The sequence below is a fragment of the Aeromonas sp. 96A genome, from assembly GCF_051919165.1.
In the GTDB taxonomy this organism is placed as follows: domain Bacteria; phylum Pseudomonadota; class Gammaproteobacteria; order Enterobacterales; family Aeromonadaceae; genus Aeromonas; species Aeromonas veronii.
The window spans coordinates 1,660,199-1,775,541 of record NZ_JBQBFE010000001.1 but is presented as its reverse complement, the minus strand read 5'-3'; the positions used below and the strand labels follow the sequence as shown (position 1 = coordinate 1,775,541).

Annotated in this window: 94 protein-coding genes and 4 pseudogenes (2 of these 98 running past the window's edge); 52 read left to right on the top strand and 46 right to left on the bottom strand. The window is 59.7% G+C overall.

Annotated features, from left to right (window positions below; genetic code table 11):
- The 4 genes from ACTG2W_RS07915 to map form a co-directional block, all read right to left on the bottom strand.
- Window positions 1-188 carry the beginning of a DUF3461 family protein gene (locus ACTG2W_RS07915; protein ID WP_005338583.1) on the bottom strand. 196 nt of this gene lie to the left of the window's left edge, so only the first 188 of its 384 coding nucleotides appear in the window; its start codon is at window positions 186-188; the stop codon falls past the left edge of the window.
- Between the two features lie 127 nt (window positions 189-315).
- Window positions 316-1,143: a 2,3,4,5-tetrahydropyridine-2,6-dicarboxylate N-succinyltransferase gene (gene dapD, locus ACTG2W_RS07910; RefSeq protein WP_005338581.1), complete on the bottom strand. Its 828-nt coding sequence runs from the start codon at window positions 1,141-1,143 to the stop codon at window positions 316-318.
- 174 nt (window positions 1,144-1,317) lie between these two features.
- A complete protein-coding gene (glnD, locus tag ACTG2W_RS07905; RefSeq protein ID WP_100654337.1) occupies window positions 1,318-3,954 on the bottom strand; it encodes a bifunctional uridylyltransferase/uridylyl-removing protein GlnD in 2,637 nt (878 codons plus the stop codon).
- Window positions 3,955-4,039: 85 nt separating this feature from the next.
- Window positions 4,040-4,828 (bottom strand): type I methionyl aminopeptidase, encoded by a 789-nt coding sequence (gene map, locus ACTG2W_RS07900; RefSeq protein ID WP_021229216.1) that lies wholly within the window; start codon window positions 4,826-4,828, stop codon window positions 4,040-4,042.
- A 371-nt stretch (window positions 4,829-5,199) separates the two neighbouring features.
- Between map and rpsB the strand changes: the two genes are divergently transcribed.
- The 17 genes and pseudogenes from rpsB (at window position 5,200) to accA (ending at window position 24,519) form a co-directional block, all read left to right on the top strand.
- A complete protein-coding gene (gene rpsB, locus ACTG2W_RS07895; protein ID WP_005303470.1) occupies window positions 5,200-5,928 on the top strand; it encodes a 30S ribosomal protein S2 in 729 nt (242 codons plus the stop codon).
- A 104-nt stretch (window positions 5,929-6,032) separates the two neighbouring features.
- Window positions 6,033-6,914 carry a translation elongation factor Ts gene (gene tsf / locus ACTG2W_RS07890; protein ID WP_005338578.1) on the top strand — a complete coding sequence of 294 codons (882 nt, stop codon included), beginning with the start codon at window positions 6,033-6,035 and terminating at the stop codon, window positions 6,912-6,914.
- Window positions 6,915-6,985: 71 nt separating this feature from the next.
- Window positions 6,986-7,720, top strand: coding sequence for a UMP kinase (gene pyrH / locus ACTG2W_RS07885; protein WP_005338577.1), 735 nt, complete (start codon window positions 6,986-6,988; stop codon window positions 7,718-7,720).
- A 101-nt stretch (window positions 7,721-7,821) separates the two neighbouring features.
- Entirely contained in the window at window positions 7,822-8,379 is a 558-nt protein-coding gene (frr, locus tag ACTG2W_RS07880) for a ribosome recycling factor (protein ID WP_005338576.1), read from the top strand.
- 72 nt (window positions 8,380-8,451) lie between these two features.
- Complete coding sequence (gene uppS, locus ACTG2W_RS07875) at window positions 8,452-9,228, top strand: polyprenyl diphosphate synthase (protein WP_005338574.1); 777 nt, start codon at window positions 8,452-8,454, stop codon at window positions 9,226-9,228.
- Window positions 9,229-9,255: 27 nt separating this feature from the next.
- A complete protein-coding gene (locus tag ACTG2W_RS07870; RefSeq protein ID WP_026034918.1) occupies window positions 9,256-10,113 on the top strand; it encodes a phosphatidate cytidylyltransferase in 858 nt (285 codons plus the stop codon).
- Window positions 10,113-11,308: pseudogene (gene ispC / locus ACTG2W_RS07865) on the top strand (1-deoxy-D-xylulose-5-phosphate reductoisomerase). The gene ACTG2W_RS07870 and the pseudogene ispC overlap by 1 nt, the downstream one beginning before the upstream one ends.
- Window positions 11,308-12,660 carry a sigma E protease regulator RseP gene (rseP, locus tag ACTG2W_RS07860; RefSeq protein WP_106842375.1) on the top strand — a complete coding sequence of 451 codons (1,353 nt, stop codon included), beginning with the start codon at window positions 11,308-11,310 and terminating at the stop codon, window positions 12,658-12,660. Before ispC ends, rseP begins: the two are co-directional and overlap by 1 nt.
- A 34-nt stretch (window positions 12,661-12,694) precedes the next feature.
- Complete coding sequence (gene bamA / locus ACTG2W_RS07855) at window positions 12,695-15,226, top strand: outer membrane protein assembly factor BamA (RefSeq protein WP_106842376.1); 2,532 nt, start codon at window positions 12,695-12,697, stop codon at window positions 15,224-15,226.
- A 149-nt stretch (window positions 15,227-15,375) separates the two neighbouring features.
- Window positions 15,376-15,888: an OmpH family outer membrane protein gene (locus ACTG2W_RS07850; RefSeq protein WP_005338563.1), complete on the top strand. Its 513-nt coding sequence runs from the start codon at window positions 15,376-15,378 to the stop codon at window positions 15,886-15,888.
- A gap of 3 nt (window positions 15,889-15,891) precedes the next feature.
- A complete protein-coding gene (lpxD, locus tag ACTG2W_RS07845; protein WP_005338561.1) occupies window positions 15,892-16,911 on the top strand; it encodes a UDP-3-O-(3-hydroxymyristoyl)glucosamine N-acyltransferase in 1,020 nt (339 codons plus the stop codon).
- Between the two features lie 24 nt (window positions 16,912-16,935).
- Window positions 16,936-17,397: a 3-hydroxyacyl-ACP dehydratase FabZ gene (gene fabZ, locus ACTG2W_RS07840; RefSeq protein ID WP_005338559.1), complete on the top strand. Its 462-nt coding sequence runs from the start codon at window positions 16,936-16,938 to the stop codon at window positions 17,395-17,397.
- A 5-nt stretch (window positions 17,398-17,402) separates the two neighbouring features.
- Window positions 17,403-18,194, top strand: a complete 792-nt coding sequence (gene lpxA / locus ACTG2W_RS07835; RefSeq protein WP_106842377.1) for an acyl-ACP--UDP-N-acetylglucosamine O-acyltransferase — start codon at window positions 17,403-17,405, stop codon at window positions 18,192-18,194.
- Complete coding sequence (lpxB, locus tag ACTG2W_RS07830) at window positions 18,187-19,326, top strand: lipid-A-disaccharide synthase (protein ID WP_106842378.1); 1,140 nt, start codon at window positions 18,187-18,189, stop codon at window positions 19,324-19,326. Before lpxA ends, lpxB begins: the two co-directional genes overlap by 8 nt.
- Window positions 19,327-19,444: 118 nt before the next feature.
- Window positions 19,445-20,035, top strand: coding sequence for a ribonuclease HII (rnhB, locus tag ACTG2W_RS07825; protein ID WP_106842379.1), 591 nt, complete (start codon window positions 19,445-19,447; stop codon window positions 20,033-20,035).
- A gap of 38 nt (window positions 20,036-20,073) precedes the next feature.
- A complete protein-coding gene (gene dnaE, locus ACTG2W_RS07820) occupies window positions 20,074-23,553 on the top strand; it encodes a DNA polymerase III subunit alpha (RefSeq protein ID WP_128836302.1) in 3,480 nt (1,159 codons plus the stop codon).
- 15 nt (window positions 23,554-23,568) lie between these two features.
- Window positions 23,569-24,519 (top strand): acetyl-CoA carboxylase carboxyl transferase subunit alpha, encoded by a 951-nt coding sequence (gene accA, locus ACTG2W_RS07815; RefSeq protein WP_005338549.1) that lies wholly within the window; start codon window positions 23,569-23,571, stop codon window positions 24,517-24,519.
- 287 nt (window positions 24,520-24,806) lie between these two features.
- Here the strand turns inward: accA and ACTG2W_RS07810 are convergent, their stop codons facing one another.
- Together ACTG2W_RS07810 and tal are read right to left on the bottom strand one after the other, a co-directional pair.
- On the bottom strand, window positions 24,807-24,989 hold the full coding sequence (locus ACTG2W_RS07810) for a DUF3545 family protein (protein ID WP_005338547.1): 183 nt from the start codon (window positions 24,987-24,989) through the stop codon (window positions 24,807-24,809).
- A gap of 160 nt (window positions 24,990-25,149) precedes the next feature.
- Window positions 25,150-26,100: a transaldolase gene (tal, locus tag ACTG2W_RS07805; RefSeq protein ID WP_146142102.1), complete on the bottom strand. Its 951-nt coding sequence runs from the start codon at window positions 26,098-26,100 to the stop codon at window positions 25,150-25,152.
- 701 nt (window positions 26,101-26,801) lie between these two features.
- Here tal and ACTG2W_RS07800 point away from each other — a divergent pair.
- On the top strand, window positions 26,802-28,232 hold the full coding sequence (locus tag ACTG2W_RS07800) for an alanine/glycine:cation symporter family protein (protein ID WP_013724018.1): 1,431 nt from the start codon (window positions 26,802-26,804) through the stop codon (window positions 28,230-28,232).
- Between the two features lie 62 nt (window positions 28,233-28,294).
- Here ACTG2W_RS07800 and ACTG2W_RS07795 read toward each other — a convergent pair whose 3' ends face one another.
- Genes ACTG2W_RS07795 through ACTG2W_RS07785 form a run of 3 tightly spaced genes read right to left on the bottom strand, consistent with a single transcriptional unit; the run spans window position 28,295 to window position 32,221 of the window.
- Window positions 28,295-30,310, bottom strand: coding sequence for a transglutaminase TgpA family protein (locus tag ACTG2W_RS07795; protein WP_106842382.1), 2,016 nt, complete (start codon window positions 30,308-30,310; stop codon window positions 28,295-28,297).
- The gene (locus ACTG2W_RS07790) at window positions 30,297-31,292 is read right to left on the bottom strand and encodes a DUF58 domain-containing protein (RefSeq protein ID WP_106842383.1); all 996 of its coding nucleotides are present in this window, start codon (window positions 31,290-31,292) and stop codon (window positions 30,297-30,299) included. The genes ACTG2W_RS07795 and ACTG2W_RS07790 overlap by 14 nt, the downstream gene beginning before the upstream one ends.
- Entirely contained in the window at window positions 31,292-32,221 is a 930-nt protein-coding gene (locus ACTG2W_RS07785) for an AAA family ATPase (RefSeq protein WP_420093694.1), read from the bottom strand. Before ACTG2W_RS07785 ends, ACTG2W_RS07790 begins: the two co-directional genes overlap by 1 nt.
- A 356-nt stretch (window positions 32,222-32,577) precedes the next feature.
- On the opposite strand from ACTG2W_RS07785, the gene ACTG2W_RS07780 reads away from it, so the two are divergent.
- From ACTG2W_RS07780 to dtpB, 3 genes are all read left to right on the top strand, one after another.
- Window positions 32,578-33,750 carry an MFS transporter gene (locus ACTG2W_RS07780; RefSeq protein WP_106842384.1) on the top strand — a complete coding sequence of 391 codons (1,173 nt, stop codon included), beginning with the start codon at window positions 32,578-32,580 and terminating at the stop codon, window positions 33,748-33,750.
- An 18-nt stretch (window positions 33,751-33,768) separates the two neighbouring features.
- Window positions 33,769-34,731, top strand: a complete 963-nt coding sequence (gene yidZ / locus ACTG2W_RS07775; RefSeq protein ID WP_106842385.1) for an HTH-type transcriptional regulator YidZ — start codon at window positions 33,769-33,771, stop codon at window positions 34,729-34,731.
- Between the two features lie 711 nt (window positions 34,732-35,442).
- Window positions 35,443-36,948 (top strand): dipeptide/tripeptide permease DtpB, encoded by a 1,506-nt coding sequence (gene dtpB, locus ACTG2W_RS07770; RefSeq protein WP_106842386.1) that lies wholly within the window; start codon window positions 35,443-35,445, stop codon window positions 36,946-36,948.
- A 60-nt stretch (window positions 36,949-37,008) separates the two neighbouring features.
- Here dtpB and ruvX read toward each other — a convergent pair whose 3' ends face one another.
- The 7 genes from ruvX to metK form a co-directional block, all read right to left on the bottom strand.
- The gene (gene ruvX, locus ACTG2W_RS07765; protein WP_005343821.1) at window positions 37,009-37,431 is read right to left on the bottom strand and encodes a Holliday junction resolvase RuvX; all 423 of its coding nucleotides are present in this window, start codon (window positions 37,429-37,431) and stop codon (window positions 37,009-37,011) included.
- A gap of 43 nt (window positions 37,432-37,474) precedes the next feature.
- Complete coding sequence (locus ACTG2W_RS07760) at window positions 37,475-38,029, bottom strand: YqgE/AlgH family protein (RefSeq protein WP_005349793.1); 555 nt, start codon at window positions 38,027-38,029, stop codon at window positions 37,475-37,477.
- A 200-nt stretch (window positions 38,030-38,229) separates the two neighbouring features.
- The gene (gene gshB, locus ACTG2W_RS07755) at window positions 38,230-39,180 is read right to left on the bottom strand and encodes a glutathione synthase (RefSeq protein WP_106842387.1); all 951 of its coding nucleotides are present in this window, start codon (window positions 39,178-39,180) and stop codon (window positions 38,230-38,232) included.
- 114 nt (window positions 39,181-39,294) lie between these two features.
- Window positions 39,295-40,026, bottom strand: coding sequence for a 16S rRNA (uracil(1498)-N(3))-methyltransferase (gene rsmE / locus ACTG2W_RS07750; protein WP_058057889.1), 732 nt, complete (start codon window positions 40,024-40,026; stop codon window positions 39,295-39,297).
- A gap of 127 nt (window positions 40,027-40,153) precedes the next feature.
- Window positions 40,154-40,858 (bottom strand): endonuclease, encoded by a 705-nt coding sequence (locus ACTG2W_RS07745; RefSeq protein WP_106842388.1) that lies wholly within the window; start codon window positions 40,856-40,858, stop codon window positions 40,154-40,156.
- 73 nt (window positions 40,859-40,931) lie between these two features.
- Window positions 40,932-41,459, bottom strand: a complete 528-nt coding sequence (locus ACTG2W_RS07740; protein WP_106842389.1) for a SprT family zinc-dependent metalloprotease — start codon at window positions 41,457-41,459, stop codon at window positions 40,932-40,934.
- A 68-nt stretch (window positions 41,460-41,527) separates the two neighbouring features.
- A complete protein-coding gene (metK, locus tag ACTG2W_RS07735) occupies window positions 41,528-42,679 on the bottom strand; it encodes a methionine adenosyltransferase (protein WP_005338519.1) in 1,152 nt (383 codons plus the stop codon).
- Between the two features lie 349 nt (window positions 42,680-43,028).
- Between metK and tkt the strand changes: the two genes are divergently transcribed.
- The 3 genes from tkt to ACTG2W_RS07720 all read left to right on the top strand — a co-directional run bounded on the left by tkt (window position 43,029) and on the right by ACTG2W_RS07720 (window position 45,967).
- Window positions 43,029-45,020 carry a transketolase gene (gene tkt, locus ACTG2W_RS07730; protein WP_005338517.1) on the top strand — a complete coding sequence of 664 codons (1,992 nt, stop codon included), beginning with the start codon at window positions 43,029-43,031 and terminating at the stop codon, window positions 45,018-45,020.
- A gap of 297 nt (window positions 45,021-45,317) precedes the next feature.
- Window positions 45,318-45,686 (top strand): hypothetical protein, encoded by a 369-nt coding sequence (locus tag ACTG2W_RS07725; protein WP_146142103.1) that lies wholly within the window; start codon window positions 45,318-45,320, stop codon window positions 45,684-45,686.
- On the top strand, window positions 45,686-45,967 hold the full coding sequence (locus ACTG2W_RS07720) for a hypothetical protein (protein ID WP_106842390.1): 282 nt from the start codon (window positions 45,686-45,688) through the stop codon (window positions 45,965-45,967). Before ACTG2W_RS07725 ends, ACTG2W_RS07720 begins: the two co-directional genes overlap by 1 nt.
- A 159-nt stretch (window positions 45,968-46,126) precedes the next feature.
- Here the strand turns inward: ACTG2W_RS07720 and ACTG2W_RS07715 are convergent.
- Window positions 46,127-46,237 (bottom strand): annotated as a pseudogene (locus ACTG2W_RS07715) (RidA family protein); the annotation flags it as partial.
- Between the two features lie 205 nt (window positions 46,238-46,442).
- Window positions 46,443-47,471 carry an NAD(P)H-quinone oxidoreductase gene (locus ACTG2W_RS07710; protein ID WP_106842392.1) on the bottom strand — a complete coding sequence of 343 codons (1,029 nt, stop codon included), beginning with the start codon at window positions 47,469-47,471 and terminating at the stop codon, window positions 46,443-46,445.
- Between the two features lie 135 nt (window positions 47,472-47,606).
- On the opposite strand from ACTG2W_RS07710, the gene ACTG2W_RS07705 reads away from it, so the two are divergent.
- The 3 genes from ACTG2W_RS07705 (at window position 47,607) to ACTG2W_RS07695 (ending at window position 50,207) form a co-directional block, all read left to right on the top strand.
- On the top strand, window positions 47,607-48,479 hold the full coding sequence (locus ACTG2W_RS07705; RefSeq protein WP_042055160.1) for a LysR family transcriptional regulator: 873 nt from the start codon (window positions 47,607-47,609) through the stop codon (window positions 48,477-48,479).
- 145 nt (window positions 48,480-48,624) lie between these two features.
- A complete protein-coding gene (hchA, locus tag ACTG2W_RS07700; protein WP_106842393.1) occupies window positions 48,625-49,488 on the top strand; it encodes a glyoxalase III HchA in 864 nt (287 codons plus the stop codon).
- Window positions 49,485-50,207: a PA1136 family autoinducer-binding transcriptional regulator gene (locus ACTG2W_RS07695; RefSeq protein WP_106842394.1), complete on the top strand. Its 723-nt coding sequence runs from the start codon at window positions 49,485-49,487 to the stop codon at window positions 50,205-50,207. Before hchA ends, ACTG2W_RS07695 begins: the two co-directional genes overlap by 4 nt.
- 74 nt (window positions 50,208-50,281) lie before the next feature.
- Here the strand turns inward: ACTG2W_RS07695 and ACTG2W_RS07690 are convergent, their stop codons facing one another.
- The gene (locus ACTG2W_RS07690) at window positions 50,282-51,547 is read right to left on the bottom strand and encodes a RidA family protein (protein ID WP_106842395.1); all 1,266 of its coding nucleotides are present in this window, start codon (window positions 51,545-51,547) and stop codon (window positions 50,282-50,284) included.
- Window positions 51,548-52,709: 1,162 nt separating this feature from the next.
- Here ACTG2W_RS07690 and ACTG2W_RS07685 point away from each other — a divergent pair.
- Complete coding sequence (locus ACTG2W_RS07685) at window positions 52,710-53,573, top strand: hypothetical protein (protein ID WP_106842396.1); 864 nt, start codon at window positions 52,710-52,712, stop codon at window positions 53,571-53,573.
- Between the two features lie 22 nt (window positions 53,574-53,595).
- On the opposite strand, the gene ACTG2W_RS07680 is transcribed toward ACTG2W_RS07685, so the two are convergent.
- Window positions 53,596-54,717, bottom strand: a complete 1,122-nt coding sequence (locus ACTG2W_RS07680; protein WP_106842397.1) for an anhydro-N-acetylmuramic acid kinase — start codon at window positions 54,715-54,717, stop codon at window positions 53,596-53,598.
- 313 nt (window positions 54,718-55,030) lie between these two features.
- Entirely contained in the window at window positions 55,031-56,356 is a 1,326-nt protein-coding gene (locus tag ACTG2W_RS07675; protein WP_005358749.1) for a peptidoglycan DD-metalloendopeptidase family protein, read from the bottom strand.
- Between the two features lie 109 nt (window positions 56,357-56,465).
- On the opposite strand from ACTG2W_RS07675, the gene tyrS reads away from it, so the two are divergent.
- The gene (gene tyrS, locus ACTG2W_RS07670; protein WP_005347884.1) at window positions 56,466-57,665 is read left to right on the top strand and encodes a tyrosine--tRNA ligase; all 1,200 of its coding nucleotides are present in this window, start codon (window positions 56,466-56,468) and stop codon (window positions 57,663-57,665) included.
- A 42-nt stretch (window positions 57,666-57,707) separates the two neighbouring features.
- Here the strand turns inward: tyrS and ACTG2W_RS07665 are convergent, their stop codons facing one another.
- Entirely contained in the window at window positions 57,708-58,643 is a 936-nt protein-coding gene (locus ACTG2W_RS07665; protein WP_106842398.1) for a LysR family transcriptional regulator, read from the bottom strand.
- A gap of 108 nt (window positions 58,644-58,751) precedes the next feature.
- Between ACTG2W_RS07665 and budA the strand changes: the two genes are divergently transcribed.
- Both budA and alsS read left to right on the top strand, forming a co-directional pair.
- On the top strand, window positions 58,752-59,546 hold the full coding sequence (budA, locus tag ACTG2W_RS07660) for an acetolactate decarboxylase (RefSeq protein ID WP_005338506.1): 795 nt from the start codon (window positions 58,752-58,754) through the stop codon (window positions 59,544-59,546).
- 18 nt (window positions 59,547-59,564) lie between these two features.
- Complete coding sequence (gene alsS, locus ACTG2W_RS07655; RefSeq protein WP_005338504.1) at window positions 59,565-61,235, top strand: acetolactate synthase AlsS; 1,671 nt, start codon at window positions 59,565-59,567, stop codon at window positions 61,233-61,235.
- 93 nt (window positions 61,236-61,328) lie between these two features.
- Here the strand turns inward: alsS and ACTG2W_RS07650 are convergent, their stop codons facing one another.
- Both ACTG2W_RS07650 and ACTG2W_RS07645 read right to left on the bottom strand, forming a co-directional pair.
- Window positions 61,329-62,741: an MATE family efflux transporter gene (locus ACTG2W_RS07650; protein ID WP_106842399.1), complete on the bottom strand. Its 1,413-nt coding sequence runs from the start codon at window positions 62,739-62,741 to the stop codon at window positions 61,329-61,331.
- Window positions 62,742-62,814: 73 nt separating this feature from the next.
- On the bottom strand, window positions 62,815-63,753 hold the full coding sequence (locus tag ACTG2W_RS07645) for a LysR family transcriptional regulator (protein WP_106842400.1): 939 nt from the start codon (window positions 63,751-63,753) through the stop codon (window positions 62,815-62,817).
- Window positions 63,754-64,251: 498 nt separating this feature from the next.
- Between ACTG2W_RS07645 and ACTG2W_RS07640 the strand changes: the two genes are divergently transcribed.
- Window positions 64,252-65,544 (top strand): HAAAP family serine/threonine permease, encoded by a 1,293-nt coding sequence (locus ACTG2W_RS07640; protein ID WP_005338498.1) that lies wholly within the window; start codon window positions 64,252-64,254, stop codon window positions 65,542-65,544.
- 91 nt (window positions 65,545-65,635) lie between these two features.
- Here the strand turns inward: ACTG2W_RS07640 and ACTG2W_RS07635 are convergent, their stop codons facing one another.
- The gene (locus ACTG2W_RS07635) at window positions 65,636-66,355 is read right to left on the bottom strand and encodes a substrate-binding periplasmic protein (RefSeq protein WP_106842401.1); all 720 of its coding nucleotides are present in this window, start codon (window positions 66,353-66,355) and stop codon (window positions 65,636-65,638) included.
- Window positions 66,356-66,446: 91 nt separating this feature from the next.
- The gene (locus tag ACTG2W_RS07630; protein WP_106842402.1) at window positions 66,447-67,469 is read right to left on the bottom strand and encodes an MBL fold metallo-hydrolase; all 1,023 of its coding nucleotides are present in this window, start codon (window positions 67,467-67,469) and stop codon (window positions 66,447-66,449) included.
- 155 nt (window positions 67,470-67,624) lie between these two features.
- On the opposite strand from ACTG2W_RS07630, the gene ACTG2W_RS07625 reads away from it, so the two are divergent.
- The 6 genes from ACTG2W_RS07625 to pdxY all read left to right on the top strand — a co-directional run bounded on the left by ACTG2W_RS07625 (window position 67,625) and on the right by pdxY (window position 77,090).
- On the top strand, window positions 67,625-68,524 hold the full coding sequence (locus ACTG2W_RS07625; protein WP_100646564.1) for a LysR family transcriptional regulator: 900 nt from the start codon (window positions 67,625-67,627) through the stop codon (window positions 68,522-68,524).
- 101 nt (window positions 68,525-68,625) lie between these two features.
- Window positions 68,626-69,906, top strand: coding sequence for an L-methionine/branched-chain amino acid transporter (gene yjeH / locus ACTG2W_RS07620; protein ID WP_440016158.1), 1,281 nt, complete (start codon window positions 68,626-68,628; stop codon window positions 69,904-69,906).
- A 392-nt stretch (window positions 69,907-70,298) separates the two neighbouring features.
- The gene (gene cadC / locus ACTG2W_RS07615; protein WP_021229174.1) at window positions 70,299-71,852 is read left to right on the top strand and encodes a lysine decarboxylation/transport transcriptional activator CadC; all 1,554 of its coding nucleotides are present in this window, start codon (window positions 70,299-70,301) and stop codon (window positions 71,850-71,852) included.
- Window positions 71,853-72,591: 739 nt separating this feature from the next.
- Entirely contained in the window at window positions 72,592-73,926 is a 1,335-nt protein-coding gene (gene cadB, locus ACTG2W_RS07610) for a cadaverine/lysine antiporter (RefSeq protein ID WP_100646560.1), read from the top strand.
- Window positions 73,927-74,003: 77 nt separating this feature from the next.
- Complete coding sequence (locus ACTG2W_RS07605) at window positions 74,004-76,136, top strand: lysine decarboxylase CadA (protein ID WP_106842406.1); 2,133 nt, start codon at window positions 74,004-74,006, stop codon at window positions 76,134-76,136.
- A 93-nt stretch (window positions 76,137-76,229) separates the two neighbouring features.
- Window positions 76,230-77,090: a pyridoxal kinase PdxY gene (gene pdxY, locus ACTG2W_RS07600; protein WP_106842407.1), complete on the top strand. Its 861-nt coding sequence runs from the start codon at window positions 76,230-76,232 to the stop codon at window positions 77,088-77,090.
- A 76-nt stretch (window positions 77,091-77,166) separates the two neighbouring features.
- Here the strand turns inward: pdxY and ACTG2W_RS07595 are convergent, their stop codons facing one another.
- Together ACTG2W_RS07595 and ACTG2W_RS07590 are read right to left on the bottom strand one after the other, a co-directional pair.
- Entirely contained in the window at window positions 77,167-77,604 is a 438-nt protein-coding gene (locus ACTG2W_RS07595; protein ID WP_106842408.1) for a PliI family lysozyme inhibitor of I-type lysozyme, read from the bottom strand.
- 58 nt (window positions 77,605-77,662) lie between these two features.
- Window positions 77,663-79,696, bottom strand: a complete 2,034-nt coding sequence (locus ACTG2W_RS07590; protein ID WP_181281550.1) for a M13 family metallopeptidase — start codon at window positions 79,694-79,696, stop codon at window positions 77,663-77,665.
- A 180-nt stretch (window positions 79,697-79,876) separates the two neighbouring features.
- Between ACTG2W_RS07590 and tilS the strand changes: the two are divergent.
- A pseudogene (gene tilS, locus ACTG2W_RS07585) lies at window positions 79,877-81,234 on the top strand (tRNA lysidine(34) synthetase TilS).
- Between the two features lie 83 nt (window positions 81,235-81,317).
- Here the strand turns inward: tilS and ACTG2W_RS07580 are convergent.
- A complete protein-coding gene (locus ACTG2W_RS07580; protein WP_106842411.1) occupies window positions 81,318-82,220 on the bottom strand; it encodes a GGDEF domain-containing protein in 903 nt (300 codons plus the stop codon).
- Between the two features lie 118 nt (window positions 82,221-82,338).
- Here ACTG2W_RS07580 and ACTG2W_RS07575 point away from each other — a divergent pair, with 118 nt between their 5' ends.
- Complete coding sequence (locus ACTG2W_RS07575; protein ID WP_181281551.1) at window positions 82,339-84,291, top strand: monovalent cation:proton antiporter family protein; 1,953 nt, start codon at window positions 82,339-82,341, stop codon at window positions 84,289-84,291.
- A gap of 28 nt (window positions 84,292-84,319) precedes the next feature.
- Here the strand turns inward: ACTG2W_RS07575 and ACTG2W_RS07570 are convergent, their stop codons facing one another.
- The 4 genes and pseudogenes from ACTG2W_RS07570 to ACTG2W_RS07555 all read right to left on the bottom strand — a co-directional run bounded on the left by ACTG2W_RS07570 (window position 84,320) and on the right by ACTG2W_RS07555 (window position 87,892).
- On the bottom strand, window positions 84,320-85,465 hold the full coding sequence (locus ACTG2W_RS07570; RefSeq protein WP_100654300.1) for a patatin-like phospholipase family protein: 1,146 nt from the start codon (window positions 85,463-85,465) through the stop codon (window positions 84,320-84,322).
- 112 nt (window positions 85,466-85,577) lie between these two features.
- Window positions 85,578-86,456 carry an alpha/beta hydrolase gene (locus ACTG2W_RS07565; protein ID WP_106842412.1) on the bottom strand — a complete coding sequence of 293 codons (879 nt, stop codon included), beginning with the start codon at window positions 86,454-86,456 and terminating at the stop codon, window positions 85,578-85,580.
- An 82-nt stretch (window positions 86,457-86,538) separates the two neighbouring features.
- Window positions 86,539-87,134 (bottom strand): annotated as a pseudogene (locus ACTG2W_RS07560) (TetR/AcrR family transcriptional regulator).
- A 113-nt stretch (window positions 87,135-87,247) separates the two neighbouring features.
- Entirely contained in the window at window positions 87,248-87,892 is a 645-nt protein-coding gene (locus ACTG2W_RS07555; protein WP_005338467.1) for a response regulator, read from the bottom strand.
- Between the two features lie 171 nt (window positions 87,893-88,063).
- Here ACTG2W_RS07555 and ACTG2W_RS07550 point away from each other — a divergent pair, with 171 nt between their 5' ends.
- Window positions 88,064-88,690 (top strand): glutathione S-transferase, encoded by a 627-nt coding sequence (locus tag ACTG2W_RS07550; RefSeq protein ID WP_106842414.1) that lies wholly within the window; start codon window positions 88,064-88,066, stop codon window positions 88,688-88,690.
- A gap of 75 nt (window positions 88,691-88,765) precedes the next feature.
- Here ACTG2W_RS07550 and ACTG2W_RS07545 read toward each other — a convergent pair whose 3' ends face one another.
- From ACTG2W_RS07545 to ACTG2W_RS07525, 5 genes are all read right to left on the bottom strand, one after another.
- Window positions 88,766-90,877, bottom strand: coding sequence for an alpha-amylase (locus ACTG2W_RS07545; RefSeq protein ID WP_106842415.1), 2,112 nt, complete (start codon window positions 90,875-90,877; stop codon window positions 88,766-88,768).
- Between the two features lie 228 nt (window positions 90,878-91,105).
- Window positions 91,106-92,272, bottom strand: coding sequence for a hypothetical protein (locus ACTG2W_RS07540; RefSeq protein ID WP_005338464.1), 1,167 nt, complete (start codon window positions 92,270-92,272; stop codon window positions 91,106-91,108).
- Complete coding sequence (locus tag ACTG2W_RS07535) at window positions 92,272-92,643, bottom strand: GtrA family protein (protein ID WP_005338463.1); 372 nt, start codon at window positions 92,641-92,643, stop codon at window positions 92,272-92,274. Before ACTG2W_RS07535 ends, ACTG2W_RS07540 begins: the two co-directional genes overlap by 1 nt.
- Window positions 92,640-93,659 (bottom strand): glycosyltransferase family 2 protein, encoded by a 1,020-nt coding sequence (locus ACTG2W_RS07530; RefSeq protein ID WP_088869916.1) that lies wholly within the window; start codon window positions 93,657-93,659, stop codon window positions 92,640-92,642. The genes ACTG2W_RS07535 and ACTG2W_RS07530 overlap by 4 nt, the downstream gene beginning before the upstream one ends.
- Window positions 93,660-93,714: 55 nt before the next feature.
- Window positions 93,715-94,260, bottom strand: coding sequence for a hypothetical protein (locus ACTG2W_RS07525; protein ID WP_106842416.1), 546 nt, complete (start codon window positions 94,258-94,260; stop codon window positions 93,715-93,717).
- Window positions 94,261-94,576: 316 nt separating this feature from the next.
- Between ACTG2W_RS07525 and ACTG2W_RS07520 the strand changes: the two genes are divergently transcribed.
- The 4 genes from ACTG2W_RS07520 to ACTG2W_RS07505 all read left to right on the top strand — a co-directional run bounded on the left by ACTG2W_RS07520 (window position 94,577) and on the right by ACTG2W_RS07505 (window position 97,916).
- Window positions 94,577-95,341, top strand: coding sequence for a substrate-binding periplasmic protein (locus tag ACTG2W_RS07520; protein WP_106842417.1), 765 nt, complete (start codon window positions 94,577-94,579; stop codon window positions 95,339-95,341).
- A 92-nt stretch (window positions 95,342-95,433) separates the two neighbouring features.
- Window positions 95,434-96,909, top strand: a complete 1,476-nt coding sequence (locus ACTG2W_RS07515) for a L,D-transpeptidase family protein (protein WP_106842418.1) — start codon at window positions 95,434-95,436, stop codon at window positions 96,907-96,909.
- A 162-nt stretch (window positions 96,910-97,071) separates the two neighbouring features.
- Entirely contained in the window at window positions 97,072-97,617 is a 546-nt protein-coding gene (locus tag ACTG2W_RS07510; protein ID WP_005338458.1) for a DUF882 domain-containing protein, read from the top strand.
- Window positions 97,618-97,664: 47 nt separating this feature from the next.
- Window positions 97,665-97,916, top strand: a complete 252-nt coding sequence (locus tag ACTG2W_RS07505; protein WP_005338457.1) for a lipoprotein — start codon at window positions 97,665-97,667, stop codon at window positions 97,914-97,916.
- An 85-nt stretch (window positions 97,917-98,001) separates the two neighbouring features.
- Here ACTG2W_RS07505 and ACTG2W_RS07500 read toward each other — a convergent pair whose 3' ends face one another.
- Window positions 98,002-98,616, bottom strand: coding sequence for a trimeric intracellular cation channel family protein (locus ACTG2W_RS07500; RefSeq protein ID WP_005338456.1), 615 nt, complete (start codon window positions 98,614-98,616; stop codon window positions 98,002-98,004).
- A gap of 146 nt (window positions 98,617-98,762) precedes the next feature.
- Window positions 98,763-99,527, bottom strand: a complete 765-nt coding sequence (gene cysZ, locus ACTG2W_RS07495) for a sulfate transporter CysZ (protein ID WP_005338455.1) — start codon at window positions 99,525-99,527, stop codon at window positions 98,763-98,765.
- Window positions 99,528-99,740: 213 nt separating this feature from the next.
- On the opposite strand from cysZ, the gene ACTG2W_RS07490 reads away from it, so the two are divergent.
- From ACTG2W_RS07490 to ligA, 3 genes are all read left to right on the top strand, one after another.
- Complete coding sequence (locus tag ACTG2W_RS07490) at window positions 99,741-103,115, top strand: AAA family ATPase (RefSeq protein ID WP_440016157.1); 3,375 nt, start codon at window positions 99,741-99,743, stop codon at window positions 103,113-103,115.
- A 15-nt stretch (window positions 103,116-103,130) separates the two neighbouring features.
- Entirely contained in the window at window positions 103,131-104,300 is a 1,170-nt protein-coding gene (gene zipA, locus ACTG2W_RS07485) for a cell division protein ZipA (protein WP_440016156.1), read from the top strand.
- Window positions 104,301-104,399: 99 nt separating this feature from the next.
- Complete coding sequence (gene ligA, locus ACTG2W_RS07480; protein WP_440016155.1) at window positions 104,400-106,406, top strand: NAD-dependent DNA ligase LigA; 2,007 nt, start codon at window positions 104,400-104,402, stop codon at window positions 106,404-106,406.
- 81 nt (window positions 106,407-106,487) lie between these two features.
- On the opposite strand, the gene ACTG2W_RS07475 is transcribed toward ligA, so the two are convergent.
- Window positions 106,488-107,462 carry an ABC transporter substrate-binding protein gene (locus tag ACTG2W_RS07475; protein ID WP_440016154.1) on the bottom strand — a complete coding sequence of 325 codons (975 nt, stop codon included), beginning with the start codon at window positions 107,460-107,462 and terminating at the stop codon, window positions 106,488-106,490.
- Window positions 107,463-107,905: 443 nt separating this feature from the next.
- Here ACTG2W_RS07475 and nrdD point away from each other — a divergent pair, with 443 nt between their 5' ends.
- The 4 genes from nrdD (at window position 107,906) to ACTG2W_RS07455 (ending at window position 111,438) form a co-directional block, all read left to right on the top strand.
- Complete coding sequence (nrdD, locus tag ACTG2W_RS07470) at window positions 107,906-110,023, top strand: anaerobic ribonucleoside-triphosphate reductase (RefSeq protein ID WP_440016153.1); 2,118 nt, start codon at window positions 107,906-107,908, stop codon at window positions 110,021-110,023.
- A gap of 100 nt (window positions 110,024-110,123) precedes the next feature.
- A complete protein-coding gene (gene nrdG / locus ACTG2W_RS07465; protein ID WP_440016152.1) occupies window positions 110,124-110,633 on the top strand; it encodes an anaerobic ribonucleoside-triphosphate reductase-activating protein in 510 nt (169 codons plus the stop codon).
- Between the two features lie 64 nt (window positions 110,634-110,697).
- Window positions 110,698-110,868: a YqaE/Pmp3 family membrane protein gene (locus tag ACTG2W_RS07460; protein WP_005338440.1), complete on the top strand. Its 171-nt coding sequence runs from the start codon at window positions 110,698-110,700 to the stop codon at window positions 110,866-110,868.
- A 177-nt stretch (window positions 110,869-111,045) separates the two neighbouring features.
- On the top strand, window positions 111,046-111,438 hold the full coding sequence (locus ACTG2W_RS07455; RefSeq protein WP_005358848.1) for a TonB family protein: 393 nt from the start codon (window positions 111,046-111,048) through the stop codon (window positions 111,436-111,438).
- 57 nt (window positions 111,439-111,495) lie between these two features.
- Here the strand turns inward: ACTG2W_RS07455 and ACTG2W_RS07450 are convergent, their stop codons facing one another.
- The 5 genes from ACTG2W_RS07450 to ACTG2W_RS07430 all read right to left on the bottom strand — a co-directional run.
- Window positions 111,496-111,852: an MliC family protein gene (locus tag ACTG2W_RS07450; protein WP_005358851.1), complete on the bottom strand. Its 357-nt coding sequence runs from the start codon at window positions 111,850-111,852 to the stop codon at window positions 111,496-111,498.
- Window positions 111,853-111,994: 142 nt separating this feature from the next.
- Window positions 111,995-112,759: a substrate-binding periplasmic protein gene (locus tag ACTG2W_RS07445; RefSeq protein WP_100646544.1), complete on the bottom strand. Its 765-nt coding sequence runs from the start codon at window positions 112,757-112,759 to the stop codon at window positions 111,995-111,997.
- A 171-nt stretch (window positions 112,760-112,930) separates the two neighbouring features.
- The gene (locus ACTG2W_RS07440; RefSeq protein WP_440016151.1) at window positions 112,931-114,028 is read right to left on the bottom strand and encodes a DUF2955 domain-containing protein; all 1,098 of its coding nucleotides are present in this window, start codon (window positions 114,026-114,028) and stop codon (window positions 112,931-112,933) included.
- Complete coding sequence (locus ACTG2W_RS07435) at window positions 114,018-115,073, bottom strand: HlyD family secretion protein (RefSeq protein WP_440016150.1); 1,056 nt, start codon at window positions 115,071-115,073, stop codon at window positions 114,018-114,020. The genes ACTG2W_RS07440 and ACTG2W_RS07435 overlap by 11 nt, the downstream gene beginning before the upstream one ends.
- A 1-nt stretch (window position 115,074) precedes the next feature.
- Window positions 115,075-115,343: the 3' portion of a MarR family transcriptional regulator gene (locus ACTG2W_RS07430; RefSeq protein ID WP_005349886.1), read on the bottom strand. The gene runs 244 nt beyond the window's last position; the window shows 269 of its 513 coding nt (coding positions 245-513); its start codon lies beyond the right edge, outside the window; the stop codon is at window positions 115,075-115,077.

The following is a 115,343-nucleotide window of genomic DNA, read 5'->3' as shown; positions in this document are numbered from 1 at the left end:
GTACCGGAGTCGACCAGCATGGTCTTGCGCTGGCGGGGATACTTGAATTTGACACTCTTGGCGAAGAACTCGCCCTTCTGCTTCTTGAAGTAGATCTTGAGGATGTCGTGGTTGGCCTCCTGGCGCAGGGTGTAGCTGTCGACGGAGGCGGGATCCTGGATCCCCAGGCTCTTCAGATTCTCGTACATCAGGCTTCCTCGGTTTGAAACGATCCTGTCCCATCCATCTTAACCGATGCCTCATGGCTTGCCTGTGACAGGGACGCCAAAATCAAAAGGGCGCCATCAGGCGCCCTTTTGATCACAGCAATGCTGATTACTCGTCGATGGAGCGCAGCAGGGCGTTGATGCCGACTTTGGCGCGGGTTTTGGCATCGACCTTCTTGACGATCACCGCTGCGTAGAGGCTGTACTTGCCGCATTTGGAGGGCAGGGAGCCGGAGACGACCACGGAGCCAGCCGGTACGCGGCCGTAGTGGATTTCGCCGGTTTCGCGGTCATAGATGCGGGTGGACTGGCCGATAAAGACGCCCATGGAGATGACGGAACCTTCCTCGACGATGACCCCTTCAACCACTTCGGAGCGGGCACCGATAAAGCAGTTGTCTTCGATGATGGTCGGGTTGGCCTGCAGCGGTTCCAGTACGCCGCCGATGCCGACGCCGCCGGAGAGGTGGACGTTCTTACCGATCTGGGCGCAAGAGCCGACAGTAGCCCAGGTATCGACCATGGTACCTTCGTCAACGAAGGCGCCGATGTTGACATAGGAGGGCATCAGCACGGTATTGGGGGCGATAAAGGAGCCTTTGCGGGCGGTCGCCGGCGGCACCACGCGCACCCCCGCTTCCTTGAACTGCTCGGCAGTGTAGTTGGAGAACTTGAGGGGAACCTTGTCGTAGTATTGGGCATCGTCGCCCTTGATGATGCCGTTGTCGTTGATGCGGAAGTAGAGCAGTACCGCTTTCTTCAACCACTGATGGACAACCCACTCACCGGCGATCTTCTCGGCAACCCGTGCCTTGCCGGAGTCCAGCAGGTCGATGGCTTGCAGGATGGCGGACTTGGTGGCGCTATCCACGGAGCCCGGAGTAATGGTGTCGCGGCGCTCGAAGGCCGCTTCAATGATCTGTTGCAACTCGGTCATGACAGGTTTCCTTTAAAAAATTCTGTTTGTTGTATCACACTTTTCCGACTGTTTTTAAGGGGTTGACCGGAATTCTTCCGGCCAGTGGCCATTTCTTCATCCGGTGTGCGCCAACCAGTTGTTTGGCATGGCAAAAAACGCCCGACAACCAGCCTCTTTCGAATCACTCTTCGTTTAATCCAGCACCGACTGTTGGGGATTGAGCTGGTGTACCAGTCGCTCTTCCAGCTGTTTTTGCTGCTCGGCGGTCAATGGCTCGCCATCGAGGCTGGTCAGGCTGAAAAAGTCCTCGACCCTCTCACCGAAAGTGGCGATTTTGGCGGCGTGCAGCGACAGCCCGCACTGCTGGAAAACGGCACCGATCCGAGCCAGCAGGCCGGGGGTATCGAGGGCAGTCAGCTCCATCAGGGTGTGACGGCTCTCCCCTTTATGAGGCAGGAAGACTACCCGGGTCGGTACGCTGAACTGGCGGTGGCGCCGCGACAGCGGCTTGTTGCGCAGCACCAGCTTGCCCGGCTCCTGCAGCGCCTTCTCCAGCGCTTTCTTGATGGTGGCGGTGCGGTTGGGGCTGATGGGTTCGCCGCTTGGCTCCAGTACCACGAAGGTATCGAGCACATAGTTGCTGCGCGAGTTCATGATCTGGGCGTCGTGGATGTTAAGGTTTTTCTGATCCAGCGCCGAGGCCACGGTGGCAAACAGATTCGGGGTATCGCGGCAGTAGATAAATACCTCGCTGCCGCCGCGGGTCGGGTGTTTGCCGATGATCACTAGCGGTGCCGGATTGTCGCCATGCTCGATGATATGGCGGCAGTGCCAGGCGATCTGCTCCGGGCTGTGACGCAGGAAGTAGTCGGCCTTGAAATCGGCCCAGAGCTGATTGATCGCCTCTTCCGATACATCCCGTTGCGCCAGCAGTTGCTTGGCCTGACGCTGGTTTTCGCGAATGCGCAGCCGCATGTCGGGCGGGTTCTCCAACCCTTGGCGCAGCGCCTTCTGGGTCGCGAAGTAGAGCTCCCGCAGCAGGGTGCCCTTCCAGTCGTTCCACAGGGTGTCGTTGGTGGCGCAGATATCAGCCACGGTAAGGCAGTAGAGCAGGTCGAGATGCTGCTCGTCGCGCACCTTCTGGGCAAAGTCGGTGACCACGTCGGGATCGTAGATATCGCGGCGCTGGGCGGTAACCGACATCAGCAGATGGTGGCGCACCAGCCAGGCGACCAGTCGGCTCTCGTAGCGATCCAGACCGTGCAGCTGGCAGAACTCCAGCGCATCGACGGCGCCCAGTTCCGAGTGATCGCCACGCCGTCCCTTGGCTATATCGTGGAACAGGGCGGCGATGCTGAGCAGCTCCGGTTTGCGCAGCCGGGTGAAGACCTCGTGGCAGAGCGGGTGGCTCTGGCGACTGGCCGGATTGGGGAACTGGTGGATGTTCTTGAGCAGCCGGTGGGTGTGCTCATCCACCGTGTAGGCGTGGAACATGTCGAACTGCATCTGGCCGACGATGAGGTTCCACTGCGGCAGATAGGCGGCGAGGATGCCGTACTTGTGCATCAGGGTGAGCGGCAGGCCGATGCCGTTGGGGTGGCGCAGCAGCGCCATAAAGAGGCGACGGCAGTCGGGCAAGTCCTGCAACCAGCAGTTGAGTTTGCGGCGTGCCTCGCGCAGTTGGCGCAGGGTGGCCGAGTGGATGCCTGCAATCTCGGGATGCTGGGCCATCTGATAGAAGAGGCGCAGGATAGCGGCCGGTTCACGGCTAAACAGCTCCGCATCCACTGCATCGATGAGACGGCCACGGAGCTGGAACTCGTCGGAGAGGCGGCGCACATCCATGGCGGTGTTGCCGAGGATCGCCTCGTCAAACAACTGCAGCAGCATCTCGTTGAGTTCGGAGACCCGCCGCACCGTCTGGTAGAAGCGCTTCATCATCTGCTCGACCGGAGTGTTGCCTTCCCCCTCGAACCCCAGCATCTGGGCTACGGTGCGCTGGCGATCGAACAGCAGGCGGTTATCTCCCTTGTTGATCGCCATATGCAGGGCGAAACGCACTTTCCAGAGAAAATTCTGGCAGTCGAGCAGCTCGCGGTACTCGGCGCGGTTGAGAAAGCCGTGGCTGGTCATCTCGAACAAGGTAGTGGCGCCGAAGTGGCGGCGGGCGACCCAGGCGAGGGTTTGAATATCCCGCAGGCCGCCCGGATTACTCTTGAGATCGGGCTCCAGCTTGTAGGCGGTGCCGAGAAATTGCTGATGACGCTCCGCTTGCTCCTGGCGCTTGGCGCGAAAGAAGGCTTCGCTCGGCCAGAAGTGCTGGGGGCCGGTTGCCTCTTTCAGTTGTCGGAAACCCTCTTGGCGACCTGTGATGTAGCGGGCCTCAATGAGGTTGGTGGCGACCGTAATATCGGCGCGCCCCTGCTCGAGGCACTCCGCCACGTTGCGCACCGCCTGACCCACCTCCAGCTTGAGATCCCACAGCAAGGTGATGAACTCGCCGATCCGCAGCCCCAGCACCTCGTCCAGCTCGTCGCCGTCATAGAGGATCAGCAGGTCGATATCGGAGTGGGGGTGCAGCTCGCCGCGACCATATCCCCCCACCGCGATGAGGGTGAGGTCGCTCTTGTCGAAGCCGAACTTCTGCCACAGCCGGCAGAGCAGCTGATCCATGTATTCGGAGCGGGTGGCAACCAGCTCGATGATGTTGTCACCGGCATCGAAACGGGCGTGCAGCCAGCCGAGAAAGCGGCTCAGGTACTCTTTGCAGTTGTCGCGAGTGAGCTGGTCATCGGGTAACAAATGGGGGGAAAGCAGGCTGGCGTCCATGGCATCTCACACACAGTGGCAGGCAAACGGCTGAAACAGAAGTAAAAACCCCGGCGCTTTGGAAGTTCAGGGCCGGGGTTTGATGTTAGCTGTGTTTGATGAAGCGGTCGATAGTGTCATCGGGGCGCAGGGTGAGCACCTCGCAGCCATCATCGGTCACCAGCAGGGTGTGTTCCCACTGGGCGGAGTCGCCGCCATCCTTGGTGGTCACGGTCCAGCCATCCTTCGGATTGACCTTGCAGTGATACTTCTTGCTGTTGACCATGGGCTCGATGGTGAAGCACATGCCCGCTTTCAGCTCCAGCTTGCCGCTGTTGCGGTAGTGGAGGATCTGCGGCTCTTCGTGGAACTCGGCACCGATACCGTGACCGCAGTAGTCACGCACCACAGAAAAACCGGCCTTCTCGACGATGGGTTGAATGACGGCGCCAATCTCGGTGATGCAGGCACCCGGACGCACCTTCTTGATGGCGGCATAGAGGCTCTCTTGCGCAACCTTGCAGAGCTGGCGGCGCAGCGGGGTGGTTTCACCCACGATGAACATGGCCGAGGTATCGCCGTGGTAACCATCCTTGATAACGGTGATATCCAGGTTGATGATGTCGCCATCGCGCAGCTTCTTGTGATTCGGGATACCGTGGCAGATCACATCGTTCACCGAGGTGCAGATGGATTTGGGGAAGCCGTGGTAGTTGAGCGGAGCTGGAACCGCCTGTTGTACGTCGACAATATAGTCGTGGCAGAGGGTGTTCAGTTCGTCAGTGGTGACGCCAGCTTTGACATGGGGCGCAATCATGACCAGCACATCGGCGGCCAATTGGCCGGCAACGCGCATCTTTTCAATCTCTTCCGGTGTCTTGATTTTAATGGACATGGGATCTCTCTTGCGGCCTGCCGCTGGGCCTGCGAGGGCAGACAGGACAGGTAATGAAAAATAGATGCGTTTGCAATCAGGGCAAAATTTTATCCGCAACCCCCTCGTACTTCCAGTGTGATTGTCATCACAACGTCAAATCAGCGTCGCAGCATCCTCTGGCGGGATCCATATTTACACCTGTTTAGGGTGTCGGCCGGTGGTGTCCTGAACAAAGTTATGGTATAAAGCGCGCCGGAATGGGGAACTTGCGTCCCGATTTCATCACCCTTACTTAAACAACACACACACATCGACACATATGCCGGGGTGCCTTAACGGGTCGGTTATATGGGATGTGTGGAGGCCTAACCCCAATACAGAGGTATAAAATGGCTAAAGTTTCTATGCGCGACATGCTGCAAGCCGGCGTTCACTTCGGTCACCAGACTCGTTACTGGAACCCGAAAATGAAATCCTACATCTTCGGTGCCCGCAGCAAAGTTCACATCATCAACCTGGAAAAAACCGTTCCGATGTTTGACGATGCCATGAACTTCATCAGCTCCGTAGCTGCCAAGAAAGGCAAGGTACTGTTCGTTGGTACCAAGCGTGCCGCGTCTGAAGCCGTAAAAGAAGCCGCTGAGCGTTGCGACCAGTTCTATGTAAACCACCGCTGGCTGGGCGGTATGCTGACCAACTGGAAAACCGTTCGTCAGTCTATCAAGCGCCTGAAAGATCTGGAAACCCAGAGCCAGGACGGTACCTTCGACAAGCTGACCAAGAAAGAGGCGCTGATGCGTACTCGCGAAATGGAAAAGCTGGAGAAGAGCCTGGGTGGTATCAAGAACATGGGCGGCCTGCCTGACGTTCTGTTCGTTGTCGATGCCGACCACGAGCATATCGCTATCAAAGAAGCCAATAACCTGGGTATCCCGGTAGTTTCCATCGTTGATACCAACTCCAACCCGGACGGCGTTGACTATGTCATCCCGGGTAACGACGACGCTATCCGTGCCGTACAGCTGTACCTGAATGCTGCTGCTGACACCGTACTGGAAGCTCGCGCTCAGGACATCGTTGTTCAAGCCGAACAAGATGGCTTCGTTGAAGCTGAGTAATTGATAAGGACTGTAAAGCCCTTATTAACCAAGCTGATGTAATTGGTTAGCAGGGGCCCTTGTGGCCCCTGTTTCTTGTCAATTCAAGACCGAGGATACTGGACATGGCTAACGTTACTGCCGCCCTGGTAAAAGAACTGCGCGAGCGCACCGCCGCTGGCATGATGGATTGCAAAAAAGCACTGGAAGAAGCTGCTGGTGATATCGAGCTGGCAATTGAGAACATGCGCAAATCCGGTCAGGCCAAAGCCGCCAAGAAAGCTGGCCGTATCGCCGCTGAAGGCGTTATCTTTGCTCGCACCGAAGGCAACGTTGCCGTCATGATCGAGCTGAACAGCGAAACCGACTTCGTCGCCAAAGATGCCAGCTTCATGGCAATGGGCCAGAAGATCGCTGACATCGCTGCGACCCAGAAAATTGCTGACGTTGACGCGCTGAAAGCCGCTGACTTCGGTAACGGCGAATCCGTCGAGCTGACCATCACCAACCTGATCGCCAAGATCGGTGAGAACATGAACCTGCGTCGCGTGATGCTGGTTGAAGGTGACAACCTGGGTACCTACGTTCACGGTTCCCGCATTGGTGTTATCACCAAGCTGACCGGTGGTTCTGCCGAGCTGGCCAAAGATCTGGCCATGCACGTTGCTGCCAACAGCCCGCAATTCGTCAAGCCTGAAGACGTGTCTGCTGAAGTCGTTGCCAAAGAGCGCGAAATCCAGATCGACATCGCCATCAACTCCGGCAAGCCGAAAGAGATCGCCGAGAAGATGGTTGAAGGCCGCATGAAGAAGTTCACCGGTGAGGTTTCCCTGACTGGTCAACCGTTCGTGAAAGATCCTTCCATGACCGTTGCCGAGCTGCTGAAGAAAGAAGGCGCTGACGTTGTCTCCTTCACCCGTTTCGAAGTGGGCGAAGGCATCGAGAAGCAAGAGACCGATTTCGCTGCTGAAGTTGCAGCCCAAATCGCGGCCGCTCAAAAGGCCTAATCGAACCGGTTTTTCCGTTTCCCCAGACCGCGACTTATGTCGCGGTCTTTATATGACCAGGAATCAGTGACATGAGTACCAATCCCAAACCTGCATACAGACGTGTTCTTCTGAAGTTGAGTGGTGAAGCCCTGCAAGGATCCGAGGGTTTCGGCATTGATCCGGCGGTGCTGGAGCGGATGGCCCAAGAGATCAAAGAACTGGTTGAGTTGGGTGTTCAGGTCGGTCTGGTCATCGGTGGCGGCAACCTGTTCCGTGGTGCCGGTCTTGCCAAAGCGGGCATGAACCGCGTGGTGGGCGACCACATGGGTATGCTGGCAACCGTGATGAACGGTCTGGCCATGCGTGATGCCCTGCATCGTGCTTATGTGAATGCCCGTCTGATGTCTGCCATCTCCCTGCAAGGCGTCTGCGACTCCTACAGCTGGGCCGAGGCAATCAGCCAGCTGCGTGCTGGCAAAGTCGTTATCTTCTCTGCCGGTACCGGCAACCCCTTCTTCACTACCGATTCTGCGGCTTGCCTGCGCGGGATCGAGATCGAAGCCGACGTGGTGCTCAAAGCCACCAAGGTTGATGGTGTATACAACGAAGATCCGGTCAAGAATCCGGATGCCGTGCTGTATCATGAACTGAGTTATGATGAAGTTCTTGAAAAAGAGCTCAAGGTGATGGATCTTGCTGCCTTTACCCTGGCACGTGACCATGATCTGCCGATCCGCGTGTTCAACATGAACAAACCGGGTGCCCTGCGCCGGGTTGTCATGGGTGAACCGGAAGGCACTCTGATCCACCACGTTGGTAAATAAGATAAAAGTGAGCCACCTGGCGCTCTTATCCTATCCATCACGTCAGTAAATAAGATAGACACGGGCCGTGTAGCGGCTCGTTCGCCAAAAGGAAAACCACTGTGATCAACGAGATTAAAAACGACGCCAAGGACCGTATGGGCAAGAGCGTAGAAGCGCTCAAGACTCAAATGTCCAAGATCCGGACCGGCCGCGCTCACCCGAGCCTGCTCGACGGCATCCAGGTTGAGTATTACGGTGCTGCCACTCCGCTGAAACAGTTGGCCAACGTCGTGGCAGAAGATGCTCGCACCCTCTCCATCTCCATTTTTGACCGATCCATGATCCAGGCGGTAGAGAAGGCGATCCTGACCTCCGATCTGGGCCTGAACCCGTCCAGCAATGGCCAGACCCTGCGCGTGCCGCTGCCGCCGCTGACCGAAGAGCGTCGTCGTGACCTGACCAAGATCGTCCGTGCCGAAGCGGAAAACGCTCGTGTTGCCGTGCGCAACATCCGTCGTGACGCCAACGCCGACCTGAAAGCGTTGCTGAAGGACAAAGAGATCTCCGAGGATGACGACCGTCGCGCCCAGGAAGAGATCCAGAAACTGACCGACTCCTACATCAAGCTGGTCGATGAGGCCCTTGCCGTAAAGGAGAAGGAGCTAATGGAAATCTAACCGTCTGAAAGGTATATTACGAGCGCCGTGTAGTGCCCCTGCACGGCGCTTTTGTCTTTGTGGGAGAATTACATGTCGCTTTTGGCTGCGTTGGGTGATTGTGCCAACTCGTCTTTACCCCGTCACGTCGCCATCATCATGGATGGTAACGGTCGCTGGGCCCAGAACCGAGGCAAGATGCGGGTTTATGGCCACAAGGCGGGCGTCAAGTCAGTGCGCGAGGCCGTTACCTTTGCTGCGCGTGCCAAGATCGAGGCATTGACCCTGTTTGCATTCTCCAGCGAGAACTGGCGCCGCCCGGAAGGGGAGGTCAGTGCCTTGATGGAACTGTTCATCACAGTGCTGGGTCGTGAGGTGCAGAAACTGCACAACAACGGGATCCGGCTCAAGGTGATTGGCGATACTGCTCGCTTTAGTGAGCGGTTGCAGGCCAAAATCGCCAAGGCGGAAGCCTTGACCGCCAATAACAAGGGGTTGACCCTGAACATTGCGGCCAACTATGGCGGCCAGTGGGATATCGCCCAAGCGGCCCGCAAGCTGGCTAAAGCAGTGGCGGCCGGTGAACTGGCCGCTGACGACATTGATGAATCCATGTTGACCCGCGAGGTTTGCATGGCCGATCTACCACCCGTGGACCTGTTGATCCGCACCGGTGGCGATCATCGCATCAGCAACTTTGTGTTATGGCAGCTCGCCTATGCCGAGCTCTATTTTACCCCGGTATTGTGGCCCGATTTCAACGAGGCCGAGTTCAGTGAGGCGGTTGCCTCTTTCGTTGCCCGCGAGCGTCGCTTCGGTTGCACGGGTGAACAGATACGGGAATTGATCGCCGAGCAGCAGACCGGCTAAACCCCGCTCCCAAGAGAGAGGTTTCTTTTGCTAAAACAACGAATTATTACTGCTTTGATGTTGATCCCCCTGGTGTTGGGGGCGCTCTTCTTTCTGCCATTGAAATTTTTTGCCCTGTTGGCTGCGCTGGTGTTTTTGTTGGCCAGTCGCGAATGGAGTGGGTTTGTTTCTGCTGCTCCGCAACAATGGTTACCCATCGTATTTTGTCTGTTGCTCGGTGCCAGCCTCTTTTGGCTGCCGGTGGAGCAACTCTGGACGCCCCACCTGCACCCCCTCGTGATGGGCGTGCTCTGGACCGCGGTAAGCTGGTGGTTGCTGGGTCTGCTGCTGGTGCTGCGCTATCCCCAAAGCGCCAAGCTGTGGAAAGAGTCTATCTGGCTCAAGTCGCTGTTTGGTCTGGTGACCCTGGTTCCCTTCTTCTGGTCGCTGGTCGCCATCCGTGGTTACAACTTTTACCATGACCCCATGATGGGCGCTTGGATCCTGTTGTTCGTGATGGGACTGGTCTGGGCGGCAGATTCTGGCGCGTATTTTTTCGGCAAGGCGTTCGGTAAGCACAAGCTGGCACCGGCTGTGAGTCCGGGCAAAACCATCGAAGGGATGTGTGGCGGCCTCTTTACCGCCAGCCTGCTGGCCATCGGCGTTACCTGGTCGATGGGATTTGTTCCTGCCAAGATGATCACCGTGCTGTTTTGCTCTCTGCTGGCGGTGCTTGCCTCCGTACTCGGCGATCTGACCGAGAGCATGTTCAAGCGCGAAGCAGGCATCAAGGACTCCGGCACTCTGCTGCCTGGTCATGGCGGCATTCTCGACCGGATCGACAGCCTGACCGCCGCCCTGCCGGTGTTTCTGCTCAGTTATCTGCTACTCAGTCAGGAGTTTTGATGCACAAGTCACTGGTTATTCTGGGGGCCTCCGGCTCCATTGGTCAGAGTACCTTGAAAGTGCTGCGCCATAACCCGGGCAGTTGGCAAGTATTGGCGTTGACCGCCGCCCGCAACGTGGATGCCATGTTGCAGGACTGCCTCGAATTCTCCCCCGTTTTGCCGTGATGGTCGATGAGGATGCAGCCCGTGAACTGGCTGCCCGCCTGAAAGCGCACGGCAGTGCGACCCGGGTCATGTCTGGTGCGGCAGCCCTTTGCGAGGTTGCCGCTCACCCCGACGCCCATAGCGTGATGGCCGCCATTGTGGGGGCGGCCGGTCTGGCCCCGACCATGGCCGCGGTACGTGCCGGCAAGCGTATTTTGCTGGCCAACAAGGAGGCGCTGGTGATGTCCGGTGCTTTCTTCATGGAAGCCGTGCGCGAACATGGCGCCGAGCTGCTGCCCATCGACAGCGAACACAATGCCATCTTCCAGTGTCTGCCGACCGCCGTGCAGCGCCAGCCCGGTTTTTGCGATCTGGCGGCGGCGGGGATCAGCAAGATTTTGCTGACCGGTTCTGGCGGCCCGTTCCGTTACACCGAGATCAGCGAGCTGGCCAAGGTGACGCCGGCGCAGGCCATCGCTCATCCAAACTGGTCGATGGGGGCCAAGATTTCGGTCGACTCCGCCACCATGATCAACAAAGGGCTGGAGTACATCGAGGCGCGCTGGTTGTTCAATGCGGCGCCCGAGCAGATCCAGGTGGTGATCCACCCGCAGTCGGTGATCCACTCCATGGTGCAGTACAAGGATGGCTCCGTGCTCGCTCAGCTTGGCAATCCGGATATGTGTACCCCCATCGCCCATGCGCTGGCTTACCCCAATCGCATCCCCTCCAGTGTGGAACCTTTGGATTTCTTCAGTGTCGGAGAGTTCAGCTTTATCCGGCCTGATTATGATCGCTACCCCTGTCTGGCGCTGGCCATCAATGCCTGCCAGAAGGGACAAGCGGCGACTACTGCGCTCAATGCGGCCAACGAGGAGGCGGTTGCCGCCTTCCTGGCCGGGCGCATCGGCTTTATGGATATTGCCCGGATCAACGAGGCCGTGATGCTGGCGCTGGAGAGCAGCGCCGTCGGCTCGCTCGATGATCTGTTTGCCCTGGACGGTGCGGCAAGAGCCCGTGCTCACACTTTGATTGAGGAGCTTGGCTGATGGGCGGTGTGTTGTGGAATATCGGTGCTTTTGTTGTTGCGCTGGGCCTGCTGGTCGCGGTGCACGAGTTTGGTCACTTCTGGGTGGCCCGTCGTTGTGGCGTCAAGGTTGAGCGCTTCTCCATCGGTTTTGGCAAGGCGATCTGGCGCAGGATGGGTAAAGATGGCACCGAATATGTGCTGGCGCTGATCCCGCTCGGTGGTTACGTCAAGATGCTCGATGGCCGGGTCGATGAACTCAAGCCCGGTGACGAGCAGTATGCCTTCAACCACAAGAGTGTCTGGGCGCGGATGGCGATTGTCGCCGCAGGTCCCATGGCCAACTTCGTGTTTGCCCTGTTTGCCCTCTGGCTGATGTTTATCATCGGGGTGCCGAGCGTCAAGCCGGTGATCGGTGAAGTGCGTCCGGCATCCATCGTGGCCGAGGCGGGTGTGCTGCCGGGGATGGAGATTGTCGGGGTCGGCGATGAGCAGACCGGTGACTGGGAGAGCGTCACCTACGCCCTTATCAGCCATCTGGGTGATGATGCAGTCACCCTGAAAGTGCAGGCACCCAATACCAGCTATGCCACCGATAAAACCTTGTCGCTGACCGGCTGGACCTTCGATCCGGATAAAGAGTCGCCCATCGGCAGCTTGGGGATCGTCCCCCTGAGTGGCAAAGTGTTGCCCGTCGTGGCTGCCGTGGTGGCCAAGAGTGCCAGTGAAAAGGCGGGGCTGCAGGTCGGTGACCGTATCAAACAGGTCGGCGATCAGCCTGTTACCGCGTGGGCCCAGTTTGTCGAACTGGTGCAGCAGGCACCGGGTGAACCCCTGCAAGTGGTAGTTGAGCGCAACAACAGTGATCTCAACGTGACCCTGACCCCGGATAGCCGCAAGGTGCAGGGCAAGCTGGTAGGATTCGTCGGTCTCTCGCCACAACTGGTTCCATTACCGGATGAATATCGAATTCTGTTACAGTATGGGCCTTTGCAGGCGCTGTGGCATGGCGCGGACAAGACCTGGAGCCTGATCACGCTCACCTTTGACATGATTGGCAAGTTGATCGGTGGCATCGTGTCACTGGACAACCTGAGCGGCCCCATCTCCATTGCCAAGGGCGCCGGCAGCAGTGCCGACTATGGTCTGGTCTATTTCTTGAGTTTTCTGGCGCTGATCAGCGTCAACCTGGGGATTATCAATCTATTCCCCCTGCCGGTGCTCGATGGTGGCCATCTGGTCTATTTCCTTATCGAAGCGGTCACCGGCAAGCCGGTATCAGAGAAAATACAGGAAGTGGGTTTCAGGATCGGCGCCGCCATTCTGATGTTATTGATGGGCATTGCGCTGTTTAACGATTTCGCTCGCCTCTGAGGCCAGAGCATCAACAAGGACACATAAGAACAAAATGGCTGTTAAAAAAGCATTGGTGTTGAGTTGCCTGCTGGGTGCCAGTTTCCTGGCCCAGGCGGCCCCTGCCTCTTTTGTGGTGCAAGATATCCAGGTCGAAGGTCTGCAACGGGTGACCCTGGGTGCCGCACTGTTGAACCTGCCGATCCGGGTCGGTGATACCGTCGACTCCGTGGCTCTGGCCAGCGCCATCAAGAAGCTCTATGCCTCGGGTAACTTCGAGGATGTGAAGGTTTACCGTGACGGCCAGGTGCTGCAGGTGATGGTCAAGGAGCGTCCGACCATCTCCAGCATCGAGTTTGCCGGCAACAAGGATATCAAAGAGGAGCAACTGACCCAGAGTCTGGAGTCCTCCGGTATCCGTGTGGGTGATCCGCTGGATCGCACCGTACTCACCTCCCTCGAGAAGGGACTGGAAGATTTCTACTATGGCGTGGGTAAATACTCAGCCAAGGTCAAGGCCATCGTCACCCCGTTGCCGCGCAACCGGGTCGACCTCAAGTTCACCTTTGTGGAAGGGGAAGCGGCCAAGATCCAGCAGATCAACATCGTCGGCAACAGCGTTTTCCCTGAAGAGAAGCTGATTGCCCAGCTCTCCCTGCGCGACGAAGTGCCCTGGTGGAACTTCACCGCCGATCAGCGCTATCAGAAGCAGAAACTGGCCGGTGATATCGAGACCCTGCGCTCTTACTACATGGACCGCGGCTATATCCGCTTCCAGCAGGAGTCTACCCAGGTCTCCATGACCCCCGACAAGAAGGGCGTCTACGTCACCCTCAACATCAAGGAAGGGGATCAGTACAAGGTCTCCGGTGTCCAGCTCAAGGGTGACCTGATCGATCGCGGTGGCGAGATGAAGGGATTGATCCCGATCGCTGCTGGCAGCACCTACTCTGCCAGTCAGGTGACTCATACCGAAGAGGTGCTCTCCAAGTTCCTCGGCCGTTACGGCTACGCCTATCCGAAAGTGGTCACCTTCCCGCAGGTCAATGACAAGACCAAGGAAGTGGAGCTGATCGTCAACGTTGAGCCGGGCCCCCGTGTCTATGTGCGTAACATCAACTTCAGCGGTAATGCCACCACCGAAGATCAGGTGCTGCGTCGCGAGATGCGCCAGATGGAAGGCACCTGGCTCTCCTCCGACAACATCGAGCAGTCCAAGAGCCGTCTCAACCGCCTTGGTTATTTCGAGAGCGTCGAAGTGGACACCAAGCGGGTGCCGGGCAACGATGATCTGGTTGACCTCGACTTCAAGGTCAAGGAGCAGCCAGCAGGCTCCATCAACGCCGGTATCGGTTACGGTACCGAATCGGGTCTGAGCCTGCAGGCGGGGATCTCCCAGGACAACTTTATGGGTACCGGTAAAAAGGTCTCCATCAACGCCAGCACCAACGACTACTCCAAGAACGTTGACCTGAGCTACAACGACCCCTACTTCACCGTGGATGGTGTCAGCCTGGGTGGTCGGGTCTACTACAACCAGTTCCGCGCCGATGATGCCGATATCGTCGATTACGAGAACGAAACCATCGGTTTCCGTCTCTCCAGCGGCTTCCCGGTCAACGAGTTCAACCGTCTCGACTTCAGTACCGGTATCGAGAGCACCAAGCTGAGCCGCCCTTCCTTTAATGCGCAAAATTATGCTCAGTGTGTGAGTGAAAATCAGAGCAATCCTGATTACTGCTGGGATCAGTGGAACGATAACCGTCAGTCGGTACAGATGGATCAGTTCTGGAATATCTACTCACAGGATGGCTCCAACCTCGACTTCGTGACCGTCGATGTGACCGCTGGTTGGACCCGCTCTACCCTGAACAAGGGGATGTTCCCGACAGCCGGTGAGCGTCAGCGTGTCAACGCCAAGTTGACTGTGCCGGGCATGGAGCTGCAGTACTACAAGCTCTCTGCCGAAGATGCCCACTACTTCCCGCTCGATGCGGATCACAGCTGGGTGATGATCGGCAAGGGGCGTATCTCCTACGGTAACGGCTATGGTGATGATCCCATGCTGCCGTTCTTTGAGAACTACTATGCCGGTGGTTTCGATACGGTACGTGGCTTCAAGAGCAATACGATTGGTCCAAAAGCCATCTATCCGGTTTATAACAAACCGACTGGTGCAGATAGTCCGACATGTAAGAAAAACTCTGAAGGTAGTTGTTTGTATGAGGGGTCAGATACCTCGGTCGGTGGCAATGCTCTGGCTGTCGCATCACTGGAACTGGTCTTCCCGACCCCATTTGTCTCAGAGACCTATCGTCCGCAGATCCGTACCACCGCATTTGTTGATGCTGGTACCGTCTGGAGCACTGATTTTGCCAACGGGGCATATCCCTGTGCAGATGGGTTTAACTGCAACTACCTGAGTCAGGACTATTCCAACCCGGGCAATATCCGGGTCTCTGCCGGTATTTCCTTGCAGTGGCTCTCGCCGATGGGCCCGCTGGTGTTCGCACTGGCACAACCAATCAAGAAATATGAAGGGGATCGCACCGAGTTCTTCTCCTTCAACATCGGTCGTACTTTCTAAGCAGAGTTTCACCCCCACCCATGCGGTGGGGGTCTTCAATGATGGGACGCGCGGTATGCGTGCCTCACCAGGTAACAAGACGGTCCTAACGCCGCTTGCATAATCGGGTAAATCAGGTAGCCCTCGCCATGAGGGAACAAGGAGTAAGTGTGAATAAAGCGTTGAAAGTAGCTGGTTTGAGCTTTGCACTGATGGCTGCCGGCATGGGTTCTGCCTTCGCTGAGACCAAGATCGCCGTGGTGGATATGGGCGAAGTCTTCCAAAAGCTGCCCCAGCGTGAAGCCGTTGCAGCCAAGCTGAAAGGTGAATTCGAGCCGCGCATGCGTGAGTTGCAGAAGCTGGAACAGGAAGGCCAAAAGCTGGTCGAGAAGTTCCGCAAGGATGAAGCCTTCATGAGCGCCGAGCAGAAGAAGCAGAATCAGGAGAAGCTGGCCAAGCTGCAGATGGAGTTCAACCAGAAGCGTCAAGCCTTTGAGCAGGACAACGGTCGCCGTCAGTCCGAAGAGCGCAACAAGATCCTGACCAAGGTGCAGGCTGCCATCGATTCCATCGCCAAGAGCAATGGTTACGATCTGGTGCTGGAGCGCAACGCCGCCCCGTATGCCGCTAGCAAGCTGGACATCTCCGGCCAGGTTATTTCTCAGGTAAGCAAGAGCAACTAATTGATGGCATTCACTCTCGCACAGCTGGCCCAGCAACTGGGGGCCCAGGTCCATGGCGACGGAACCCTGGAAATCCGCAAGGTAGCGACACTGGAAAAGGCCGGGGAGGGGGATATCACCTTCCTGTCCAACAAGAAGTACCGGCACTATCTGGAGCAGAGCAAGGCGACCGCCGTGCTCATTACAGAAGCGGATCTGCCATTTTGTCCCACCAATGCCCTGGTGCTCAAAGACCCCTATGTGGGCTTTGCCCGGGTAGCCCAACTGCTGGACACCACCCCGCAGCCGGCCACGGATATTCATCCGAGCGCCGTTATCGCGGCTGACGTGCAACTGGGCGAGAGAGTGGCCATCGGCGCCAATGCAGTGATCGAATCCGGCGTCGTGCTGGGTGACGATGTACGCATTGGCCCGGGCTGTTTTGTTGGCAAAAATACCCGGCTGGGAGCCCGCTCCCGGCTGTGGGCTAACGTCACCCTCTATCACAATGTGACCATGGGTACCGACTGTCTGGTTCAATCCGGCACAGTGATCGGGGCCGATGGTTTCGGTTATGCCAACGAGCGTGGCGAGTGGATCAAGATCCCCCAACTCGGCGGTGTGACCATTGGCAACCGGGTCGAGATCGGTGCCTGTACCACCATTGACCGCGGTGCGCTGGAAGATACCCGCATTGCTGACAACGTCATCATCGACAACCAGTGCCAGATCGCCCACAACGTGGAAATCGGTTACGGCACCGCCGTGGCGGGCTCGACCGTGATGGCTGGTAGTCTCAAGGTCGGCAAATACTGTATCATTGGCGGCGCTTCCGTCTTTAACGGGCATATGGAGATCTGCGACCAGGCCACCGTCACCGGTATGGCCATGGTGATGCGACCCATTACCGAGCCCGGTGTCTACTCTTCCGGCATCCCTCTGCAAACCAATAAAGAGTGGCGCAAGACCGCCGCCCGGGTGATGCGTATCGAAGAGATGCACAAGCGGTTAAGCAAGCTTGAGAAGAAGCTGGATCAAGAATAATCACGATTGGTATAGGGTACTGTTTTGACTACTGAAAAGAAGAGCCTGGGTATCCAGGAAATCATGGATCTGCTGCCCCACCGTTATCCGTTTCTGATGGTGGATCGTGTAGACGACTACGAGATCAGCGATGAGCGCAAAACCTTGCGTGCCATCAAGAACGTCTCGTTCAACGAGCCGATCTTCCAGGGGCACTTCCCGGCCAAGCCGGTGTTCCCTGGCGTACTGATCCTGGAAGCGATGGCACAGGCCACCGGTATCCTGGCCTTTACCATGGTGGGCAAGCCGTCTCCCAACGAACTCTATTATTTTGCCTCAATCGACAACGCTCGCTTCAAGCGTCCGGTCGGCCCCGGTGACCAACTGGTGCTCGACGTGGAGTTCCTGAAAGAGCGTCGCGGTATTGCCAAGTTCACCGGTGTCGCCACCGTCGACGGTGAAGTGGTCTGTACCGCCGAGCTGATGTGCGCCAAACGCGAGGTTTAACACACGTGATCGACCAGACTGCCATCATTCACGATACTGCCATCGTCCATGAGTCTGCCGTGATCGGTAAAGGGGTTGAAATCGGCCCCTTTTCTGTCATCGGCGCCGAGGTGGAAATCGGTGACAACACCTGGGTAGGTTCCCATGTGGTGATCAAGGGCCCGACCAAGATTGGTCGCGGCAACAAGATCTTCCAGCACACCTCCATCGGTGAGGATTGCCAGGACAAGAAGTACGCCGGTGAGCGCACCTTCCTCGAGATTGGCGACAACAACGTCATTCGCGAGAACTGCACTTTCCACCGTGGCACCATTCAGGATCAATCCCTGACCAAGGTGGGCAGCGGCAACCTGTTCATGGTCAACGTTCACGTTGCCCACGATTGCATCATCGGTGACAACTGCATCTTCGCCAACAACGCGACCCTGGCGGGCCACGTGGTGATCGGTGACTTCGTGATCTTTGGTGGTCTCTCCGCCATTCACCAGTTTGGCCGCGTCGGCTCCCACGCCTTCGTCGGTGGCTGTGCCGCCCTGAACAAGGACGTGCCGCCTTACGTGATGGCCGCCGGCAACTACGCCAAGCCGTTCGGGGTCAACTCCGAAGGTCTGCGTCGCCGCGGTTTCAGCGCCGACGCCATCTCTGCCGTCAAGCGTGCCTACAAAGAGATCTTCCGCTCCGGCAAGACCATCGACGAGGTGCTGCCGGTGTTGATCGAGATGGCGCAAGCCGAACCGGCCGTCCAGCTCTATGTGGACTTCCTCAAAGATAACGAGCGCGGGATCATCCGTGCCTGATCCGGTTCGTATCGGTATCGTCGCCGGAGAGGTCTCCGGCGACATTCTGGCTGCCGGTCTGGTGCGCGAGTTGCAGGACCGCTACCCGGATGCGCAGTTCGAAGGGATCGCCGGGCCGCGGATGCAGGCCCTCGGCGTCAAGGCGCTGTTCGAGATGGAAGAGCTCTCCGTCATGGGGATCACCGAGGTGCTGGGCCGTCTGCCGCGCATCCTCAAAGTCCGTCGCGAACTGTTGCGCCACTTTATTGCCAATCCGCCCGATATCTTCATCGGCGTGGATGCACCGGACTTCAATATCGGAGTGGAGCTGAAACTGCGCCGCGCCGGTATCAAGACGGTTCACTATGTCAGCCCCTCTGTGTGGGCCTGGCGCCAGAACCGCATTCACAAGATCAAGGCTGCCACCGACATGGTGCTCGCCTTCCTGCCGTTCGAGAAAGCCTTCTACGACCGCTTCGACGCCCCTTGCCGTTTTGTCGGCCACACCATGGCGGATGATATTCCGCTGGTACCGGATCAGGCTGCCGTGCGTCGCAATCTCGGTATCGATGCCAATCGCCGCTGGCTGGCAGTGCTGCCGGGCAGCCGCACCGCAGAAGTGGGCTTTATGTCCCCCCTGTTTCTCGAAGCGTGCAAACACCTGACGGTGCGCTATCCGGATCTCGGCTTCATCGTGCCGCTGGTCAACCAGAAACGGCGCGAGCAGTTTATGGCCATCAAGGCCGAGGTAGCGCCGGGTCTCGACATGGTGCTGCTGGAAGGGCAGGGCCGCGAGGCGATGATCGCCGCCGACGTGGTGATGCTGGCCTCCGGCACCGCGGCGCTCGAAGCCATGCTGGTGAAAAAGCCGATGGTGGTGGGCTACAAGCTCAAGCCCTTCAGCTATTGGCTGGCCCAGCGACTGGTAAAGACCGAATTTGTCTCTCTGCCCAACCTGCTCGCCGGTCGCATGCTGGTGCCGGAACTCATCCAGCACGAGTGTACCCCGGAGAATCTGGTGGAAGAGGTGAGCAAGTACTTCGAGCACGACAACAGTGCGCTGGTCAACACCTTCACCGAGCTGCACCAGCTGATCCGCTGCAATGCCGACTCGCAGGCCGCCGATGCGGTGGCGGATCTGCTCGGCAGATAACGCTATTTCGGACCGTCGATTGCGCCGCGCTACCCGTACATTCGTTTTCGAGCGGTAATGCCGCGCCAGTCGACCCCTGTCAGGCCCCACGGGGCCTGTTTTGATTCAAGGCTACAAGATGATGATCGATATTCCTGACGACAAGCTGGTTGCCGGTGTGGACGAAGTGGGTCGTGGCCCCCTGGTGGGTGACGTGGTCACCGCTGCGGTCATTCTCGATCCCGCCAATCCGATCGCGGGGCTCAACGACTCCAAGAAGCTCTCCGAGAAGAAGCGGCTGGCGCTGTTTGACGAGATCAAAGAGAAGGCGCTCGCCTGGGCCATTGGTCGCGCCACTCCGGAGGAGATCGACGAGCTCAACATCCTGCATGCCACCATGCTGGCGATGCAGCGCGCCGTGGCGGGGTTGAAGGTCACCCCCGAGCTGGTCTTTATCGATGGCAACCGCTGTCCGGCGCTGCCGATGGAAGCGCGTGCCGTGGTCAAGGGCGATAGCCTGGTGGCCGCCATCAGCGCCGCTTCGATCCTCGCCAAGGTGACCCGCGACGGCGAGATGACCGAGCTGGACAGCCGTCATCCCGAGTATGGTTTTGCCCGCCACAAGGGTTACCCTACGCCTGAGCACCTCGCCATTCTGGCCGAGCGTGGCCCGTTGCCCGAATATCGCAAGAGCTTCAAACCGGTGCGCCGCGCACTGGGGAGCGAGTAGACCATGCCATTTAGTTTGAGCAGCGAGAGGAGATGACGATGGCTGACCCCCGTTTTATCCACCTGCGAGTCCACTCCGACTTCTCAATGGTCGATGGCCTGCAGAAGATCAACCCCATCGTCGGGGCGGCTGCGGCCAACAACATGCCGGCGCTGGCGCTGACCGATCAGATGAACATGTGCGGTCTGGTGCGCTTCTATGGCGCGGCCCACGGCAAGGGGATCAAACCCATCGTCGGTGCCGACTTCTGGGTGCAGAGCGATGAGCTCGGCGACGAGCAGTTCCGCCTCACCCTGCTAGCCATGGATAACGATGGCTACCAGAACATCACCCTGCTTATTTCCCGCGGTTACCAGCGCGGCCACGTGCAAGGGCGGCCGGTTATCGACAAGAGCTGGCTCGCCGAGCATGCCAAGGGGGTGATCGTCCTCTCCGGTGGCCGCGAGGGGGATGTGGGCAAGTTTCTGCTCAAGGGCAACCGGCAGATGACCGAGCAGTGTGTCGCCTTCTATCAGACCCACTTCCCGGATGCCTACTATCTCGAACTGCTGCGCACCGGTCGACCCGACGAAGAGGTCTACCTGCACATGGCGGTGGCCATCGCCACCGAGTTCGAGCTGCCAGTGGTCGCCACCAACGAGGTGGTGTTCCTCAACGCCGATGACTTCGATGCCCACGAGATCCGGGTTGCCATCCACGATGGCTATACCCTGATGGACAAACGCCGCCCCCGTCGCTACAGCCCCCAGCAGTACCTGCGCAGCCAGGAGGAGATGGCGGAGCTGTTTGCCGACATTCCCGAAGCGCTGGAAAACACGGTGGAGATCGCCAAGCGCTGCAACGTGACGGTGCGTCTCGGCGAATACTTCCTGCCCAACTTCCCGACCGGCGACATGACCACAGAAGATTTTCTGGTGGCCAAATCGAAAGAGGGTCTGGAGGAGCGTCTCGAGTTCCTGTTCCCGGATCCGCAAGTGCGTGCCGAGCGACGTCCCGAGTATGACGAGCGTCTCGACATCGAGCTGAAAGTGATCAACCAGATGGGCTTCCCGGGTTACTTCCTCATCGTGATGGAGTTTATCCAGTGGTCCAAGGACAACGGCATTCCCGTTGGTCCGGGCCGGGGATCGGGGGCGGGCTCTCTGGTTGCCTACGCCCTCAAGATCACCGACCTCGACCCGCTGGAATTTGACCTGCTGTTCGAACGTTTCCTGAACCCCGAGCGGGTATCCATGCCCGACTTCGACGTCGACTTTTGCATGGACCGACGCGATGAGGTGATCGAGCACGTCTCCGAGATGTACGGCCGGGATGCGGTCTCCCAGATCATCACCTTCGGCAGCATGGCGGCCAAGGCAGTAGTGCGGGACGTGGGCCGAGTGCTGGGCCATGCCTACGGCTTTGTGGATCGCATCTCCAAGCTGATCCCGCCGGATCCGGGCATGACGCTTGCCAAGGCATTCGAGGCTGAGCCCAAGCTGCCCGAGCTCTACGAGCAGGATGAGGAGGTTAAAGACCTCATCGACATGGCCCGCCGCTTGGAAGGGGTAGTGCGCAACGCCGGTAAACACGCCGGTGGCGTGGTGATCGCACCCACCAAGATCACCGACTTTGCGCCGCTCTACTGCGATGACGAGGGCCATCACCCGGTCACCCAGTTCGACAAGAACGACGTGGAATACGCAGGTCTGGTGAAGTTCGACTTCCTCGGTCTGCGCACTCTCACCATCATCGACTGGGCGCTCGGCATGATCAACCCGCGTCTTGCCAAAGAGGGCAAGCCGCCGGTCGATATCGCCGCCATCCCCATCGATGACAAGAAGTCGTTCGACCTGCTGCAGCGCTACGAGACCACGGCGGTATTCCAGCTGGAATCCCGCGGCATGAAGGATCTCATCAAGCGGCTGCGCCCCGACTGCTTCGAAGACATGATCGCACTGGTGGCCCTGTTCCGACCGGGCCCGCTCCAGTCAGGCATGGTGGATAACTTCATCGACCGCAAGCACGGTAATGAAGCGATCTCCTATCCGGACGAGAAGTGGCAGCACGAGAGCCTGAAACCGATTCTGGAACCGACCTACGGCATCATCCTCTATCAGGAGCAGGTGATGCAGATCGCCCAGACCCTGGCGGGCTATACCCTGGGTGGCGCGGACATGCTGCGCCGTGCCATGGGCAAGAAAAAGCCCGAGGAGATGGCCAAGCAGCGGGCCGGTTTCGAGGAGGGCGCCGTCAAGAATGGCGTCGACGGCGAACTGGCGATGAAGATCTTCGATCTGGTGGAGAAGTTTGCGGGCTACGGCTTCAACAAGTCGCACTCTGCCGCCTATGCGCTGGTCTCCTACCAGACCCTCTGGCTCAAGACCCATTTCCCGGCCGAGTTCATGGCGGCGGTGATGACCGCCGATATGGACAACACCGACAAGATCGTGACCCTGGTGGATGAGTGCCAGCGGATGGGGCTCACCGTGATCCCGCCGGATGTGAACACCGGTCGCTATCGCTTCTCGGTCAACGAAGATGGTCATATCGTCTACGGGATCGGGGCGGTGAAAGGGGTCGGTGAAGGCCCTATCGATGCGATCTTGAGCGCCCGGGATCAGGACGGCCCGTTCCGCGATCTGTTCGACTTCTGCAACCGGGTCGACATCAAGAAGCTCAACAAGCGGGTGATGGAGAAGCTGATCCTCTCCGGCGCCATGGATCGGCTCGGCCCCCACCGCGCCGCCCTGATGGCGACCCTGGAGGAGGCGATGCGGGCCGCCGAGCAGCACGCCAAGGCGCAGGCAGTGGGGCAGGTCGACATGTTCGGCGTGCTCACCGAAGAGATTGACGACGTCAAGAAGGCGTTTGCCAACGTGCCGCACTGGCCTGACAAGGTGTGGCTGGAAGGGGAGCGCGAGACCCTCGGACTCTATCTGACCGGTCACCCCATCAACCAGTACAGCGGCGAATTGCGTCGTTATACCTCGGGTCGCCTGTGCGATCTGCATCCCACCTCCCGCGATACCGTAACCACGGCGGCGGGGCTGGTGATTGCGGCTCGCAGCATGGTGACCAAGCGTGGCAACAAGATGGGGATCTTCACCCTGGACGACCGTTCCGGTCGCCTCGATGTGACCCTGTTCAGTGAAGCGCTGGAAAAATATGAAGAATTGATGCAAAAAGACCGCATTTTGGTGGTTTCTGGACAGGTCAGCTTTGATGACTTCTCCGGTGGCCTTAAAATGTCGGCTCGAGAATTACTGGATATCAACGATGCGAGGGAGCGTTTTGCCAGAGCAATCCGCATCTCCCTCGATGAACAGCGGATTGATGATCGCTTTTTCCCGCGTTTGTGCGAGATTTTGGAGCCCGCCCGTGCCGGAGTCTGTCCGGTTCAGGTAAACTATCGTCGCCCCGGCTCCCGGGTGCGATTGACGCTCGGTACCGAGTGGCGGGTGACGCCCACCGATCAACTGATAGATGACTTGCGAGTCCTGCTTGGACGAGAGCGGGTTGAATTGGTTTTTGATTAGAGGTTCTAAGGCCCTATGAGTCTTTTTCTGGATTTTGAACAGCCGATTGCCGAGTTGCAGGCGCAGATTGATGAACTCAAACATGTGAGTGAAGGCAATCACGCCGTGGATCTGAAAGACGAGATCCGCCGGTTGGAGAAGAAAAACGAAGAGCTGACCAAGAAGATCTTCGGTGATCTGGGTGCCTGGCAGGTATCCCAGATGGCGCGTCATCCCCAGCGCCCCTACACCTTTGACTATATCGAGCATATCTTCACCGATTTCGACGAGTTGGCTGGCGATCGCGCCTATGCCGATGACAAGGCTATCGTCGGCGGCATCGCCCGTCTCGACGGTGAGCCGGTGATGGTGATTGGTCACCAGAAGGGTCGCGAGACCAAAGAGAAGATCAAGCGCAACTTCGGCATGCCGCGTCCGGAAGGATACCGCAAGGCCCTGCGTCTGATGGAGATGGCCGAGCGCTTCAAGATGCCGATCATCACCTTCATCGACACCCCGGGTGCTTACCCTGGCGTCGGTGCCGAAGAGCGTGGCCAGTCTGAAGCGATTGCCCGCAACCTGAAAGTGATGGCCGGTCTGACCGTGCCGGTGGTCTGCACCGTGATCGGTGAAGGCGGTTCCGGTGGTGCGCTGGCAATCGGCGTGGGTGACCGCGTCAACATGCTGCAGTACTCCACCTACTCCGTCATCTCGCCGGAAGGGTGTGCCTCCATCCTGTGGAAGAGCGCAGACAAGGCTTCTGTGGCTGCCGAAGCGATGGGTATCACTGCCCAGCGTCTGAAAGAGCTCAAGCTGATCGACCACGTGATCGACGAGCCCCTCGGCGGTGCCCACCGCGATGTGGAGAAGATGGCCAAAAACCTTAAGGCTCGCATCAAGCAGGATCTGGACGCCCTGCGTCCGCTCGATACCGAGCAACTGCTGGAGCAGCGCTACCAGCGTCTGCTGGGCTACGGGTACTGCTAAGCGCAGCCGTCACCCCCGAGTATTCAGGCCCCCGTCATCGACGGGGGCTTTTTATTGCGGTTGATCTGTCATTCAGGTGAGTGCCCCAACGTGCCCTGAAACGGCGCAGGTCTGCATTCGTGGGTGTGGGGTAGGGTTGGTATGCCACGCTGTTGGTGATGACTGTCATTAGCCTGCAGCATCCTTTGGCATCGCTAGCGATGGCATGACAAACCACGTGATCATCCGATTGCGGCATAAAAAAGCGCCCCGACTGTGCGGAGCGCTTTTACAGGTGTCTGGCGGTATTACAGTTCAATCTCGTCTGTAAGACCTTCATAGGCGATATCGATGGATTGCAGCTCCTTCTGCAGGCGATGTTTGTCTTTCAACGCCTCGATTTCACGCCATTTACGTTTTTTTCCCGTTGTCCCGCGGCTACGCGAACCGAGTTCAACCACCTCGTCATAATCGAAGTTGAACATTTCCATGGCTCCCTCCTTGGTTTTTATCGTTTTCACCACCCGTATAACATAACGAATCTGAAATTAAAACGTTTTCGTGACGACTCTATGACAGCGCTAAAAAAGCCCATGAAAAAAAACCGGGCCCCTTGTTAGGGGCCCGGTTTTTATCAGAAAAAAGAACTGATTACAGGCGGCTTGCCAGCATGGTTTCCAGCTTGCCCTGGTCGATGGCGAACATGCGGATGCCTTCGCCCAGCTTCTCGTGCGCCATGGCGTCCTGGTTCAGTTCCCAGCGGAATTCGGCTTCGGTCATCGGAGTCGGTTTGGCCTTGCGCTCACCGGTGTAGTCCAGTTTGCGTACTACGGCCCCTTCGGTCTTGCTCAGCTCTTCCAGCAGGGCTGGGCCAATGGTCAGGCGGTCGCAGCCTGCCAGTTCCAGGATCTCGCCGGTGTTGCGGAAGCTGGCGCCCATCACCACGGTCGGGTAGTCGTGCTGCTTGTAGTAGTTGTAGATGGAGGTGACGGAGACCACGCCCGGATCTTCGCTGGCGGTGTAGTCACGGTTGTGCTTGACCTTGTACCAGTCGAGGATGCGACCCACGAACGGGGAGATCAGGAAGGCACCGGCTTCGGCACAGGCACGGGCCTGGGCGAAGGAGAACAGCAGGGTCAGGTTGCACTGGATACCCTCTTTCTCCAGAACCTCGGCGGCACGGATCCCTTCCCAGGTGGAGGCCAGCTTGATCAGAATGCGGTCGTTGCTGATACCCGCTTCGTTGTAGAGACGGATCAGCTTGCGGGCCTTGGCGATGCTGGCTTCGGTATCGAAGGAGAGGCGGGCATCCACTTCGGTAGAGATGCGGCCAGGAACGATCTTCAGCACTTCCAGACCGATGTTGACGGCCAGCTTGTCGCCCGCGTCGATGATTTGCTGTGCCTTGTCCTGGCTCTGGGCTTTGGCCCACTTGATGGCGTCTTCGATCAGCGGAGCGTACTCGGGGATCTCGGAGGCCTTCAGAACCAGAGAGGGGTTGGTGGTGGCATCGATGGGCTGATAGCGTTTGATGGCTTCGATATCACCGGTGTCGGCAACAACAGTGGTCAGGGCTTTCAGCTGGGTTAATTTATCGGCCATAGCGAATATCATCTCTTAATGAGGGAGTAATCCCTGGGTTGCGGGCTTGAGACGGTGGTTCTGAAATAAAATTACAGGATCTTGGTGCCTCAGGCTCAGAAAAGCGCGATGGGGGCGGCCCATCGTCATTGCCTGCCTAATTAATACTGATGTGCTGCATCCTGCAATAGGGGCGCTTGGTTGTTAAACATTCAGGCTGTTGAGTTATCCCGTTTTATGGCTTGAAACTATATGATTAGTAAGGTTTTTTACATTTCCTCCCGACCTCGCTCCGGTTTGCTTTCAGCTGAACTTTTTTAGCCAATATCCATATTTGTGTCGTTGATCACATAAATTATCTCGCTACGTACTTGAAATTTAATTACAGCGAAAACGTTTGGCGAAATGTCGCCATTTGAAAGCCATTTCATGCAAGCGTTTGCGTTTTCGGATAGCTCATCAGGGATATATCAAAATGGTTCTCTTATGGGGCTTAATGGTGGCCTGTCTGATTGAATTATTGAGTTTGTTGAAAGTTTGCGATTTAAATGGAGCTTTATGGGCTTTTACCGTTCGTTTTTTGTGTCTCGCGTGACCGGGATCACTATTCCGGGCTCTCCCGCTGTGCTAGATTCCGCCCCTTTAGCGAAACGCTAATTAAACGACAGACAGAAAACGGTCAGCGCAGACTGGCCATGGATGTGAATAACAACGAGAGAATTATGGACACCTTGATTGCGATGCTAAACGACCTGATGTGGGGAGCCGTGCTCATCTACCTGCTCATCGGGGTCGGTATCTTTTTCACCTTCCGCCTGGGTTTTATCCAGATCCGTCACTTTGGCCACATGTTTTCCGTGCTGAAAAACAGCCGTAAATCGGACAACGCGGGCATCTCCTCCTTCCAGGCCCTCTGTACCAGCCTTGCCGCCCGTGTCGGCACCGGCAACCTGGCCGGTGTGGCTGTCGCCATCTATCTGGGTGGCCCCGGCGCCATCTTCTGGATGTGGTTGATTGCTTTTATCGGCATGGCGACTGCCTTCGTCGAAAGCACCCTGGCCCAGCTCTACAAGGTCAAGGATGAGGATGGTAACTACCGTGGTGGCCCGGCCTACTACATGGAGAAAGGCCTTGGCATGCGCTGGATGGGGGTGGTGTTTTCGCTCTGCCTGATCCTGGCATTTGGTCTGGTGTTCAACGCGGTGCAGGCCAACTCCATCAGTCTGGCGATGAAGGTGGCGTTTGGCATTCCTGACTGGGTCAGCGGTCTGGCGCTGGTGGCGCTCTCTGGCCTGATTATCTTCGGCGGCATTCGTGGCATCGCCCGTTTTGCCGAGCTGGTGGTGCCCTTTATGGCACTGGCTTATATCCTGCTGGCGCTGGTGATCGTGGCGATGAACATCACCGAGTTGCCCCATGTCTTCATGCTGATCATCAAGTCCGCCTTCGGGATTGAGCAGGCTGGCTCGGGTGCGCTCGGTTATGCCATCTCCCAGGCGATGATCAACGGTATCAAGCGTGGTCTCTTCTCCAACGAAGCGGGCATGGGCTCTGCGCCCAACGCTGCGGCGACTGCCACTCCCTATCCGCCGCATCCGGCCTCCCAGGGTTATGTGCAGATGCTGGGGGTCTTTATGGACACCATCGTCATCTGCAGCTGTACCGCCGCCATCATCCTGATGTCAGGTCAGTTTGAGCCGGGATCCGGCGTGACCGGTGTCGAGCTGACCCAGCGGGCGCTCTCCTCCCAGATTGGCAGCGGTGGCAACATCTTCATTGCGGCGGCCATCTTCTTCTTCGCCTTCACCTCTATCGTGGCGAACTACTCCTATGCCGAGACCAATCTGGTGTTCCTCGAGCACAACCACAAGGGTGGCCTGATGCTGTTCCGGGTGTTCGTGCTGGGGATGGTGATGTTCGGCGCCGTGGGTGAGTTGCCGATTGTGTGGGCCATGGCGGATGTTTCCATGGGGCTGATGGCCATCGTCAACTTGGTGGCGATCCTGCTGCTCTCCAGCGTTGCCATCAAGCTGGCGAAGGATTACAACGACCAGCTCCGGCTGGGCAAGGTGCCCACCTTCGATGCCAACAAATACCCCGAGATCCGCTCCCAGCTGGAAGAGGGGATCTGGGACAATCCGACCAAAAAGTAACAAGCGGTGAATCAAACCTCTTGATTAAAACCTGAAGGGGGAGCCGGTGGCTCCCCCTTCTTTTATGGTGCACTCGTTGGCTGTTGATCCCAGCGCTGAACGAGTTGCCTGATACGCTGTCGCAACTGGCGCCAGCAGCGCCCTTGTTGCCGTTCGCTGAGGGGGGCATAACGCCAGCGGCGATAGAGCCACGCACTCTTTAGCAGGGAGTGGGCAAGGTCGGGACGCAGCCGTGCCAGCCGCTCGCACCATGCCCCCATGCTCTCGGCGGGCTCTGGTGGGTAGCCACTGCGTTTGCCCCGTTTGAGCAGGGGCTGCCAGATGCGCCGCTCTGGCTGCAGGCGGGCGGGCAACAGCAGGGGCAGGCTCACCAGCAGGGCGACCAGCATCAGGCTGGCGAGGATCAACCAGGGAGTGTGCCTCGTCAGTGCAGGCCAGCGCAGGCCAATTTGCTGCCAGAGCTGGCCCGCATCGTAACCAATCACCCAGCGACTCCACTGGTAGTCGATATTGTTGCCCCACCAGCGCAGTTGATTGAGCAGAGCCCAGTTGCGATAACGCTGCAAAGCGAGGGGGTCGGCAGCGGTAAATTCGTCGCTCAGCGCTTCCCTCACGCCGCCTTCAATACGCTCCGGCGCCACTGCAGCCGTGGGGTCGATTCGCCGCCACTTTCCCCCTTCATCGAGATACTCCACCCAGGCGTGAGCATCGAACTGGTGTACCGCCAGATAGTTGCCTCTGGGATTCCACTCGCCGCCGAGATAACCGGTGACCAGCCGTGTCGGAATACCGGCAGCGCGCAGTACGAAAGCGGTCGCCATGGCGTAGTGGCCGCAAAAGCCGCGCTTGGTATCGAACAGGAACTCATCTACCCCGTCACTGCCAAGCCGTGGCGGGGTCGGAGTGTAGTAATAGGATTGGCTGCGAAACTGCGCGAGCAGGGCGGCGACCAGCGCTGCGCGATCCGGATAGCGCACAGCCAGCCTTTGGCCGTGGGCTCGCGCTCTCGGGTTGCCCCCGCCAGGCAGTTGCAGGTTGCGCTGGGCGGCTTGGCTGTCGTTCTCTGGCTGCGCTTCGCCGCGGCCAATGCGATAGCGGATCGCCACCTCGCCGCTCCCCTGACGATAGAGGGTGTCGAGAGGGGTAAGCAGCACAGGGCCCGCCAGCTGACGCGGTTCACTCAGGGCAAAGGCCCAGCGGTGGCGCTGGGGCTCGGCGATCACCTCGTAGCTCCCGGCGGGTAACGGGTTATCTGCCAGTTGAGTACTGGCTTGTGAAGAGGATGCCAGAAGGGTGAGCCCGGTCTGCACTGGCACTGTCTGCTGCCACGCCCTGATCTCGGGGCTCAGCAACCAGCGCTGACCATCGAAAACTTCTTGGCGCATCACCGGAAAATAGCGCTCACGGACAGGGGGCGGGCCATCGGCAAAGGTGACCCGAAAGGCCAGTTCGGAGGAGTTGACCAGTTCGCTGATATCGCCGGGGGCCAACTCTTCCGAGAGCCCCGACAGGGCGCGACTGGTGGTGGGCATCTGCCAGAGGGGCGGCAGCCTTGGCAGCAGCAGAAACAGAGTGATGAGCAGGGGAAGCGCCAGCAGCAGGGCACTGCCCGCACTGCGCCAAGGCCGTTTCTGCTCGGGAGCGATGGCGGCCACCAGCGCGGTCACTGCCAGCCAGAGCGCTACTGTCATTCCGGCCGTCCAGCCGATGCTCTGTCGCTGCACCAGCGCCAGCGCGATAAGAAAGAAGGCGAGCAGAAGCACCAGCTCGATATCCCGCTCGCGCCGAACCTCGATCATCTTGAGGCTATAGCCGAGCCAGAGCAGATTGATAAGGGCAGGCAGGGTGCCCAAGCCACGCCACTGTAGTCCCAGCAACACCACGGTTGTGATGGCCAGCAGCGCCAACCCGCGGGCAGGCAGGGGCGGCCAGCCGCGCCACAGCATCATGGCCCGGACGCCGAGGGTTATGGCGCCCACTGCCACTACCCAGAGCTGCAACTGGGGCCAGAGCGCCGCGACCAACAGCAGCTGTTGCAGGGCGATGAGTGGTAGCAGGCGGCGGTTATCGAGCAGCATCTGGCGTGCTCTTCGGTGGTGTGGCATCGAACTGGGCCAGTGCCAGCAGGCAGCGCTGCACAAAGGCGGCACCACTATCGGGCCCTAGCGTCTGGTTTGCCAGCATCAGGGTAAAGGGGATGCCCCGCTTGCCGTAATCGGCGCACCACCAGGCCAGTACCGCCAGCCGCTGCTCCAGATCCCCACCCGCGACCCGCTGCAAGGTGAGGTGAGTGTCATCCTGCTGCGGTTCATGAAACTGCTTGGTCAGCAGGCCGCGCCCCTGGGCAAGTTGCTTCCAGGCGACCCGGCTCAGTGGCTCACCGGCCTGATGTGTCCGCAGGGTATCAAAGTCACCGAGAGTGGCCGGAGCTGGTTGGCCCTGATGCCCCTCGCTTTCGGTCGCATGTTCCCCTCTTAGCGCCCCGAACATCGGTTTGGGGGCGAGCCAGCCCTCCAGTTGCAAGTCCAGCAGGGACCAGCAGCGAAACAGGCCGAGAGGGTAGCGGCTCTCGACCCGCAATCGACCAAGGGGCAGTGCCCCACGGCGCGAGCCCGATACTGGCAGGATAATTGTGCTGGGCACAGCGTCGGCCTGTGCCAGCCAGAGGGCGCCTTCGTTGAGGCTAAAGTGAAGTGCCTGCACCGGGCGCGGGCTCTGTACCAAGATACGGATAGGAAGCAGGCTACCCGCTTCCCCCAGCACTGGCGGGCCCCCCAACAGCGCCAGCCCCAGCAAGTTGCGGTGGGTGAGCCACATGGCGGCCATAAACAGGCTGCCGAGGCAGTAGGCCACCAGCAGTACCAGATTGTTCTGGTAGTTGGTGCCGAGCAGATAGATGACGAGCAGCACCAGCAGATAGAGCAGCCCCATGCGGGTGGGGAGGATAAAGAGGCTGCGGGTACCCAGCGTGATCTGGCGGGCCGGGGGAATGCGGCGATCGAGCCAGCGTCGCTGCCAGCGGGCTTGCCACTGCTGCCAACGGTTTAGCAATTTGCTCATCAGGGATTGTCCGGATCGACCTTGGCCAGCAGCCGCTGGCTAAGGGGACAGGCTTCGCCGTGCTGTACGCCAAAGCTGCCCCGCAGCCGATGCTCGGCCACATAGGGGAAGACTGCCTGCACATCCTCCACCGTGACGAAACGCCGCCCTGCCACCAGCGCCCAAGCACGGCTCACCGCCAGCAAGGTCTGGGCTGCCCGGGGGGAGAGGGGCTGTGGCAGATCCCCATCAAAGCGGCTCTGGTGCACCAGCGCCAGCAGGTAGTCGAGGGTGGCATCGGAAACATGGATAGCATCACCTTCCGCTTGCAGGGCAGTCAGCTCGGCGGCATTCAGCATGGCGGGCAACGGGCCAGTCGGCTGGTGGCCGCGCAGCAACTGGCGCTCCGCCTCTCGTGGCGGAAAACCCAGCGAGAGTCGCACGGCGAAGCGGTCGAGCTGGGACTCCGGCAGCGGATAGGTGCCCGCCTGATCCGCCGGATTCTGGGTGGCGATGACGAAAAATGGAATGGGGAGTGGGTGCGTATTCCCCTCGATGCTCACCTTGCCCTCGGCCATCGCCTCTAGCAGGGCGCTCTGCACCTTGGGGCTGGCACGGTTGATCTCGTCCGCCAGCAGCACCTGGGTGAAGATGGGGCCGGGGTGAAAGCGAAATGTTTGTTGCTGGGGGTCAAAAATCTGCAGCCCCAGCAGGTCGGCGGGGAGCAGATCGGCGGTGAACTGCATGCGCCTGCATGCCAGCCCCAGCACCTGTGCCAGCGCGTGGGCCAGGGTGGTTTTGCCCATACCGGGCAGATCCTCGATCAGCAGATGACCGCGCGCCAGCAGGGTCACCAGCGCGATTTTCAGTTGCAGCGGCTTGCCCAGAATGACTTGCTCCAGTGCTGACAGCAGCCCGGCAATCTGCTCTTCTCTCTCCATTCCCTTCATACACATTCCCTGTATTGCGTCGCACCTACAGCTTATACGCCCGCAAGAGCGAAGGCAGATAACAGACGGGCGGTAAAAGTGCTGCGCAGGGATGGCTATGAGCGGGAGGTGACCCGGTTTATTGCTGAGTCTGCTCGATTCAATATGGCCGCTATGGCACGTAACTCAATACAATATTTCCTGATTGGAATGTACCGATCGCCATCTCTTCACTAGGTGAGAGCGGTGGGTGCCCATATAGTTGCCCCATTGCGACGCGCTGTGTTGCTACCTTTGTCACCACCTTGGCCCCGCCACTGTTCGCCTGTCGCTGTGATCTGGCAGGCATCGGCACGCCAATCTGTTATGGAGCATCCATGCCTGTATTCCTGTTGTGCACTTTTCTGATGATCATTCTCTATCCGGTCGGGATCGATCTCTATCTGGTCGCTGTGACCCAGATTGCCGATACCCTGCAGGCGAGCGAGGCGCAGATCCACACCGCCTTCTCTATCTATCTGTTCGGTATGGCGGCCACCGTGCTGCTGGGCGGGATGATTGCCGATCGCTTCGGGCGGCGCTGGGTGGTGCTCGGGGGCGCGCTGATTTTTGTCCTTGCCTCGCTGGTGGCAGGCAATGCGGAGGGGATTGGCCAGTTCTATTTCGGCCGTTTCTGGCAGGGAGTCGGGGCGGGGGCGCTCTATATCATGACCTTTACCGTGCTGCGGGATGTGCTGAGTCAGGAGCGGTTGGCGATGGCGCTCTCGATGATTAACGGGGTGATCTGCGTGATCCCGGTGCTGGCGCCGGTGCTCGGTTACCTCATCCTGTCCCATTTTGACTGGCGCGGGATCTTCGTGGCGATGGCGCTGGTGGCTGCCGTCATCGGTCTGGTGAACTTGCTGCTGCTCAAGGAGACCCGCCCGACCCGGCAACCGGGGAGTAGCGCGGCGCTGCCCTTTGCCCTGCTGCGCTCGCCGCGCTTTATGCTGCTCTCCCTGCTGACCAGTGCCAGTGTGACCGCCATTCTGGTCTATGTCAGCGTCTCGCCGCTGATCCTGATGAAGGAGTTTGGCTTCACTACCGAGCAGTACTCCATCGTGATGATGGTGATGGCCGGCGTGAGTATGTCCACCTCCTTCCTGACGCCCCTGCTGTTGCGCTGGTTGGGCAAACAGAAAGTGCTGGCGGTGGCTCATCTCTCCTATCTGCTGGCGGCGTGCTCACTGATCGGTAGCTGGCAGGCGGGGGGGGATATCCATCTTTTGCTGCCGGGGTTTGCGCTGGTCTGTGTCGGCTTCTCCTGTGGGTTCGGGGTGGCGATGGGAGAGGCGCTCGATGGTTGTCAGCACAATGTGGCGTTCGCCAGCGCCGTGCTCTGCATCATGCAGATCAGCCTCTCCGGCCTCTATATCTGGCTGTTGGGTCAACTTGGCTTTGCCCCGACCGAGATGCTGATCTGCGCCCTGCTGCTGGCACTGCTCAGTTACCTGGCTGTCAAAGGGCTGTTACCATGGCTCGCGCTTCGTGAAGCGCGGTCGCAGGGCTGATGGAAGATGAGAGGGGATATGCGCAATCTGGGTGAACTCGATTTGAACCTGCTGGTGGTGTTCAAGTACCTGATGCAGGAGCGCAGTGTGGCAGGGGCGGCCAAAAAGCTCTGTGTCACTCCGTCAGCGGTGAGCAAGTCTCTGGCCAAATTGCGGGAGTGGTTTGACGATCCCCTGTTTGTGCGGGTGCGGCAGGGGTTGCAGCCGACCAACCTCTCCCTGACTCTGGAGGAGGAGCTGAAGGTCTGGTTCCAGCTCACCGACAGCATCACCTCGCTCAATAGCGAGGCGATCCCCGACGGCGCCCGCTTCACCCTGGTGATGGAGTCCCCCTTCTACATCAGCTTCCTGAGCGATCTGCCCATGACCATCTACCAGAAGTACCCCAACTCGGTGGTCAGGATGCTGGGGTGGGATCACCACTCTCTCAACGACATCGTCAATGGCGATGCAGATCTCGGCTTCTGCGCCCGCGAGACCCATGGCCGCTCCCGGGCCAGGGTCAACCGCTTGCCTTATTACATCGATCACGAGGTGCTGTTCACCGATCGACCGGTGGTTTTTCTGCGCAAGGATCACCCCTTGCTCGAGCAGAAGTGGTCGCTGGAGAATTTTTTGGCCTGCCCCCAGATCAGCATGGTGTGGGAAGCGAACGATACCTGGGCCCTCGACAGTCTGCTGGAGGACGAGGGGCTGAAGCGGGAGGTACCCATCATGGTCTCCAGCTTCGAGCAGGCGCTGCATATTGCCTCCCAGTCGAGCCACGAACTGATTGCGGTGGCCCCGTCCTACTGCGGTGGTTATGCCAGTCGGCATCACGGCAATCTGCTCGCCATGCCGCTGCCGCTCCCCGAGAAGCTCTACGCCCAGCTGGAGATCGCCTTCATCCTGCTGTGGCACAAACGGCACAATCAGGATGCCAAGGTGATGTGGCTGCGCAACGAGATCCGGCGACTCTACAACGACGAATCGCCACGCTAATGTGGCCGTGACGGTGCCTATCGATGAGCCGGAGCCATCAGCTCCGGCTTTTTGTTGTCGCATCGCCCGGATGAGCGGGCTTTGGCACGACTGAAGTGCCGAGCTCGGGTTCAGCTGTGTGCCATTCAACTCTCTTTATGCACAGATTAGCCTTGGTTGCACGTCTCGAGTGAAGCTCTTTTCACGAAAAAAATTCATGTGGTTTCATTAGAAAACTTCACTGATGGTCACTTTTAAAGTGTGATCGACCATTAAGTTCCTGTATTTGCAGTGATATAGCATGACCTCCCTTGGAATGGCGGGGTTAGATAGCGCCTGTGTAGTGTGATAGCCAGTAGAGCGCGGCGTGAGCCAGCCCCACAGGTCGTCTGTGGCCGTGTCATGCCCCGCCCATCTAGCCACCAGCCATGAGTGACGGAGCAGAGGGGAATAAGCATCAAGTTTGATAAACCGGCTTGAGTGAAGGGATGCAGCAAAGGTAGAACCCGGAGCCGGCAACTGTACTGGGAGGCGCCACTCACCATCCTTCGATAACCCGTAATTGAAACCGGCTAGATGAAAAACACCTTTCATCGAACGGGGCGCGTGCACCCGAAAATAGCCAGATTGGCAGGCTGACAGTGCTCCCCGTTATGGCAATGGTGGGCAAAAAAATAGTGCGGCAGCCACCACCAGATTAATAAAAATAAATCTCAGCAAAGGCAGGTTGATATGCGTCCAGCAACAGCACCCACAGGGTTGTTACAACAACCCAAACCCTTCTTTATGATATTTTTCGTCGAACTCTGGGAGCGCTTCGGTTATTACGGCGTGCAGGGGATCCTGGCTGTTTTCTTTGTGCAGCAACTGGGTTTTTCCCAAGAGCAATCCTTTATTACCTTCGGTGCCTTCTCGGCGCTGGTATATGGCCTGATCTCGGTTGGTGGCTATGTCGGCGACCATGTGCTCGGTACCAAGCGCACCATGGTGCTGGGGGCCGTGGTGTTGGTGATAGGCTACTTTATGACCGGCCTCTCTATCTATAATCCCGACCTGATTTTCTATGCGCTGGGCACCATTGCAGTTGGTAACTGCCTGTTCAAGGCCAATCCGGCCAGCCTGCTGTCAAAATGCTACCAGCCAAAAGATCCGCGGCTGGATGGGGCGTTTACCCTGTTCTATATGTCGATCAATATTGGCTCCCTTATTTCCCTCTCGCTCGCGCCGGTAATTGCCGATCACTACGGCTATACCGTGACCTATAACCTGTGCGGGGTGGGGCTGATTATTGCGCTGCTCACCTTCTTTGCCTGCCGCAATATGGTCAAGGATATTGGCTCCGTACCGGATCACCTGCCACTGAATTACAGCAAGCTGCTGCTGGTTATATTGGGCTCGGTAGCCATGGTCTTTTTTTGCGCCTGGCTGATGCACCACGTGGTGATCGCCAACATGGTGCTGATGACGGTGACCATCGCCGTGGTGATCTTCTTCTTTCGCGAGGCATTCAGGCTTGACACAGTGGGTCGCAACAAGATGTATGTGGCCTTCGTGCTGATGCTGGAGGCAGTGCTCTTCTATGTGCTGTATGCCCAGATGCCGACGTCTCTGAACTTCTTTGCCATCAACAACATGCACCACGAGATGCTGGGCATGAGCGTCAACCCAATCAGCTTCCAGGCGCTCAACCCATTCTGGGTGGTGGTGGGTAGCCCGGTACTCGCGATGATCTATACCCGAATGGGCAGCAAGGGGCGGGATCTCACCATGCCGCTCAAGTTCACTCTCGGGATGTTCTTCTGTTCGCTGGGCTTTCTGACGGCGGCGGCTTCCGGCTGGTGGTTTGCCGATGAGCAGGGGCTTACCTCCCCCTGGTTTATGGTGCTTATCTACCTGTTCCAGAGTCTGGGCGAGCTGATGATCAGTGCGCTGGGACTGGCGATGGTCGCCGCGCTGGTGCCGCAACGCCTGATGGGCTTCATTCTCGGAATGTGGTTCCTGACTCAAGCGATGGCGTCCCTGCTGGGTGGCTATGTGGCGACCTTTACCGCCGTGCCGCAAGGGATGACGGATCCGCTGCAAACCTTGCCGATCTACACCGGCGTGTTTGGCAAGATCGGGATGGCGACCCTGCTGATTGCGGTAGTGATGGGGCTGATGGTGCCCTGGCTGAACCGGATGATGAATGCGAACCCGACAGAGGCCGAGGGGCTGGTGGCGGGACAATCACAGGCGTAATGAGGGGAGGATAGTGCGAGACAAGGCAAGGGCTGCGACCCTTGCCTTGCTGTTGATGGCTTAGTTGTACTGCTCTTCCATCCAGGCTTCGACGATCAGCTGCGCCGATACCCCGTCCACACTGCCTTTCTCCAGCGCGCGATAGCCGCCTCGCTCAAACAGCCGGGCGCGGGCATCTGTGGTGGTGAGTCGCTCATCCTTGAACTCCACCGGCTTGCCGAAACGGCCATGCAGCCGGTTGCCGAATTTGCGGGCCCGTACCGTGATCTCCTGATCGGTGCCATCCATGTTCAGCGGCAGGCCGACCACCAGCAGGTCTGGTTGCCACTCCTTGAGCAGCTTCTCAATCTCGTCCCAGTTGGGGATGCCGTCGTTGGCCTTGAGGGCGCGCAGAGGCTGGGCTGTGCCAGTCAGCTCCTGACCGATGGCGACGCCAATGCTCTTGGTGCCATAGTCAAAGCCCATGATGCTGCGTGATGACATAACTGATAAATCCTCGAAATAGAGAGCGGAGCGGGCCAGCCGATCAGCTGTGGCCGATGTCGCTGGAGAGGTGAACCGGGTTCACCCCTATGCTGGCGGCAGCTTGCTGCCAACGTTTGTGAATGGGGGTCTTGAACACCAGAGCCGGATTGGGGGGGATCACCAGCCAGGCGCCATCCACCAGCTCCTGCTCCAGCTGCCCGGCGCTCCAGCCGGCATAGCCAAGGGCCACCAGCCAATGGGCAGGAGCCTCGCTCGTACCCAGAGTTTCCAGAATATCCTTGGAGGTGGTCACCATCATCTCATCCCCCACCTGCAGGGTGGAGTTGAAACCGGGGCGGAAGCTGTGCAGCACGAAGCCGCGATCGGCGTGAACCGGCCCCCCTTGCAGCACCGGCTGCTTGAGTTCCGGGTTGTTGGGCGGATTGAGCTGGAGCTGGGTCAGCATGGTTTCCAGCGACATCTCCACCGGAATGTTGACGACCAGTCCCATGGCGCCCTCTTCGTTGTGCTCGCACAGATAGACCAGCGAACGCTCGAAGTAGGGATCCGTCAGGCTTGGCATGGCAAGCAGGAAGTGATTTTGCAGTGTTTGCATAGAGGCCAAATAGTGCAAAGGTATTTGAGGTCAATTATGGCAGTTGATCCCCATGGGAAAAACCGCTTTTTGGGCTGGGCGAGATCCCGCCCCTTTCCGGATTGTCTTGAAACAGAGAGGGTGGCGCCGGGCCACCCTCTCTTTTTCCGGGCTTGTCGGGGGCGGTTACCCCTCAACAGGCCGGTTAGCCTTCCTGGTGATTATTTGCCCAGCCGACGCTTGATGGCATCCATCAGCATGCCGGTGATGTGCACATCGAAGGCGGCTTCAATCTCGCGAATGCAGGTCGGGCTGGTGACGTTAATCTCGGTCAGGCGGTCGCCGATGATGTCGAGACCGACGAAGATGAGGCCCTTCTCTTTCAACGTCGGGCCCACCGCACGGGCGATGGCCCAGTCAGCTTCGCTCAGGGGGCGCGCTTCACCACGGCCACCGGCTGCCAGATTGCCACGGGTCTCGCCCTGCGCCGGAATACGGGCGAGGCAGTAAGGCACCGGTTCACCGTCCACCACCAGCACCCGCTTGTCGCCATCCTTGATAGCGGGCAGATAGGTCTGCGCCATGCAGTACTGGCTGCCGTGGGCGGTCAGGGTCTCGATAATCACGCCAACGTTGGCGTCATCCTCCTTCATGCGGAAGATGGAGGCGCCGCCCATGCCGTCCAAGGGCTTCAAGATCACGTCTTTGTGCTTCGCGTGGAAGGCGCGCAGCTTGTCGGCGCGGCGGGTCACCAGCGTGGTCGGGGTGTGCTCGGCAAACCAGGCGGTGTAGAGCTTCTCGTTGGCGTCGCGCAGGCTCTGCGGCTTGTTGACGATAAGGCAACCCTCATCCTCGGCACGCTCCAGCATGTAGGTGGCGTAGATAAATTCGGTGTCGAACGGCGGATCCTTGCGCATCAGGATCACATCGAGGTTGGAGAGGGGCTGATCCACCACCTCGCCCAGGGTGTACCAGTCGGCATAGTCATATTTGACGGTCAGCGGGCGCATGGTGCCAAAGGCGCGACCGGCTTCCATGTAGAGATCCTTCATCTCCAGATAGAAGAGATCATAGCCGCGCTTTTGCGCCTCTTCGAGCATGGCAAAGCTGGAATCTTTCTTGATGTTGATGGCCGAGATGGGGTCCATCACGATGCCGAGTTTAATGGTCATCCGCTGTTCCTTTTTAATGGCTCGATAGGGTTATAGGGTCGATTAGCGCAGCGTAATCGGCCGCTTGCGGCTGCGTCGATGCAGCCATGAGGCTGATTGATGCGGCCGATAGTATCAAGCGAGATCGCCAAAGCGGCACTGCAGCGCAGTTATCGCAGTCAGGGCGGCGGTTTCGGTGCGCAGCACCCGCGGCCCCAGCAGCATCTCTTTGAAATCTTCCTGCACGGTACGGGCGATCTCGTCGCTCGACAAGCCCCCTTCCGGGCCAATCAGCAGGCGCACGCCGTGCTCGGGAACGGGCAGGGTGTTGATGCTGTACTCGGCGCGCGGGTGCAGGTTGAGCTTGAGCTCCTTGGTCTCTTCCGCCAGCCAGGCGTCCAGCTCCATCGGCATGCGCACCTCTGGCACCACGTTGCGGCCGCACTGTTCGCAGGCGCTGATCACCACCTTCTGCCACTGTTCGCGTTTCTTCTCCAGCCGATCGGCCGGCAGCTTGACGCCGCAGCGCTCGGAGAAGAGCGGGGTGATGCAGGTGACGCCCAGCTCCACCGATTTCTGGATGGTGAAGTCCATCTTGTCGCCACGGCTGATCACCTGACCGAGGTGGATGGCCAGCGGTGACTCCACCGATTGGGCGTCACAACTGTCGATGGTCACTTCCACCGACTTCTTGCCGACGCTGGCGATGGTGGCGGGGTATTGATTGCCATCGCCATTGAACAGCTCGAGCTGCTGGCCCGGCTGCATGCGCAGTACCCGGCCGATATGGTTGGCGCCGTCTTCCGACAGGGCGATGGTCTGGCCAACTTGCAGGGTGGCCGGTTCATAGATACGTGGAATGCGCATGGCTGCTTGTCAGTCTCTTGCTTGGAAAACCTTCATATCCTGCTGCGAGGCGGCAAGCAAGGCTCACGCGGCAGAAGGGAAGGGTTTCATGATTAGGAGGGGCGATCCCCTCCCTAGTCCAATGGGGTTATTGGCACTGCTTTTCAATAAAGGGATTGGTATTGCCCTGCAGCTTGCCGATGCGGCGATTGCGCTCGCACTCCCAGCCCTCTGCCGGGTACTGCCTGTCCCAAGCTTCAAACAGTTTACGCTGTTGCGCTGCCAGACGCAGCCCATACTGCTCGCTCATGTAGAGGTAGGCGCGGGCGATCTGGCCCCGTACCGGCCCCTTGGGCGGCTGCACCCGACGATCCTTGAAATCCACCAGCATCTGGCACTGGCCGTACTGATCCGGCTTGCCGTTCCAGTCGGAGAAGCGGTAGTTGGCCCGATCGCCGTTCACCTCGCCAATTGCGGGGAAGAGGTTGTGCATGTCCCCCTCCATCTTGTTGAACTCGGGGCTCGATTTTTCGCAGTTCTTGCGACCGCCATCCTGCCAGCACTGCAGCTGGTGGCCGAACTCCCAGGCGGGGACCACGTGTTCCCACTCGATGCGGGCGGCGCGCTTGGCCTGCTTGCGCGGCTCATAGCCGCAACTGGCGAGATCCGGGCTCATTTTCTTGCCCTGATAGTCGAAGTCGCAGCCGCAGTAGAAGGTGGTCGCGTCTGGCTGGCTGCGGTAGAGCTTGACCAGATCCTGTTTGGCTTCGCGAAAGGTCTGGGCGTGCAGAGGCGTGCTGAGCAGCGGCAAACCGGCCAGCAGGGTCAGGGCGAGGGAGGAGATGAAACGCATGGGATTCCTTGCAAACGGGATGATAGAAGAACGATGGCGGGCACCCTATCACAAGAGCGCGACACCGGCTGGCTTACTGTTCGGGCTCCGGCCGTTCCCGCTCCAGCGGCTGCTTGCAGCGACGACAGTGATAGCGGGCCTCGCCACGCACCACCTTGTTGTGGCGGCGAATAGAGAGCTGATGCTGCTGGCAGTGACAGCGATAGGGGATGGTCGGCTGCGCCAGTACCGCCAGATCGAAGCTGTGGGTGGTTCTGGGCTCAAGGCCGAATACCTCCCGCATCACCGATTGCCACTGGCGGCCGTGGGGTAGCACCCGGTTTTTGCCGCGCCCGTCACCCCACAGGGCGTAAACAAGCAGATGGGCCACCTCGTGGGGCACCACCTCATCCAGAAACGCCTGCTGGTTGGCCTGATAGAGGGCAGGATTGAAGCGCAACTCCCAGGTTTGCAGCCGCGCCGATCCCGCCGCCCGGCCCCGCATATTGCAGTAGATCCGCGGGCGGGGGAAGGGGCGGCCAAGGCGCGCCTCGGCCTGCACAAAGCAGGCTTCTACGCGTTGTTGCAGCAGGGTGACAAGCTGGGCAGGAGTGGCAGACATCAACATCTCGTCAAATGGCGGATAAGCAAAAGGGGAGCCAGGCTCCCCTTTTATCACAACAGCGAGCCTTACAGGCCAGCGGCGGAACGCAGCAGTTCGGCCTTGTCGGTCTGCTCCCACGGGAACTCGTCGCGACCGAAGTGACCGTAGGCAGCGGTAGCCTGGTAGATCGGGCGCTTCAGATCCAGCATTTCGATCAGGCCATACGGGCGCAGTTCGAAGTGCTCGCGCACCAGTTTGACCAGCAGCTCTTCGGCGACCTTGGCAGTACCGAAGGTTTCGACGCTGATGGAGGTCGGCTCGGCCACGCCGATGGCGTAGGAGATCTGGATTTCACAGCGATCGGCCAGACCGGCGGCAACGATGTTTTTGGCAACGTAGCGGGCAGCGTAGGCAGCGGAGCGGTCAACCTTGGACGGATCCTTACCGGAGAAGGCGCCACCACCGTGACGGGCCATGCCGCCGTAGGTGTCGACGATGATCTTGCGACCGGTCAGACCGCAGTCACCCATCGGGCCGCCGATAACGAAACGGCCAGTCGGGTTGATGAAGTATTTGGTGTCCTTGTTGACCCACTCGGCCGGCAGCACCGGCTTGATGATCTCTTCGCGTACCGCTTCAACCAGATCTTTGTGGCTGATGGATTCGGCGTGCTGGGTAGACAGCACCACGGCATCCACACCGATGATCTTGCCTGCGTCGTCGTAGGCGAAGGTCAGCTGGCTCTTGGCATCCGGACGCAGCCACGGCAGGGTGCCGTTCTTGCGCACTTCAGCCTGACGCTTCACCAGCAGGTGAGAGTAGGTGATGGGGGCCGGCATCAGCACGTCGGTTTCATTGGTGGCGTAGCCGAACATCAGGCCCTGGTCGCCAGCGCCCTGCTCCAGCGGATCGCTGCGGTCAACGCCCTGGTTGATGTCCGGGGACTGCTTGCCGATGGCGTTCAGCACGGCGCAGGAGTCGGCATCGAAGCCCATGTCGGAGTGGGTGTAGCCGATTTCACGTACGGTATCACGCACGATCTCTTCGATATCAACCCAGGCAGAGGTGGTTACTTCGCCGGCCACCATGACCATACCGGTCTTGACCAGGGTCTCGCAGGCAACGCGTGCCTTGGTATCTTGCTTGAGGATGGCGTCCAGTACCGCATCGGAGATCTGGTCCGCAATCTTGTCGGGATGGCCTTCGGAGACCGACTCGGAAGTAAACAGCTTTGCCATGATAAGAGTCTCAGCTTGTCTGGGTTATCGCCACGGCAATAACCGGATGAATGGGATGGTGTAGAGGTATCTACATCTGGACGTCTATTTTAATTAGCGCCCCCCCTGATTGCCAGCACTATTTTGTCGCGCAGTGTCCAATGGGTCACAAGCGGTGCTCTCCTATCCCGAAAGGGATGGAAATCAAACGTTTTTCTCTGGTTGCTTTGGTCAATAGAGGGCAAGAAAAGCGATTGTCCTCCCAAAGCCACTTTATTCATCCAGATAATATTTGCACGCCGCGCGCCCTGCTGGGACAATAACGCGCCTTAATCTTGGCCATCAAATGAAGCAATCGCAGGAGATTCAGATGCCTTCTCGTAAAGAGCTTGCCAATGCCATTCGTGCATTGAGTATGGATGCCGTTCAAAAAGCCAACTCCGGTCACCCGGGCGCCCCCATGGGAATGGCGGATATCGCCGAAGTGCTGTGGCGTAGCCACCTCAGACATAACCCGAACAACCCCAAGTGGGCCGACCGCGACCGTTTCATTCTCTCCAACGGCCACGGCTCCATGCTGCTGTACTCCCTGCTGCACCTCTCCGGTTATGACCTCTCCATCGACGATCTGAAAAACTTCCGCCAACTGCACTCTCGCACCCCGGGTCACCCGGAGTACGGCTATGCACCGGGCGTTGAAACCACCACTGGCCCGCTGGGTCAGGGCATCACCAATGCCGTTGGTATGGCGATCGCCGAAAAAGCCATGGCTGAGCAGTTCAACCAGCCGGGTCACGACATCGTTGACCACTACACCTATGCCTTTATGGGCGACGGCTGCCTGATGGAAGGTATCTCCCACGAAGCGTGCTCTCTGGCAGGTACCCTGCAACTGGGCAAACTGATCGCGTTCTGGGATGACAACGGTATCTCCATCGACGGTCACGTAGAAGGCTGGTTCACCGACGACACCGTCAAGCGTTTCGAAGCCTACGGCTGGCACGTTATCCCGGCTGTTGACGGTCACAGCCCGGAAGCCATCAATGCCGCCATCGAAGCCGCCAAGGCCGAGACTGGCAAGCCGACTCTGATCTGCTGCCGCACCATCATCGGTTACGGCTCCCCGAACAAATCCGGTTCTCACGACTGCCACGGCTCACCGCTGGGCAACGACGAGATCGCCGCTGCTCGCGCCTTCCTGAAGTGGGACCACGCGCCGTTCGTTATCCCGGCCGATATCGCTGCCGAGTGGAACGCTCAGGAGAAGGGTGCTGCACTGGAAGCCGACTGGGCTGCCAAGTTCGCCGCCTATGAAGCCGCTCACCCGACTCTGGCTGCCGAATTCAAGCGCCGCACCGCTGGCGAACTGCCGGCCAACTGGGCTGCTGAATCCGCCAAGATCATCGAAACCCTGCAAGCCAACCCGGCCAAGATCGCAACCCGTAAAGCGTCCCAGAACTCTCTGGAAGCCTTCGGCAAGCTGCTGCCGGAGTTCATGGGTGGCTCCGCTGACCTGGCTCCGTCCAACCTGACCATGTGGTCCGGCTCCAAGTCTCTGACCAACGACGATGCCTCCGGCAACTACATCCACTACGGTGTACGCGAGTTCGGCATGTCCGCCATCATGAACGGTATCGCCCTGCACGGTGGTTTCATCCCCTACGGCGCTACCTTCCTGATGTTTATGGAGTATGCCCGCAACGCCCTGCGCATGGCCGCCCTGATGAAGCAGCGCGCTATCTTCGTTTACACCCACGACTCCATCGGTCTGGGTGAAGATGGCCCGACTCACCAGCCGGTTGAGCAGATCGCCTCCCTGCGTCTGACTCCGAACATGAGCACCTGGCGTCCGTGTGACCAGGTTGAATCCGCCATCGCCTGGAAACACGCCATCGAGCGTACCGACGGCCCGACCTCTCTGATCTTCTCTCGTCAGAACCTGGCCCAGATGGACCGTACTGCCCAGCAGCTGGCCGATACCGCCAAGGGTGGCTACGTGCTGAAGGATTGCGCCGGTACTCCGGAGCTGATCCTGATCGCCACCGGTTCCGAAGTGGAACTGGCTGTTGCCGCCTATGAGCAGCTGACTGCCAAGGGCCGTGCCGTGCGCGTGGTCTCTCTGCCGTCTACCGACGTGTTCGACGCCCAGTCTGCCGAGTACAAAGAGTCCGTCCTGCCGTCTTCCGTCACCAAGCGTGTGGCCATCGAAGCTGGCATCGCTGACTACTGGTACAAGTACGTCGGTTTCGGCGGCAAGATCATCGGTATGACCACCTTCGGTGAGTCCGCACCGGCCGAGCTGCTGTTCAAGGAATTCGGCTTTACCGTGGAAAACGTGGTTGCGACCGCAGAGTCCCTGTAATAGCTAATTGCTTTGTATAGAACTGAAAAGCGCCTCCCTAGGGAGGCGCTTTTTTATTAATAGTTAAAAATTTTATTTTTTACGTGATTAGCCAGTCTATCTATTTTTAGCTGCATGTATATAAAATTTTAATTTTATTAATAACTAATTATTCCAGCAGGGACTAACATTATTTTTTTGAAAGTTTTTTGTGGGGTTTCTTTAGTTTTCCAACTGATTTTATTGTGCTTTTATATGGGTTTAATTTTTGTTTTGAAAAGGTTATAATAGCGTAGATTTGTTTGTGGTGGATATATTATGGACCAAGCTGGTGGCGCTGAAGTGATTACCTTTAGCTTTACATTGATCGAGGTTATATCACTTATTACGGGTGTGGCCTCTCTTGTATTAGGTGGGTTTGCAATTTGGCTAACATTGCACCTAAAAAAAGAGTCTGATAGCGTTAACAAGGAAACAAAAGAGCTTTTGATGGATATTCGAGTTGATGCGAAATCTGTTACAAGAGGAGTGATGAGTGAAATGGAAAAATGGGGTGATTTAGGGCGGACGGTTCTAACATCAACTTCAGATAAACACTTGTTTGGTGGTGTTGATGGAAAAGATACACCGCACTCAGCTAAAAGTCATGAAAAAGTATCAACTTCTCAAGTTAGGGGTGATTCATAATGGCAAATAATTTATTCATATCTTATGATTTATATGCTCCAAATCAAGACTATACAAATTTGATTGATGAAATTAAATCATTAGGCGATTGGGCTTCCGTACAGCGGTCATTGTGGTACGTTAACTCCACTCTATCCGCTGAAGAGGCGGCGAAAAGACTTCGGGTTAAGATGGATTCTAATGATTCACTCGTTGTTATAAATACAGTGAACAATGAAGCATATTGGTATAATTTATCTGATGAAGTGGCAAAACATATCCAAAATTTTTGGAATCGATAAGATATTATGATTTTTATATGGCGTGAACTCGTAGGTTCGATTAGCGAAGCGTAATCTGACGTTCGCATTCTTTAAGACGATGCCATAAAAATAATATCCCTTCCTGTTACCAAAAAAGAGACCGGTATATGGCCGGTCTCTTTTTTATTTCAACAAACCTTACGCCTGCGGCGGGGTGCTTTCTGCGTTGGACATCACAGCATCAATTTGTACCAGGGCACCAGCGGGCAGTTCGCTGACTCCGAATACGGTGCGGGCAGGCAGATAGCTCGTAGGTTCGATTAGCGAAGCGTAATCGGACGATCGCGTTCTTTTAGACGGTGCCATAAAAATAATGCCCTTCCTGTTACCTAAAAAAGAGACCGGCATATAGCCGGTCACTTTTTATTGAGCACAACACTTACCCCTGCGGCGGGGTGCTTTCAGCACTGGACATCGCCACATCCCACCTCGGCCTGCTTCACGATGGGCTTTATCAATCTGACGACAACGGCGCCATGGTTAATACCAGCTTGCCGATATGGCGGCCTGAATCCAGCAAATGGTGGGCGGCGGCGGCCTCATGCAGCGGGAAGGTCTGGTAAACCTGTGGTTTGACCTCGCCCCTTTCGATAAATGGCCAGACATGAGTTTGCAGCTGGGCGATCAGATCGGCTTTTTCCTGCGGAGTACGCGAGCGCAGGGTAGAGCCGATATGGGTCAGCCGCTTTTGCAGCATGGGAAACAGATCCAGATTGGGGGCGGCGCCCGCAATAATGCCGATCTGGACTATGCGGCCATTGATGGCGGCCGCCGCATAGTTGCGCGCGACATACTCCCCGCCAATGATATCGAGAATGATGTCGGCGCCATGGCCATCGGTGGCGGCATGCACGGCCTCGACAAAATCTTCCTCCTTGTAGAGCACGGCCACATCCGCGCCCAGCTTGATGCTGGCGGCCTGCTGCTCGGGTGAGCCGACCGTGGTGATGATTTTGGCGGCGCCAAATGCCTTGGCCAGCATGGTGGCGGTCGTGCCGATGCCGGAGGCACCGCCATGGATCAAGATAATGTCTCCCTTTTTAAACTGACCCCGTTCAAACATATTTGACCAGACCGTCATAAAGGTTTCCGGCAGCGCCGCGGCTTCGACAAAGCTCAATCCGGGCGGCAGGGGCAGGACATTGCTCTGGTGGGCGACGCTGTACTCGGCATAGCCGCCACCCGAAATCAGCGCGGCTACCTTGTCGCCAACCTTGAGATGGGTCACCAGCTCCCCCTTGGCGACCACGACCCCAGCAACCTCCAGCCCGGGAATATCCGATGCTCCTGCCGGAGGCGGGTAGAGCCCTTTGCGCTGCATCACATCCGGCCCATTGATGCCGGTCGCATAGTGCCGGATCAAGACCTCATCGGGCTTGGGCGCTGGTGTGGCGCGGGTGGTCAGTTGCAAGACATCGGGGCCACCGGGCTGGGTAATCTCTACCGCGCTCATGGTGGCGGGAATGGAATAGGCGTTATGCATCAGCGGCTCCTTGTAACGAGGTGATATGCGGTTCCCCGGATGGGATGAGCACCAAGATAGTGGAGATTACTGATGAATAAACGCAGTATTATCCCTTATCTGTAATGCAAAAATGCATTTCAACCGGGAGTCGTGATGAACTGGGATGATGCGAAAATTTTTCTGGCGTTGCATCGGGAAGGGAGCCTGCGAGGCGCCGCCCGTGTGGTCGGGGTCGATCAGGCCACCATTGGCAGACGGATTGCCGCACTGGAGCATCGTCTGGCGGCCACGCTGTTTCTCCGTACATCCAAAGGGTATGTGCTGACTCATGTCGGAGAGATAGTGCTGGCCAGCGCCCAGCAGATGGAGCTGGCGGCCATTGATTTTGTGCGGGCGGCGCAAGGGGTCGACAACCGTCTGGTCGGTGAGGTCAGCGTGGCGACCACAGACACCCTGGGGATGGATTTTCTGATACCGGCCCTGACCGAGCTGCATCAGCGTTATCCCGATATCAGGGTCATCCTCAATACCTCGACCCAGGTGGTCAATCTGTCCCTGCGGGAAGCGGATATCGCGATCCGGACGGTGAAGCCGGACAATCCTGACCTGATTATCCGCAAGCTGGCCTCCTGGCCGGTCGGGTTGTATGCCTCCGCCGACTATCTGGCTCGCCATGGCATTCCCGAAGCGGGCACCGGTTTTGCGGGCCATTCGCTGGTGGTGTATGAGCCCCACTGGCAGAGCGCTCGCTCGCCAATGATGCTCGAAGAGGCGGCCGAGGGGGCCACGGTCGCCGCGGGGGTCAATACCAGCCTGATGCTGCGTCAGGCCCTGTTGATGGGGTTGGGGCTTGGCGAGGTAGCGGTTCCGCTTGCCGAGCAAGCCGGGTTGGTGCGGGTCTGGCCCGAGCGGCAGTTACAGCAATCCTACGATGTCTGGCTGGTGACCCATCAGGATGTGCAGCATGCCGCGCGGGTCAGGGCGGTCATGGATGCCATCGTCAGGGCATTTGCCGCGATGGCCTAAGTCTGGCGGGGATTCTGTTCAGGTTTTGTCGCAGCGTGGTCACACCTCTTGCCATAGTCATAGCGGTTGAGGGAAAACCCTCATTTACTTGGTCTCTGACAGTCAATACTGTGAGACCGAGTCCACCACTACTGGAGCCTGACCCATGACCGATATGCTTGTTGACGATAAACAACCGACCCCGGATCCGGCAGAGCAGAATGCCTTCTTCCCATCGCCCTACTCCCTGAGCCAGTTCACCTCGCGCAAATCTGACCTTGCCGGGGCTGACTATCCCGCTCCCTATCGGGAGGGGCGCTGGAAGATCCTGCTGATCGGGGCCGATGAGCGTTATCTGCCCACCGACAACGGCACCCTGTTTTCCACCGGCAACCATCCGGTCGAAACCCTGCTGCCCATGTATCACCTCGACAAGGCGGGCTTTGCCTTTGATGTGGCCACCCTCTCCGGCAATCCGGTCAAGTTCGAGTGGTGGGCCATGCCCGGTGAAGATGAAGAGGTGCTGGGCCTCTATGCCAAATATCAGGCGCAGTTCCGCCAACCGGCCAAGCTGGCCGATCTGCTGAAAGAGGCGCTGGCCGCCAACTCGGACTATATCGGCGTCTTTATTCCCGGCGGCCACGGCGCCCTGATGGGGCTGCCGGAGAGTGCCGAGGTAAAAGCGCTGCTGGAGTGGGCGATGGCCAACGATCGCTTCATCATCTCCCTCTGTCACGGGCCTGCTGCGCTGCTGGCGGTGGCCAATCCAGAGACCTTCGCGGGCTACAAGATCTGCGCTTTTCCCGATGAGCTGGATGCCCAGACCCCGGCAATTGGCTATATGCCTGGCCACCTCACCTGGAAGTTTGGCGAGAAGCTCAAAGAGATTGGCTTTGAGATCGTCAACAACGGCATCTCGGGAGAGGTGTGCCGGGATCGCAATCTGCTGACCGGTGACAGCCCGCTGGCGGGCAATAACCTCGGCAAGCTGGCCGCTACCACCTTGCTGGAGGCGGTTGCCAAGCGATGAGGTTGTCGTCATCGCCAGCGAATGCGTTGCAGATCGCGGTGGCGCTGGAAGGGTGTCAGCGGCTGGAGGAGATCCAGCAACTGGTGCGCGCCTTTGCCACCCCGCTGGGGTATCACCGCTTTGCGCTCTTCTCCATCAGTGCCAGCGAGGAGGGGGTGGTCGAGCATCTCTACTGGCTGGAGGGGGAGTGGCTGGAGAGCGGCGAGGCGGTCGACCTGCATGCCTATATGCGCGAGTGCCCGATGGCGATGCATATCAGGGAGCGAGACCAGCCCTTCTTCTGGAGCAAAACGGTTGGCGCTGCTGGCGAGCAGTACCGTATCGTTCGCCAGCCTGAGGGGCCTGGCCGACATGGCTTGCAGGTTCCCGTCTATGGGCCGTTGGGACTGGAAGGGGCGATGAGCTTTGGCGGCGATCAGATCGATGCCAGTGCCCACACTCGGGTTGGCCTTGCGCTGATCGCGGCGGCGGCTTTTCATGCAGCTCGTCGCCTGATGGAGATGCCGGTAGCGGGTCACGAGCGTGGCCTCACTGGGCGCGAGCGCGAAGTGCTGGAGTGGGTCTCCCGGGGTTGGCGCCATGCCGATATCGCCACCACCCTGAAACTCTCGGTGCGCACGGTCGAGAACCATCTGCGCAGTGCTCGCCGTCGACTGGGGGTGGCCACTACCGCAGAGGCGGTCAGAGTGGCGATCAGGAACCGCGATATCGAGGGTTGAGGAGTCATCCCTTTGTCAGGCATGTAAAAAGAGACCGGCCATCAGCCGGTCTCATTTTTTATTGAGCGTAACCCTTACGCCTGCGGCGGGGTGCTTTCGGCGTTGGACATCACCGCATCGATTTGCACCAGGGCGCCAGCGGGCAGTTCGCTTACCCCGAATACGGTGCGGGCAGGCAGATAACCCGGGAAATATTTGGTGTAGACGGCGTTGACCGCATCCAGGTCCGCGATATTGCCGAGCTGGATATTGACCTTGACGATATCGTCCATCACATGGCCGATGCTCTCCACAATCGCCTTGATATTGCTCAGGCACTGGGCGGTCTGCTCCTTGATGCAGCCAGCCAGGATCTTGCCGGTGGCGGGGTCTATCGGCAGTTGGGCAGAGAGATGGTTGTAGTGGGAGAAGGCGACGGTCTGGGTGTGCAGCGGGCTTCTCGGCGCTTTGTCGGTATTGCGGGCACGGATCACCAGATTGTGTCTGTCTTCCACCAGTTGCGGCGGGGTGCCGTCACCGTGGGAGATGACCGCATCCATTTGCACTAGCGCCCCCATGGGCAGGGCGGCGGCACTGACCACAGAGCGGGCAGGCAGATAGGCCACGGCGCGGGCGATGGCGGAGTCGGGGAAGAAGGTGGTGTAGACCTCGTTGACGGCTTCCAGATCGGCCAGATCGGCCAGATAGACGGTGACCTTGACGATATCGTCAAATGGCACGTCGATGCTCTCCAGCACCGCCTTGATATTGCGCAGGCACTGGCCCGCCTGCTCCTTGATGCCACCGGCGACCAGCTGGCCCGAGGCCGCATCGACCGGCAGCTGGGCGCCGATATTGTTGTAGTGGGAGAAGGCCACGGTATGGGTGGAGAGCGGATTGTGTGGCACCTTGTCGCTATTGCGGGCGAGTTTCACCAGCGGGCAAGGATCTTGTGGGAAGGTACCTTCGCCGTTGGAGATGATGGCATCGATCTGCACCAGCGCGCCCAGCGGCAGAGCGGCGACGGCAAGGGTGGTGCGGGTCGGCAGATAGCCCGGGAAGAATTCGCGATAGACGGCGTTGACCGCCTCCAGATCGGCCATCTCTTTCAGGAAGATGGTCGCTTTGACCATATCGTCCATCACATGGCCGATGCTCTCGATGATTGCCTTGAGGTTGCTCAGGCACTGTCTGGCCTGCGCAGTGACATCGCCACTCACCATCTTGCCGGTGGCGGGATCGACCGGCAGCTGGGCGGAGATATTGTTGTAATGAGAAAACGCCACCGTTTGGGTGCAGGGGCCCAGATCCTGGGGTGCATGGGGGGTATTTCTTGCCGACTTGATGATGGTGCCACTCATAGATATGCCTCTTTTTAATATTTGTTGTTCATTCAGGTACAGGTTTACCCCATCTTGTTGTACGCCACGGCCACTGCGCCAGCGGCGGCATCCCCGGTTATTATTTGTGATCCACTCAATTACTGAGAGGAATAAGGGAGAAGAGGACAGGGTAGATATTTCAGACGCTGCGATTCTATGAGTGGCTATCAGGGGTTGCAAACCGCTGATTGCATTTCTATGAGATGGCTCAATGGGCGCAAATTTAAGCATATTGCTATTCAATTCACCCGAAATAGGAGCCAATTTGTGCGCAAATGGTGCCGAACCGGCGGACAGCCTTGCCCTGACTGGGTTTGCTCACCTCCTCTTCAGGATATTGGCATGTGAATAAAGGGTTAATATTATGCGCCGATGTGCAAATAATGCATATTATGGTGCATGGATATATGTTTTTAGCTCTTTTAAGGGGCTATGAAAATTCCCGTTAATATGCATATCCACCTTATTAAAGATACCTCTGGAATATAATTCACGGCTTTTGCATTCCTCTCTGTTAATGCTGATTCCGGCATACTCGATGACACCTTGCTGGCAGCCGGGATCTGTTATTAACGCCATAAAATTCTATGCCATGAATTTGCACGGCGGATCTGCCCCTGCTGCACAGGAGTGAGGAGCATGGCGTTGGCGTTGGCGTTGTCGTGACGGTGTGCGGGCGCTGTGGTGCTGGATGAGGAAGGGGAGGTGGTGGCAATCCGCTTATCTTCACGACGGTTGCATCCCCTGATGGGGGGGGTTGCCCCGCGTCGTCGATTTTTCCACTTTTTTGCGGCTTTGTCTGATCTCCCTCTTATCTGTGGCTGGTTGTGATGATAGGGATGGTTTTCAGGGCTCGGGAACAGCTCAGGTGATTTCGCAGAAATAAAGTTTAATATATTGTTTTTAAAAGGAAATGCGTCAAAAAATGGATTTATCGACCGCTTCTTATGGTTTCTTGATGAAACTGTTAATTGGTGGCGTGATTGCGAGTCAGGTCGCTTTTTTCACTCGCTATTAATCGTATGATTAATAAGGTAATCAAGGAGTCCTGACGGAAAGCATCGATGCACCGGCAGGCCATTGCCCAGGATTGGCAAGCGAGATCGCGTCGCGATCATCATTACCTGACTGTGGAGGATTTATGCTGGGTTTCGTTCTGGGCGATATGTATTGTCAAACATCTGGGCAGCGGTTACCTCCTCGCCTGGGAAAGAGCTTTCCCATTCCTGCCGATTACCGACTGCGCGGCCGGGTATCCGCCGCCATCATGACCATCGAGAGCCTGCTCGATACCCCTTATCCGCAAAAGCAGTTTCGTGATCTGGTCTTTGGCGCCTTTATCGAGCGCCAGCGTCGGCTGTTTGGCGAACATGTGATTGTGGCCCGCATGGAAGGGGAGGAGGGGCTGGAGCTGTCGATTGATCTCTCTTTTGTCAGCACCGCCGTGCCTGTGGGACTGCTGGCTATCTCTGAAGAGCTGGCCCTTGCCACGGCGCCGCGTCCCAAGAAGAGCCATTCCCACTACGAGGCGTTGTGCAAGGCGATCGACTGCATGGTGATGCTGATGTTTTATGGCAAGGTGATCCGCCAGCGTAATACGGTGTTGGAAAATATCGGCCATCAGTTTGGTTATCAGCCCGCGGCGACCCTGACGGCGCGTGTTGGCAAGGATGATTACGACGCCTTCATGGTCAATATCATGACCTGTATTGCCCACTCCAACTCGCTCAAGGAGGCGCTGGAGAATGCCAGCCGGATGGGAATTCAGGAGCCCGCTTTCTTCTGCATCGTCGGGGCGATTGCCAGCACTCTGTGGGGCGTTCCCAGACAGTGGGCGTATCAGGCTTCACAGCTGATCCATCGATCCCACCACCACTACATCCAGAATCTGCTTCGCTGTGAAACTCGTGCCGGGCGGCGCCATATCAATCTGGAGCCGCCAAAGCCCCCGCTGTTTGCACCGATCCGGCAACAGGTTGTGCGTCTGTTCAAGGGGGCACACTGATCTGCAGCCCCCTTGTCATCACTCAGGCGGGATAAAGCGCACCCAGCACAGCCGGACGGCTGGCGCCGGTGACGGCGGGCAGGTTGCCCGGCTTGCGGTGGACAAAGCACATGGCCAGCCAGGCAAAGGCTGCGCCTTCCACCCAGTCGGGGGCAAGGCCCAGCTCGGCAGTGCTGGCGATGCGCCATGCAGGCAGCAGGCTGGCCAGCTCCTTCAGCAAGGGGGCGTTATGGGCACCGCCGCCGCAGACAAACAGCTCGGCTTTCGGCTGGCTGGCACCGACTGATTCGGGCCGAGCGGGCAGTTGGCGGGCGATGCTGTGGCAGGTGAGCGCCTGCAGGGTGCGCTGCACATCCACGGGGGCGTATGAAGTACCTGCCAGCTCCCCATCGAGCCAATCGAGGGTAAACATCTCCCGTCCGGTGCTCTTGGGGGCGGGTGCGGCGAAGTAGGGGTGAGCCAGCAGCTTCTCCAGCAGGGCCGGGATGGGCTTGCCACTGGCGGCCCATTTGCCACCGGCGTCATAGCTGCCGCCGTGGGGCTGATGGCGGCGATACCAGCCATCGAGCAGGGTGTTGGCCGGGCCGGTATCAAAACCATATACCCCGCCCGGATTGCCCGGCAGCACCGAGATATTGGCGATGCCGCCGAGGTTCAGTACCACTCGCAGGGCGCCGGGTTTGGCAAACAGCGCCTGATGGAAGGCGGGCACCAGTGGCGCCCCCTGACCACCGAGGGCCATATCCATGGTGCGAAAATCGGCGATAACGTCGATGCCGTTCAGGGCGGCCAGCAGGGCGGCGTTGCCGATCTGCAGGGTAAAGCCAAGCTGGGGGCGATGGCGGATAGTCTGGCCGTGGCTGCCGATGGCGCGAATATCTTTGGGCTCAAGCTTCGCCTTGGCCAGCAGCGCGTGGGTGGCGGCGGCAAACTCTCGCGCCACCAGATTATCGGCCACCCCCATGCGGTCGATTTCATTGTCGCCCGGGGTGCAGAGGGCATGCAGCGTGCGTGCGGTCTCTTGCGGCCAGGGGTGACAAAGCGCCGCTTCGACCCGCAGTTCATCCCCGGCGATCATCACCAGCACGGCATCAATGCCGTCCATGCTGGTTCCCGACATCAGACCGATATAGCGCTCAGCCATGGTGTCTCCTTACATTGCTGCTTGAAAATGCGGTGTGCAGAGAGGGTGAAGAGGGGTACGGCTTTCATCCCATGCCACATAGCGTGGTCTTTGACATCAGACCGATATAACGCTCAACCATGTTGCATCCTCAATGCGGACCGGAAAAAGAGTGAGAGAGACAGGATAGATAAGCCCTTACTTCCGTGCCACATGCCGCTCCCGGTGTTCCATCTCATCTTATGTCCGAAAGTGGACTCATTTCAATCTGGTTTCCTGGCGCGGGTTCAATAAAAGGGGCTGGCAGGGCCTTCACCCTGCCAGCCCTGATGGCTTAGTTGCCGCGACTATCCCGCTTGTTCTGGGCTAGCTGCAGCTCGGGGTTGTCGAGTTTGGCCAGTTGCGGCATCGCCAGCTTTTTAAAGTTGGCCAGCTCGCGTCCGCTCAGGGTCTCTGCCTGCGGCAGGGTGAGGGTGCGCGGGTTCTTGTGAATGCCGCCCACCACGAATTCGTAGTGCAGGTGCGGGCCGGTGACTCGGCCGGTGCCACCCAGAGTGCCGATGGTCTGCCCCTGCTTCACCCGCTGCCCCTTGTTGACGGTGCGCTTGGAGAGGTGCAGGTACTTGGTCACATAGTTGCCGGCATGTTTGATAAAGACGTAGTTGCCGTTGAACTGGTTGTAACCGGCGGCCACCACGCTGCCTGAGCCCGCCGCCATGATGGGGGTTCCCACCGGCGCCACATAGTCGATGCCGTTATGGGGGCGGATCTTGCCGGTCACCGGATGGAGGCGGCGCGGGTTGAAGTTGGAGCTGATGTATTTGAAGTTGACCGGCGCGCGCAGGAAGCTCTTGCGCATCGCCTTCCCTTCCGGGGTGTAGTAGTTGCCATCTTCATTGAGCACGGCGCGGTAGGCGGTGCCCTGGTTGACGAACTCCGCCGCCAGAATATCGCCGGAGGCGACCCGCTCGTCGTCGCGGAACTTGTCTTCATAGACCACCCGGAAGCTGTCACCCGGCTGCAAGTCCTGGGCAAAGTCGATGTCCCAGCCGAAGATGGCGGCCAAGTCCATGATCTGATCTTCGGTCATCCCCGCATCCACCGCGGCGCCCCAGAAACTGGAACGGATCTCGCCCTTGCTCACCTGTTCGCGGGTGTCGAGGGCGATCTTGACGTTGCGAGCGACAAAGGTCTCCTCCTTGCGGCTCACCTTGAGCGCCTGCTCCAGACTGTGGGGGTAATAGAGGCTGTGCAACTGGCCATCTTCGGTCAGCTTGAAGGTGAGCTCCTGCCCCGGTTGCAACATGCGCAGGGGATCGCTGCCCTCGAGCTGGTCGATCAGGTGCAGATCCGTGGTGCTCAGGCCAATGCGCTGGAAGATGACTCCCATGTTGTCGCCACGGCGTACCTTCACCTGCTTGGTGATATAGCGCGGCTTGGGCGGGGTAACGGGCTGGGCGGCCTCGGCCGGCAGCTCGTCGTTCAGCGCGTTGTCGTTAGCCGGTTCCCGCAGGGCAATTTCGTTGCCGTTTTCATCGACCCGTGTTGCTACTGCCTGTTCGCTTGGCCAGGCAGCCAGCATCATGATCATGATGCTCAAGATCAGCACCATCTTGCGGTGCCAGTGGGGGAGTGCGTTGAAGGCGTGCCAAATAACCATGAGAAGCAGATGAAGTCGGGCAGAATGGACGGATTTTACAGCCTTTCCAATTGGCCCGCCATTCCAGTAATATGTTTGGCCCTGTGGAATCGTGATGGAGAGTCAAAAAATGTCCCAGCTCGAGGTGGCGCTAGCCGAGATCAAGCGCGGAGCGGAAGAAATTCTGGTTGAAGAAGAACTTGTCGCCAAGTTGAAGGAAGGGCGCCCGCTGCGCATCAAGTTGGGCATGGACCCGACCGCCCCCGACATTCACCTGGGTCATACCGTGATCCTCAACAAGCTGAAGACCTTCCAGGATCTGGGCCATGAAGTGATCCTGCTGATCGGTGACTTCACTGCCATGGTGGGAGATCCCTCCGGCAAGAACGCCACCCGTCCGCCGCTCTCCGAAGAGGCCATCAAGCACAACGCCCTCACCTATGCCGAGCAGGCGTTCAAGATCCTCGACCCGGCCAAGACCCGCATCGAGTACAACTCGACCTGGCTGAGCGAGCTGGGTGCGACCGGCATGATCAAGCTGGCGGCCAAGCAGACCGTGGCCCGCATGATGGAGCGCGACGACTTTAAAAAGCGCTACACCGGCGGCCAATCCATCGCGATTCACGAATTCCTCTATCCGCTGCTGCAAGGCTATGACTCGGTCGCGCTGAAGGCGGACGTTGAGCTGGGCGGTACCGACCAGAAGTTCAACCTGCTGATGGGCCGCGAGCTGCAAAAAGATGCCGGCATGGCGACCCAGTGCGTGCTGATGATGCCGCTGCTGGTGGGTCTGGACGGCGTCAAGAAGATGTCCAAGTCCGCAGGCAACTACATCGGCGTCCACGACGCCCCGGGCGAGATGTTCGGCAAGATCATGTCCATCACCGACGATCTGATGTGGAACTACTACGAGCTGCTCTCCTTCCGTCCGCTGGCTGAAATCGAAGAGTTCAAGGCAGGCATCGCTGCCGGTACTCTCAACCCGCGCGACGTGAAGATCTGGCTGGCCAAAGAGATCATCGCCCGTTATCACGACGAAGCGGCGGCTGAAGCGGCCCACGAAGATTTCACCCAGCGCTTCTCCAAGAACGCCATCCCGGACGAGATGCCGGAAATCGAGCTGGCGCTGGAAGGCGAAGGTCTGGCCATTGCCAACCTGCTCAAAGAGGCCGATCTGGTGGCCACCACCTCCGAAGCGCTGCGGATGATCAAGCAGGGCGCGGTCAAGGTGGATGGCGAGAAGCTGGAAGATGGTAAGGCACTCATCGGTGCCGGTACCGCCGTCTATCAGGTCGGCAAGCGCAAGTTTGCCCGCGTGACTGTCAAATAAGCAGCACCGTCAAATAAGCCGTCGCATCAGGCAAGCTGGCCATCAAACCGGTTCAAGCTTGTTCAACAGGGCCTCCTTCGGGAGGCCTTGTTGTATCTGGGCGGCACGGATCTGAGCGATAAAGTGCCGCAGCACGGCACTGCTTGGATGCGGCCGTGTCGCCAGACTGATGCTGGTCATCATGCCGTTGCCCTCAATGGGGTGATAACTGACCCCGAGCGGGCGCAGCGCCGCCACCGAGCTGGGCACCAGAGTCACGCCAAAGCCCGCCTGCACCATGCCGACGGTAGAGATCACCTGCGGGCATTCGGGCCCCAGTATCGGCTCAAACCCCGCCTCCCGGCAGAGGCCCACGATGCCGTCATAGAGCCCGGGCCCGATGGCGTGGGGAAACAGAATAAAACTCTCGTCCTTCAGGCTGGCCAGTGGCAAGGGGCCCGGCTTGGCCTTGGGATGGCTGGTCGGCAGGGCTATCAGCAGCGGCTCCTGCTCGATAAGGTGATGGGCAAAGCCCTCGCTACCCCGGCAGGGGAGCCGCAAGATGGCGGCATCCAGCCGATCGTTGCGCAGCGCCTCCACCAGTGCCGGCATGGTGCCCTCCTGCGGGCTGAGGGCCACCTCGGGGTAGCGCTCCCGATAGTCGTGCAGCAGGGTCAGCACCGCGGGGTGGAGCACGGTGGAACCGGCAAAGCCGATCCGCAGCGCCCCCTGCTCGCCCCGGGCAATCCGCTTTACCTTCAGTTTTGCCGCATCGGCCAGCGCCAGGATCTGCGCCGCATCCCGATAGAGGCTCTCGCCCGCCTCGGTCAGCTCGACACTGCGGGTCAAACGGTGCAGCAGCGGGGTGCCCAGGGTCTCCTCCAGCTTGCGGATCTGCTGGCTCAGCGGCGGCTGGGCCATGTTGAGTGATTCGGCTGCGCGGGTGAAATTCTGCTTTTCAACAACGGCCATGAAGTAGCGGAGCGTACGAAGTTCCATATCGATTGAGTCTCAAAGTCATGGGATCAGCGTATTGGTGTTGAAATGTGAACCAAGTCACCATTGGATCCGAACGCTAACAGGATTCACGGTGGAGGTGAAACCCGAATGGAACATATTGCAACATCTGACAGTGCCGGGTGCAGCTGTGCCCTCGAAGTGAGCCAGCAGTTTTCTCGCTGGCGCAGGCAGCATGACGGTGGCGAGATCTACCAGAGTTCCCTGATGAGCGCCCTGCTGGCGGGGGTCTACGAAGGGGAGACCACCATGAGCGAGCTGCTGCGCCACGGCGACTTTGGCCTCGGCACCTTCAATCACCTCGATGGCGAGCTGATCGCCTTCGAGCGCCAGATCCACCAGTTGCGCTCCGATGGCTCGGCCCGTCCCGCCCGCGCCGATCAGAAGACCCCCTTTGCGGTGATGACCCATTTTCGCCCCTGTCTGGAGCGTCGCTTCGATCACCCCCTGAGCCGTGACGAGATCCACCAGTGGGTGGATCGGCTGGTGGGATCCGACAACGTCTTTGTCGCCCTGCGCCTCGACGGCCAGTTTGAAACGGCCAAGGTGCGCACCGTGCCGCGCCAGGAGCCCCCCTATCGCCCCATGCTGGAAGCCATCGAACAGCAGCCGCTGTTCCGCTTTGCCGCGGTGGCGGGAACCCTGGTGGGTTTTCGCTGCCCGCCGTTCGTGCAGGGGGTCAATGTGGCGGGCTTTCACGAACACATGATCACCGCCGATCGCAAGGGGGGCGGCCATCTGCTCGACTACACCATGGCCCACGGCACCCTGCGGCTTTCTGTGGTGCGTCACCTCAATCTGGCCCTGCCATCGGATCCCGCTTTCCGGCAGGCCGACCTCAACCCTGCCGATCTCGATCGCGCCATTCAGGCCGCCGAAGGCTAATAGACAAGGAGCAATATCATGGAAAACAGACAGTGGAAGTGCGGTGCCGAGTTGGTGGTTCGTCATCTGGAGGCGCAAGGGGTCAAGCAGGTGTTCGGTATTCCCGGCGCCAAGATTGACCGGGTGTTCGATGCGCTGGAGGACTCCCCCATCGAGACCATAGTGGTGCGCCACGAGGCGAACGCCGCCTTTATGGCGGCCGCCGTGGGGCGCCTCACCGGCAAGGCGGGGGTGGCGCTGGTCACCTCGGGGCCCGGCTGCTCCAACCTCATTACCGGGCTGGCGACCGCCACCTCGGAGGGGGACCCCATGGTGGCGCTGGGCGGCGCCGTGCGCCGTGCCGACGGCCTCAAGCTCACTCATCAGAGCATGGATACGGTCAACCTCTGCCGTCCGGTCACCAAGTTCAGCGCTCAGGTCAACAGCGGGGCGGCGATTTCGGAAGTGATGGCCAACGCTTTTCGCGCCGCCGAGCTGGGACGGCCGGGGGCGGCGTTTGTCAGCCTGCCGATGGACATCATCAACAAGCCGGTGCAGGGCAATGTGCTGGTGCCCCGCGAGGTGCCGGAGCCGGGCTGCGCCGATGAGCAGAATATGGAGCAGGCATTGACCCTGCTGCGCAACGCCCAGAATCCGGTGGTGCTGCTCGGCCTGATGGCGAGCCGGCCGGAAAATGCCGAGGCAGTGCGCGCCTTCCTCGACAAGGCGCGGCTGCCGGTGACCGGTACCTATCAGGCCGCCGGGGTGGTGGACAGCTGCCACTTCGATGACTTTGCCGGACGGGTGGGGCTCTTCAACAACCAACCGGGGGATCAGCTGCTGGCAGGGGCCGATCTGGTGATCTGCATCGGCTACAGCCCCATCGAGTACGATCCCGTGCTGTGGAATGGCGATCGGGAGCGGCGCATCCTCCATATCGATGTGCTGCCTGCCGATATCGACAGCAGCTACTGCCCGACCGCCGAGTTGGTGGGGTCGATCCGCGCCAACCTGTTGCAGCTGACCCGCATCATGGGCAATCCGAAAATCCGCCCCCCCGAGGTGGATCGGCTGCTGCAAGGTGTGCGCCAGCAGCGGCTGCGACTGGCAATGCGGGCCGACGATCTGCACGGCAATCCGGTTCACCCCTTGCGTATCGTGCGCGAGCTGCAGGATCTGGTGCGCGATGACATGACTCTCTGCGTCGACATGGGCAGTTTCCATATCTGGATTGCCCGCTACCTCTACAGCTTCCGCGCCCGTCAGGTGCTGATCTCCAACGGTCAGCAGACCATGGGGGTGGCACTGCCGTGGGCTATCGGCGCGGCGCTGGTACGGCCGGGTGAGAAGGTGATCTCGGTATCGGGGGATGGCAGCTTTATGCAGTCGAGCATGGAGCTGGAGACGGCGGTGCGGCTCAAGAGCAATATCGTTCACATCATCTGGGTCGATAACGGCTACAACATGGTCGCGATGCAGGAGCAGCAGAAGTATTGCCGCACCTCCGGCGTCTCTTTTGGCCCCATCGACTTCAAACGCTATGCCGAATCGTTCGGGGCGGCCGGGTTTGCGGTGCGCTCGGCAGACGAGTTGCGCGCCACCCTGCGGGCCGCGCTGGCGGTGGAGGGGCCTGCGGTGGTGGCGATCCCGGTGGATTACTCCGACAACCCGGGGCTGATGGCCCAGCTCAGGCCAGAAGTATTGGCATAAGTGGGGGCAGCACAGCGCAAGCAGACCCGCCCATATAGCAAAAACCGGCATCAATGGATGCCGGTTTTTTATTGTTTTGCGGGATTGGTGGCCTTAACGGGCCAGCTGGACGGCGGCGCGTGCGCGGGCCGGTTGTGGGCGACGCTTGTTTTTTGGTGCGCAGGCTATCTTCAGGCGCAGCCACTCGCGCCACAGCAGCCAGCAGAGCGGCAGGGTGAGCAGCAGCACGGTCGCGGGCTGGGCCATCAGCACCCCATCACGGCCCCACAGTTGCGGCAGCAGGAAGATGAGCGGCAGCAGCAATACGGTTTTGGCGATGGAGATGACCAGCGCCTGACGGGTACGTGCCATGGATTGCAGCAGCACGATGCCGAACATGATGATCCCCTCCAGCGGAATGGCGCCGAGGTTGAGGGTCAGGCTGCTGATGGCGGCGGCCAGCAGTTCGGGATCCTTGTCGCCGGTATAGAGCATGGCGACCTGTCCCGGCAGTAGCTGGATGGTGAGCCACACCAGCATGCCGTAGATAAAGGTGAACTTGAGCCCCATCTCCATCAGGTACTTGAGGTTGCGATGGCGCTTGGCCCCTGCTGCCTTGCTGATGAGCGGCTGAATGCCGAACGCCAGCCCCTGCAGAATGACGATAAAGACCGCTTCGGTGTAACCGGCTACGGTAAAGCCCGCCAGATCCTTCACATTGCCATACACCATCAGCTGGCTGTTGTGCAGCATCAGCAGCAGGCCGAGGTTGAACTGGGCAATCAGGCTTGGCAGACCGGTAAAGAGCAGGTGCGGCATGGCGGGGAGGTTGGGCACCAGATCCCGCCAGCTGAGGCGCAGCCGCGCCCAGGGGGTAAAGAAGTAGCCAAGGCCGATCAGGCTCACCGCACCCTCTGCCATCAGGGTGGCTTGCGCGGTACCGATCAATCCCAGCCCCAGCCGACCCACCATGATGTAGTTGAGGATGATATTGAGCACGGCGCCGCTGCTCACCAGCACCATGGCCAGTTTCGGGCGGCCATCGTTGCGCAGCAGATAGGGGACCGCCAGATTGCTGGCCAGCAGCAGGGTACCGCCACCAATCCAGGTGAGGTAGTCACTCGCCTGTTTCCAGGTCTCGGTGCCCTGTTCAATTCCCAGCCCCAGCAGGATATCGGTGTGGGTGTAATAGAGCAGAACCGGCGCAACGCCCCCGAGTCCGGCCAGCAGCCAGAGAGCGTTGACCAGCGCCTGACGGGCCAGCTTGTCGTTTTTCGCCCCCTGCTGGAAGGAGATGGCGGTGGCGGCCCCCATGCTGATCATGGCGGCCAGACCGATCAGCACCATGATGACCGGATAGACCAGGTTGATCCCGGCGAGGCCAGCGGCACCGACATAGTGGCCGACGAAGATGCCGTCGATGAGGTAGTAGGCCCCCGAGACCAGCATGGCAAGAATGGAGGGGAGGGCGTAAGCCCAGAAGCGACGGGTCATGGCCCGTTGCCGCAGTGTTAAATAGGCAGACATATCTGTTCTCTCGGGGAGTTCGATTATCGAACAGCTAGTCTAGATTAATACTTATTTGGTGATAATCAGGGTTTCACTTGATGAATTGCTGAGTATTACTCACTAATCCGGGGTTTTGGTAGTGCGCCTTGAGCATGTCGATCAGGATGCGCAGGCCGCTGCCCAGTTGATGCCGACTGGGATAGAAGAGGTAAAAGCCGGCAAAGGTAGGGCACCAGGGCTCCAGCACGGTGAGCAGTTTCCCCTCCGCGACCTTCTGGCTCACCTCCTCTTCCAGACAGTAGGCCAGTCCCAACCCCGCCTCGGCTGCGCCCAGATAGAGGGCCGGGGTGCTGGTAGTGAGCGGCCCGGTCACTTCGATCTCCAGCATGGTGCCATCGGCGGCAAAGGCCCAGCGATAGTGGTGGTGCGGGGTGAGGCGATATCCGATGCAGGCGTGGCGGCTCAGCTCGCTCGGGTGCTCCGGCGTGCCGTGCTCAGCCAGATAGGCCGGGGAGCCCACCACCAGATAGCGATGGGGCGGGCCGAGGGGGATGCCGATCATCTCCTTGGGCAGCAGATCGCCATAAAAGAGCGCGGCATCGTAACCATCTTCAATCAGCCGGGGCATCAGCTCCTGTTCCACTACCTCCACCTGCATCCGCGGATAACGGGCCAGATAGTCGATGAGTACCGGAGCCAGCAGGCTGTCGATGGCGCCGCGGGGGGCGCAGAGCTTGAGCCTTCCCACCGGTTCATCGCTGTTGCGGGCCAGCTCCCAAAGCGCCTCTTCCAGGGTATTGAGGGTGGGGAGCAGCTGCTTGAGCAGCCGCTGGCCCGCTTCGGTCGGCACCACGGCGCGGGTACTGCGGTTGAGCAGCCGCACCCCCAGACGGGCTTCCAGCCCTTTCAGGCTGTGGCTGAGGGCGGAGGCGGAGACCCCGAGTTCGAGGGCGGCCTTGCTGAAACTGCGGTGACGGGCGACGGCGGCAAATACCGCCAGTTCGGCGAGATCGGTACGGGTAATGGTCATCATCAATCAACAAAAAGGCGTGAGTCACAAGGGTACGCCAAGGCCGTGCTGCACACAATCCGCGCTAAATGAGTAGCTTGTTGCAAATATGTAGCTGATCGCAGGCCATTGATTCCAGTGAAACTAAGTTGAATTGTTAAAAAAAACTCACAATAAGGCGCTTTGAGTGTGATCTTGGTCGTCCGAAAGGCGACCAAAATCAAACTTTGGTTGATTAATTCAAAAAAACGCTGTGATTAATAAGGGCATTTAATTAAAGTCAGCCCATCAAGAGTGGCGCACGTTAATCGGTTGTTAAGTGAGACGGGTGCCGACCCTCAGGGTCAAAATCTCGCACTGTTGTTTGTTGCAATCCTGTTGTCACAAGGAGTGATGGCCAGGTTGCCGGGGGGCGAGAGGTTAATATCAAGGACGGACAGCAGGCGTTCCAGGGAGATGGAACCGGGCCAAGGCCCGACCAAACAAGAATCCCATTTTCCTAGATGACAGGAACAACGTATGTCTGACATGAATATTGCAGCTGATGGTCGTTTAGCCAGCAACACCTCCCGCGGCGTCAACAAGGCCGATGTGGTCTGGATGCTGGGTCTGTACGGTACCGCGATCGGTGCCGGTGTGCTCTTCCTGCCAATCAACGCCGGTGTAGGTGGCCTGTGGCCGCTGGTTGCCATGTTGATCCTGGCGCTGCCGCTGACTTTCTTTGCTCACCGTGGTCTGACCCGCTTCGTGCTGTCCGGCTCTACCCGTGATGGCGACATCACTGAAGTAGTAGAAGAGCACTTCGGCAAGACCGCAGGCAAATTCATCACCCTGCTTTACTTCTTTGCCATCTACCCGATCGTGCTGATGTATTCAGTCGCCATCACCAACACCGTCGAGAGCGTGATTGTTCACCAGCTGGGCATGTCTGCACCTCCCCGTGCCGTTCTGTCACTGGCCCTGATCCTCGGTCTGATGGCGGTTGTTCGTCTGGGCGGCCAGGTTATCGTCAAAGCGATGAGCGTGCTGGTATTCCCGTTCGTGCTCACCCTGATGGGTCTGGCGTTCTACCTGATCCCGCACTGGAACGGTGCCATCATCACTGAAGCTCCGGCCCTGTCCGACGCCTTCAACGGTGACTTTATCAAGACCCTGTGGCTGGCTATCCCGGTAATGGTGTTCTCCTTCAACCACTCCCCGATCATCTCCTCCTTCGCGGTGGACAACAAAGGTCGTTACGGTGAAGGTGCCGAGAAGAAGTGCAGCAACATCCTGCTGGGCGCCCACGTCATGATGGTGATGACCGTTATGTTCTTCGTATTCAGCTGCGTACTGAGCCTCTCCCCGGCTGACCTGGCTGCTGCCAAAGAACAGAACATCTCCATCCTGTCCTACCTGGCCAACCACTTCGATAACCCGGTTATCGGTACTGTGGCTCCGCTGATCGCCATGGTTGCCATCAGCAAATCCTTCCTGGGTCACTACCTGGGTGCGCAAGAGGGCATGAACGGCCTGATGGCCAAGGCGCTGCGCGAGAAGGGCAAGAACGTTGACACCAAGCAACTGAACAAAGTCACTGCCGTGTTCATGATCCTGACCACCTGGGCCATCGCTACCATCAACCCGAGCATCCTCGGCATGATTGAAGACCTGGGCGGCCCGATCATCGCAATGCTGCTGTTCCTGATGCCGATGTACGCCATCACCAAGGTTCCGGCCATGCGCAAATACGCTGGCAACATCAGCAACGGCTTCGTGACCATCATCGGCCTGATCGCCATGTCCGGTATCATCTACAAGCTGATTGCCTGATAACGCCGGTTACCAAGTTGAATGAAGAAGCCGCCTCGCAAGAGGCGGCTTTTTTTATGGCTGTTTGGGGCGGCGAGCGGATGCGGTATCGCTACTTCATCAGCTTCTTCACCTCGTCACTGGCCAGTGCCTTGTTGAATTTGTCCCGCGCCTCTTTCCCCTTGGCTGAGTTGGTAAAGCAGACGTGGAGAGACTTGTCCTCGAGGATCTTGCCGTTGAAGCCGAGGTTGGCGGCAACGTCCTTGAGTTGGGGATCGCTTTCCAGCAGATAGGTCATCACATTCTGGTCGATGACCGCCAGATCGAGCCGACCGTTGCCGAGCTTGAGCAGGTTCTGGCTGTCCGAGCTGGTGGCGTCGGCCGAGAGTGCCTTGCTGGCCACTTTTTCGTCGAACTCGGTGGTATTCACATAGCCGGTGACGACACCGATTTTCTTGCCCTTGAGGTCATCAAGGCTCTGCCAGTTGACCGGCTGATCGGCTCGCTGGGCAAACCCGAGGGGGCCGTTACCTATGGGGTCGGAGAAGAGGCAGCTGCTCTTGGGGTCGAGATACTCGGGGAAATAACCCAGTACCTCGGGGTTGTTGGTTGCCTCGTCCACGGCCCGTTGCCAGGGATAGAACTTGATGGTCAGCGGGTCGCCAGCCAGGGCAAAGGCTGCGGTCACCACCCGACTGCTCTTGCCCTGTTCAGGGAGGCTGGCGCTGGTGTAAGGGGGCCATTCAAGGCTGGTCAATACCGCCGCCTGAGCGGCCGACATGCCGAACAAGGGAAGAGTGGCCAGGGCGAGGTGCTTCCATTTCAGGCTCATAGAGATAACTCCTTGTGGTCAAACACCCCTTAAAGATAGCCCCCGGTGTCGATTGCGGATGCCGGCCATGGCTGACCGGCATCCGTGCCATCTATTTGTTGTCGATATTCTCCGACTGCCAGAGGGCGTAGCCCTTGCCGGAGGCCGTGGTGGGCAGATCAATCTGCATCAGGTCGTTACCGATGACAAAGGTGCCCGAGTAGCGGGCGCGCAGATCCTGCGCCAGATCTTTGACCCTGATCTTGCCGTTGAGGCCGATATGGCTGAATACCGTCAGCGCCGGTTTGGCTTCGTTCATTACCCGGGCAGCCTGCTCTGGGGAGGCGAGGTGACCGGCGATCGCCTTGTAGCCGGGGTTGGCCTTCATCTGTTCGGCAGAGGTCATGGAGACGCAGTGCACCAGCAGGTCGGCCCCTTTGGCCTGCTTCACCACTTCGGGGCTGTAGCGGGTATCGCCGGAGAGCACCACGCTGTGGCCGTGATAGTCGATGCGATAGCCGAATGACGGCTTGATGTTGACCCCGTGGTCGTTGTCAAAGGCAGTCACCTTGACCCCGTCATGGTTGTAGACCACCCCGGCGGTGACCTCGTGGCTGTTGATCTCCACCCCGTCCAGCGGCGTTCCCTCATCCTTGACCCGGGTGGCGATGTCGGTGGCGTAGGCCTGCTGCAAGCCACGGGCGAGAGCTGTGGTGCCTTTGGGGCCGTAGAGTTCCATCGGCGCGTGGCGCTGGCCATAGGCCGGTTGCAGCCAGCCGGTCAGCCAGAGATCCGCCAGCCCGTTGGTGTGGTCTGAGTGAAAGTGGGTGAGGAAGAAGGCGTTGACCCGGCCGATGGGGATATGCAGCTGCCACAGGCGAGTGGCGGAGTTGCGGCCAAAATCGAACACCAGCTTCTGGTTGCCCGCTTCGACCAGGGTGCTGTAGCCGCCCCGGCTGATCTGGGGCACCGGAGTGCCGGTGCCGAGCAGGCTGACCCGAAAGATATCGGGCCGGGCTTGAGTTGCTGAGGCAGGGGCTTGATCGTGGTTGCTGATAAAGCTGCTCTCGGCAGCCTGACTGGCGCCGCTGGCCAGCAGACCGACTAGTAATGCGGCCAGATAGGTGCTTTTCATGGGAATTTATCCTGTGGGGAAGGGACGGCATCACTGTATTGGTAACTAAAAGTTGAATAAATTGGCTAAAATCCATTTCTTACTAAACTTCTGGTTGTGAATCAGGGCCTTGGTCGCGGGCCAAACGGCCTTGAAACGGGCAAAAAGGAGGGGTTGTGGACCGATTGACCAGCATGCGTATCTTCACCCGGGTGGTGGATCTCGGCTCCTACAGCGCCGTGGCGAGCGAAGAGGGGATCAGCGCCCAGATGGTGGGCAAGCATGTGCTGGGGCTGGAGCAGTGGCTGGGGGGAAAGCTGTTTCACAAGACCACCCGCCAGCAGACCCTCACCGAGCTGGGCCAGCTTTTTCTCGCTCGCTGTCAGCGGGTGCTGGAGGAGCTGGCACTGACCGAGTCGCTCACCCAGAACCTGCTGGCCGAGCCGGCCGGACGGCTGCGCATCGCCGCCCCCCTCAGCTTTGGCCACCACCGGCTGGTGCCGCTGCTGCCCGCTTTTCTCGACCGCTACCCCAAGCTGGATCTGGATCTGCAGCTCACCCCGCGCTGGGTCGATCTGGTGGAGGAGGGGTTCGATGCCGCCATCCGCACCCTGCGCCCGCAGGATGAGGCGCTGATCGCCCGTCCGCTGCTGACCCAGCACTACCGCCTCTGCGCGGCCCCCGACTACCTCAATCGCCACGGCGTACCCCGTCATCCGGCCGATCTCGCTCGCCACCAGTGTCTGCACGGCAACTGGGGCGAGCACGAGCGTTGGCAGTTTGTTGGTGAGGATGGTCAGAGCGAGGAGGTGCGGGTCGCCTCGCGCCTGCGCATCAATCACTGGCCAGCCTTGTTGACGGCTGCGCTCTCGGGGGCTGGCATCACCTTGCAGCCAGCCGAACAGGTGCGTGAGCATATCGCTGCGGGGCGTCTGCTGCCGCTGCTTGGCCGCTATCAGAGCCCGGCCAAGACCCTCTACTTCATCTATCCGGCGGCGCGGCGGCAGGTGCTCAAAATCACCCTGCTGGGGGATTTTCTGGCCGAGTCCCTGCAAGCTGGGCCCGAGCCCGAATAAAAGGCTGCATATTCTCGCAGCCGCGCTTAACCATCGTGCTTAACAAAGGGGTGGTGGAGGCCTAACATGGCGGGATGTTTTTCTAGTCGGGACAAAAGGATATGTCTGGGTTGAAAAAGGGTCTCGGGCTCTGGCAGGGGATGGGGCTGCTCGCCACCTCGCTGCTCGGCACCGGGATCTTCGTGGTACCTGCGACCGCCGCCTCGCTGGCGGGTGGGGCCTCGCTCTGGGCCTGGTTGCTGCTGATTGCGCTGGTGCTGCCCATCGCCTTTACCTTTGCTCGCCTCGGCCGTCGCTATCCCCATGCGGGCGGCGCGCCGCACCTGATTGGGCTCGCCTTTGGCAACGGCGCCGAGCGCTTCTCCGCCTTCCTGTTTCTGGCTGTGCTGCCGGTGGGGCTGCCTGCCGCCCTGATGATTGCCGCCGGCTTCTGGCACGCCCTGTTTGATATGGGGGAGTGGACCCTCTGGGCCATCCAGCTGCTGACCCTGCTCGGGGTCTTTCTGCTGGGGCTGCGCGGTGCGCGATCTTCCGGCAACCTGCAATTGCTGATTGCGCTCGCCATTCTGGGGCTCACCCTGCTGATCTGGTTCAAGGGGGAGGTGAGCTGGCGCGATGCGGCCCGGCCGCTGCCGAGCTCGGACGAGTGGCCCCCTATGGCCACCGCGCTGGCGGTGATGTTCTGGTGTTTCGTCGGGCTCGAGGCCTTCGCCCATATGGGGGAGGAGTTCAAGCGGCCGGAGCGGGACTACCCCATCGCCCTGCTCGGCGGGGTGCTGCTGGCGGGGCTTATCTACTGGATCCACTCGCTGGTGGTGCTCAAATATGGCCTCTACGGCGATGAGGCGAAAAACGCCACCGCCATTCCCTCCCTGCTGGCGCTGCTGTTCGGCCCCACCGCCAAGTGGCTGGTGGCGGTGCTCGGTTACCTCTCCTGCTTTGCCAGCATCAACATCTACATTCAGGGCTTTGCCCGGCTGATCTGGAGCATGGCGCGGGAAGGCAAGTTGCCCCCCTCGCTGGCCGTGCTCACCGCGCGCGGCGCGCCGCTGCGGGCGCTCACTCTGGTGCTCGCCATCTGTCTGATCTGCATCACCCTTATCATCTGGCTGCGACTGCCGCTCGATGAGCTGATCCGCTACGCCAACGGCAACTTCGTGCTGGTCTATTTGCTCTGCATGGCGGCGGGCTGGCGTCTGCTCGGCGGGGTAGGCAAGGGGCTGGCGGGGATAAGCGTGCTGCTCTGCGCTCTGGTGCTGGTGGCGCTCGCCACTCAGGTGCTCTATGCGGTGGTGCTCAGTCTTGGCTACGGCGGCTTCTCGTTGTGGCGGCGTCATCTGTGCCGCAGTCGTCAGCAGGATGCGCTTCCGGTAGCGAAGTAACGTCTCCCCGATGGTCGAAGAAATGAGAAAGCCCTGATGTTCAGGGCTTTTTGATTCCGGCATATGGGATGTTCATATGAATACTAGTTGGCACGCTATTTGCCGAAAAGTGCGGTGTCGGATCAACTCAACGGCGATTTATAGCCAAAAAAAGTGGGATCCAGCTCCCGTTTTGCTTAAAGTGATCCCCTCCGATCCCGGTGGTCGGAATGCCCGCAAGGATGCCCTTCAGACGTAAACAGGATGGCCTGGCCAGACTGACTCTCAGAGATGTGATTGCTTCGGTTCTCTTTTTATCTGTCACCTGTGGTGATAGCGCCTTGTTCCGTTCAGTCAGCCCGGGTTTTGCGTCTCTCTCATCGTGCATTGTCACCATCTGCAGCGAGTGAATCATGAGCGAATCGGTTTTTGAGATCCACGACTGGACCCTGAGCGTTGACGACAACATGCTGTGTCGCCCCGACCGCGAGGTCTACCTCGAACCCAGACTGGTCAACCTGTTGCGGTTTCTGGCCCATAATGCCGGCACTGTGTTTGGCCGCGATGCCTTGATCAACGAGGTGTGGGATGGCGCCGAGGTGACCGATCAGGTGGTGACCCAGTCCATCTTCGAACTGCGCAAGATCCTCAAAGATGGTCGCACCGATGCGACCGACTATATCGTCACCGTGCCCAAGCGCGGCTACAAGCTGGTGGCACCGGTAAGGCCGCTGCAGGTGGTTTCCGTGGTGATGGCGGACGAGCAGCCCGCTCCTGCGGTCAATACCGCTCTCTCCGACAACCCGACGCTCTCCGATCTGAGCCCACCCGTGGCTGAGCAGGATGATGATGCACAGCCCAATGTCGCCCCTTTTCCCGCCGGGCCCCTGACCCGCGCCATCTCCACCCATGCCAAGGATGCCCGCAGCCGCTGGAAGATGGTGAGTTTCGATATCTTCGTTGCCATCGTGCTGATCGCCATTGTCAGCATGCTCAGCTACCAGCACACCAGCCCCCAGGTGCATGCCATGCTGGATCCCAATCTGCTGGTGTTCCGCTTCCACTCCGGCATGGATGACAACAACGAGAACGTGCGCCTCGCCGATGGCATTACCCGAGCCCTGATGGGGGAGGTGGCCGTGGCGACGCCGCTGCGGGTGCAGTACGGTGCTACCACTCTGATGGGGGGCATCATGCCCGGCAAGGAGCTGAGTGTGCGGGTCACCCGCCAGCCCCGTGGCACCTATCTCGATCTGGAGTATCGCAATATCAATACCAACCGGGTGCTGTTCAGCCATCAGTACCAGCTCAGTCGCCACAGTGTGCACGGTGTGTTGCAGGCCAGCAGCCAGGATCTGCTGCGTGCCCTCGACCAACCCGATGCCGAGCCGGGGATGGGCTGGCCGACCGATGATGCCTCCCTGATGGCGATGATGGAGGCGCAGTACTACATCAACAGCCGGGATCCGGTGGCCCTCAAGCGGGGCATCGATCTGCTGGAGCAGGCGCTGATTGCCCATCCGGATCAGCCGCTGCTGTTGGCGGAGCGCTATTTGGCGGGCGAGGCGCTGGCCACCCTGGCGGGCAAATCCGAGAGCGAGCGGCTGCAGGGGATTGGCACTCATCTCGCCAGCGTGGTGCAAAACAGCGGCGCCCTGCCAGCCCGGGTGTGGGAGGCGTTGACCCTGCAGGCGATCCTCAACGGTCAGCAACAGCAGGCCAACTATCTGCTGGAGAAGGCGGCGAGTCGCGGCCGCTCGGTGCTCTACTACATACTGCAGGGCAAGCTGGCGGAGCTGGACGGCCGCCCCGAGGCGGCGGGGGATGCCTACAGTCAGGCCTTCCTGATGGAGGCGACCGAGCAGACCTATCTGCTCTGCCAGCAGCTCGGTTTCTACAGCAATATGGAGAGCCTCACCCCGGCTCTGTTCAATGCGCTGGGCCAGAGCAAGGTAAAGCTCTTCTAACTCCGCAGTGTTGGGTTTTCCCCGGTCGGCGCGGTTGCCGACCCCATCCACAGGCTGCCTTCGGGCGGCCTGTGTGGTTTCTGCTTGTTTCAATCCTGCTTGTTTGCCACCGGGGATAATCGCTCTGGTACGGCCCGATTTATCCCCCGCAGCTCCCCACTATCCCCACTTGCCTTTGTCTTACACGCGGCATTCTGCCCGGCTTCACGCCGCGCGCAGCTTGTGACATCTGCTCGTTGTTGGCGGCGGGATAAGCTGTCTGTCTCGACCTATTTCTCATTGCTGACCGGTTATCGCCGTTGCGCTTTACCTCTGAGCCTGGATTGTGATGAGCCGAGCTGAGGGGAGAACAGGAGGTGAGCGGCCACTCAGGGTGATGATCAGCAGGGCGTTCGAATGGTTACAAGGGGAGTAGGCGCAATGGGAGCCGCTTTATCCCGGGTTTATCTGGCCAAAAATATCAAGACGGCGAGATAAGGGGGTTATCAAGGGGAAAAATTGGGCGGAGGGATATCAAGGTTTTATCAAGACGGCTGTGTGATGTGATGTCAATTGACTGTTTTTAAATGGTTTTCATCAAAAATACTGAGGCGGCGAAAAAAGTTGCCTCATATTTTTATCCGTTAGCTGGTCTTTATGTTTTCCGGGGATGAGAGGCCTAGTCTGTGCCCATTCTTTGGCGGGGCGTTCCGCCAAATGTGTATGTGACGACCCGACCTTTTATAGAACCGGAGATCTTATGTCCCTAGATACGAGCAAGAAGATTGGCCTTATCGCCTGTACAGGTGTGGTGGCCGGCAACATGATGGGGAGTGGCATCGCGCTGCTGCCTTCGGCACTGGCTACCATCGGCTCCATCTCTGTCTTTAGCTGGGCAATCTGTCTGGTAGGCGCCATGGGCCTCGCCTTTGTCTTCGCCCGCCTTGCTACCAAGAACCCGCAAGAGGGTGGCCCCATTGCTTACGCTGGCGAGATCTCTCCGGTGTTCGGTTTCCAGACCGGTGTGCTTTATTACCACGCCAACTGGATCGGTAACCTGGCCATCGCCATTACCGGCGTCTCCTACCTCTCGGTCTTCTTCCCCATTCTCAACAGCCCAATTCCGGCCGCCGCAGCCACCATCGCTGCCGTCTGGATCTTCACCTTCGTCAACCTGCTTGGCGGTAGTTGGGTGAGCCGACTCTGTACCCTGGGTCTGGTGCTGATCCTGCTGCCGGTTGTCGGTACTGCGGTGATGGGCTGGGGTCATTTTGATGCCACCGTCTACAGCCAGAACTGGAACACTACCAGTGGCAGCGACCTGCATGCGGTCATCAGCGCCGTGCTGATCTGCCTCTGGTCCTTCGTCGGTGTTGAATCTGCCGCCGTCTCTTCCGGCATGGTGAAGAACCCCAAGCGCACCGTACCGCTCGCCACCATGCTGGGTACCGGTATCGCCGGTGTTATCTACATCCTCTCTACCCAGGTGATCAGCGGCATGTTCCCAGCCGGTGAAGTGGCAGCCTCCGGCGCCCCGTTTGCCATGGCCTCTTCCGCCATCTTCGGTAGCTGGTCTGCGCCGTTTGTCTCTGCCTTCACCGCCCTGGCCTGCTTCACCTCGCTGGGCTCCTGGATGATGCTGGTGGGCGAGGCGGGCAAGCGTGCCGCCAACGACGGCAACTTCCCGAAAATCTACGGTGAAGTGGACAAGAACGGCGTGGCCAAGAAGGGTCTGATCCTGGGCTCCCTGAAGATGACTGCCCTGATGGTTGGCCTGACCGCCTTCACCTCCCAGTCCGCCCACGCTGCCGATCTCTTCAACGTGCTGACCACAGATGCGGTGCTGCTGACCATGCTGCCCTACTTCTACTCCAGCATTAACCTGATCCGCTTCGAGGGCATGACCTCCCGCAGCATCGGCGCCATGATCTTCTCCGGTGTGGCCTGCGTCTTCTGTCTGGTAGCCCTGATGGGTGCCAAGGGTTCCAACCTCACAGCTACCTTCGTGGTGTCGCTCATCATCCTGATGTTCTACGCCAAAAAACTGGGTCTGCGTCAGCACGATGCCCTGCTGAACGAACAACCCAGCAACTGATTTCCCCTTTTATCTTCCGAGCGCTCTTCACTCACCATTCCTGATGGAGAGCGCCCCTTTACGTGTGGAGCATTACGATGAATATCATTGCCATCCTCAACCACCTGGGCGTTTTCTTTAAAGAAGAACCCATTCGCCAGCTGCAAGCCTCCCTCGAGCGCAAGGGTTTCGAGGTTGTTTATCCGGTCGACGTCGCCGACCTGCTGAAACTGATCGAGAAGAACCCGCGCGTTTGCGGCGCCATCTTCGACTGGGACAAATACTCCCTGGGTCTGTGCAAGGAGATCCACGATCGCAACGAGAAGCTGCCGATCTTCGCCTTCGCCAACGACCAGTCCACCCTGGATATTCACCTGACCGACCTGCGTCTGAACGTGCACTTCTTCGAGTACCGTCTCGGCATGGCTGACGACATCGCCCTCAAGATGGGTCAGGCCACTCAGGAGTATCAGGACGCCATCCTGCCGCCGTTCACCAAGGCACTGTTCAAGTACGTGGAAGAGGGTAAATACACCTTCTGTACTCCGGGTCACATGGGTGGTACCGCCTTCCAGATGAGCCCGGCCGGCAGCATCTTCTATGACTTCTACGGCCCGAACGCGTTCAAGGCTGACGTCTCCATCTCCATGCCGGAGCTGGGCTCCCTGCTGGATCACTCAGGTCCGCACAAGGAAGCCGAAGAGTACATCGCCCGTACCTTCAACGCCGATCGCTCCTATATCGTTACCAACGGCACCTCCACTGCCAACAAGATCGTCGGCATGTACTCCGCGCCGGCCGGCAGCACAGTGCTGGTTGACCGTAACTGCCACAAGTCGCTCACTCACCTGATGATGATGAACGACGTGACGCCGATCTACTTCCGTCCGACCCGCAACGCCTACGGCATTCTGGGTGGTATCCCGCAGAGCGAATTCAGCCGCGACACCATCGCTGCCAAGGTTGCCGCGACACCGGGTGCCCAGGCTCCCCGTTACGCCGTCGTCACCAACTCTACCTATGATGGCCTGCTCTACAACACCGGCTTCATCAAGGAGGCGCTGGATACTCCTTACATCCACTTCGACAGTGCCTGGGTGCCTTACACCAACTTCAGCCCGATCTATGAAGGCAAGTGCGGCATGAGCGGCGAAGCCATGCCGGGCAAGGTGTTCTACGAAACCCAGTCCACCCACAAGCTGCTGGCGGCCTTCTCCCAGGCCTCGATGATCCACATCAAGGGTGACGTGGAGGAAGAGACCTTCAACGAAGCCTTCATGATGCACACCTCCACCTCGCCGCAGTACGGCATCGTGGCCTCTACCGAGATCTCCGCTGCCATGATGCGTGGCAACACCGGCAAGCGTCTGATCAAGGACTCCATCGATCGCGCCATCTCCTTCCGCAAAGAGATCAAGCGTCTGCGTGATCAGAGCGAAGGCTGGTTCTTCGACGTATGGCAGCCGGACAACATCGACACCGTCGAGTGCTGGAAGCTGGATCCGAAAGATGACTGGCACGGCTTCAAGGACATCGATGACAACCACATGTACCTGGATCCGATCAAGGTTACCCTGCTGACCCCGGGTATGGGTCGTGATGGTAAGCTGCTGGAGAAGGGCATCCCTGCCTCTCTGGTCTCCAAGTTCCTGGACGAGCGCGGCATCGTGGTCGAGAAGACCGGCCCTTACAACATGCTGTTCCTCTTCTCCATCGGTATCGATCAGTCCAAGGCGATGCAGTTGCTGCGTGCCCTGACCGAGTTCAAGCGTGGCTACGATCTGAACCTGACCATCAAGAACATACTGCCGAGCCTCTATCGTGAAGACCCGAGCTTCTACGAAGGGATGCGCATTCAGGAGCTGGCCCAGAGCATCCATGATCTGACCTGCAAATATCGTCTGCCGGAGCTGATGTTCAAGGCGTTCGACGTGCTGCCGGAGATGAAGATGACCCCGCATGCTGCATGGCAGCAAGAGCTGGCGGGCAATCTGGAAGAGGTGCCGTTGCGTGACATGGTTGACCGCATCAGCGCCAACATGATCCTGCCGTACCCGCCGGGAGTTCCGTTGGTACTGCCGGGCGAGATGGTGACCCAGGATTCTCTGCCGGTGCTCGAGTTCCTCGAGATGCTGTGCGAGATCGGTGCCCACTACCCGGGCTTCGAGACCGACATCCACGGCCTCTATCGTCAGGCCGATGGCAGCTACACCGTCAAGGTGCTGCGTTAATCGACAGTGACAACAGTCGAAAGTGACAACAACGGGCCGCAAGGCCCGTTTTTCCCTCCGGAATTCCTGTTCTTATTGCGTGAGTCGCCAACCATGAAGCGAGTGCTCTCCATTCAATCCCACGTAGTCTTTGGCTGTGCCGGCAACAGCGCCGCCGTTTTTCCCATGCGTCGCCTCGGGATCGAGGTGTGGCCGATGAACACGGTGCAGTTCTCCAACCACACCCAATACAGCGAAGGCTGGCAGGGGATGGTGATGCCCGGCGGCCATATCCGTCAGCTGGTGAACGGGCTGGCGGAGATCGGCGTGCTGGCCCAGTGCGATGCGCTGCTGAGTGGCTACCTCGGCTCGGCCGAACAGGGGGAGGAGATCCTGGCTGCAGTGGCCAGGCTCAAGGCGCTCAATCCGGCCGCCCTCTATTTTTGTGACCCCGTGATGGGTCACCCCGACAAGGGGTGCATAGTGGCACCCGGCGTCGCCGATTTTCTGAAAAACCGGGCACTAGCCTGCGCCGATATGCTGGCCCCCAATCTGCTGGAGCTGGAACAGCTCACCGGCCGCGATATCCGCAATGTGCCGGAGGCCATCGAAGCGTGCCAGCAGCTGCGCGCGCAAGGGGTCAAGCTGGTGATGGTCAAGCATCTGGGCAAGGCCGGCTTTGCCATGGACCGCTTCGAGATGTTGCTGGTGTGCGAGGAGGGGACTTTTCACCTCTCCCGCCCGCTCTACCCTTTTGCCCGCCACCCCATCGGGGTGGGGGATCTGCTGAGCGCCACCATGCTGGCCAATCTGCTGGCGGGTTGTACCCCGGTAGCGGCGTTCGAACTTACCAACGCCAGCGTGGATGCGGTACTGGCCCGGACCTGGCTGGCGGGGGCTTACGAGCTGCAACTGGTGGCTGCCCAGCACGAGATGGCGCTGCCGCAGGTCTCCATCCGGGCGACCCGCCTCTGAGCTGGTTACGCCAACAGCAGAAACAACAAAGCCCTGATCATCAGGGCTTTTTATATTTCAGATTCGGGGAGAGGGCTTAGTCTTGCGGGCTTTTGAGCGCCTTGACCACATCCTCTTTGGGCTCCAGCTCCTTGACTTGATTGAAGATCTCCAGCTCCCCTTGCGGACTGACGGTGTAGGCATCGGCATCCTGATAGCTGCCGCTGCCAGCGCTCTCGATGATGACCACCAGCTCGGGCTGCTTGTCGCCATTCAAATCGACCAGTTTCAGCTCCCGGATAAAGCCGTTACGAGACATCACCTTGCCATCCTGAAACTCATCCAGTGGAAATTGGGCGTTCTGGCCCGAATAGAGCCGCACATCATAGCTGCCGATGGAGGCGGGTTCACCCACCCCCTGCGCCACCCGGATCACCTGCCCGGAGGGGAGGGTCAGTTGCTTGCTAAATCCCTCTTCGGCTTGTGCCGCCAGCGGCAGGGTCAGCAGCCCTGCCATCATCAATGCTCTGTTCATCTTGCAACCTCTTGCTGTCTCTTGAGTGCGGGCTTCCGGGGGGCCCGCTGTGATGCTGTTACCAGATCTTCACCCGCTTCTGGGGCGGCAGATAGAGCTTGTCCCCCGGCTGGATGTTGAATGCCTCGTAGAAGGCGGGAATATTCGGCACCACACCGTTAACCCGGTACTCGGGCGGCGAGTGGGGGTCGGAGCGCAGCAGCATCTGCATCAGCTCGGGGCGATACATCCCCTTCCACACCTGCGCCCAGCCGAGGAAGAAGCGCTGCTCGCCGGTGAAGCCGTCCAACACCGGCGCCTCCTTGCCATCGAGCGACAGCTCGTAGGCTTTGTGGGCGATGGTGAGGCCGCCCAGATCGCCGATGTTCTCCCCCAGGGTAAACTGGCCGTTGACGAACTGGCCGTTGATGGGCTCGAAGCGGTTGTACTGGGCCACCAGACGGCTGGTGCGGAAGCGGAACTCCTTGAGATCCTGCGGTGTCCACCAGTCGCGCATCATGCCGTCGCCGTCGGATTTGGCCCCCTGATCATCAAAACCGTGGCCCATCTCGTGGCCAATGACCCCGCCGATGGCGCCGTAGTTGACCGCATCATCCGCCGTCATGTCGAAGAAGGGGGGCTGCAAGATGGCCGCCGGGAAGACGATCTCGTTGTTGCTCGGGTTGTAGTAGGCGTTCACCGTTTGCGGCGACATGTGCCATTCGTCCCGGTCGACCGGCTTGCCGAGGCGCGCCAGACTATCTGCGTATTCAAAGGCTTGCGAGCGTTGCAGGTTGCCCACCAGATCATCCGGTTTGATGGCGATGGCGCTGTAATCCTTCCACTTGTCGGGGTAGCCGATCTTGGGGCGGAACTTGGCCAGCTTCTCGAGTGCCTGCGCCTTGGTCTCGGGCGACATCCAGTCGAGCTCCTTGATGCTCTGGCCGTAGGCAGTGCGCAGGTTCTCCACCAGCTGCTCCATCCGCTCCTTGGCCGCTGGCGGGAAGTAGCGGGCCACATAGAGCTGGCCGACCGCTTCACCCAGATGATCGTTCAGCACCCCGAGTGCCCGCTCCCAGCTGGCGCGTTGCTTGGGCGTGCCGCTCAATGTGGTGCCGTAGAAGGCGAAGTTGGCCCGGTCGGTCTCGCTGTCGAGATAGGGGGCGTAGTCGGTCAGCAGTTGCCACTTGAGGTAGGCCTGCCAGTCGGCGATGGGGGTCTGGGCCATCACCTGATCCAGCGCGCTCAGATAGGTCGGCTGACCGATGATCAGCTCCGGCTGGCCAGCAATGCCCGCGGCATTGAGATAAGCCTGCCAGTCGAGATGGGGGGCGAGCCGTGCCAGTTCGCTGGCGGGGCGCTTGTTGTAGTTCTTCTCCCGATCCCTCAGGGCGACGTTGTCCCACTGGATGGTGGCTAGCCGGGTTTCGAGGGCCAGAATCCGCTTGGCCTTGCCACTCGGGTCAGATTCCCCGAGGCGGCTCAGCATGGCGGCGATATGCTGCTGGTACTTCTGGCGCAGGGCCTGACTCTCGGGATCCTGCTTAAGGTAGTAGTCCCGATCCGGCAGCCCCAATCCACCTTGATAGAGGTAGACCGCATAGCGGTCGGGGGACTTGGCATCGGCGTCGATCCAGATGCCAAACGGCGCGCCGCCGCCCATGCGGCCCGACTGGGCAAAGGCACGGGCCAGTGCGGCCTGATCACCGATCCGATCGATGTCGGCCAGCGCCGGTGCCAGCGGGGTGAGCCCCTTGGCGTCACGGCCTGCTTGATCCAGATAGCTGGCGTAGAGATCGCGGATCTGCTGGGTCGGCGTGCCGGTGGCGGCCTCCTGCTTGGCCAGCCCCTCTACCAGCACCCGCACATCGGCGAGGGATTTGTCCCGCAGCATGTAGAAGGCGCCATCGGCGGGGCGATCGTCGGGGATCTTGGCGGTGGCGAGCCACTTGCCATTGACGTAGCGGAAGAAGTCATCGCCGGGTTTGACCTGGGTGTCCATATTGGCCAGCGCCAGCCCGGAGTGTTTGGGGGAGTCTTGCGGTGCCTGACTGCAGCCAGCCAGCAGTACCAGTCCAATCAGGCCGGCCAGTAAGCTTTTCTTATTGTTCATCTTGTTTGATTCCAATTCGGGTTGTTTGCTTCCCTGCCCATCTTCCTTGCTCCAACCGGTTGTGCGACCGCCTTGTGGCCAGCCTGGTGGAGAGGGCGGGCGAGCCTCACTCTAGCAGCAGGGTTGCAGCTTGATAAGCCCGACTCTGCTAAGATCGGCCGGTCCGTTTTGGGGAAGCCTATGATTTCTCATCTTTATTCTCGCTTTTGTCTGACTATGCCAGCGCCGGAAGGTTCCACCGGTCTGCTGGTGGCCTTCAGTGGCGGCCTCGACTCCACCCTGCTGCTGGTGCTGGCGGCCCAGTATGCCCGCGAGCATGGCCTGCCAGTTCGTGCCCTGCACGTGCACCACGGCCTCAGTCCCCATGCCGATGAGTGGGTCGCTCATTGTGAAGCCGTGTGTCAGCAATTGGCGGTGGAGCTGCTGATCGAGCGGGTGACTCTGGCCCGTGGCAATGGCGAGAGTCTGGAGGCGCAGGCCCGCACAGCCCGTTACCAGCGGCTGACCGCCCGGATGCGGGAGGGGGAGTGGCTGCTCACCGCTCACCATCAGGACGATCAGCTGGAGACCCTGCTGCTGGCCCTCAAGCGCGGCGCCGGTCTGCGCGGTCTGGCGGGGATCCTGCCAAGCCAGCCCTTTGCCGGTGGCCTGTTGCTGCGCCCGCTGCTCGATATGAGTCGTGCCGAGCTGGCCGAGGCGGCGGCGAGCCTCCCCTTTGGCTGGGTGGAGGATGAGAGCAATCAGGACGTGAGTTATGACCGCAACTTTTTGCGCCAGACGCTTATCCCCCAGCTCAAGGCGCGCTGGCCCGCCATGGCCCAGACCGCTGCGCGCAGCATGGCCCTGTGCGCCGAGCAGGAGGCGCTGCTGGATGAGCTGGCCGAGAGCGACTGGCAGCTGGCGGGTGAGGGGGAGGCGCTCCATATCGGCCCGCTGCACGCCCTTTCACCCACCCGGCGCAACAACCTGCTGCGCTACTGGATCCGCCGTCAGGGGGGGAGATGCCATCCCGTGAGCAGCTTGCCCGGCTCTGGCAGGAGGTAGCGCGGGCGCGCGGCGATGCCAATCCCCAGCTCAACTGGGGGCGCCAGAGCTGCCGCCGTTTTCAGGAGCGACTCTATCTGGTGAGCCCTGACCTGCAACCTTGCCATCAGGTATTGCCGCTGACCGTGGGTGAGCCGCTGCCCCTGCCGGACGGGTTGGGCGAGCTGGTGGTGCGCATGGCGGAGCACGGCGAGGATCTGCTTCGTTCCCCCCGAGCGGACGAGCCCCTTTCGGTGCGCTTTCAGGTGGCGCCCGGGATCCCCCTCAAACCGGTGGGGCGAAGCGGCAGTCGGCGGATGAAGAAGCTGCTGCAAGAGTATGGTGTTCCCTCGTGGCAACGGGGACGCATTCCCATCCTCTACTATGGCGAGCAGGTGGCGGCGGTGGTGGGGCTCTTTGTTTGCGACGGTTTTATGGCACAGAGTGCCGGGCTGGTCTGTCACTGGCAGGGAAGCGGTGCCGCCCCGGTTTTGCCCGAGCAGGATCTTGCCTGAGGTGATCGGTGTGAGCGGGGACCCCAAAAAAAGAAGCTCCGGTCATATGGCGCGCATGTGCCGGAGCAAAGAAGAGTTCGGGATTATTCGTTAGAGCTGGCCTTGCCTGCTTTTTTGCGGGCGTAGAGGTGGCTGTCGGCCGCCTCGTAGAGGCTCGGCACATCGACCCCGGATTGCCAGCTGGCGGCGCCAAGACTGCATCCGACCGAGAAGGTGCTGAGCTCCTTGTTGGTCATCAACATGTGCTGCAGTCGCAGCCAGACCGGGCGCCACGCCTCGGGTTCGGCCGGTTGCAGCAGCAGGGCAAATTCATCTCCCCCGAGCCGGAAGGCTTGATCCGTGCTGCGGATGCACCCCTTGAGCAACTGGGCGAAGCGGCTCAGCACCAGATCCCCCACCGGATGACCCCAGGTGTCATTGATCTGCTTGAAGCGATCGAGATCCAGCAGCACCAGCACCAGACCATGTGGCTCGCGGCTGTGCTGCTCGATGGCGCGACCGATAGCCTCGTCAAAGTAGGAGCGGTTGCCAAGGCCGGTCAGGTGATCGAGCCGGACCAGCTGATCCAGTTTTTCCAGCCGCAGATAGAGGGGCAGCAGCAGGCAGAGCAGCTGATGGTATTGCATCAGTACCCGTTGCTGGCTGCCGCTCAGCGGATGTTCCAGCTCGTAGTGAAGCTGGCCGAGCAGCTGGCCATGCTGACCGCGCAGCTCGAACGGATAGTTGTGCGGGTTGAGGGTGGCTAGCGGCGGGTGCTGGATCAGCACATGGGGCTGGCCACAATCGAGGTAGAGACCGTGGATCCTGACAATTCTTGCCGCACGATCGGCAAAAGTTGTCAGCAGACCGCCGAGATCGCTCTGCCCCAACAACTGCTCGAGCAACTGGTTGCGTTCAACGCTGGGCAACGGCGTGAGCCGCTCCATCTGGCGAACCCACTGCTCGATGCCATGGCTAAAGCCATTAAGTGACGACGTATTTTCCATGGTCTTCCACCTGTAACACCTGACTACTGTCTCCTCCCTGCAATTGGCATGCCCAATATATCTTTCCTGCCCGCCAGATCGGCTGACTAAGCTTAAGTCGATAAAAGGAGAGGAAAATTTGTACACCGACCTGTTGATCCTGCTGTTCGCCGCCGTCCTGCTGGTGGCAACTTTCCGGCGCCTCGGCTTGCCGGTCATCCTCGCCTACCTGATTGCCGGCGTCTTGCTCGGCCCCCACGGGCTGGCGGTGATCACCGGTCAGTCGATCATGCAGACCATTGCCGAGCTGGGGATCGTCTTTCTGATGTTCTCGCTGGGGTTGGAGTTCTCCCTGCCGAAATTGCTGGCGATGCGGCGATTGGTGTTGGGGGTGGGGATGTTGCAGGTGCTGCTCACGTCACTGCTTTTCTTCGCCATCGGCTGGTGGTGGGGGCTGGGTCTGGCCCAGTCGCTGGTGGTGGCGGGAACGTTGGCACTCTCCTCGACGGCTGTGGTGATCAAGCAGCTCGGCGAGCAGAAGCAGCTCCATACCCGCCGCGCCCAACTGGGGGTGAGCGTGCTGCTGTTTCAGGATCTGGCGGTGGTGCCCCTGCTGGTGATGATCCCGATCCTCGCCCAGCCGGAAGTGCAGGGCAGCGCCCTGGCCGCCGAGATCGCCTGGGCCACTCTCAAGGGGCTGTTTGCTCTCTTCACCCTGCTGGCGGTGGGTAAGTGGTTGCTGCCACTGCTGTTTCACGAGGTGGCGCGAGCCCGCTCCGACGAGTTGTTCGTGCTGAGTGCCCTGCTGGTGGCGCTGCTGGCTGCCTACATGACCCATTCACTCGGGTTGTCGATGGCGCTGGGGGCGTTTCTGGCGGGGATGATGCTGGGGGAGTCCCACTACCGTCATCAGCTTGAGGTAGACATCAAGCCCTTTCGCGACGTGCTGATGGGGCTCTTCTTTATCACCATCGGCATGGCCATGGAGTGGGAGCTGGTGGCGCGGGCATGGTGGCAGGTACTGATCTGCGTGGTGCTGCTGGTGCTGTGCAAATCCCTGCTGGTGCTGCTGGCTGGGCGGCTGATGGGTGAGCGAAAGCGCGACAGCATGGCCGCCGGTATCATGCTCAGTCAGGTGGGGGAGTTCGGCTTCGTGCTGCTGGCGCTGGCATTGCACCACGGCCTGCTGGATCAGCAGCTGGTCTCCCTGCTTATTGGCATCGGCATTATCTCCATCGCCATGACCCCCTGGCTGGTGACCCAGGCCCATTCGCTGGCCCGCAGCCTCACCGATCCGGCGTTGCTGACCCGCTCCGAAGTCGCCCAGTCGGGCCTGAGCAAAAACCAGCATGTCATCATCGCCGGGTTTGGCCGGGCCGGGCAGACCTGTGCCCGCTTTCTCAAGCTCGAGGAGATCCCCTTTCTGGCCCTAGACCTCGACCCCGAGCGGGTGAGCGAGGCCAAGCTGGCGGGGGAGCAGGTGGCCTTCGGCGATGCCAGCCGCCGCGATATTCTGCTGGCCGCCGGGCTGCTGCGGGCGCGGCTGGTGATCATCACCTTCGATGATCGCAAGCGGGTGGAGGCGATGCTGGCACTGATCCGCGAACTGGCGGGGGATCTCAAGGTGCTGGTGCGTACCCGGGATGACAGTTTTCTGGAGCAGTACAAGCAGGCGGGGGCCTTCGAGGTGATCCCCGAATCCCAGGAGGGGGCCCTGATGCTGGTCTCCCACCTGCTGCTCAATTGCGATATCCCCATCGGTCGGGTGATCCGCCGGATGGAGCTGGAGCGCAGCAGCCAGTATCGCTTCCTGCACGGCTTTTACTGGGGGGATCAGAGCGCCAGCAATCTGGAAGCGGATCAGCTGCTCGAACGCCTCCATCCGCTGTTGCTGCACGATCAGGCGTGGGCGGTAGGCCATGAAGTGCGCGAGTTGCCGCTCGATGAGGTGCGGATCAAGGAGGTGCAGCGCGGGGATCAGAGTCTGGAACCCAGACCCGAGCTGGTGCTGGCGGCTGGCGATCGGCTGATCCTGTTTGGTACCGTGGTGGCGATGGAGCAGGCGGAGCAGCGTTTGCTGGAGGGGCGCTGAGTCCCCTCGCACTCATCGGCAGCGCCCTTTACTCCCGCTCTTTTGGCAGCCCTTCGATATCGAGGAAGGCGGTGACCCGCTCCCGCTCCCTCAGAGTGTCCTGATAGCCCAGCTTGATCAGCTGCTGACAATAACCCGGATAGAACATCAAAAAGCTGGCCAGACTGCTGGTCTCATCCCCCTTCACACCCAGCACCCGCAACAGGCGGCGCAACTTTAGTGGCAGTTTGCGCAGGTAGGCTAGTGCGATGGTGTCGAGATCCTGACTCGGTTTCAGCACACAGGTCTCCACCCGTTTCAGCTTGAGGCGATTGCGTTCCCGCTCCGGGATCAGATCCAGGGTCTGGTTGATGCGCCACAGCCGCTCCAGATCGGAGTTGAGGGTGTCGGTAAAGACCGTATCGAGCAGATGGCTGGCAATATTGGAGCTGGTGAGATGGCCGTGATGATGGGTCGGCGCCGAGTGCGCTGGCGGATCCAGGGTGATCAGCAGGATCCGCTCTGCACCCAGATGGATGGCGGGGCTGAGCGGGCTCAGCTGGTGGATGGAACCGTCGCCGTAGAACTTCTCGCCGATCCGGGTGGCCGGAAAGACGAAGGGGAGCGCCGAGGAGGCGAGCAGGTGCTCCGATGTAAGCACAGTGCGCACCCCGCGCCGTCTGGCCCGCTCCCACGGATGGTGGTCGGCCCGCCCTTGAAAGAAGGTGGTGGATAGGCCGTCATCGTAATCCGACGCCGTGATGGCCAGCGCCTCCAGACTGCCGTAGAGGATGTTGTCATCGATGCGGTGATAGTCGATGAGTTGATCCAGCAGGCGGTGCAGCGGCGCGTTGTCGAAGAGGTGAAAGGCGTGGTTGGTGTGGGGATTGATCAGCCCTGCCGACCCTTCGTACATCAACCGCCACAGCAGGCGCCCCGGGTGAAAATCGAAGATGTGGTGAGTCTCGAAGCGGCGCCAGACCCACTCCAGCTTGCGCACCCCCAGATGGAAGCAGGAGGCGTAGCAGGCCAGTGCGGTGACATTGATAGCCCCCGCCGAGGTGCCACACAGGATGGGAAAAGGGATGCCGAGATTGCGCGGGTAGAGCTCCGCAATCGCCTTGAGGGCGCCGACCTGATAGGCGGCGCGAGCACCGCCACCGGTGAGCAACAACGCTGTATTGGGTCTGGCCATATGCTGGCGCCTTATCGTGTTCTGACAAGAATGTTCCCACTGACAAATTAACTATAAGGCGCTGTATCAAATATAAAAACGGGCGCTTGCCCGTTTTTTTCATGACCCCATGTCAAAGGGCGCGGTGAGGATTTTCCGGTCGAGCCAGCTGATCGAAGGCGGCGAATACCGGGGCGCTGGCGAGGATGCGACCGTGGCCCAGTCCCCGGGTGCTCACCAGCCGGGTATGACCATCCTGACTGGCCCGCAAGGAATCGCCGTGCGGAGCAAATCTGTCCTCCTCGTCGTGCACGATCATTGCCGCGCCGCTGCGACTGGCGAGGCGACCCAGCGGATCAACCGTGCTCAAGGGGTGCTGGTACTCTTGCTCAATCTCCTTGACCACCGCATCGAACAACCGGATGGAGTAGCCGGAGCGTGCCACCATGCCGTAGAGCTGGGGCACATAGTCGAGCACCGGCGAAATCAACAGCAGCGGCAGGGTATCGATACCCGCCTGACGGCTGGAGAGGGTGACGGCGCCTCCCATGCTGTGGGCGATGACCCCGTGCAGCGGGCCTGCTTCGCTGGCCAGCTTGGTCGCCAGCTCGTCGAAGGCGCGCACGAAACGGGGTAGGTGGCCAGTGTTGCCCGCGCTCTGGCCGTGGGCCGGATGATCGTAGGCAACGGCGGTGAAACCCTGCGCGGCGATATGGCTCATCAGCGGATAGAACTGGCTGGCGCTGCCGGACCAGCCGTGCATCAGCAGCCACAGCGGCCCCTGACCTAGCCGATAGCTCATCAATACCCCTTCGCTGGTATGGACGGCCTGCTTCACCAGACCGGCAGGTTCGTGGCCATTCCGCTGGTTGCGCTGGGGGGTGAGCAGCAACTTGCTGGCGGTACGTTTGGCATGGGTGGGGGCGAGTCTGTGGTGCAACCGGGTGCCGATCCCCAGCAGCCATTTGCTCGGGCTGAAGCGGCGGGTGTTGAAGTAGATCTTGCTGCTCATGGTCATCCTGTGGTTTTTATGTGCGAACGGTCGTGCTTTTTTGTTGGTTTTTAAAAATTAGTGTTGAACGGATGCCAAAACATCAGCGCCAGCTGCTCAGCAGAGCGTCCACTTCGGGCCAGAAGTGGCGGGCCGGATCCTGACACAGTTCGAGATCGTTGAACACCTGATCCGCCAGATAGAGGCCATAGAGGCGATAAACGGCGCGCCAGGGATCCATCTCCTGTCGCCACTCGCCTGCGGCCTGACCCTGCACCACCTGACGGGCCAGATAGTCGAGCCAGAAGCGCACCAGTTGCCGAGCGGCTTGTTGTACAGGGCTCTCTTGCTCATGGCCATCCTGCACCGAGGTCCAGGCGTCGAGGAACATGCAGCGTCCGGCGAAGCAGTGGTTCCAAGCCTGCCAGGCCCGCAGAAGGGCGATCAGCTTGTCGTGCTGGCTCTGGTGCTCCTGCTGGCGTACCGGCTGGATCACCCGCAGCCGGAAGACCTCGGCGGCGTACTCCAGCACGGCGATCTGCAGATTGTCGCGGGATTGAAAGTGGGCAAACAGGCCGCTTTGGACATTTCGCAGGCGCTGGCCAGCGAGCCGATGGTCAGGCTCTCCAGCCCTTGCTGGCTCGCCTGCTCAAAGGCAGTCTGCAAAATGTTTTCCCGGGTCAGGCGCCCCTTGCTCATCACTCTCTCCTCGTTGGCGCTGGCAGCATAAAGTACGATCGTGCTAATTGTCGAGCAACAAATAGCCAGCATGGCTGGCTATGTCGTCTCGCGCGTGTCACTGCGCGCGGGGTTCAGCTCTCCTTGATATCGAGCTGTTGCAGGGCGATAACCGCCTGAGTGCGGTTCTTGACCCCGAGCTTGCGGAAAATGGCGGTGATATGCGCCTTGATGGTGGCTTCGGAGACGTTGAGCTCCCAGGCGATCTGTTTGTTGAGGCTGCCGTCGCGCAGCATGATCAGCACCTTGTACTGCTGGGGGGTGAGGCTGGCCAGCTTGCTGGCGAAATCGGGGCCATCTTCCGATTCGGGATGGAGCGAGATGCCTTCCGGCACCCAGTTATCCCCCCCGATCACCGTATTGAGGGCGTTGACCAGCTCCTTCATCGGTACCGATTTGGGAATAAAGCCGAGCGCCCCAAGCCGCAACACCTGTTGGATGATGGCCGCATCTTCCGAGGCGGAGACCACCACGATGGGCAGGTCGGGATACTGGCCGCGCAGGTGGGCCAGCCCCTCGAAGCCATTGGCCCCCGGCATCTTGAGATCGAGCAGCAGCAGGTCAACCTCGGGGTGCTCGCCGAGCAGGCTGGTCAGGCTGTCGATGGAGTCCGCTTCCAGCAATTGAGCGTCGTTGATGGCCATGTGCACCGCTTGGTAAAGGGCGCCCCGAAACAGGGGGTGGTCATCTGCGATGACGATGGTAAATTGGCTGTCCATATTTCGGTTAATGGCTCACATTGTTGCTAACTGATTGTTTTGAAAAATCAAACTAGCATCGCTCACCAAGAGGGTCAAACCCGCCGGTGCGCAAATGTGAAGCGACCATCGGATGTTTTGCCATCAAGGGCAGATCGGCCGGTCGCTGGCAACTCATGCAGGAGGCAACAGATGGGATCCTTGGTATTGGCGGTGGGCACCGGCTCCACCTGGGCAATGCGGGCGGCACTGGTGCTCGCCATGAGCGGGCTGACATGGCAGGAGCAGGTGTTCGATCTGGAGGATGCCAAGTCGCTGGCGCGGCTCAAGCGGCTGGCACCGGCCGGTCTGGTGCCCTGGCTCGAACACGATGGCGTGCGGGTTCACGACTCGCTGGCCATCGCCGAATATGTTCACGAGCTCTGTCCCGACCGCCAGCTCTATCCTGTTTCGCTGGCCGAGCGGGCGCTGGCTCGCAGCCTCTGCGCCGAGTTGCACGCGGGATTTCGGCAGATCCGCTCTCTGCTCCCCTTCTTTCTTGGGGCGCCAACCCGTATCGATCCCCCGGTGGAGGCGGTCGGTGAGCTGGCCCGTTTGCAGGAGATCTGGTCGCAGACGCGGGGCCCCTTCTACTTTGGCGAGGCGGGCATTGTCGATGCCTTCTATGCGGTGATGGCCTACCGGCTGGCCAGCTACGGCATCCTGTTGCCCGGTCAGGCCGGAACCTATCAGCAGGCGCTGCTGGCCTGGCCCCTGTGGCAAGAGATGTTGGTCAAAGCTCGCCTGCAGTGGCCGGTGGCAGCGCGCCAGTCACAGTGAACCGTGGCAGATAGATAAACGAGAGAGGGGAGCCAGTGGCTCCCCTCTCTGCTGCTGGTGAATGTGGCTCAAGTGTTACTTCTGCCGGCCGGCAAAGACCACCACCACCTTGTCATCCCCCTTCTCCCGCACAAAGGCGTAGGGGGCATCCGAGAGTTTTTGGTGGCTGCCTGCCGCAATGGCCGGATGGGCGGCGCGGAACTGGCCCAGTTGCTGCCAGTGCTTGACCAGCTCGGCCTTGTCTCCGCTGGCCAGCTCCTGCCAGTTCATGTCCGAGCGCAGCGCCTGATCGAACACCCCGCCATCTTTGGCGAGCCCCCGGCCGGACTCGTCGCCGTAGTAGAGCTGGATGCCGCCCGGCAGCAGCATAAAGCTGTTGGCGACCCGGCGCTGTAGCGGCACATCCTGATAGTCTCCAAAGAACAGCTTGGTGTCGTGGGAGCTGATGTAGCTCAACACGTTGAACTCGGGATCCTGATTGATGCGGCTGGCGTAGCTGGCATAGGTGGGCTCGGCGCTGGCCATGCACTGGGCCTGGGGCAGGGCGAACTCGCGCTGATAGTCGAAGTTGATCAGGGAGTCGAAACCGTTCTGATACCAGAAATCCTTGGCCACCCCGTGATCCCACACCTCACCCACCATGTAGAAGGGCAGATCGTCGAGGGCCTTGCTCGGGTTGTTGGTCTTCCACTCCTTGAGTGCAGCGGTGCCCGCCTGCTTGAGCTTGGCCCACACTTCGGGCTCCAAATGCTTGACGGTGTCGGCGCGGAAGCCGTCGATACCAAAGCGGCGCACCCAGTCGGTGTGCCAGGCGATGAGATAGTCACTCACGGTAGCATCGGGCAGCGCCTTGGCGAGGGTGTCTTTTTTCGCGGCCAGCAACGGCGGCAGCCCTACCGGTTTGGTCGATTCGGTCAGAAAGTCCGGCAGCCCCGCCACCGAGCCGGTGACATCGTCGGTGCCGGGCTGCGGGTAGCCGGGCAGACCGGCGCGCACCCAGTCACCGCTCCACCACTTGTTCCACGCGGATGATTGATAGTTGATGAACTGGTTGTAGCCATGCCAGTTGAGGCCGCCGCTCGGTCGCCACTGGTTCCAGACGGTCGGCAGTTTGCCGCTGTTCTGGGTCAGTTCGGTGAGCCCCAGATCTTGCAGATCGGCGAGGGTGGCATAACCGGCGTGGTTCATCACCACGTCGAGGATGATCCGCATGCCGCGTTTGTGGGCCTCATCCACCAGGGTTTTCAGACTATCTTCATCGCCGTAGTTGGGGTCAATCTTGGTGAAGTCGAGCGCCCAGTAGCCGTGGTAGGCGTAGAAGGGGAAGTTGCCCTGCTCGCCGCCACCAATGAAGCCGTGAACCTGCTCCACCATGGGGGTGATCCAGATGGCGTTCATGCCGAGGCTCTTGATGTAGTCGAGCTTCTCGGTCAGCCCCTTGAAGTCACCGCCATGCCAGGTGGCTACCTCATCCTGACCATCCTTCTGGCGGCCGAAGCTGTGGTCGTTGGCGGTGTCGCCGTTGTTGAAGCGGTCGGTCAGCAGAAAATAGACGCTCGCCTGATCCCAGCTGAACGGTGCTGGCTTGGCTGCCTTGACCGGCTCGAGCAGCAGCAGGCCGCCGCTCTCTTTGCTCGGGGTCAGGGTCAGCTTGCCCTGTTTGACCACTGCCTCCTGTTTCGAGTAGGCATCCCGCAGTCGGGTGCCGTCGGGCCAGACCCCTTTGAGCGACACCGTGACCGGGCCGCCATCCCAGTTGATGCAGGGCTCTTGTGGTGGCTGGCGTTTGAATTCGCTCTTCTTGGTCGCCCGCAACACCTTGAGGCTCGGGGTATCCGGGTTGAAGCTGAACTGATACTCCCCCGCCAGCATCACCCGCAGGGTAAAGCTCTGCTCCTTGCTGCATTTGTCCATCGGCTGGGCGGTGCCGAAGAGGAGTGGCTTGCTCTCGCTCGGGCCAAAGCTGGTGCCGCAACTGTTGTCTGCGTCGCTGATGCGGATCTGGTGGCTCCCCTTGGCAAGAGGGTGAGTCAGCTCCACCGTGCCCTTGTCCAGCGCGATCGGTGCCGCTACCGGTTGACCATCCACATAGAGGCGAACCTCGGGGGCGGCCATCGCCTGTTGGGTGAACAGAGGGGCGGCCAGCAGGGCGAGCCAGAGAGGGGATAAGTAATGAGCACGACGCATAAGCCATTCCTTGAGCAAGGCAGTTCGGACAAGGGCCCATTCTAGGAGCAGCAAAGCGCGCCTTGGATCAGCAAAACGCCGATTTGTGACATCAGTTCAAATGGTTACGTTTTCAAGACGAGGAAAGTGTGACGGAGAGGAGAGGGACGATCTGTCGATAAAAATAGCGGCCATAAAAAAATGCCGGTCAGGTGACCGGCATTTGGTGTGTCAGGCATCGTCGTCACATCAGACGGTGAAGAACTTGAAGTTGACGAAGGCCACCGCGATGAAGGAGGCAACCATGCCGCTGATGCAGAGCACTGCTGGGCGGATAGCGGGCCAGCGATGGGTCAGCAGAATGATGGCCAGCAGGGTCGGGTAGAGCCCGAACATATAGCGCGGCATGGCGTTGAGGCCGGTCATCAGCGGGATGGTGCAGCAGATAAACATCAGGGTCGCTTCCGCCCAGCGCTTCTGGCTGAACAGGTAACCGTTCAGGCACCAGCCGAAGATCACCATGATGGAGAGGTAAGCCTTGCGGCCGCCCAGCTCGAAACCGCTCAGCCACCAGTCCAGCGGGCTGTCCATGTAGCGACCCCAGGCCACCTGAATGTGCTTGAAGGCAAAGGCATCACCGGTCAGGTGATAGAGGTAGACCATGTAGGCAAACAGGCCAAACGGGATCATCCAGAGGGTGAACACCACCTTGAAGGCGCGCTCGGTGAAGCGGAAAAATTCCCGCCAGCCGTAGGCTTGCAGCGCCAGGATCAGCACCGGGAAGACCATCATTACCCCCAGGTTGCGGGTGGCGGAGATACAGACCCCCAGCACGGCCACCATCAACCACTGCTCCCGATAGGCGAACAGGAACATCCCCAGCATCAGCGCCATAAAGGTCGACTCGGTATAACCGGAGACGAAGTAGGCGGAGAAGGGGGAGAAGGCGAGCAGCCAGACGCCGAAGCGGGCGGTATCGTCCCCCAGCTTGAGCTGACGCAACACCAGCAGCATCAGCGGCAGGCTGGCGAAGAAGGAGATATTGGTAACAATGATGAGGCCGATCAGGCTCTCGACATTGAACAGGTTGGAGATGGCACCGGAGACCATCGGGTAGAGCGGCATAAAGGCCCAGTTGGCCGCATTGCCCTTGCTCAGCCAGCGCGGGTAGAGGTCGTAGCCGTTTTCGATGATGCGCTGGAACCAGACGCAGTCGAACTGACAATAGGCCTGCAGCGGGCCGATGTCGGGGGAGCCATAGAGCTGGACCCCGAAGTAGCCCATACCATACAGCGCCACCCGGCTCAGCATGAAGGCGGCGATGATCATCAGCCAGTCACGACCGCTGATGCGCAGTGACGGGCGATAGGGGAGTGCAGCCCCGGTGAGCGGGGCAGTATTGGTCATATCATTCATCAGGCAAAAACCCAGACGCGAGAGAGAACGTAAGTGAGGACGGTAACGGTCAGGGTGGCGATGACCACCGGCAGCAGACCGGAGAGCCCCGCAAACAGCAGGCCGCTCAGGATCAGGTTACGCACCGCCAGCGAGAAGAGGGCAACCAGCAGAAACTTGCTGGCGGCTCCCTGCTTCTGGAAGGTGATGTAGCGGTGACCAAAGAAGGAGAACCAGAACGCGATGGCAAAAGCCAACGTGGTAACCAGGTGCTCCGAGATGGTGGGCCAGGTATGAAACAGTGCGATGGAGGTGCCAAGGTCGACGAGGGTAGCTCCCCCGCCGACAAAACCGAAACGTACCAGCCGCCAGAATTCCTCGCGGGAGATCATTGAGGCGCTTGCTCCTGCTGCTCTTGCTGGTTGCTGTCAGCGCTCTGCGGTTTGGCCGCATCCTGCTTGGCATACTGGCCATAGACCCCTTCAATGAGGTAGACCGGGCGCTGTTTCACTTCCACGAACATGCGGCCGATGTACTCGCCTATGATGCCGAGCGACAGCAGCTGGATACCGCCGAGGAACAGCACTACGGACATCAGGGAGGCGTAACCGGGCACGTCGATGCCGAAGAAGATCACCTGGGTGATGATTTTCAGGATATAGAGGAAGGCAACCAGCGAGACGCTGACCCCCACATAGCTCCAGACCCGCAGCGGCCAGCTGGAGAAGCTGAGCAGACCGTCGAGGGCGAAGTTCCACAGTTTCCAGTAGTTGAACTTGGTTTCACCGGCGTGACGGGCAGGGCGCTCGTAGGGGACGCCAACGGCACGGAAACCGGCCCAGGCAAACAGACCCTTCATGAAGCGGTTGCGCTCCGGCAGCAGCTTGATCGCCTCGACCACGCGACGGTCGATCAGGCGGAAGTCACCGGCGTTCTCCGGCAGCTTGGTGCTGGTGGAGAGGGCGTTGAAGAAGCGGTAGAAGCCACCGGCAGTCAGGCGCTTCATCGGGGTATCGGCACTGCGATCGACGCGGATGCCGTAGACGGTGTCATAGTCACCGGTCTGCCACAGTTTGACGAACTCCAGGATCAGGGCGGGCGGGTCTTGCAGATCCACGTCCATCGGCACGATGGCATCCCCTTTGGCCTGATGCAGACCGGCGGTCAGAGCCGCCTCTTTACCGAAGTTGCGTGCCAGGTTGACGAGGGTCACGCGCGGGTCACGGGCGATGGCCTGCTCGACCACTTCACGGGTGCGGTCACGGCTGCCATCGTTGACGAATACAATTTCAAGCTGGTCTTTCAGCGGGGCCAGTTCGTTGTCTATCGCGTTGATGAAGGCATCGATGCTCTCTTCCTCGTTGTAAACGGGAACGACCAGAGAGAGTCGAAAATCTGGATGCGACATAAGAACGTCCTTATTTGGGATAGTTGTTTTTATAAAATGGTATTCGGGGCAAGGATCACTGGGCTACGGTCAAACGTACCGACTGCACATTGATGGGAGTAGGTGCCGAGAGCGCCAGAAAATTGGGGCGCTTGGGATCTGCCGTGAGCGAGTCACCGGGCAGACTGAGGCGGATTTCGTTGATGCCCGCTTTGGCCATTTTCACCGTGGTGGTGAAGTCGTGACCCAGCGCCACTTTCAACAGAGCGCCAGCTTCCGGGCTGTTGATGCGGGCCTGTACGGTAAGCTGATCCGGATTGGCCGCCTGCTTGGGCAGCACAAAGTAGAGACCGCCCTGACCGCTGAGCAGGGTACCTTCGTCGCTCGGCTTCTTGGCCCAACCTTCGCTGGAGAGGAAGCGGCTTGGCTTGGTCAGATTGAGCTCGTTACCCAGCTGATAGGTCATGCTGGAGTTGTGTTCCCAGAAGCGGGTCTTGCCTTCCAGATAATAGAGTTTGTAGGCCAGGCTCACGTTGGGGTGAGCAGCCAGATAGAGGGTGTAAAGATAAAAACCGCTTAACGCCAGAATGGCAGTCAAAAAACCGAACTTTTTGTACGTCATATCACTCTCTATGCCTGACAGAATGGGTAGGCCGATGTCGCGCATATGCTAATCCAATTGCAAAAAAAGCATAGTGGATCACAAAAAAATATTTGGTCACATATTAACCCCTTTTTACCCCTGTTCCAAACGTTGCTGTTTCCCGGTTAAACAGGTCTGGCGGGGTGCAGGTTGCCAATGGTGCTCCGGCAGGACAATTGGCAAATAGAAGCGCTTTGCTGCGTCATTTTCTAGCGGATGCGATAGTCATCTGGCTTCTATCGCCATTTTGCAGGGGGCGATTTATGATGACTCACTTATTCGTCAAGGATGACATATGAAGTGGCTCTCTTGCTGTCTGTTGCTTGGATTATGGGCGCCAATGGCATTGGCCAGGGCCCTGTGTCCCGAGCCCATTCAGGTCGGTTACGATAACTGGCCCCCCTACCATTATTACGAAGCCGACTCACCGCAAGAGGTGCGCGGTTATGCCGCCGAGGTGCTGACGGCTGTGCTCACTTCCATGCACTGCAAGGTCAACTATGTGGAGCTGCCCTGGAAGCGGGTACTGCACGAAATGGAGCATGGCGAGATAGACATGGCGATGGAGGCGAATATCAATGATGAGCGCGCTCGTTATGCCTGGTTTTCCGACTCCTACAACCCGGGGCGCACCTTGCTGTGGATCCGCAAGGGCAGCCACTATCCCGAGCAGGATCTGGCGAGCTGGCTGGCCAATGGTTACTCCCTCGGCGTCACCAAAGAGTACTTCTATGGCGATGAAGTGATGTCGCTGCTCGCTCGCTATGCCAAACAGGTGAGTGCGGTGAGCGACCAGCAAAATTTTGAGAAGCTGGCCCGCGGGCGGATCGACGGTTTCCTCGGTGACATGTTGGCTACCCCCAGCGCCCTTAACAAGGAGGGGATGAGCGGTCTGTTCACCAGTCACCCCATGGTGGTATCTGAATCGCCGAGCTTCTTTATGTTGGGCAAGCGCAGCTTTTCGCCGCAGTTCTTGCAACAATTCAATCAGGCGTTGGCGCGGTTCAAGGAGACAGATGCGTATGACATTATCTGGCAGCGTTATGCCCCCGGGCGCTAGCAAAGTATTGGCCGTTCACGCATCATGAGCGGCCTGAGCATCGGGTCTGCTTGTCAGGCCCGACAGAGTGAACAAACCGTTTTGAGGTACCCATGGGGATGAAGTATTGGCTGGCCCTTGCCAATCTGGTGTGGCTGGGATGTTTGCCCGCCGGTGCGGTACATGCGACCGAAGCACAAGTTGTGGTGGCGGCCAGTGAAACCGGACACGACTGGTATCAGGGCAGTCAGGCCCGTGTCGAGCTGGAGCAGCAGTTGCAAGAGGCTGTGCTTGCCCAGCTGCATCCCGATTTTTTCACGCTGTGGAAGCGCCTGCAGGCCACCCCTGCAGACAAGCGTGGCGCCATCTATGACGACATTTTTACCAAGCTGAGCCGTTTCCAGCACGCCTGGCGGGGGATGGATCTGGTCTCTCGCGAGCAGATGAAGACCCTCAAGCTCGATTTGAACCGCCCTGTGGTGACCCAACCCAGCGATGATGACCTGCTCACCCAAGTGAAATCCCTGCGCCCCCAGGTGGCGGAATACGAGGCGGTGCGGGCCAAAGTGCACAAACTGCTGGCGATGCCGATGGCCAGCAAGTGGCCGACCCTCGATATGCCGACCCTGCGCGCTGGAGAGAGCTCCGCCGAGCTCGGCCAAATCCGCGCCATGCTCAACGAGCTGGGCGACAGCGCCCCGAGCCATGGTGATCAGATTTACGATGGTGATACCGAGCAGGCCATCAAGCAGTTCCAGCGTCGTCATGGTCTCACCGCGGACGGCATCATCGGCCGTCAGACCCGCTCCTGGCTCAATACCGGCCCGCAAGTGCGCGCCAGCCTGCTGCTGCGTAACCTGTGGCGTCGCGATCTGGTGGATCAGCTCGCCGGTGGCCGCTACGTGCTGGTCAATATTCCCGACTACCGCCTGAGCGTGGTGGAGTCCGGCAACGAGGTGTTTACCAGCCGGGTCATCGTCGGCAAGGAGCAGCGGGCCACGCCCATTCTGGCCAGCGAAATTCGCTCCATCGTGCTCAATCCCTCCTGGCATGTGCCGCGCTCCATCCTGAGCAAGGACATCCTGCCCAAGCTGGGTCGGGATCCCGCCTATCTGAGTCGCGAGCAGTTCGAGGTGATCGACAGCGAGGGCAATCCGGTCCAGTTCACCGAAGAGGGGTGGCATCAGGCGCTGGCCGCCGGTTTCCCCTATCGCCTGCGGCAAAAGCCGGGGGATCACAATGCCCTGGGGCGCTACAAGTTCTACCTGCCCAACAATGACGCCATCTATCTGCACTCCACCCCGCGCAAGGCGCTGTTCGAACAGGGGGCGCGCGCCTTCAGTTCGGGCTGCATCCGGGTGGAGCATGCCGACGATCTGGCCGAGTTGTTGCTGGCAGATTCCCGCTATCAACCGGACAAGGTGGCCAATATCCTCAAGGAGAGCCAGACCAAATGGTTGCCGCTCACCACGCCGATCCCGGTCTTTACCGTCTACTGGAGCAGCTGGATCGACGAAAATGGTCGCCAGCAACTGCGTAACGACATCTACGGATTTGATCGGGTCAGCTTCCAGAGCCGCCTGCTGTGATCCCTGCCACAGAGTGAAAAGCCCGGCCTGTGCCGGGCTTTTCTATGGGCGATTGCGGTTTGACAGGGCCCCCCGCCGGAGGGTAGTTTCAAGCGCCTGTATGACATTCACTCAGTGAGCTTATTCACCTTTTCGCTTGAATCTGCGATGGACGAACCCCTTATGCTGGAACAAGAGATAAGTCGACGTCGCCTGTTGTTGGGAGCCGGTTGCCTGCTGGGCAGCTCGCTGATCTCCTTCCCTGCACTGGCCAGCCGCAGTACCACCGGGCGTGAACTCAGTTTCTTCAATCTCAATACCGGCGAGCGGGTGCGCGCCAGCTATTGGGAAAATGGCCACTATCTGAGCGACGGGTTGGCCGAGCTCAACCACATCTTCCGTGATTACCGGCGCAATGAAGTATTCAACATCGACAAGAAGCTTTTTGATCAACTGTTTCTGTTGCAGCACAAGCTGGGTCGGCGCAGCGAAATCCAGCTGATCTCCGGCTATCGCGCCCCGGCGACCAATCGTCAGAAGCGCCACAAGAGCCGCGGCGTGGCCAAGCACAGTTACCACACCCTGGGGCAGGCGGTGGATGTGCGGATCCCCGGCGTACAGCTGGCCCATCTGCGCAAGGCGGCGCTCCAGCTCAAGGTGGGTGGGGTCGGTTACTATCCCCGTGATAACTTCGTTCACCTCGATACCGGCCCGGTGCGCAGCTGGTAAAGGGGTTGGCAAGCTGCCAAGTTCTTCCCACCAGAGAGGAGATAGCGATGAAAAAGATAGTGATTGGCGGCCTGATCGCCCTGTTGTTGACCGGTTGCAGCAAGCTCAACCGTGAAAATTACGACCAGTTGAAGATGGGGATGAGTTACGCCGAGGCCAGCACCATTCTGGGCAAGGCGGAGCGTTGTGATGATGCCTTGGGCACTACCAGCTGCCTCTGGGGCGGGGAAGGGAAGAACATCAAGATCCGCTTTATCGCCGACAAGGCGACCTTCTTCAGCTCGGAAGGGATTAACTGAGTCGCAGACCGTCCATGAAAAAAGCGCCGCTCGGGCGCTTTTTTGTTGCTAGCAATCCAACCCGCCTCGCCAGAAGCTGGCGTACTCAGTGGGTCGCGTACTGGTAGTTGAAGGTGGGCAGACCCCACTTGAAGCGTACCGCCAGCAGCCGCAGTACAAAGCCGATCCCGATGGAACCGAACGCGGCCCAGTTGGTCGGCAAGCCCTGATCCAGCGCCAGACAGTAGAGGGCTGCGGTGATCAGCGAAATGGCTGCATAGAGCTCGCGACGAAATACCAGTGGAATGCGCTGGCAGAGCAGATCTCGCAGCACCCCGCCAAAGACCCCGGTCACTACCGCCATGATGCAGGCAATACCGGCGCCGTGGCCCATATCCAGCGCTCGGGCCGCACCAAAGATGGAGAAGACCACCAGCCCCAGGGCATCAAGGGCCATGAACAGTTTGCCGAGATAGCGCATCAGGGGGGCGGAGACCACACCCGCCATCGCGGCTGCGGCAACCAGCAGCACGTATTCCGGATGCTCAATCCAGAGCAGCGGATAGTGGCCCAGCAGCACATCGCGAATGGTGCCACCACCGATGGCCGTCGCCGATGCGATGATCACCACACCAAACAGATCCATCCGTCGCCGACCCGCGGCCAGCGCGCCGGTCATCCCTTCGGCCACCAGGCCCACCAAGAAGAGTGCATGTAACATGAGATATCCCAGGGAACGAGAAAGGCCAGAATCCTACCAACTCGTGTCATATGGGACAAGCTATCGAATGCATACATTAATTTAATTCATGCTAAATGCGAAAAAGGCACCGTTTCGGGTGCCTTTTTCTAATCAATGTTCAAGGGTTAGCGCCCCAACTGCTCCTGCCGGTAGTGATCGACCCACATAGCGGTGGCGCCACAGATGGCGACCGGCATCACGAAGAGGTTTACCACCGGAATGGCGGAGAAGAGGGTCACCAAAGCGCCGAAGCTCAGGCACTTGCCGCGGCGTTGCTTCAAGGCGTCACGCATGGTGATGAAGTCGATCTTGTGGTTGTCGAACGGATAATCCACATACTGGATCGCCATCATCCAGGCGCTGAACAGGAACCAGAGCACAGGCGCTAGGGTTTGGCCCACCACGGGGATCAGAAACAGGATCAGGCAACCGATAGCCTTGGGCAGGTAATACTTCAGCTTGGTCCATTCGCGGCCGAAGGTGCGTGGCACATCCTTGACGATATCCAGCATGCCGCTGTCATTGGCGGGCTGGCCGGTGAGGATCTGCTCCACCTTCTCCGCCAGCAGGCCGTTGAAGGGGGCGGCGACCCAGTTGGCAACCGAGCTGAAGATAAAGGAGAAGACCACCAAGATGGTGATGAGGGCGATGGGCCACAGCAGATAGTCCAGCCAGTCGAGCCAGGCGGGGATCTGCTGATGGAGCCAGGCGAACAGGCCGTCCAGTTGCAGCAACAGGGCATAGAAGGCCCCGGCAAACAGCACGAAGTTGACCAGCAGGGGGATCAGCACAAAGGTGCGGATGCCCGGTTGGCGAATGAGGGAAAACCCGCGCAGAAAGTAGTCTGCACCGCTGATTGAATCTTTGACCATATGGGGTGATTGGCTCATGTGAGCTCCATCTATGCATGGGAGAACTGCCAGCATATTACAAACAAGCCTTTGATTTGGTAAAGTCGCCGACTATTCCTTATTTCGTGCCGTGGCGACCAAAAATCGGGCATGAATGGGGATGATGCCTGCATATTACACACAAAGCCGGGTCTGGATTTGGTAAAGTCACCTGCCCGCATCCTCTTTATTTAGCCACTGATACAGGTCGCCATGCGTCTGAAACTGATCAAACTCGCCGGCTTCAAGTCGTTCGTCGAGCCGACCCGCATCGAACTGTCGGCAGACATGACCGCCGTGGTGGGCCCTAACGGTTGTGGCAAATCCAACGTCATCGACGCGGTGCGCTGGGTGCTGGGGGAGAGCTCCGCCCGCCATCTGCGGGGCGAGAACATGACCGATGTCATCTTCAACGGCTCCATCAACCGCAGTGCGCACGGTCGCGCCTCGGTGGAGCTGGTGTTCGACAATCCCCATAACCGGGTGCCCGGCGAGTTCGGCCGCTTTACCGAGATTTCGGTGCGCCGCGAAGTGCTGCGCGATGGCTCCAACCATTATCAGATCAACGGCCAGAAGTGCCGCCGCAAAGATGTGACCGACCTCTTCCTCGGCACCGGTCTTGGCCCCCGCAGTTACGCCATCATCGAGCAGGGCACCGTCAGCCGACTGGTGGAGTCACGTCCGGCCGATCTCAAGCTCTTTATGGAAGAGGCCGCCGGGGTTTCCCGTTACAAGGAGCGGCGCCGCGAGACCGAGCAGCGCATTCGCCACACACAGGAGAACCTGGAGCGCCTCGGCGATATTCGCGGCGAGCTGGGTTCGCGCCTTGACCACCTCAAAGCCCAGGCCGAAACGGCCGAGCGCTACAAACAGCTCAAGAGTCGTTCGCGCGCTGCTCGTGCCGAGCTGATTGGCTCCGAGTTGTGGGCGCTGGAGACGCGCCTTGGCGAGGCCAAAACCGAACTGGCGCAGGCCGAGCAGGCGCTGGCGGCGCTCGATGCAAAGCGCACCGCCGATGAGGGGCGCCACGTCACTCTGTCGGTCGCCAGACAAGAGGCGCAAGCCGAGCAGGCGAGCCGTCAGCAACAGATATTTCTCGGCGGGCAGGCCATCGCCCGCCTCGAACAACAGCAACTGCACCAGAGTGAACTGGGGCGCGACTGGCAGGCCCGTGCAGAGGCGCTGGGCGAGCGGATCGCCACTCGCAAGGCGCAGCTGGCCAGCCAGCAGGATCAACTGACCGAAGGGGTATTGCGCGCCGAGCAGGAGAGTGCCCGGTTGGAGCAGTGTGAGCAGTTGCTCACCGAGCAGCTGGAGGCCCGCCAGCACGCCAGCGAGCAGCTGGAGCAGGCCCGCCTGCGCCAGCAGCAGTGGCAACAACAGTTGGCCGGGTTGCAGGGGCAGCTCAACCAGACTCGTACCCGGTTGGGTGGTTTGCAGGAGTTGCAAGCCAAGACCCGGCTGGCCCGCCTCAAGCTGGAAGATGAACGCGCGGGACCCCTCGGCGCTGAGGCCGATGACCTGCAACCGGCCCTCGATGCCCTGAGTGGTGAGCTGGAGCTGACGCGGGCGGCTAATGGCGAGCTGACCGAGCAGCTGGCGCAGGCGGTCGACGCCCATGAACAACTCAAGCAGCAGTATGGCCAGCAGTTGAGCCTGCAGCGGGAACTGGAGGCGCGGCTGGCGACGCTGGATCAAATCCTCGGCGAACAGATGGAGGGGGCGACCCTGGCCGACCGGTTGCAGGTTGCCCCCGAGTGGGCACAGGCACTCGACAAGGTGCTGGGTCGCTGGCTCACCGCAACGCCGGCGGACGAGTGCAATCTGGCGCAAGAGGGGCTCTGGATTGGCCCGGCGCAACCGGCGGTTGCCGGTACGCTGGCGGCGCAACTGGGTGGTGAGCATATTCCTGCCTTCCTCAACGCCATCTGGCTGGTGGAGAGCCGGGAAGCCGCATTGGCCCGTCAGCCAAGCCTTGCGGCCGGTGAGTCGGTACTGACTCCTGCTGGCGACTGGCTGGGGCCAAACTGGGCAGATCTGGGGCAGGGCGCGGCGCTTGGCACCATGGCGCTGCTGGGTGAGCGTGAGCGGTTGCATACCGAGCAGGAGAAGGTTGCCGCGGGGCTGGCACAGCTGAGCGAGCAACTTGTCTCAGCCGATGCCCGGCGCGCCCAGATTGCCAGTGCGCAGGAGTTGTCGCAGCGAACCTTGCGCGAGCAAGAGCAGAAATGGCAACAACTGCGCGAAGCCTGGAGCCTCCAACAGGGTCAGCGGCAGGAGCGGTTGCAGCGGCTCGGTCAGCTCGGCGAAGAGCTGATCCGGCTCGATCAGGAGCAGGCCGAAGAGGCAGAGCGACTGGCCAGCGCCCGTGAACAACTGGAACTCGATGAGGCGCGCCTTGCCGAGTTGCAGGAGCAGGGGGAGCCCCTGACACAAGGGTTACAGGTTGCTCAGGAGCTGCTGACCCGCTGCGAGCGGGCGGTCGACGAGGCCCGTGTGCGCCGCGAGCAGCAACAAGCGGCCTGCCAGCGTTTGCAACTGGAGTTGGGCAATCTGCGCCAACTCATTACCCTGGGTGAAGAGGAGCTGGCTCGGCTCGGGCTGGAGCTGGCCGGGCTGAAAGGGCCGGATAGCGAAGCGGTGCCGGATCTGGCGCCCCTGCTGGCCGAGCAGCGCAATCTGGAGGCGCAGCAGCTCGCCTGTCATCAACGGCTTGCGGAGCTGGAGCGCCAGTTGGGTGAGCTGGAACAGGCCAGAAGTGCCGATCACAAGCAGCTGGTGACGTTGCAGGAGAAGCTGGCAACCCTGCGCCTTGAGCGTGAACGCAACCTCACCCGTCGACAGGGGTTGCACGAGCAGTTCGAAGAGCTGGGGGTTCGACTGGTAGATCTCGATCAGGCGGTGCTGATCGCCGCTGATCGCGGCAAGCTGCGGCAGGAGATCCAGACCCTGGAGGCGCAAGTGGAGGCGCTCGGCGCCATCAACCTGGCGGCGCTGGAGGAGTACGAAGAGGCGAAAACCCGGGCAACCTATCTTGAAAATCAGTGCCAGGATCTCGAGCAAGCGCTGGAAACCTTGAGCCAAGCCATTAAAAGAATTGATAAAGAGACACAAATACGGTTCCGGGACACTTTCGATAAGGTCAACGAAGATTTAAAATCCCTGTTTCCAAAAGTGTTCGGTGGGGGCTGTGCCTGGCTTGAGCTTACCTCCGATGATCTTTTGGAGGCCGGAGTGAGCATCATGGCGAGACCTCCGGGTAAGAAGAATGCTACCATTGCCCTGCTTTCCGGGGGGGAGAAGGCGTTAACCGCGCTTGCGCTGGTTTTTGCCATCTTCAGACTCAACCCAGCACCTTTTTGTCTGCTGGATGAGGTGGATGCACCGCTCGATGAAGTGAACGTCGGTCGCTTCTGTTCTCTTGTCAAAGAGATGTCGAGCACAGTACAGTTCGTTTACATCAGTCATAATAAGGTCTCCATGGAGATGGCTGAGCAGCTGGTTGGCGTCACGATGCAAGAGCCCGGGGTTTCTCGCATTGTGTCGGTCGATATCGGTGAAGCCGTCGCTTTGGCTGAGCAAAACTAGAAAGAGAAGCAGCTAATGCAGGAATTGCGTTACATCTTGGTTGCCCTGGGCGGTATTGCTATTGCGGCATTGCTCATTCACGGGTTGTGGAGCAACAAAAAGAATCGTCAGGCACCGATCAAAGAGAAACCGATTGGACGGATGGACTCCAAGTCGCGGGATCGTGATAACGACGCCTTCGACAGCGATGGCATCGGCCAGGTACGTGTGGTCAGTGGTGGCCGTCGTGCCGAGCCCAAGCTGCGCAGTGAAGAGAGCCGCCAGCCGGAACTCGGTCGTCGCCCTGCCGTCCCCGCCTTTGATGATGAAGATGACGAGGACGATCTGCCGCCGCCCGTAGTGCGCAAGCCTGCTGCCCGCCCGGTTCCGCCGCCTCCTGTCTATGAAGAGGAGGAAGCGTTCGACGAACCGCTGCCCGAGGAGATCGACGAGGCGCCCGCCGCGCCGGTGCGCAAACCAGCTCAGGTCAATCGTCGTACCCCGGTCTACCGTTCCCGTCCCCAGCGCGAGCCCATGATGCAGTCGCTGGATGACGAGCCGCTGGTCGAGCCCGCTTACGCGACCGCCCCGACTTTTGGTGCCCGTGCAGAGACAGTCCGTACCGCCGACACCGTTCGTGCCGAACCGGTGCGTGCTCCCGAGCCGGAATATCAGCCGCAGCCCCGTCATGTGGCTCCCGAGCCTGTGTATGAAGAGCCGGCCTATGTGGCACCTGCACCTGTGGTTGAAGAGCCGCGCATGGCACCCCAGCCGGTCGAGAAGATCTGGCAGGATGTCTATGTCATCAACCTGATGGGCCGTCCGGGTCACGACTTGCAAGGTGCAACCCTGCTCTCATCCCTGATGGCGCTGGGCTTCAAGTTTGGCGAGATGGATATTTTCCACCGTCACAAAGATCCCAACGGCAAGGGTGAAGTGCTCTTCTCCATGATCAACATGGTCAAGCCAGGCACCTTCAATCCGTACCGGATGGAACAGTTCACCACGCCGGGTGTCTCCCTGTTCATGCAACTGCCGCTGCGCAGCAATGCCGCGTTTGCCTTCGAGGACATGCTGCAGGCTGCCGATCAGCTGGCCAGCGATCTCGATGCCATGCTGACAGATATGGATCGCAGCCCGCTGAGCGACGAGACCATTGCCCGTTACCGTCACGAGCTGGCTGCCTATGAGGCCAGTCGCGACTAATACGCCATGCGGGTCGAGTGAAGAAAAAGTGCGGTACCCTGGTACCGCATTTTTGTTTCTACCCCGGCCGTACGTTCAATCACACTTCGAGACTTTTTCATGAGCGACACCCTCTCCCGCCACCGTCAATTGTGTGAACTGCTTACCGAATATGGTCACCAGTACTATGTGCTGGATAACCCCACAGTGCCGGATGCCGAATACGATCGCCTGATGCGCGAACTGATTGCGCTGGAGGCCGAGCATCCCGAGCTGAAAACACCGGCGTCACCCAGCGTGCGGGTCGGCGGTCAGCCGCTGACGGTCTTCAAACAGGTGCGCCACGAGATCCCCATGCTGAGTCTGGACAACGTCTTTAGCAGCGAAGAGTTGCAGGCGTTCGAACAACGGATGAGCGATCGCCTCAAGCGTGACGTGCGTTTCACCTTCTGCTGCGAGCCCAAGCTCGATGGTCTGGCGGTGAGCCTGCTCTATGTAAATGGTCAGCTGGTGCAGGCGGCCACCCGGGGCGATGGCGCCACCGGTGAGGAGATCACCGAGAACGTGCGCACCATCAAGGCCATTCCGCTCGCGCTGCGTGGCACTGGCTGGCCAGAGCGGCTGGAGGTGCGTGGCGAAGTCTTTATGCCCAAGGCCGGTTTCGAGGCGATGAACGCCAAGGCGCTGGCAGCGGGCGAGAAGGTGTTCGTCAACCCGCGCAACGCCGCCGCCGGCAGCCTGCGTCAACTCGATTCACGCATCACCGCCAGCCGCCCCCTGAGCTTTTACGCTTACGGTGTCGGTGTTGGCGGCGAGCTGCTCGGTGACTCTCACTTTGGTCGCCTCAATCAGCTCAAGGAGTGGGGGCTGCCACTCAGTCCCGAGGTGAAGCTCAAAGAGGGGGCCGCCGGTTGTCAGGCGTTCCATGACGACATTCTGGCCCGCCGTGGCGAGCTCCCTTATGAGATCGATGGCGTGGTCTACAAGGTGGATGCCATCCCCCTGCAAGAGGAGTTGGGCTTTGTGGCCCGCGCCCCGCGCTGGGCGACTGCCCACAAGTTCCCGGCGCAGGAAGAGATGACAGAGCTTGAGAACGTCGAGTTTCAGGTCGGCCGCACCGGCGCCGTGACCCCGGTGGCCAAGCTAAAACCTGTGTTTGTCGGCGGCGTCACTGTCTCCAACGCCACCTTGCACAATGCTGACGAGATTGAGCGTCTCGGCGTGATGATCGGCGATACGGTGATCGTGCGCCGGGCGGGGGATGTGATCCCGCAGATCGTCGCCGTAGTGGAGGCGCAGCGCCCAAGCGACGCCCGCGCGATCCTCTTCCCGGCCGAGTGTCCGGTGTGTGGTTCTGCGGTGGAGCGGCTGGAAGGGGAAGCGGTTGCCCGCTGCTCCGGCGGCCTGTTCTGCGAGGCGCAGCGCAAGGAGGCGATCAAGCACTTCGCCGCCCGTCGCGCCATGGATGTGGACGGCCTTGGCGACAAGATTGTCGAGCAGCTGGTAGACAAGGAGCTAGTGAAGACTCCCGCTGATCTCTTCAGCCTCAACGCCATCCAGCTGGCCGGTCTTGAGCGGATGGGGCAAAAATCGGCCCTCAATCTGGTGGCTGCCATCGATGCGGCCCGCAGCACCACCCTGCCGCGCTTCCTGTTTGCCCTGGGGATCCGCGAAGTGGGGGAGGCGACTGCGCTCAACCTTGCCAACCACTTCCTCACCCTGGATGCCCTGCGCGCAGCTTCGGTGGAGCAGCTGCTCGAAGTGGCCGATGTGGGCGATGTGGTGGCCAAGCATGTCTACTACTTCCTGCGTCAGCCCCACAACGTGGAGGTGCTGGAGGCCTTGCTGGCTGCCGGCATCCACTGGCCAGCCATCGAGAAGAAAGAGGCCGCGGAGCAACCCTTTGCCGGCAAGACCTTCGTGCTGACCGGGACCCTGACCACCTTGTCGCGCAACGACGCCAAGGCGGCATTGCAGGCGCTGGGGGCCAAGGTGGCGGGTTCGGTATCTGCCAAGACCGATGTGCTGGTCGCGGGGGAAGCGGCCGGTTCCAAGCTGACCAAGGCGCAGGAGCTCGGCATTACCGTCTGGACCGAAGAGGAGCTGCAACAGGCGTTGCAGGGCTGATAGCCCTCACCAAGCCTGCTAACCGCAGCACCCGATAAAAGAGAACCCGGCATGGCCGGGTTCTCTTTTTTGTTTCGGCGGTCACTCACGCCAGAGGATCTTGTGGCGCCATTTGTCGGGCACGGTGAGCTGCCAGCGGGCCAGCTCGCTCTTGCTGAAGACATATTCGCCGCGCAGGGCCGCGCGCGGGGAGATGGTACGGGGCAGGGTGCCCGCCAGTATGGTGTTGATGAGGCTGGCTGCCTGTATCCCCTGATCGTGGCCGTCCAGCACCAGCCCACCGATGGCCATCCCCTTGCCGACGGTAAACTCCCAGAAACAGAAGAGCGGCACCGGCGTGTTGGCGCTGGTCCACTCCAGCACCGTCTTTTCGCTTACATGCTTGCCATTGTCATCGACCAGCGTGTGGTAGAGGCCGAGGAAGATTGCCTGATAGCCGTTCTTCTTGGCGTTGAGCACCGCCTCCTGCCAGAGGCTGTAATCCCCCATCAGCTGGCTGTTGATCCGGGTCTGGCCGACCCGCAGCTCGGTCTGGGTCTTGAATTCATCCTCGATGGCGGTGAGGGCCACATTACTGGAATCAAACAGAACCAGTGTCTTGTCGAGCCCACCCATCATCTGGCTTATTTCGCTGATGTTGCGCTTGAGCAGGGGGCGCTCCAGCACGCCGGTGATCTTGGGGTGGCCGACAAAGCCTTTGAGGCGGGGGTTCTCGTTCATGCCGAGAAAGACCACCGGGGTACCCAGCGAGGCGATCTCGTTGGCCAGATAGTTGATGGCGTTGTCATCCCCCAGTACTACCAGATCCGGTTTGCTCTTCAGATAAAAGGCGATGGCTTGCTGGGCGATCTCGTCGAACTTCTCCCGTGGATGGCGTTTGGTATCCATATAGAAGTGGGTGATCTTGTGCTCCCCCTGCAAGCCATCGAGCAGCCCTTTGTTGTAGCTTTGGTCCCACAGGTATTCGGGATGGTAGCTGCTGATCACCAGAATGTTGGCAGCCCAGAGCGGCAGAGAGAGGGTGGATAGCAGTAGCAATAGCAGGGAGGTGCGCATGGGTTATCCCTTGTCGAGGGGAGAGAGTTCTTGTTCAGTATGGGCGGTTTTGGTTGACGCTGTCATCTCGAAACCGGTGCGGCGGGGGGCGATTTTTTTCGGGTTGATGGATCGGACTCCAGCCCGCACTCTGCTTGAGGTTGGATTTGAATGGGGCTTTTTTTGGTTGGTCGTGAACTGTCCCGCTCGCTGAAAAACCTGTTCTGGATCAAGAAATGAGGCTTCGCTTTAGTGCCTAATAGACACCACATATAGGGACGCATTCGTTTTTAATCCCTATATGTTGTGTTATTAAGCTGTGTATAAGCTGTTCCCCTCCTATCTTCAGCCCAGGCTTGTCAAGCCTCGGCTGAATTTATTTGCGTCCAGGACGAGATGCCGGGAGGGGGGCCCAACAAGGGTGAGCCAGAGGCAAATGCCTGGCCTTTTAACGGGGAAAATCCATGAAACCGGTTGTGATCAAACGTGACGGATGTCGCGCACCATTCAATGCCCAGCTGATTGCAGAGGCGGTCAGCCGAGCGGCGGAAGCGGTCAATCAGGCCAATCCGGCACTCGCCTCCCGCATTGCCAATGCGGTGAGTCAGGAGCTGGAAGGGCGTGGTGAAGTTGATATCCACGAGATCCAGAACCGGGTCGAAAACCACCTGATGGCTTCCGACGACAAGGCCATCGCCCGTGCCTATATCGAATATCGCCACGACAGGGATCAGGCTCGCGAGGCGCGCGGCCGTCTGGCGCAGGAGATCCGCGGTCTGGTTGAGCAGACCAATGCAGCCCTGCTCAACGAGAATGCCAACAAAGACTCCAAGGTGATCCCGACCCAGCGCGACCTGCTGGCCGGTATCGTCGCCAAGCACTATGCCACCAGCCACATGCTGCCCCGTGATGTGGTTCAGGCCCACGAGAGCGGTGATCTGCACTTCCACGATCTCGACTACTCGCCTTTCTTCCCGATGTTCAACTGCATGTTGATCGATCTGAAAGGGATGCTGACCCACGGCTTCAAGATGGGCAATGCGGAGATCGATACCCCGAAATCCATCAGCACCGCCACGGCCGTGACCGCCCAGATCATCGCTCAGGTGGCGAGCCACATCTATGGCGGCACCACCATCAACCGCATCGACGAAGTGCTGGCCCCCTATGTGACCATCAGCTGGCAGAAACACCGTGAAGTGGCCGAAGAGTGGGGCATTGCCGATGTGGCAGCCTACGCCATGGCTCGCACCGAGAAAGAGTGCTACGACGCCTTCCAGTCGCTGGAGTACGAGGTCAACACCCTGCACACCGCCAACGGTCAGACGCCGTTCGTCACCTTCGGCTTTGGCTTGGGGGACAGCTGGGAGTCGCGGATGATCCAGCGCGCCATCCTCAGCAACCGTATCGCTGGCCTTGGCAAGAACAAGAAGACTGCCGTGTTCCCGAAACTGGTGTTCGCCATCAAGGATGGCCTCAACCACAAGCAGGGCGATCCCAACTACGACATCAAGCAGCTGGCGCTGGAGTGTGCCTCCAAGCGGATGTATCCGGACATCCTCAACTACGACCAGGTCGTGAAAGTGACCGGCTCCTTCAAGACCCCCATGGGGTGCCGCTCCTTCCTCGGTGCCTACGAGGAGAATGGCGAGCTGATCCACGAAGGTCGCAACAACCTGGGTGTCGTGAGCCTCAACCTGCCGCGCATTGCCCTGAAATCCCGTGACGAAGCGGACTTCTGGGATCGTCTCGATGCCTCCCTGCGGGTCGCCAAGAAGGCGCTGATGTACCGCATCACCCGTCTGGATGGGGTGAAAGCACGGGTTGCTCCGATCCTCTATATGGAAGGGGCTTGCGGCGTGCGGCTGAAGGCGGACGACAACGTCAGCGAGATCTTCAAGAACGGTCGTGCCTCCATTTCCCTCGGTTATATCGGAGTTCACGAGACCATCAACGCCCTGTTTGGTGACAAGGTTCACCTGTTTGACAGCACCGAGCTGCAACAGAAGGCCATCGCCATCATCGCCCGTCTCAGGGCAGCCATTGACGAGTGGAAAGAGGAGACTGGCTACGGCTTCAGCCTCTACTCCACCCCGAGCGAGAACCTCTGCACCCGTTTCTGCCGCATCGATGCCAAAGAGTTTGGCGTGGTATCCGGCGTGACCGACAAGGGGTACTACACCAACAGCTTCCACCTTGATGTGGAGAAGCAGGTCAATCCGTACGACAAGCTGGACTTCGAGGCGCCCTATCCGCCCATCGCCAGCGGTGGCTTCATCTGCTACGGCGAGTACCCCAACATCCAGCACAACCTGGAAGCGCTCGAAAACGTCTGGGATTACAGCTATGACAAGGTGCCCTACTACGGTACCAACACTCCCATCGACGAGTGCTACGACTGCGGCTTCACCGGTGAGTTCGAATGTACCTCCAAGGGCTTCACCTGCCCGCGCTGCGGCAACCACGACCCGGCCAAGGTGTCGGTGACCCGCCGTGTCTGCGGCTACCTCGGCAGCCCGGATGCACGCCCCTTCAATGCGGGCAAGCAGGAAGAGGTGAAGCGCCGCGTCAAACATATGTAAGCGCACAGGCGATGAAGAGCTGGCCCCTGACTCAAGGGGCCATTTTCATTGGAGGGCGGCAGTTATGCCGCTGTCCCGTGAACGAGGCAGGAAACAAGCGATGCACTACCACCAATACTACCCGGTCGATGTGATCAACGGCCCCGGCACCCGTGCCACCCTGTTTGTCTCCGGTTGTGAGCATCAGTGCCCGGGTTGCTACAACCAGAGCACCTGGCGGCTTGATGGCGGCCAGCCGTTCGATGAGGCGATGAGCGATCGCGTCATTGCGGATCTCAACGACAGCCGCATCAAACGGCGAGGTCTGTCGCTCTCCGGCGGCGATCCGCTCTACCCGGCCAACGTGCCCCACGTGCTGGCGCTGGTGAAACGGGTACGCGCCGAGTGTCCGGGCAAGGATATCTGGTGCTGGACCGGCTACCGGCTCGGCGAGCTGTCAGAGGCCCAGCGCGAGCTGGTGGCCTTGCTGGATGTGCTGGTGGATGGCAAGTTTGAAAAGGAGTTGGCAGATCCGGGCCTGCTATGGCGTGGCAGCAGTAATCAGCAGATCCACGACCTCAACGCCTGGCGTGATGCGGGTGAGCGAATTCCCTGTCTGGTTTGCAGTTGAAGTCCGGGATGTTTATGGTTAGCCCATTCCAATCCTGACGACATTTTTGAAAAGGAGAGCCGAGATGAACAATCTGCTCAAGATCCTGCTAGCCATTTTCTTGCCCCCGGTGTGCGCGTTTATCCAGGTGGGCTTTAGCCTGCACTTTTTAATCAACATAGTGCTGACCCTGATGGGCGGTCTGCCGGGCATGGTGCATGCGCTCTGGTTGGTGGTGAGCGACAAGCGCGGCTGATGCCAGCGGATGGTTAGTGAGCTCATTGACGATAAAAGGGCCAACCTCTCGGGGTTGGCCCTTTTGTTCATGTTCATACGAATACTTTTTCGTTAGGATGGGTGACTGACCAAAAGGTCGCGTGTTGAGCGGCCCGCAGTCCGGCAACAAGCACCGGCAGAGAACAAGGAGCGTTACATGAAGTGGAAAGTCGCAGTATGGTCAGGTCTGGCAGTGACACTGTTGCTGGGGTGCTCATCCCGTCAGGAGGTGGCGCACGAGCGCGCTCCGATCGCTATCCCTCTCGAGCAGTTGTCCAGCTACTGGGTTCAGGAGAAGCAGTGGTCATGGCTTGGCAATGACGAGCCAGCCCTGCCGGCCAAACCGGTCAAGGGGTATGTGGAAGTACGCTATCAAATCGACGCCAGCGGCACGCCGGTCAAGCCGGAAGTGGTGGCGGCCGAGCCCCCCGGCGAACTGGAACAGAGCGCGCTGGCGACCCTCTCGCGGATCCGCTACAGCCCGGCAGAGGGCAACCCGGATGCCATTCCGGTCGAGGTGACCAACCGCTTCGAGATCGAGATCAACTGATCCCCCACCACTCTGATGCCAGAGTAAAGAGAGACCCCGGCCAGGCCGGGGTCACGTTTATTGCTGTTTGCAGTCGTTGTAGGCGGTCTGCCACTCGCCATCCTGATCCCGAAGCTCGACAAAGCCCTCATCCCCCTTGTTCCACCAAACGGCCTCATGTTCGTCTGTATAGCGGGCACCGGAGGCCGAGACGGCTTGGGGCAGGGTGTAATCCTTGCCGTCCGGCAGTGACAGCTTGATAAAGTTGAGGCTCTCGTCGGAGAGGGAGAAGTAGCGCACCTGCACCTTCTTGCCCTGCTCGCACTGATAACTGACCGGTTCGCCACCAGTGACTGAGAGGGTATTGCCCTGATTGCAGCCGGCGAGCAGGCCGAGGGCCAGCGCACCAGCGGCCATCATATGTGCCTTATTCATGATTACAGCTCCATTGGTGTCATACGGGCGTGAGCCTAACAGGTTGCCGTTATTGTGCAATCCGCACGGCCATTCGGTGCGTCGCTGGCTGTCCGGCCTACCGCGCGAGTATGAGGGGGCGCTATCAGGAAGGAATCGTCAATCAGTAGAGGCCAAGTCTGGTTTCAAACTGGCGGATCAGCGTCTCATAGATGCCGTTGTTCTTGATCTTTTGCAGCCCCTGTTCGAACTGTTTGGCCAGCGCTTCCCCTTGCGGGTGGTGGCGGGAAAAGGCGAGCCAGAAGCCATCAGTGGAGAGTTTGCCAACCTTGACCACCTTGCCGGTCAGCTGCTTCTGCTGGATCTTGAGGTAGCCCGGCATGCCGTTCATCAGGATGTAGTCGACCCGGCCGCGCACCAGCATCTCGAGGATCTGGGCATCGGATTTGGCCTGAAAGCGGGTGATTCTGGGGTTCTCCATAAAATCGGTAGGGTAGGTGTAGCCGAGGGTGATGCCCACCCGCTTGCCCTCCAGCGAGGTGAGCTTGAGATCCCGTTGCGGGTCGCTGGCAAGGGCGAAGATGGCAAGATCCTCCTCGAACATGGGGGTATCGTGCCAGTGGTACTGGTAGCGGTTCTCTTCGGTGATGGTGGCGTTGAAGCACCCCGCAAGTTTGCCGCTTTTCGCATCGTGCATGCAGCGGGCGAAGGGGAGGGTGCGAAAGACAATCTCGATCCCTTCGGCGGCGAACACCGCCTTGACCAGCTCAGGCGCCAGTCCGCGTGGCTGGTCATCCTCATTGTCCTTGTCGCGCTCGCAGTAGGGGGCCCAGTCATCTTCGGCGCCAATGACAAGCGGGGTTGCCCCGAGCGGGCTGGTAGCCAACAGCATCAGACAAACCAGCCATTTTTTTAACAACGCGACCATAGGTACACCTCATCGACAGCAGCCTTACAAGCATAGCCGTACTTCTGCGCTGAGCTGTGGTGGTGGGGGGATGACAAGGGAGGCACACGAGGGAGAGAAAAAACGCCCCGGCAGGCGACGGGGCGAAAGAGAGCTCATCCATGGGCTGACAACAGTGCTTACAACAGGAAATCAATAACCGAAGCGGGTCGCCTCGAAGCGATTGAGCAACCGGTGGACGAGGTAGCAGGCCAACAGGGTGACCACAATGGCAAACAGTATGCTGCTCACCCGGTAGAGGGCGCTGAACACCAGATCGTTGCCCGGAGTGAGGTACTGGCCAAACAGGATGCCGAGGGTAGTAAGGGCGCCAAAGCCGACCCCCGAGCCGCCCGCCTCCTTGACGTGGGCATGGCTGAACAACATGGCGCCGAGCCACAGCAGTGGAGCGACAAGCAACAGTTGCCCTGACCAGTCATAGAGCAGCAACTGGCCGAGCAAGCCGAAGGTGACCCCCAGCAAGGTGCCCATCGCCCGTTTGCGGGCATAACTCAGCGCACCGTTCCAGTGCATGGGGAACAGCACCAGCAAGGTCGTGGCCTGGGCAGACATGGAGTCGCGCAGGTCAAACACCTGAAATACCAGAAACGACAGGGTGGCCACCGTGGCACCCAGCAGAGCTTCATGGCGCATCCGGTGCGGTGCCTTGGGGGGCGAGGCGGGCTTGGGTCTGGCCTCCACATCCGGGATCAGCATGGTCATCAGGTAGGCGATCAGCACCGACAGCACGCTGGCCCAGATATTGTTGAGGATCAGGTCGTTGAGGTCGGTCTGCGGATAGCTGGCAAAGTGCAGCATGATGCTGAGGCTCAGCACCCCGTTGGCCCCGAACAGAAACAGGCTGCCCCGCGACATGGCGGCGAAACGGTAGAGAAACAGCATGAAGGCGATAGGGGTCATCAGCGCCGGATGGCTGCCAAACAGTCCCCCCAGCAGCCCGACCTCCACCCCACAGACCACCGCAGCCGCGATCAGCTGGCGTGCGGCATGGCCATTCATCACCGGCACCATTCCCAGCAGCAGCACCGGCGTGACCGTATAGAAGACCCCGTAATTCCAGCCAAACAGCTTGCAGAGCAGAAAGCCCGTGGTGCAGCCAAAGGCGATGCGCAGGCACTGGCGCAGCTCGTTGCCGGTGAGGGGCCGATACCAGAGGTGAGTGGCAGCACCACCGACGGGGTGGGCTGGGGCAGCATTGGCCGACGGGTGAGTGGCGTGGTTAGTAGACATAATGGAGCAGGCTGAGCAGGTGGATCTGGCCCCGTGCCAGCATGGCGGTCAGGGCATTGTCCGGCAGCAGTTGCACCGTGGCTCGCGCCCCGGCTGGCAGATGATCGGGGAGCTGGTCCAGCTCGAGGTGCAGCCGCATCCGCTGGGCATCCCGTACCCAGCGATCAGACTCCACCGGCGCGGCCAGTCGACCGTTGGCATCAAATTGACCGGCACTCACCCCGGCATCCAGACTGCTTACCCGGGCAGGATAGAGCTGACCCGGCTCGCCATCGAAGGCGACTAGTGCGCGGGTTTGCTCACCGATATGGCGCAGGCTCTTCTCCCGAAAATCGGCAATGACGTCCACCTGTTCCGACACCAGCGCCAGCAGCGGGCTGCCCGCGCTGGCGATACTGCCCGGCTTGAGCTGCAAGTTGGTGATGGTGCCATCCTGATCCGCGTGGACCCGGCTGTAAGAGAGGGCCAGCTGCGCTTGCGCCAGCTTGTTGCGGGCCTGGCGCAGCAACAGATTATCCTCATTGGTCACGCCACGACTGGCTTTGATCTGGGCCAGCTTGGCCTGACTGGCGCGCAGGTTGGCCTGGGCGCTGCGCAGGGCGCTGTCAGCCTCATCTTTTTGTTGCAGCGAAACCATGTGACGTTGGTACAGCGCATCGATCCGCTCAGCCTCGCGCCACTTCTGGCTGGCCAGGGTCTCCTTGGCGTTGATCTCGGCAACGGCGGCGGTCAGGGCGGCATCCAGTTCACTGTTCTGCTGCTCTGCCTGCGCTAGCGCAAGGCGGGCCTGCTCCACTGCCAGTTCAAAAGGGGCCGGATCCAGCCTGAACAGCAGATCCCCCTTCTTGACCTGCTGGTTGTTGTGAACGGCGACCTCGATCACCTTGCCGCTCACCTGGGGGGCCAGCTTGGTGACCACCCGGGTCGCCATCGCCTGCGGTGTGAGGGGCATCAGCAGGTCGGCTATCAGAAAATAGGCAAACAGGGTGGCAAAGCCCGCCATGGACCATTTTATCCAGCGGGTAAATTGTTGATCCGGGGTCATCTTATTCTCTCTCTGTGTCGGTCTCGGGAGGGCTTGTATCGCCTCCGGCTTGTCGGTCGTGGTGTTGTTCAATCTTGCTGAGGGCGTTGGCCGAGATCCGCTGCACCGTGGCTTCAAACAGTTGCAGGGTCTGCTCGTCGATGCCCCCCAGCAGCTCCCGGCGGATATTCATGATGCGGTCGGCGATCTGATCGAGCAGGGTCTGGCCTGCCGGGGTCACGCAGACGATGCGGGCCCGCTTGTCCTGACTGCAGCAGTGGCGCTCAATCA

Bases quoted from the DNA above. Each gene is read 5' to 3' on its own strand.
- ACTG2W_RS07435 (WP_440016150.1), bottom strand. From the start codon at position 115,073: ATGACCCCGGATCAACAATTTACCCGCTGGATAAAATGGTCCATGGCG.
- ACTG2W_RS07675 (WP_005358749.1), bottom strand. From the start codon at position 56,356: ATGGTTATTTGGCACGCCTTCAACGCACTCCCCCACTGGCACCGCAAG.
- ACTG2W_RS07525 (WP_106842416.1), bottom strand. From the start codon at position 94,260: ATGACGTACAAAAAGTTCGGTTTTTTGACTGCCATTCTGGCGTTAAGC.
- ACTG2W_RS07720 (WP_106842390.1), top strand. From the start codon at position 45,686: ATGGCAAATAATTTATTCATATCTTATGATTTATATGCTCCAAATCAA.
- ACTG2W_RS07705 (WP_042055160.1), top strand. From the start codon at position 47,607: ATGAACTGGGATGATGCGAAAATTTTTCTGGCGTTGCATCGGGAAGGG.
- ACTG2W_RS07650 (WP_106842399.1), bottom strand. From the start codon at position 62,741: ATGTCTGCCTATTTAACACTGCGGCAACGGGCCATGACCCGTCGCTTC.
- budA (WP_005338506.1), top strand. From the start codon at position 58,752: ATGGAACATATTGCAACATCTGACAGTGCCGGGTGCAGCTGTGCCCTC.
- ACTG2W_RS07490 (WP_440016157.1), top strand. From the start codon at position 99,741: ATGCGTCTGAAACTGATCAAACTCGCCGGCTTCAAGTCGTTCGTCGAG.
- ACTG2W_RS07475 (WP_440016154.1), bottom strand. From the start codon at position 107,462: ATGCGCACCTCCCTGCTATTGCTACTGCTATCCACCCTCTCTCTGCCG.
- ACTG2W_RS07445 (WP_100646544.1), bottom strand. From the start codon at position 112,759: ATGGTCGCGTTGTTAAAAAAATGGCTGGTTTGTCTGATGCTGTTGGCT.
- ACTG2W_RS07500 (WP_005338456.1), bottom strand. From the start codon at position 98,616: ATGTTACATGCACTCTTCTTGGTGGGCCTGGTGGCCGAAGGGATGACC.
- ACTG2W_RS07510 (WP_005338458.1), top strand. From the start codon at position 97,072: ATGCTGGAACAAGAGATAAGTCGACGTCGCCTGTTGTTGGGAGCCGGT.
- ACTG2W_RS07460 (WP_005338440.1), top strand. From the start codon at position 110,698: ATGAACAATCTGCTCAAGATCCTGCTAGCCATTTTCTTGCCCCCGGTG.
- rsmE (WP_058057889.1), bottom strand. From the start codon at position 40,026: ATGCGCATTCCACGTATCTATGAACCGGCCACCCTGCAAGTTGGCCAG.
- tyrS (WP_005347884.1), top strand. From the start codon at position 56,466: ATGTCCCAGCTCGAGGTGGCGCTAGCCGAGATCAAGCGCGGAGCGGAA.
- ACTG2W_RS07540 (WP_005338464.1), bottom strand. From the start codon at position 92,272: ATGAATGATATGACCAATACTGCCCCGCTCACCGGGGCTGCACTCCCC.
- zipA (WP_440016156.1), top strand. From the start codon at position 103,131: ATGCAGGAATTGCGTTACATCTTGGTTGCCCTGGGCGGTATTGCTATT.
- rseP (WP_106842375.1), top strand. From the start codon at position 11,308: ATGGGCGGTGTGTTGTGGAATATCGGTGCTTTTGTTGTTGCGCTGGGC.
- ACTG2W_RS07740 (WP_106842389.1), bottom strand. From the start codon at position 41,459: ATGTCTGCCACTCCTGCCCAGCTTGTCACCCTGCTGCAACAACGCGTA.
- yjeH (WP_440016158.1), top strand. From the start codon at position 68,626: ATGTCTGGGTTGAAAAAGGGTCTCGGGCTCTGGCAGGGGATGGGGCTG.
- ACTG2W_RS07555 (WP_005338467.1), bottom strand. From the start codon at position 87,892: ATGGACAGCCAATTTACCATCGTCATCGCAGATGACCACCCCCTGTTT.
- ACTG2W_RS07645 (WP_106842400.1), bottom strand. From the start codon at position 63,753: ATGACCATTACCCGTACCGATCTCGCCGAACTGGCGGTATTTGCCGCC.
- gshB (WP_106842387.1), bottom strand. From the start codon at position 39,180: ATGACCATTAAACTCGGCATCGTGATGGACCCCATCTCGGCCATCAAC.
- ACTG2W_RS07640 (WP_005338498.1), top strand. From the start codon at position 64,252: ATGTCTGACATGAATATTGCAGCTGATGGTCGTTTAGCCAGCAACACC.
- ACTG2W_RS07605 (WP_106842406.1), top strand. From the start codon at position 74,004: ATGAATATCATTGCCATCCTCAACCACCTGGGCGTTTTCTTTAAAGAA.
- ACTG2W_RS07450 (WP_005358851.1), bottom strand. From the start codon at position 111,852: ATGAATAAGGCACATATGATGGCCGCTGGTGCGCTGGCCCTCGGCCTG.
- accA (WP_005338549.1), top strand. From the start codon at position 23,569: ATGAGTCTTTTTCTGGATTTTGAACAGCCGATTGCCGAGTTGCAGGCG.
- ruvX (WP_005343821.1), bottom strand. From the start codon at position 37,431: ATGTCATCACGCAGCATCATGGGCTTTGACTATGGCACCAAGAGCATT.
- dapD (WP_005338581.1), bottom strand. From the start codon at position 1,143: ATGACCGAGTTGCAACAGATCATTGAAGCGGCCTTCGAGCGCCGCGAC.
- cadC (WP_021229174.1), top strand. From the start codon at position 70,299: ATGAGCGAATCGGTTTTTGAGATCCACGACTGGACCCTGAGCGTTGAC.
- tkt (WP_005338517.1), top strand. From the start codon at position 43,029: ATGCCTTCTCGTAAAGAGCTTGCCAATGCCATTCGTGCATTGAGTATG.
- map (WP_021229216.1), bottom strand. From the start codon at position 4,828: ATGTCCATTAAAATCAAGACACCGGAAGAGATTGAAAAGATGCGCGTT.
- ACTG2W_RS07785 (WP_420093694.1), bottom strand. From the start codon at position 32,221: ATGAAGGGAATGGAGAGAGAAGAGCAGATTGCCGGGCTGCTGTCAGCA.
- ACTG2W_RS07505 (WP_005338457.1), top strand. From the start codon at position 97,665: ATGAAAAAGATAGTGATTGGCGGCCTGATCGCCCTGTTGTTGACCGGT.
- ACTG2W_RS07545 (WP_106842415.1), bottom strand. From the start codon at position 90,877: ATGCGTCGTGCTCATTACTTATCCCCTCTCTGGCTCGCCCTGCTGGCC.
- cysZ (WP_005338455.1), bottom strand. From the start codon at position 99,527: ATGAGCCAATCACCCCATATGGTCAAAGATTCAATCAGCGGTGCAGAC.
- ACTG2W_RS07760 (WP_005349793.1), bottom strand. From the start codon at position 38,029: ATGCAAACACTGCAAAATCACTTCCTGCTTGCCATGCCAAGCCTGACG.
- ACTG2W_RS07455 (WP_005358848.1), top strand. From the start codon at position 111,046: ATGAAGTGGAAAGTCGCAGTATGGTCAGGTCTGGCAGTGACACTGTTG.
- nrdG (WP_440016152.1), top strand. From the start codon at position 110,124: ATGCACTACCACCAATACTACCCGGTCGATGTGATCAACGGCCCCGGC.
- ACTG2W_RS07570 (WP_100654300.1), bottom strand. From the start codon at position 85,465: ATGGCCAGACCCAATACAGCGTTGTTGCTCACCGGTGGCGGTGCTCGC.
- alsS (WP_005338504.1), top strand. From the start codon at position 59,565: ATGGAAAACAGACAGTGGAAGTGCGGTGCCGAGTTGGTGGTTCGTCAT.
- ACTG2W_RS07515 (WP_106842418.1), top strand. From the start codon at position 95,434: ATGGGGATGAAGTATTGGCTGGCCCTTGCCAATCTGGTGTGGCTGGGA.
- rnhB (WP_106842379.1), top strand. From the start codon at position 19,445: ATGATGATCGATATTCCTGACGACAAGCTGGTTGCCGGTGTGGACGAA.
- ACTG2W_RS07520 (WP_106842417.1), top strand. From the start codon at position 94,577: ATGAAGTGGCTCTCTTGCTGTCTGTTGCTTGGATTATGGGCGCCAATG.
- nrdD (WP_440016153.1), top strand. From the start codon at position 107,906: ATGAAACCGGTTGTGATCAAACGTGACGGATGTCGCGCACCATTCAAT.
- ACTG2W_RS07630 (WP_106842402.1), bottom strand. From the start codon at position 67,469: ATGAAAAGCACCTATCTGGCCGCATTACTAGTCGGTCTGCTGGCCAGC.
- ACTG2W_RS07810 (WP_005338547.1), bottom strand. From the start codon at position 24,989: ATGGAAATGTTCAACTTCGATTATGACGAGGTGGTTGAACTCGGTTCG.
- ACTG2W_RS07710 (WP_106842392.1), bottom strand. From the start codon at position 47,471: ATGCATAACGCCTATTCCATTCCCGCCACCATGAGCGCGGTAGAGATT.
- ACTG2W_RS07550 (WP_106842414.1), top strand. From the start codon at position 88,064: ATGGGATCCTTGGTATTGGCGGTGGGCACCGGCTCCACCTGGGCAATG.
- ACTG2W_RS07665 (WP_106842398.1), bottom strand. From the start codon at position 58,643: ATGGAACTTCGTACGCTCCGCTACTTCATGGCCGTTGTTGAAAAGCAG.
- ligA (WP_440016155.1), top strand. From the start codon at position 104,400: ATGAGCGACACCCTCTCCCGCCACCGTCAATTGTGTGAACTGCTTACC.
- ACTG2W_RS07535 (WP_005338463.1), bottom strand. From the start codon at position 92,643: ATGATCTCCCGCGAGGAATTCTGGCGGCTGGTACGTTTCGGTTTTGTC.
- ACTG2W_RS07725 (WP_146142103.1), top strand. From the start codon at position 45,318: ATGGACCAAGCTGGTGGCGCTGAAGTGATTACCTTTAGCTTTACATTG.
- rpsB (WP_005303470.1), top strand. From the start codon at position 5,200: ATGGCTAAAGTTTCTATGCGCGACATGCTGCAAGCCGGCGTTCACTTC.
- ACTG2W_RS07695 (WP_106842394.1), top strand. From the start codon at position 49,485: ATGAGGTTGTCGTCATCGCCAGCGAATGCGTTGCAGATCGCGGTGGCG.
- yidZ (WP_106842385.1), top strand. From the start codon at position 33,769: ATGCGCAATCTGGGTGAACTCGATTTGAACCTGCTGGTGGTGTTCAAG.
- ACTG2W_RS07780 (WP_106842384.1), top strand. From the start codon at position 32,578: ATGCCTGTATTCCTGTTGTGCACTTTTCTGATGATCATTCTCTATCCG.
- ACTG2W_RS07440 (WP_440016151.1), bottom strand. From the start codon at position 114,028: ATGTCTACTAACCACGCCACTCACCCGTCGGCCAATGCTGCCCCAGCC.
- ACTG2W_RS07800 (WP_013724018.1), top strand. From the start codon at position 26,802: ATGGACACCTTGATTGCGATGCTAAACGACCTGATGTGGGGAGCCGTG.
- ACTG2W_RS07690 (WP_106842395.1), bottom strand. From the start codon at position 51,547: ATGAGTGGCACCATCATCAAGTCGGCAAGAAATACCCCCCATGCACCC.
- ACTG2W_RS07530 (WP_088869916.1), bottom strand. From the start codon at position 93,659: ATGTCGCATCCAGATTTTCGACTCTCTCTGGTCGTTCCCGTTTACAAC.
- cadB (WP_100646560.1), top strand. From the start codon at position 72,592: ATGTCCCTAGATACGAGCAAGAAGATTGGCCTTATCGCCTGTACAGGT.
- hchA (WP_106842393.1), top strand. From the start codon at position 48,625: ATGACCGATATGCTTGTTGACGATAAACAACCGACCCCGGATCCGGCA.
- dnaE (WP_128836302.1), top strand. From the start codon at position 20,074: ATGGCTGACCCCCGTTTTATCCACCTGCGAGTCCACTCCGACTTCTCA.
- pyrH (WP_005338577.1), top strand. From the start codon at position 6,986: ATGAGTACCAATCCCAAACCTGCATACAGACGTGTTCTTCTGAAGTTG.
- tal (WP_146142102.1), bottom strand. From the start codon at position 26,100: ATGGCCGATAAATTAACCCAGCTGAAAGCCCTGACCACTGTTGTTGCC.
- ACTG2W_RS07795 (WP_106842382.1), bottom strand. From the start codon at position 30,310: ATGCTGCTCGATAACCGCCGCCTGCTACCACTCATCGCCCTGCAACAG.
- ACTG2W_RS07790 (WP_106842383.1), bottom strand. From the start codon at position 31,292: ATGAGCAAATTGCTAAACCGTTGGCAGCAGTGGCAAGCCCGCTGGCAG.
- ACTG2W_RS07680 (WP_106842397.1), bottom strand. From the start codon at position 54,717: ATGGCTGAGCGCTATATCGGTCTGATGTCGGGAACCAGCATGGACGGC.
- pdxY (WP_106842407.1), top strand. From the start codon at position 76,230: ATGAAGCGAGTGCTCTCCATTCAATCCCACGTAGTCTTTGGCTGTGCC.
- metK (WP_005338519.1), bottom strand. From the start codon at position 42,679: ATGGCAAAGCTGTTTACTTCCGAGTCGGTCTCCGAAGGCCATCCCGAC.
- ACTG2W_RS07565 (WP_106842412.1), bottom strand. From the start codon at position 86,456: ATGAGCAGCAAGATCTACTTCAACACCCGCCGCTTCAGCCCGAGCAAA.
- ACTG2W_RS07685 (WP_106842396.1), top strand. From the start codon at position 52,710: ATGCTGGGTTTCGTTCTGGGCGATATGTATTGTCAAACATCTGGGCAG.
- ACTG2W_RS07595 (WP_106842408.1), bottom strand. From the start codon at position 77,604: ATGAACAGAGCATTGATGATGGCAGGGCTGCTGACCCTGCCGCTGGCG.
- ACTG2W_RS07590 (WP_181281550.1), bottom strand. From the start codon at position 79,696: ATGAACAATAAGAAAAGCTTACTGGCCGGCCTGATTGGACTGGTACTG.
- ACTG2W_RS07635 (WP_106842401.1), bottom strand. From the start codon at position 66,355: ATGAGCCTGAAATGGAAGCACCTCGCCCTGGCCACTCTTCCCTTGTTC.
- uppS (WP_005338574.1), top strand. From the start codon at position 8,452: ATGTCGCTTTTGGCTGCGTTGGGTGATTGTGCCAACTCGTCTTTACCC.
- bamA (WP_106842376.1), top strand. From the start codon at position 12,695: ATGGCTGTTAAAAAAGCATTGGTGTTGAGTTGCCTGCTGGGTGCCAGT.
- glnD (WP_100654337.1), bottom strand. From the start codon at position 3,954: ATGGACGCCAGCCTGCTTTCCCCCCATTTGTTACCCGATGACCAGCTC.
- lpxD (WP_005338561.1), top strand. From the start codon at position 15,892: ATGGCATTCACTCTCGCACAGCTGGCCCAGCAACTGGGGGCCCAGGTC.
- tsf (WP_005338578.1), top strand. From the start codon at position 6,033: ATGGCTAACGTTACTGCCGCCCTGGTAAAAGAACTGCGCGAGCGCACC.
- ACTG2W_RS07745 (WP_106842388.1), bottom strand. From the start codon at position 40,858: ATGCGTTTCATCTCCTCCCTCGCCCTGACCCTGCTGGCCGGTTTGCCG.
- ACTG2W_RS07580 (WP_106842411.1), bottom strand. From the start codon at position 82,220: ATGGAAAATACGTCGTCACTTAATGGCTTTAGCCATGGCATCGAGCAG.
- dtpB (WP_106842386.1), top strand. From the start codon at position 35,443: ATGCGTCCAGCAACAGCACCCACAGGGTTGTTACAACAACCCAAACCC.